At 47.8% G+C, this 87,329-nt stretch carries 72 protein-coding genes, 2 pseudogenes and 1 other annotated feature (2 of these 75 only partly in view); of the genes and pseudogenes, 60 read left to right on the plus strand and 14 right to left on the minus strand.

Translation table 11 applies throughout. The annotated features are described in order from the left end of the window. The 3 genes from spoIIID to ACXMYH_RS03485 all read left to right on the plus strand — a co-directional run. Positions 1 to 68, plus strand: the 3' portion of a protein-coding gene (gene spoIIID / locus ACXMYH_RS03475; RefSeq protein WP_117484718.1) for a sporulation transcriptional regulator SpoIIID. 214 nt of this gene lie to the left of the window's left edge; the window shows 68 of its 282 coding nt (coding positions 215–282); its start codon lies beyond the left edge, outside the window; the stop codon is at positions 66 to 68. Positions 69 to 279: 211 nt separating this feature from the next. Continuing rightward, positions 280 to 1,005, plus strand: coding sequence for a thioesterase family protein (locus ACXMYH_RS03480; protein WP_486555541.1), 726 nt, complete (start codon positions 280 to 282; stop codon positions 1,003 to 1,005). A 56-nt stretch (positions 1,006 to 1,061) separates the two neighbouring features. Continuing rightward, complete coding sequence (locus ACXMYH_RS03485) at positions 1,062 to 2,414, plus strand: M20/M25/M40 family metallo-hydrolase (RefSeq protein ID WP_486555542.1); 1,353 nt, start codon at positions 1,062 to 1,064, stop codon at positions 2,412 to 2,414. Between the two features lie 112 nt (positions 2,415 to 2,526). Here the strand turns inward: ACXMYH_RS03485 and sigG are convergent, their stop codons facing one another. Beyond that, entirely contained in the window at positions 2,527 to 3,303 is a 777-nt protein-coding gene (gene sigG, locus ACXMYH_RS03490) for an RNA polymerase sporulation sigma factor SigG (protein WP_215703857.1), read from the minus strand. Positions 3,304 to 3,560: 257 nt separating this feature from the next. On the opposite strand from sigG, the gene ACXMYH_RS03495 reads away from it, so the two are divergent. Then, complete coding sequence (locus tag ACXMYH_RS03495) at positions 3,561 to 9,578, plus strand: MBG domain-containing protein (protein ID WP_486555543.1); 6,018 nt, start codon at positions 3,561 to 3,563, stop codon at positions 9,576 to 9,578. A gap of 93 nt (positions 9,579 to 9,671) precedes the next feature. Here ACXMYH_RS03495 and ACXMYH_RS03500 read toward each other — a convergent pair whose 3' ends face one another. The 3 genes from ACXMYH_RS03500 to ACXMYH_RS03510 all read right to left on the minus strand — a co-directional run bounded on the left by ACXMYH_RS03500 (position 9,672) and on the right by ACXMYH_RS03510 (position 14,371). Continuing rightward, positions 9,672 to 10,931 (minus strand): SLC13 family permease, encoded by a 1,260-nt coding sequence (locus tag ACXMYH_RS03500; RefSeq protein WP_329752344.1) that lies wholly within the window; start codon positions 10,929 to 10,931, stop codon positions 9,672 to 9,674. A gap of 167 nt (positions 10,932 to 11,098) precedes the next feature. Beyond that, positions 11,099 to 11,337: a binding site (T-box leader), on the minus strand. 108 nt (positions 11,338 to 11,445) lie between these two features. Continuing rightward, positions 11,446 to 12,780, minus strand: coding sequence for a sensor histidine kinase (locus ACXMYH_RS03505; RefSeq protein ID WP_486555544.1), 1,335 nt, complete (start codon positions 12,778 to 12,780; stop codon positions 11,446 to 11,448). Positions 12,781 to 13,048: 268 nt separating this feature from the next. Continuing rightward, on the minus strand, positions 13,049 to 14,371 hold the full coding sequence (locus tag ACXMYH_RS03510; RefSeq protein WP_405579597.1) for an acetyl-CoA hydrolase/transferase family protein: 1,323 nt from the start codon (positions 14,369 to 14,371) through the stop codon (positions 13,049 to 13,051). Between the two features lie 296 nt (positions 14,372 to 14,667). Between ACXMYH_RS03510 and ACXMYH_RS03515 the strand changes: the two genes are divergently transcribed. Continuing rightward, positions 14,668 to 16,404 (plus strand): phospho-sugar mutase, encoded by a 1,737-nt coding sequence (locus ACXMYH_RS03515; RefSeq protein WP_118515212.1) that lies wholly within the window; start codon positions 14,668 to 14,670, stop codon positions 16,402 to 16,404. A 216-nt stretch (positions 16,405 to 16,620) separates the two neighbouring features. Here ACXMYH_RS03515 and ACXMYH_RS03520 read toward each other — a convergent pair whose 3' ends face one another. After that, the gene (locus ACXMYH_RS03520) at positions 16,621 to 17,568 is read right to left on the minus strand and encodes a LysR family transcriptional regulator (protein ID WP_215703531.1); all 948 of its coding nucleotides are present in this window, start codon (positions 17,566 to 17,568) and stop codon (positions 16,621 to 16,623) included. Positions 17,569 to 17,788: 220 nt separating this feature from the next. Between ACXMYH_RS03520 and ACXMYH_RS03525 the strand changes: the two genes are divergently transcribed. From ACXMYH_RS03525 to ACXMYH_RS03550, 6 genes are all read left to right on the plus strand, one after another. Further along, positions 17,789 to 19,225 carry an amidohydrolase gene (locus ACXMYH_RS03525; RefSeq protein WP_118298961.1) on the plus strand — a complete coding sequence of 479 codons (1,437 nt, stop codon included), beginning with the start codon at positions 17,789 to 17,791 and terminating at the stop codon, positions 19,223 to 19,225. Positions 19,226 to 19,264: 39 nt separating this feature from the next. After that, positions 19,265 to 19,585, plus strand: coding sequence for a nucleotide pyrophosphohydrolase (locus ACXMYH_RS03530; protein ID WP_215703533.1), 321 nt, complete (start codon positions 19,265 to 19,267; stop codon positions 19,583 to 19,585). A gap of 298 nt (positions 19,586 to 19,883) precedes the next feature. Then, positions 19,884 to 20,903, plus strand: coding sequence for a Wadjet anti-phage system protein JetD domain-containing protein (locus ACXMYH_RS03535; protein ID WP_486555545.1), 1,020 nt, complete (start codon positions 19,884 to 19,886; stop codon positions 20,901 to 20,903). 59 nt (positions 20,904 to 20,962) lie between these two features. Then, positions 20,963 to 22,573, plus strand: coding sequence for a hypothetical protein (locus tag ACXMYH_RS03540; RefSeq protein WP_118606767.1), 1,611 nt, complete (start codon positions 20,963 to 20,965; stop codon positions 22,571 to 22,573). 3 nt (positions 22,574 to 22,576) lie between these two features. After that, on the plus strand, positions 22,577 to 23,323 hold the full coding sequence (locus ACXMYH_RS03545) for a DUF6063 family protein (protein WP_486555546.1): 747 nt from the start codon (positions 22,577 to 22,579) through the stop codon (positions 23,321 to 23,323). Further along, positions 23,316 to 27,782 carry a coiled-coil domain-containing protein gene (locus ACXMYH_RS03550; RefSeq protein WP_486555547.1) on the plus strand — a complete coding sequence of 1,489 codons (4,467 nt, stop codon included), beginning with the start codon at positions 23,316 to 23,318 and terminating at the stop codon, positions 27,780 to 27,782. Before ACXMYH_RS03545 ends, ACXMYH_RS03550 begins: the two co-directional genes overlap by 8 nt. A 318-nt stretch (positions 27,783 to 28,100) precedes the next feature. Here ACXMYH_RS03550 and ACXMYH_RS03555 read toward each other — a convergent pair whose 3' ends face one another. Beyond that, positions 28,101 to 29,177, minus strand: coding sequence for a P1 family peptidase (locus tag ACXMYH_RS03555; protein WP_118532328.1), 1,077 nt, complete (start codon positions 29,175 to 29,177; stop codon positions 28,101 to 28,103). A gap of 249 nt (positions 29,178 to 29,426) precedes the next feature. On the opposite strand from ACXMYH_RS03555, the gene ACXMYH_RS03560 reads away from it, so the two are divergent. The 5 genes from ACXMYH_RS03560 (at position 29,427) to ACXMYH_RS03580 (ending at position 33,787) form a co-directional block, all read left to right on the plus strand. Next, a complete protein-coding gene (locus tag ACXMYH_RS03560) occupies positions 29,427 to 30,680 on the plus strand; it encodes an RNA-binding domain-containing protein (RefSeq protein WP_118532326.1) in 1,254 nt (417 codons plus the stop codon). Between the two features lie 359 nt (positions 30,681 to 31,039). Beyond that, positions 31,040 to 31,417: a TnpV protein gene (locus tag ACXMYH_RS03565; protein ID WP_158364530.1), complete on the plus strand. Its 378-nt coding sequence runs from the start codon at positions 31,040 to 31,042 to the stop codon at positions 31,415 to 31,417. 71 nt (positions 31,418 to 31,488) lie between these two features. Then, positions 31,489 to 31,923, plus strand: a complete 435-nt coding sequence (locus tag ACXMYH_RS03570; protein ID WP_015552611.1) for a hypothetical protein — start codon at positions 31,489 to 31,491, stop codon at positions 31,921 to 31,923. 326 nt (positions 31,924 to 32,249) lie between these two features. Next, positions 32,250 to 32,618, plus strand: coding sequence for a hypothetical protein (locus ACXMYH_RS03575; RefSeq protein WP_118297792.1), 369 nt, complete (start codon positions 32,250 to 32,252; stop codon positions 32,616 to 32,618). 197 nt (positions 32,619 to 32,815) lie between these two features. Then, a complete protein-coding gene (locus ACXMYH_RS03580; RefSeq protein ID WP_486555548.1) occupies positions 32,816 to 33,787 on the plus strand; it encodes a hypothetical protein in 972 nt (323 codons plus the stop codon). A 54-nt stretch (positions 33,788 to 33,841) separates the two neighbouring features. Here ACXMYH_RS03580 and ACXMYH_RS03585 read toward each other — a convergent pair whose 3' ends face one another. Beyond that, positions 33,842 to 34,846, minus strand: a complete 1,005-nt coding sequence (locus ACXMYH_RS03585) for a phage tail tip lysozyme (protein ID WP_015552609.1) — start codon at positions 34,844 to 34,846, stop codon at positions 33,842 to 33,844. A 406-nt stretch (positions 34,847 to 35,252) separates the two neighbouring features. On the opposite strand from ACXMYH_RS03585, the gene ACXMYH_RS03590 reads away from it, so the two are divergent. From ACXMYH_RS03590 to ACXMYH_RS03600, 3 genes are all read left to right on the plus strand, one after another. Beyond that, entirely contained in the window at positions 35,253 to 35,918 is a 666-nt protein-coding gene (locus ACXMYH_RS03590; RefSeq protein ID WP_147324968.1) for a hypothetical protein, read from the plus strand. A gap of 90 nt (positions 35,919 to 36,008) precedes the next feature. Beyond that, a complete protein-coding gene (locus ACXMYH_RS03595; protein WP_015552608.1) occupies positions 36,009 to 37,007 on the plus strand; it encodes a CHAP domain-containing protein in 999 nt (332 codons plus the stop codon). 192 nt (positions 37,008 to 37,199) lie between these two features. After that, positions 37,200 to 37,493: a hypothetical protein gene (locus ACXMYH_RS03600; protein ID WP_329752357.1), complete on the plus strand. Its 294-nt coding sequence runs from the start codon at positions 37,200 to 37,202 to the stop codon at positions 37,491 to 37,493. 104 nt (positions 37,494 to 37,597) lie between these two features. Here ACXMYH_RS03600 and ACXMYH_RS03605 read toward each other — a convergent pair whose 3' ends face one another. Continuing rightward, positions 37,598 to 38,404 carry a helix-turn-helix domain-containing protein gene (locus ACXMYH_RS03605; protein WP_486555549.1) on the minus strand — a complete coding sequence of 269 codons (807 nt, stop codon included), beginning with the start codon at positions 38,402 to 38,404 and terminating at the stop codon, positions 37,598 to 37,600. Positions 38,405 to 38,888: 484 nt separating this feature from the next. On the opposite strand from ACXMYH_RS03605, the gene ACXMYH_RS03610 reads away from it, so the two are divergent. The 8 genes and pseudogenes from ACXMYH_RS03610 to ACXMYH_RS03645 all read left to right on the plus strand — a co-directional run bounded on the left by ACXMYH_RS03610 (position 38,889) and on the right by ACXMYH_RS03645 (position 44,473). Next, on the plus strand, positions 38,889 to 39,077 hold the full coding sequence (locus tag ACXMYH_RS03610; RefSeq protein WP_486555550.1) for a hypothetical protein: 189 nt from the start codon (positions 38,889 to 38,891) through the stop codon (positions 39,075 to 39,077). Next, positions 39,074 to 39,415, plus strand: a complete 342-nt coding sequence (locus ACXMYH_RS03615) for a DeoR family transcriptional regulator (protein ID WP_003533392.1) — start codon at positions 39,074 to 39,076, stop codon at positions 39,413 to 39,415. The genes ACXMYH_RS03610 and ACXMYH_RS03615 overlap by 4 nt, the downstream gene beginning before the upstream one ends. Continuing rightward, positions 39,408 to 39,704: a DUF3847 domain-containing protein gene (locus ACXMYH_RS03620; RefSeq protein ID WP_002594808.1), complete on the plus strand. Its 297-nt coding sequence runs from the start codon at positions 39,408 to 39,410 to the stop codon at positions 39,702 to 39,704. Before ACXMYH_RS03615 ends, ACXMYH_RS03620 begins: the two co-directional genes overlap by 8 nt. Positions 39,705 to 40,015: 311 nt before the next feature. After that, on the plus strand, positions 40,016 to 40,270 hold the full coding sequence (locus ACXMYH_RS03625) for a CPCC family cysteine-rich protein (RefSeq protein ID WP_003533390.1): 255 nt from the start codon (positions 40,016 to 40,018) through the stop codon (positions 40,268 to 40,270). Positions 40,271 to 40,291: 21 nt separating this feature from the next. After that, complete coding sequence (locus ACXMYH_RS03630) at positions 40,292 to 40,696, plus strand: hypothetical protein (RefSeq protein WP_002594806.1); 405 nt, start codon at positions 40,292 to 40,294, stop codon at positions 40,694 to 40,696. 184 nt (positions 40,697 to 40,880) lie between these two features. Then, positions 40,881 to 42,457: pseudogene (gene mobQ, locus ACXMYH_RS03635) on the plus strand (MobQ family relaxase). Between the two features lie 65 nt (positions 42,458 to 42,522). After that, a complete protein-coding gene (locus tag ACXMYH_RS03640) occupies positions 42,523 to 43,167 on the plus strand; it encodes a CHC2 zinc finger domain-containing protein (RefSeq protein ID WP_099323100.1) in 645 nt (214 codons plus the stop codon). Further along, entirely contained in the window at positions 43,136 to 44,473 is a 1,338-nt protein-coding gene (locus ACXMYH_RS03645) for a virulence-associated E family protein (RefSeq protein WP_486555551.1), read from the plus strand. The genes ACXMYH_RS03640 and ACXMYH_RS03645 overlap by 32 nt, the downstream gene beginning before the upstream one ends. A gap of 28 nt (positions 44,474 to 44,501) precedes the next feature. On the opposite strand, the gene ACXMYH_RS03650 is transcribed toward ACXMYH_RS03645, so the two are convergent. Then, on the minus strand, positions 44,502 to 44,735 hold the full coding sequence (locus ACXMYH_RS03650; RefSeq protein WP_319638255.1) for a tweety protein: 234 nt from the start codon (positions 44,733 to 44,735) through the stop codon (positions 44,502 to 44,504). Here ACXMYH_RS03650 and ACXMYH_RS03655 point away from each other — a divergent pair. From ACXMYH_RS03655 to ACXMYH_RS03670, 4 genes are all read left to right on the plus strand, one after another. Beyond that, positions 44,715 to 44,948 carry an excisionase gene (locus tag ACXMYH_RS03655; protein ID WP_004612442.1) on the plus strand — a complete coding sequence of 78 codons (234 nt, stop codon included), beginning with the start codon at positions 44,715 to 44,717 and terminating at the stop codon, positions 44,946 to 44,948. The genes ACXMYH_RS03650 and ACXMYH_RS03655 overlap by 21 nt on opposite strands. A 110-nt stretch (positions 44,949 to 45,058) precedes the next feature. After that, complete coding sequence (locus ACXMYH_RS03660) at positions 45,059 to 46,258, plus strand: site-specific integrase (protein WP_015552607.1); 1,200 nt, start codon at positions 45,059 to 45,061, stop codon at positions 46,256 to 46,258. Between the two features lie 185 nt (positions 46,259 to 46,443). Beyond that, a complete protein-coding gene (locus ACXMYH_RS03665; RefSeq protein WP_486555552.1) occupies positions 46,444 to 46,935 on the plus strand; it encodes a low molecular weight protein-tyrosine-phosphatase in 492 nt (163 codons plus the stop codon). A gap of 202 nt (positions 46,936 to 47,137) precedes the next feature. After that, complete coding sequence (locus tag ACXMYH_RS03670) at positions 47,138 to 47,548, plus strand: peptide deformylase (RefSeq protein ID WP_118298932.1); 411 nt, start codon at positions 47,138 to 47,140, stop codon at positions 47,546 to 47,548. A gap of 52 nt (positions 47,549 to 47,600) precedes the next feature. On the opposite strand, the gene ACXMYH_RS03675 is transcribed toward ACXMYH_RS03670, so the two are convergent. After that, positions 47,601 to 48,635, minus strand: coding sequence for a L,D-transpeptidase (locus tag ACXMYH_RS03675; protein WP_486555553.1), 1,035 nt, complete (start codon positions 48,633 to 48,635; stop codon positions 47,601 to 47,603). Positions 48,636 to 49,078: 443 nt separating this feature from the next. Here ACXMYH_RS03675 and ACXMYH_RS03680 point away from each other — a divergent pair, with 443 nt between their 5' ends. Both ACXMYH_RS03680 and ACXMYH_RS03685 read left to right on the plus strand, forming a co-directional pair. After that, positions 49,079 to 50,350, plus strand: coding sequence for a 2-hydroxyacyl-CoA dehydratase subunit D (locus tag ACXMYH_RS03680; protein WP_486555554.1), 1,272 nt, complete (start codon positions 49,079 to 49,081; stop codon positions 50,348 to 50,350). Positions 50,351 to 50,460: 110 nt separating this feature from the next. Then, the gene (locus tag ACXMYH_RS03685; RefSeq protein ID WP_486555555.1) at positions 50,461 to 52,158 is read left to right on the plus strand and encodes an acyl-CoA dehydratase activase; all 1,698 of its coding nucleotides are present in this window, start codon (positions 50,461 to 50,463) and stop codon (positions 52,156 to 52,158) included. A gap of 197 nt (positions 52,159 to 52,355) precedes the next feature. On the opposite strand, the gene ACXMYH_RS03690 is transcribed toward ACXMYH_RS03685, so the two are convergent. After that, a complete protein-coding gene (locus ACXMYH_RS03690; RefSeq protein WP_252197570.1) occupies positions 52,356 to 53,834 on the minus strand; it encodes a DUF1846 domain-containing protein in 1,479 nt (492 codons plus the stop codon). A gap of 251 nt (positions 53,835 to 54,085) precedes the next feature. Between ACXMYH_RS03690 and ACXMYH_RS03695 the strand changes: the two genes are divergently transcribed. The 13 genes and pseudogenes from ACXMYH_RS03695 to ACXMYH_RS03755 all read left to right on the plus strand — a co-directional run bounded on the left by ACXMYH_RS03695 (position 54,086) and on the right by ACXMYH_RS03755 (position 69,108). After that, positions 54,086 to 55,447: a putative glycoside hydrolase gene (locus ACXMYH_RS03695; protein ID WP_486555556.1), complete on the plus strand. Its 1,362-nt coding sequence runs from the start codon at positions 54,086 to 54,088 to the stop codon at positions 55,445 to 55,447. A gap of 224 nt (positions 55,448 to 55,671) precedes the next feature. Continuing rightward, the gene (locus ACXMYH_RS03700) at positions 55,672 to 56,331 is read left to right on the plus strand and encodes a DUF1653 domain-containing protein (RefSeq protein ID WP_243022328.1); all 660 of its coding nucleotides are present in this window, start codon (positions 55,672 to 55,674) and stop codon (positions 56,329 to 56,331) included. A gap of 86 nt (positions 56,332 to 56,417) precedes the next feature. Continuing rightward, complete coding sequence (uvrC, locus tag ACXMYH_RS03705) at positions 56,418 to 58,265, plus strand: excinuclease ABC subunit UvrC (protein WP_486555849.1); 1,848 nt, start codon at positions 56,418 to 56,420, stop codon at positions 58,263 to 58,265. A 280-nt stretch (positions 58,266 to 58,545) separates the two neighbouring features. Beyond that, complete coding sequence (hprK, locus tag ACXMYH_RS03710) at positions 58,546 to 59,475, plus strand: HPr(Ser) kinase/phosphatase (protein WP_118532421.1); 930 nt, start codon at positions 58,546 to 58,548, stop codon at positions 59,473 to 59,475. A gap of 59 nt (positions 59,476 to 59,534) precedes the next feature. Next, entirely contained in the window at positions 59,535 to 60,404 is an 870-nt protein-coding gene (murB, locus tag ACXMYH_RS03715; protein ID WP_486555557.1) for a UDP-N-acetylmuramate dehydrogenase, read from the plus strand. 108 nt (positions 60,405 to 60,512) lie between these two features. After that, the gene (rapZ, locus tag ACXMYH_RS03720) at positions 60,513 to 61,382 is read left to right on the plus strand and encodes an RNase adapter RapZ (RefSeq protein WP_486555558.1); all 870 of its coding nucleotides are present in this window, start codon (positions 60,513 to 60,515) and stop codon (positions 61,380 to 61,382) included. Positions 61,383 to 61,384: 2 nt separating this feature from the next. Then, positions 61,385 to 62,344, plus strand: coding sequence for a DNA-binding protein WhiA (gene whiA / locus ACXMYH_RS03725; protein WP_118298942.1), 960 nt, complete (start codon positions 61,385 to 61,387; stop codon positions 62,342 to 62,344). Positions 62,345 to 62,452: 108 nt separating this feature from the next. After that, positions 62,453 to 62,647 (plus strand): annotated as a pseudogene (locus tag ACXMYH_RS03730) (HPr family phosphocarrier protein). Between the two features lie 98 nt (positions 62,648 to 62,745). Continuing rightward, entirely contained in the window at positions 62,746 to 66,225 is a 3,480-nt protein-coding gene (locus ACXMYH_RS03735) for a DNA polymerase III subunit alpha (protein ID WP_486555559.1), read from the plus strand. A gap of 55 nt (positions 66,226 to 66,280) precedes the next feature. Further along, on the plus strand, positions 66,281 to 67,258 hold the full coding sequence (gene pfkA / locus ACXMYH_RS03740; RefSeq protein WP_118532310.1) for a 6-phosphofructokinase: 978 nt from the start codon (positions 66,281 to 66,283) through the stop codon (positions 67,256 to 67,258). 61 nt (positions 67,259 to 67,319) lie between these two features. Beyond that, positions 67,320 to 67,691, plus strand: a complete 372-nt coding sequence (locus tag ACXMYH_RS03745; protein ID WP_118298946.1) for an ArsR/SmtB family transcription factor — start codon at positions 67,320 to 67,322, stop codon at positions 67,689 to 67,691. Positions 67,692 to 67,694: 3 nt separating this feature from the next. Beyond that, a complete protein-coding gene (gene dapF, locus ACXMYH_RS03750) occupies positions 67,695 to 68,489 on the plus strand; it encodes a diaminopimelate epimerase (RefSeq protein WP_486555560.1) in 795 nt (264 codons plus the stop codon). A gap of 181 nt (positions 68,490 to 68,670) precedes the next feature. Next, positions 68,671 to 69,108, plus strand: coding sequence for an Lrp/AsnC family transcriptional regulator (locus tag ACXMYH_RS03755; RefSeq protein ID WP_118598572.1), 438 nt, complete (start codon positions 68,671 to 68,673; stop codon positions 69,106 to 69,108). 81 nt (positions 69,109 to 69,189) lie between these two features. On the opposite strand, the gene ACXMYH_RS03760 is transcribed toward ACXMYH_RS03755, so the two are convergent. Beyond that, positions 69,190 to 70,098 carry an AEC family transporter gene (locus ACXMYH_RS03760; RefSeq protein ID WP_486555561.1) on the minus strand — a complete coding sequence of 303 codons (909 nt, stop codon included), beginning with the start codon at positions 70,096 to 70,098 and terminating at the stop codon, positions 69,190 to 69,192. A 112-nt stretch (positions 70,099 to 70,210) separates the two neighbouring features. Here ACXMYH_RS03760 and ACXMYH_RS03765 point away from each other — a divergent pair, with 112 nt between their 5' ends. The 6 genes from ACXMYH_RS03765 (at position 70,211) to dusB (ending at position 74,904) form a co-directional block, all read left to right on the plus strand. Next, positions 70,211 to 70,996 (plus strand): N-acetylmuramoyl-L-alanine amidase, encoded by a 786-nt coding sequence (locus ACXMYH_RS03765; RefSeq protein ID WP_486555562.1) that lies wholly within the window; start codon positions 70,211 to 70,213, stop codon positions 70,994 to 70,996. Positions 70,997 to 71,130: 134 nt separating this feature from the next. Further along, on the plus strand, positions 71,131 to 71,769 hold the full coding sequence (locus ACXMYH_RS03770; RefSeq protein ID WP_118298951.1) for a cytidylate kinase-like family protein: 639 nt from the start codon (positions 71,131 to 71,133) through the stop codon (positions 71,767 to 71,769). Positions 71,770 to 72,025: 256 nt separating this feature from the next. Then, positions 72,026 to 72,676: an HAD family hydrolase gene (locus tag ACXMYH_RS03775; RefSeq protein WP_118532298.1), complete on the plus strand. Its 651-nt coding sequence runs from the start codon at positions 72,026 to 72,028 to the stop codon at positions 72,674 to 72,676. A gap of 95 nt (positions 72,677 to 72,771) precedes the next feature. Further along, entirely contained in the window at positions 72,772 to 73,143 is a 372-nt protein-coding gene (locus ACXMYH_RS03780; protein ID WP_117470040.1) for a DUF6145 family protein, read from the plus strand. A 22-nt stretch (positions 73,144 to 73,165) separates the two neighbouring features. Next, on the plus strand, positions 73,166 to 73,948 hold the full coding sequence (locus tag ACXMYH_RS03785) for an N-acetylmuramoyl-L-alanine amidase family protein (protein ID WP_486555563.1): 783 nt from the start codon (positions 73,166 to 73,168) through the stop codon (positions 73,946 to 73,948). Further along, the gene (gene dusB, locus ACXMYH_RS03790; RefSeq protein ID WP_015552585.1) at positions 73,945 to 74,904 is read left to right on the plus strand and encodes a tRNA dihydrouridine synthase DusB; all 960 of its coding nucleotides are present in this window, start codon (positions 73,945 to 73,947) and stop codon (positions 74,902 to 74,904) included. Before ACXMYH_RS03785 ends, dusB begins: the two co-directional genes overlap by 4 nt. A 144-nt stretch (positions 74,905 to 75,048) precedes the next feature. Here the strand turns inward: dusB and ACXMYH_RS03795 are convergent, their stop codons facing one another. Next, on the minus strand, positions 75,049 to 75,732 hold the full coding sequence (locus ACXMYH_RS03795) for a GntR family transcriptional regulator (protein WP_329752705.1): 684 nt from the start codon (positions 75,730 to 75,732) through the stop codon (positions 75,049 to 75,051). Positions 75,733 to 76,028: 296 nt separating this feature from the next. Between ACXMYH_RS03795 and ACXMYH_RS03800 the strand changes: the two genes are divergently transcribed. The 6 genes from ACXMYH_RS03800 to ACXMYH_RS03825 all read left to right on the plus strand — a co-directional run bounded on the left by ACXMYH_RS03800 (position 76,029) and on the right by ACXMYH_RS03825 (position 83,232). Beyond that, the gene (locus ACXMYH_RS03800) at positions 76,029 to 77,063 is read left to right on the plus strand and encodes a zinc-binding alcohol dehydrogenase family protein (protein WP_015552581.1); all 1,035 of its coding nucleotides are present in this window, start codon (positions 76,029 to 76,031) and stop codon (positions 77,061 to 77,063) included. Between the two features lie 111 nt (positions 77,064 to 77,174). Then, positions 77,175 to 78,275 (plus strand): C4-dicarboxylate TRAP transporter substrate-binding protein, encoded by a 1,101-nt coding sequence (locus tag ACXMYH_RS03805; RefSeq protein ID WP_142412470.1) that lies wholly within the window; start codon positions 77,175 to 77,177, stop codon positions 78,273 to 78,275. A gap of 85 nt (positions 78,276 to 78,360) precedes the next feature. Next, positions 78,361 to 78,870 carry a TRAP transporter small permease gene (locus ACXMYH_RS03810; RefSeq protein ID WP_329752704.1) on the plus strand — a complete coding sequence of 170 codons (510 nt, stop codon included), beginning with the start codon at positions 78,361 to 78,363 and terminating at the stop codon, positions 78,868 to 78,870. After that, positions 78,863 to 80,149: a TRAP transporter large permease gene (locus ACXMYH_RS03815; protein WP_329752702.1), complete on the plus strand. Its 1,287-nt coding sequence runs from the start codon at positions 78,863 to 78,865 to the stop codon at positions 80,147 to 80,149. Before ACXMYH_RS03810 ends, ACXMYH_RS03815 begins: the two co-directional genes overlap by 8 nt. Before the next feature lie 97 nt (positions 80,150 to 80,246). Further along, positions 80,247 to 81,746 carry a tagaturonate reductase gene (locus ACXMYH_RS03820; protein WP_015552574.1) on the plus strand — a complete coding sequence of 500 codons (1,500 nt, stop codon included), beginning with the start codon at positions 80,247 to 80,249 and terminating at the stop codon, positions 81,744 to 81,746. A gap of 7 nt (positions 81,747 to 81,753) precedes the next feature. After that, positions 81,754 to 83,232 (plus strand): altronate dehydratase family protein, encoded by a 1,479-nt coding sequence (locus ACXMYH_RS03825; protein WP_329752700.1) that lies wholly within the window; start codon positions 81,754 to 81,756, stop codon positions 83,230 to 83,232. Positions 83,233 to 83,649: 417 nt separating this feature from the next. On the opposite strand, the gene ACXMYH_RS03830 is transcribed toward ACXMYH_RS03825, so the two are convergent. Next, positions 83,650 to 85,272 (minus strand): flotillin family protein, encoded by a 1,623-nt coding sequence (locus ACXMYH_RS03830; protein WP_118532290.1) that lies wholly within the window; start codon positions 85,270 to 85,272, stop codon positions 83,650 to 83,652. A 385-nt stretch (positions 85,273 to 85,657) separates the two neighbouring features. On the opposite strand from ACXMYH_RS03830, the gene ACXMYH_RS03835 reads away from it, so the two are divergent. Together ACXMYH_RS03835 and ACXMYH_RS03840 are read left to right on the plus strand one after the other, a co-directional pair. After that, positions 85,658 to 87,223, plus strand: coding sequence for a hypothetical protein (locus ACXMYH_RS03835; RefSeq protein WP_486555564.1), 1,566 nt, complete (start codon positions 85,658 to 85,660; stop codon positions 87,221 to 87,223). Next, on the plus strand, positions 87,224 to 87,329 hold the start of the coding sequence (locus tag ACXMYH_RS03840; RefSeq protein WP_021905270.1) for a hypothetical protein. It continues 149 nt past the right edge of the window; the window shows 106 of its 255 coding nt (coding positions 1–106); it begins with the start codon at positions 87,224 to 87,226; its stop codon lies off the right edge, out of view. It begins immediately after the preceding gene.

An 87,329-nucleotide genomic window follows, 5' to 3' on the forward strand; every position in this document is an offset into this window, starting at 1 on the left:
GGCTTGCGACGAAGGAGAAGTACGAGCATGAACACCAGCTGCAGGCGTGCAGCAGGGAGAATCTGTGATTCTGGAAATAATCCGGTGAAAATTTGAGAGAAACGATCCCAATACCGGGAAAAGGTCTGAAAACAGATAAAAAAGCTGATTGAATTTTTAAAATATCTGCGATAGAATGGGAACAGGACTGTTCCTGAAGATGAAATTCAGAGAAGCGTCCAGCCGAAAAATTGATTTGGCGGCACAAGCGGTAGTCTGAAAAGATGAACGGAGGAATAAATGATGAACAAAACAGAGGCAATGATCGAGAAAGTAAAAGCACTTGCAGAGGCGTCGTCCTGCTGTGCTGAGGCAAAGGAAGCCGCAAACAACTGGCTTGCGGCTGTCAATACGGAAAAACAGGATGAGGCGGCAAAAGCGCTGATCGAGGAGATCGCGGCAGATATTATCCCGATCGACGGTCTGATCGCTTTCGCAGGATCTGAGGATGGAAAGAAGATCTTCGGCGCTGAGAAGGCAGCCGGAATCGAGGCGCATGCGAAGAAGATCAAAGCAGAAGGCGCAAGATTCTGTGACTGCCCGGCATGCACAGCGGTTGCTGCGATCCTGACAGATAAGGCAGATCTCTATGCACCGACATACAGCCTGACCTGGACGGTCACAGATGAGATGACCGCAAAACGTATCGGCAGCGCCGGTTCGAAAATCCTCTCCACACCAAATATGGTGGCGCTGATGGAGGATGCGGCGTTGGAGATTGCAAAATCTTACCTCGAAGAGGGGCAGACGACAGTCGGAGCGGAGATCCACTGCCGCCATTTAGCACCGACACCGGTTGGCATGAAAGTGACAGCTACAGCGAAGCTTCGCAGCATCGAGAGAAGAAAGCTCTGGTTCGATATCGAAGTACATGATGAAAAAGGCAAATGTGGAGAAGGTTCCCACCTGCGTATTATCGTAAACTCCAAGGCGATGAGCGAGAAGGCGGAGAAGAAAGCAGAATAAGAGCTGCAGAAAAGTTACAGGACAATCAGGATCTGACAGCAAAAGGAGAAGAGCATATGGGAAAACATACAATCGATCCGCAGATCAGCGCAGAACACCTTGCAGGTGCGGTCCGCTTCGCAACCGTATCAAACGCGGATAATTCACTGACTGACTATACAAAATTTGACGCATTCCATGAATATTTAAAGGAAACCTATCCGTTGGTACATAAACATCTGACTCTGGAACATACCGATCAGGCCGGACTTCTCTATCACTGGAAGGGAACCGGAAAATCCGGCGCTGCTCCGCTTCTTTTGATGGCGCATCAGGATGTTGTCCCGGAAGGTGACCTTGAAAAGTGGACGTATCCGCCATACTCCGGAACCATCGCGGATGGAAAGATCTGGGGACGCGGCTCCAGCGACTGCAAGAGCAACCTCATCGGACAGCTGGAGGCTGTTGAGGCACTTCTTGAAAAGGGTTACGAACCGGACTATGATCTGTATCTCTCCTATGGATATATGGAGGAGGTAGCCGGCGGAAAGATTCCGGCGGAGACGCTCCGTGGAACAGGAATCCACTTCGGTGCTGTTTTAGATGAAGGCGGCGGAGTCCGCCCGGGAAGCGATTACGGGATCGATGAGAAAGGACTCTGCACCATCGGACTCTGCGAAAAAGGATATGTGGATTTTGAACTTTCCTACACGGCAAAAGGCGGACATTCCAGCCGTCCGGGCGAGAATTTCGCGACGACCATGATCGCAAAAGCACTGATCGCGATTCAGGAGAATCCAATGCCGTACCGTGTGACGGATACGATCCGCCGCCGCTTTGAAGTTCTTGCTCCGTATATGGTGAAAGAAAATCCGAAGCTTGCAGAGCTTCTCAAGAATCCGGATGAAAATCTTGAGAAGCTGGTTCCGTATTTCAAGAAAGATCCGGCTCTCGATGCAATGTTCCACACGACGGTCGTTCCGACGATGCTCTCAGGTTCCGCTCAGGCGAATATTCTTCCGGCGAAGGTCACAGCTGTCGTAAACAGCCGCATCCTTACCGGGGATACCGTTGAGAGTGTAAAGAAACATCTGGAAGACATCGTGCCGGAGGAGGTGGAAGTCCGTGTCCTCAATGGCAGCAACGCGTCGCCGACATCTCTGTATGACGGAGCGATCAAGGATCTTCTCGTCGAGATCAGCAGCAGGATCTACGGCGATGTGATCCCGTGTCCGGAGATGATGCTCGGCGGAACAGACGCAAGATTTGTCTATGACATGAGTGACCGTGTATACCGTTTCTCCACGATCTACGCGAAGGGAGACCACCATGTTCATGCCGTTGACGAGTTTACCGGAGTGGAAGAGCTGGCGGACAGCATCGACTTCTATATGGAACTGCTGACCAGATATGGGGAGACAGCGAAATAAGAAAGAGCGTGTGCCGGTAAGGCACAGAATAGCTGAAAATTAAGAAAATCATGTAAATAAAAGACGTTTTCACAGCGGAGTATCGTTGGATATCCACGTGAAAACGTCTTTTTTAATTCAGATAATTCCTCATACTCTTCAGTGCGTTCTTCTCCAACCGGGATACCTGCGCCTGACTGATCCCGACTTCTCCCGCTACTTCCGTCTGCGTCTTTCCCTCGAAAAATCTCATATCAATGATCTTCCGCTCCCTTGCCGGCAGCCGCTTCATTGCCTCACTCAGAGAAAGCTGCTCCACCCAGTTTTCTTCCCGGTTCTTCTTATCACTGATCTGATCCATCACACAGAGCGGATCCCCTCCGTCCGTGTAAACCGGTTCATAAAGGCTTACCGGACTCTGGATCGCGTCCATCGCGTAGGTGATTTCCTCCTTTGAGATCCCAACCTCATCCGCAATTTCCATGATCGTAGGTTCCCTGAGATTTCTCTTCGTGAGAAATTCTCTCGCAGAGAGAGCCTTGTAAGCTGTGTCCCTGAGTGACCGGCTCACCCGGATCGAATTATTATCCCTCAGATACCGCCGTACCTCACCTAAGATCATCGGAACCGCATAAGTTGAAAATTTCACATTCTGTGACAGATCAAAATTGTCGATGGCCTTGATAAGCCCGATGCACCCGATCTGGAACAGATCATCGATATTCTCACTGCTGCCTGAAAACCGCTGGATCACACTCAGGACAAGTCTCAGATTTCCTTTAATATATATTTCTCTTGCGTCCGTATCTCCATTCTGGATCCGTCTGAAAAGGTCGGTTTTTTCCTCATTCGTCAGAAGCGGGAGTTTAGAAGTATTTACCCCGCAGATTTCAACCTTATATCCTGCCATGATAAGAACCTCCGCAATTTGTTTTCATAGAAAAATGATTCACGAAAACAGGACAGTTTATACATGAAAAAAACGGGAGTTATTTCCTGAGAATCATTCCTGATTTTGACATTTTATGCGGAATTTTGACATCTTGTGCAGAAAGAATTGCGTATGGAACAGAAAAAACATATAATAGAATTATCTATGAATCGTGGAATGGTCTGATATTTTGCAAGTATAATCCGAAAGAACCTGTCATAAAGGGGGAAATGAATATGAGAAAGAGAAAATGGTATGAACGTATGTCTGCAGCAGTCCTGATTGCGGTCCTTCTGGTCAATCATGGCGATATGGGAATTATGGCGACAGCGGAGACAATCCCTGCGCTGGAAAAAAATCTGGAAGAAGAGAATAAAAAAATCGAGGCCGAGACAGACAGCGCGTCCAATGCGGACGAGAAGCGGGATACAACTGTGGATTCAAACGAGACGACCGAGTCCGACCTTGAGAAGGAGACCGCGACAGCATCGAATGGGAAAGAGAACCCGGCGACGAAGAGAAAAATGGCTAAGCGTGCGATGAATGCGGAGCCGGTTACGGAAGGAATATATACGATCAGCCAGACAGATGGGAAGTTTAAGGTTGTTGGCGGAAGCTTGACAGAAGATGGGGAAAACTTAAATAGTCTGACAGATGCGTTCAACAAGATTTTGAGTTTCGGTACAGATACGAACATAAATATTAATTTTGATAATGTCAATATTAGTAGCGGAGCGCCGACACTTACGGAAAGCTGCGAATTGACTTTGAAAGGCACATATACGAGTGCAGCTGAAGCATTTATTATTGGCTCAAATGACACATTTATTATACACAATGAGGCTGATATAACAACAAGTTCGTATGTTATTCGTAGGTCTAATGCTAAGAATTCTACAGTTATTTTTGAACAAAATGGCGGTACTGTTGAGTCTGTAGATGGCTTTTATATGTATGAAAATGACGTAATTTCTTTAAAAGAAGGAACAATTAATGGAAATGTTTTTGGAAACGGAGGAAAGGGTCGTGTTGAAATAATAGGCGGTACATGGAATGGACAACTGGCATATATAAAAGATATAGATATATGTGGGGGACAACTCAACAATATAAAAGATGATACGAGTATGATTGCTGCAATTAAAGAATGTGGAGAGGTCTCTATCAGAGGAGGAAGAGTTTTCGCAAGAAATACAGAAGGAAAAGCTTTTGCAATTTATATGATAAAAAATACGCAGTTGACTTTATCTGGAGATATTGATGTATCTGCATCAGGAACAACAAGTGGTTCTATTTATTACGGAGGGGCTTCGACATATCCAGTTATCAATGCGGAAAAGGTACAAAGTATTGGAGAAAATTTTTTAGTAGTTCCAAGTGATACAACTATGAAAGTGAATCCTGTGTCTAACTGGATTAAGGGATCGAAAACCAATATTGAATATTTGTGTAATAAAATAAAATTAAAGGTTGTTAATGCGTCTGATACAGGTAGTGCAGGTGAGTATATAAATTATACTCTGAAAGCAGTAGGTAATTATATTCGCTTTGTTGATAAAAATGCATCTGCAAGTCCGCTTAAATCTGGGGCGATTAAACTCGCGAAAATTACATTGTCTTCGGATAGAACAAGCTATGAAGTCTATTATGAGGTAACAACAGACGAAGAAGAGTATAACGGAACAGTTACATATTCTGCTCAAAATCAGAAGGTATCCGATATTTTAAACGATATTGTTTCAGTAAATACAGGTACAACAGGTCCAGAGATTACAATCGGAAGTATAGCAACACCAATTGAAGAAGACATAACGATTGATACTGGAAGTGTGGATGAAAATAAGACAACAACTTTAAAAGGTGCAATTACTGGAAAAGTTAATGTAACAGGAAGCGGAACCTTGCAGTCAGAGATTAACTGCAGTGGATTTTATGGACGAACTAACAGTGAGATCCATATTATGGCTGGACAGATCACTGGAAAGGAAAATGCAGAAGATGCTGTAATTGTATTGGAGGCTGCGAACCTTACAGTAGAGGGTGAAAACACAAAAATTTGGGATAAATCAGCGTCTGGAGGTGATCGCTATGCAATCCAGGCAATAGGTGGAGTATCGGTAACAATTAAGGGCGGTGAAATCAAATCAGATAATCATACGGCTGTGTATATATATAGAAGTAGCGGGCAAAAGAAAGACCATGCAACGTTCACGATGGAAGGTGGAACGATTACAGGCGGAGTGTATGGCTTAAGACACGCTCACCTTAATGAAATCAACTTGTCAGGCGGAACGATTACAGGTGGGGATAATCGGCCGGATGTTTATATGGCACGAGAAATAAATGTCAGCGAAGCTGCAAACTTCACGGTCAAGGGAAATTTCCCGTTCACATCTATGCAGATCGAAAGTGGATATTCGAAAAATGAAATCGATTTTACAAAGGCAACGGTAACAGGAGATAAAAAGATTTTGATCAGTTCTCCGCTGGATGCCAATACCAAAGAGTCGTATGTGAAGCTTTTTAAGGCATCGACCTCAAATTATCAGAATCTCATCAAACATATTGAGCTGACTGGCGGATCTAATCCAATTTGCGTAGTTTATAACGCAAATCCGGTCTCTGAAGATCCGAAAACCGCTGAGATTTATGCATTCAGCGCACCGAATCTTTATACAGTTCATGTGAAGTATTATACTGGAAAAGATGAAAATAATCCATTTTATGATGAATATCTTCTGAATCTCAATGATGGCAATCGGAGCTACTTAGGCAATATCAGTTTACCGGATGGCGAAGATTGTAAGGTATGGAGGTATAAAGAAAAATCAAACAGGAATGGCACTGCGACAGATGTTACAAAAACAGTTATTGAACTTGTTAATGGAGAAATGTATCCAATGGGTACGGTCCCTGAAATTGAACTTTACGCAGGTTATAGTGTTTCTATCGATGCGTCAGTATCCGAAGAAGATATTACTAAGGACTCAGCTATCATAAAAGGAAATACAGCCGGAACAACTGTATATTACACAAATAAATCTGACTACCAGATATATACAGGTGAAGAACTCAGAAACGCAGCCAAAAGTACAGAAAAACGGAGTGATTTCACGCAGGTTAAAGTAGGGGAAGATGGTACATTTTCAATTCCACTCACAGGCCTCGATCCGCTGAAGAAATATACCTATTATTTAGTCGCAGAAAATTCCAATATGGATGTTTCTGATAGCCGTGCAGTAACATTCACCACAAAAGCCCGTGTTCTGACGGCAGCTGATTTTCAGATTGTAGGTGCTAAAAAATTTACATATGACGGCACTGTACATAGTGTGAAAGTAATACCGACATCGGAGAATACAGGATTATTTGGAATTGATGGTGGTGTTGCTCAATACAAAAAGAAAAAAGGCGAGGTGTACACTGATGAGTTCGTTCAGCCGCATTGGGCGGGAACGTATGGGGTATATGTGTCTACCAATTCAGAAAATTCAGGTATTGAGCGTGCTGAAAAATTATGGATTGATGATATTACAATCGAAAAAGCAGATTTTAATCCGAATTGGTTTATCACAAAGTCAAGTATTAAGTATGGTGAGGACGATAATGAAACATTAAGTCCGATTATAAAAACCGAGTACAGTACCGCAGGCAGTAATACAATCATTACCGGTTACGGAAAAATAGAATTTAAGTTTTATAAAGACGAAAAGTTGACAGAAGTTGTTTCACGAAATAGCTTTGGCCATTATGATGTGCCGGAAGCAGCCGAGAATGGTCAGAGTATCTATTATATTGGAATCACCTGCACGGAAGGCGAAAATATTAAGGCACAGACAGAACCAGTACTTCTGTCTGAGATAAATGTCTCTCGCGCACAGTATACCAGTGTGGATGTTACCTGTGATAATATTCGATATGGTGAGACTCCGAGTCCGAACGCATCACTGAAAAACATTGATGGTTCAAATGAATACACAGCAGATGACAACCCGGTCAAATTTGTTTACAGCCAGGATCCTAATGGTACATTTGAAGAGTGGAAAAATACGAACAAACCTGGAAAATGGTATGTAAAGGCAATCGTAAACCAGAGCCAAAACTACAATGAAGCGGAAAGCATTCCGTTTGAATTTGAGGTATCCAAAGCAAAGCTTGTTCCTTCCGTAAGTGCGGTTAAATCAAAGATCTATGACTGCAATACAGATGCTGAAGGAACGCTCACCCTCAGCTCCGCTGACGGAAACCCGATCCTCTCAGAGGATGTGGCGGCATTAGAGGCAAAGGGAACCTTCACATGGACATCCGAGAACGCTGGAACAAACACTGTGAATGTTACAGGCATTGCGTTGGATTCCAAATTTGAGGATCGCTATGAACTTACAACGAGTGAGCTTTCCAATGTCTCCTGCAGCGGTGCAAAGATCGAAAATGCCAAAATTCAGAATGTTTCTGTACGGCAGATGATGGAATTGACCTACAATGGAAGGGAACAGTTGCCGGAAGTCACGGCAACAGGAAGTACGACCGGTGGCACGGCTATCACCTTCCGCTACGGTCTCACAGCAGTACAGGCCGCAGACGAAACGCAGGCATTAAAAACTGTTCCTGCCTTCACCGACGCCGGCATCTATACGGTATATTACACTGCATCCGCAGCAAACCATGATTCCGTATCCGGCAGCTTTGAAATCGAGATCAAAAATGCCTCGATCACAGGCGTTGACGCAGCCGGATATACAGGAATCTACGACGGACAGTCCCACGGAATCAAGATCACCCTTTCCGGAAACGCTGGAGACGGTGAGATCCTTTACGGTGAGTCCGAAGATAACTGCACGCTCACAGAAAGCCCTGTATACAAGAACACAGGCAGCTATACCGTATACTACACGGTGACAAAGAAAAACTTTGACACCATAAGCGGCTCCGCAACCGTTGCGATCACCCCGGCACAGCTCACTGTGACGGCAGAATCAAGAAACGTGACCTATAAGGACGAACCGCCGGTATACAGCAGCACGTTCGAAGGTTTCGTAAACGGAGAAAACACAGAAGTCCTCGGCGGAACACTCTCCTACGAGTGCGCTTATGCGGCTGGCAGCGATGTGGACGAGTACGAGATCATCCCGTCCGGCCTCATAGCGGAAAATGGAAACTATGTGATCACATATCAGCCAGGAAAACTGACCGTATCCCAGGCGAAGCCGGAGTTCGAACTTCGAAATCTGGATCAGTTAAACCGCGCCTATGACGCGAAGAACACCGCGCCGGAGACATGGACGGACAGCGATGGAAACGTGACCGTGACGCTCAAAAAGGGCAGCGAGATCTTAACGGAAGCGCCGATGAATGCCGGAATCTACACGGTGGAAGTTCATACGGAAGCCGGAAAGAACTACGAGGCTGGAAGCCAGACATTCTCCTTTGAGATTAAAAAAGCTCCGCTCAGCGTAAAAGCAGTGGATCAGAATGTCACAGTCGGAGATGCGATTCCGGAGTACACAGTCCTCTACGAAGGATTTGCGGGAACAGATACCGCGGATGTACTGAACGGGAGCCTGCAGTTCACCTGTGAATATGCGCCAGACAGCGCGGCGGGCGATTACTCGATCCTGCTGTCCGGTCTGACATCTGGAAATTACGAGATCCACTTTGAGAACGGAACACTTCATGCAGTCCGCAGGGCAAGCAGTGGATCCGATGATTCCGACAATTCCGGCGGTTCCGGCAGCACAAAGAACCCGGCGGCAACGAACTTTGGAAAGAATGTTTCTAACAGCAGCTCTTCCGAAAACGATGCACAGGGAACCTGGAAACGCGATAATAAGGGCTGGTGGTTCGAATTCAAGGACGGCACCTATCCGGCAGGAGAAAAGACCAGTGATCAGAACGGTGAAAAGCTGGGCTGGATCCAGAAAGACGGAAAATGGTGGGCTTTCGGTTCTGACGGCTATCTGAAGAGCGGATGGGCACAGGATAACGCCAGCGGAAAGTGGTATCTGATCGACGAGAACACCGGAATGCAGACAAGCTGGCATTACGATGAGTCAGACCAGCATTGGTATTATCTCGATCCGGCGAGCGGAGCGATGCTCACAGGTTGGCAGTTCATCAATGGAAAATGGTACTACTTGTCAAAGACATCCGGAGCTGTGCCGCTTGGCTCCATGTACAGAGAGATCAGGACACCAGATGGATATTATGTCGACAAAGACGGTGCATGGGATGGACTTGAAATAAAAGAAAAATAAGACATGAACAAAAAAGATCCGCAGGATCCCAAAATGGGAACCTGCGGATCTTCATGTTTATACGGATAATACGTAAAACGGAACGCGGAAGCTTTAACCAAAGATCCGGAACACTCCGATAAAGGAAAGAACAACGCTCATCACGATAAAGCTGACAGCCGCAAGCAGCAGCTGGTTGTAAAGCTTGTCCTTATCAACAGACTCCGGCGCGCAGCCGACACAGATGCCGCCGACCGTGGACAGCGGACTGATCACGACTCCGTTGGTTCCGACGATGACACCGATCACGATGCTCATGGAGGAGATGCCTAAGGTCTGGCTCAGCTCCGCAGAGAGCGGGATCAGGGTCGGCATAACGACTCCGGTACCGCTGGAGACAGCGCCCATAAGTCCACCGAGTACCATCATGATCGGCTGGGCAGTTCTCTCGCCTATGATGTTCTCAAGACCGTCAGATAAGAATGCGATGCCGCCGCAGGTATTGACGACGCTGATCAGGACGGACATACCGCAGATCAGGATGATCGTGCTCCACGGAACAGCTGCGATGGCTTTTTTCTGATCGACAGCGCCGAGCATTAAGAGAACACCCGCGCACGCGAAAGAGATCAGTCCGATATTCTGTCCAAAAAAGATTACACCGATGAGGACCACGAGGATCGCGGCGAGTGTCAGAGTCTGATTCTTATCAAATCCTGTAAAGTGCGGTGCCGCAGCGTTTTCCATCTTTTTCGGGTGAAGACCTCCGAGCAGGAAGTAGGCACCGATGGAGAAGAGCGTCATGGCTGTGGCGTATGCGCCCCAGAGCGGAAGGTAACCGGACAGGCTTTCAACGATGATATCGTTTTCCGCGGAGAGCTGTTGTGCCACGATTCCGTTGATGGCGAGGGGGGACAGGCCTCCGACCATAATACCGCCCATGGTGACAAGACTCATCATCAAAACCGAGATTCCGTTTTCAACTGCGACGAACAGGGCAATCGGCATGATGACTGCGACGATTAGTCCGCCTGCGCCTGCCGCGGAGATGATCGCGCCGAAGAGAAAGAAGATCACCGGCAGGATCTTCGCGTTTCCTCTTGCGAGACATACGATGTTCTTGGAAAGTGCCTGCGTGGTGCCGTTTAAGGTTGCAATACCAAAGAGGAATGTGGTGGCGAGGACGATAAAGAATACGCTCGTCGGCCAGTTTCCGGTCACGACTTTTGAGACATTGATTTCGGTGCCGCATTTTGCCGCTGCGATGGAGAAGATGTATGCCGCGACAAGACCGACAACACCGGCATTCTTTTTTGTGACAGCACTGAAGGCGATAACCGCGATCAGCACGATTAAAGATGCAACTGCGATCATGATTTAGATCCTCCTAAGTATAGTAAATGTGTGATGTTCAGTGCCACCGCATGGAAACACTGAGACTTTTTACTGATCGAAATCCGTGAGAAATGGAGCAATACGCTTCACTTCCGGCATTTATGCGATATTTAAGCGAAAAAAAAATCTCCCCATGCATTGCTGCATGAAGAGACGATGATTTTCACCGCGTTACCACTCTGATTCGTCCATAGAAGACGCTGCTTTACAGGGTACCGGCCGGATACCCTTTCCCTGTAACGGGAGAACCCGTTTCCGCCTACCGTTCAAGTTCAGCGGAACCGCTCAGAAGCGAGTTCGGACTGTTTCATCCCGCCGTGCTCCCAGCAACCACGGCTCTCTGTGGGGAATCCTGCAGCCTACTATTCTTCGTCTACGCGTATTTCGATTTTTTACGATATCATTTTACTGCTTTAATGTAAGATAGTCAAGAAAAAGTTTGAAAAATTACAGTGAACGATCGAAATTGCCCGGAAACATTTTGCTATTTCTATCATGACTCCGCAGACGGAATTAAGATCACCGATGCGTAGAACATCCCGTTCTTCCATTCAAACCGTGCATCTCCATGGTGCCGTTCAGCGATGAGACGGATAGACTGGGTACCTATGCCGAGGCCACTGTGCTTTGTGGAGAGAAAACGCTTTCCTTCGAGAACTGGAGGCTTTCTGCAGGGATTGTCCACCGTGATGGCTATGAGGGAGGTGCCGGTCTGGCGGATATGGACCTTGATCGCGCCGCTTTCATTGTTTTCCCGACATGCGTCCACCGCGTTTTCCAGTAAATTTCCCAAAAGCACGCAGAATTCCGGTTCCGGGACCGGTATTTCCTTTTCCATCTGTGCCTGGATCTCCAGAGCAGTTCCGGCTTTTTCCGCAATCTGCGCGTAGTAGCTAAGGATCGCGTTGACAGCCTGATTTTCACAGTAAGCAGGCAGCCATTCCGGCATCATATGTTTCCGGAAGGACGCGAGATAGTCTGAGATCGCGTCAAGATCTTTGTTCGCCGCGTATCCCGAGAGCACCGTGAGATGCTGACGGAGATCATGGCGGGCGATCCGCGTCTCGTCGATGGAGCGCTGGAGATTGCGGTACTGGGCGCTCTGGAGCTGCAAAAGCTCATTTTCCCTCAAAAGTCTCGTGTTCTGGTTCATCTCCGATGCCATCAGGTAGAACATAAAATAGAAGAGCAGGAGGAATGTCAGAAGCGCCAGAATTAAAATCGGATAAAACTTCATGACCCGGTTCGTGTAGAGCGTCTCGTAGTAGCGCGGACGGATCAGACGGTTCAGCAAGAAGAATGCCGCCGGGAATACCCAGAATATATACCAGGTCTTCGCCATTTCGATATCGTCCACCAGCCATTTCGCGGCATGGGTTGCCGGATACCATACGATGGCCATGATGAGAACGGAGAGCAGCAGGTGGATCCCCGCGCCCGGAAGCGTGAACAGACCGGAGGTGTTCGTCCGGTCAATGAGGGCATCTGCGACGAGTGTCAGGTTTGTGATACAGGAGAAGACCGCGCAGACGGCGATCAGGATACTGAACGGCTTCCAGAGGGCGAGATCACAGACCCGATGGAAGAATACCGCAAACAGGATAAAGGACGGCAGGATCCAGAAGTCTCTCGCAATCCCGAAGTCTGCGCAGACGAGGCCTCCGGCGAAAGCCCAGAGGATCGAGAGCGGGATACCGGTGAGAAAAATATTCAGCGGTTTTATGCGGAGCCGGTCCTGAACCGGAAGAAAGCAGAGGACCGCACAGGGCACCATTGAAAAAAATTCCAGAAAATACCGCATGACAAGGGACCAGAATGGGCTGTTCATACTCAACAATCTCCTCTCGTTTCTATATGTTCCATTATAACAAAGTTTTACTGTCCTGAAAGTACAAACTCATGCAGGATTTTGACATCTTGTGCAGGGATGAGAAGTTTTAGGATACACAGAAAAAACGTCTGTGATGGAGCAGGTAGATCCTTGTCAATGAGGCAGGAGTCTTATATGGTTGAGATAAAATCTGCGGCAGAAATCCGGTGAGTGGAATATCATCGGATTCTGCCGCAGATTTTTTCAATATGGAACTTTTTATTTTTTAGTGGAACGCCTCTTTTGCATACTGCTCCAGCTCATCCCTGAAATCTGGGTGCGCAATCGCGATCATGGCCTCGGCGCGCTCTCTTAAGGTCTTTCCGGAGAGATTTGCGATACCATACTCGGTCGCAACGCTCTGGATCATGGTACGCGGTGCGGAGACAGTGGAGCCGCCCGGGATGAACGGAACGATGTTGGACTTTAAGGTGCCGTCCTTTGCCTTTCTCGCGGAGTTGATGCAGATATATCCTTTTCCTCCGATGGAGCGGTAGGCACCCTCAAGGAAGTCCATCTGACCGCCGATGCCGGAGAGCTGTCGGGTTCCCGCGGATTCTGCATTCTCCTGACCCATAAGGTCAAGCTGTACACCGCCGTTGATGCTGATGACGTTCTTCATGGTTCCGATGCGCTGCGGATCATGGACATAGTCGAGATCAGCCGGGTGAAAAAGCTTCGGATTTTCTGCGATCCAGTCATAGAACTCCTGGGAGCCCATTGCGAGGTTCCATGTGGAGAGACCGGTGTCAAATTCTTTCTTTGCATTTGTGAGCTTTCCCGCCTTCCAGAGATTTAAGTAGGCATCGCTGATCGTACCGGTATGGCAGCCGAGATCCCTGAGATCGGATTCCGCCAACATGTTCGCGACAGTGAACGGAACGCCGCCGACGCCGAGAGATAGAACCGCGCCGTCCGGAATCTCGTTTACGACGAGCTTTGCGATCTGGATATCTGTCTCAGACGGAGCTTTGTAGGTTCTTACCGGAAGCGGTTCATGTTCGCCCTCTACGATATAATCCGCCTCGGAGAGATGGACACGGTGGGAACCGTCCACACCCTGAAGCTTCGGATAATGTTCATTGATCTCAAAGATCACAGTTCTTGCACTCTCAAACATGGTTCTCCATGCGAAGTTTGAGATGCCGAGACCGCAGTAGCCGTTCTCATCCGGGGCAGATACCGGGACGAAGGCAACATCTGTCCGGATATAGCGCTGGCGGTAGAGCGTCGGGAGAAGGCGGAGTACCACAGGCATGAATTTTACGAGACCACGGGTCTGGAGTTTCCGTTCATAGTCACCGATATGCCAGCTGTAGTAGGAGAAGCTCTCCTGTTCCGGATCAGCCTCAACGACCTCAATGCGCGGGCGGATCACAAGACCGCCGCGAACTTTCACATCTTTTAAATGACCTTTTCTTGCGGCGAGCGCCTTGTCAAGAAGCTCCGGATATCCGCCGCCGAATCCATAGTCGACCCAGTCACCGTCTTTTACAGCAGCCGCAACGGCAGCTTCTGCAGTCACAAATTTACTTTTAAAATTTTCCATATGTAATCCCTCACTATATAATATTTTCGGTAAAACATGAACGATACCATATATGTTCATTATAGGAGTTTTTTCGGTATGAAACAAGTAGATTATTGAGAGTTATGATATTGAATGGATATGGATCATATCAGAAAAAAATATATTTTATTCTGAATGCATGATCCGATCCTTCACATTTCGGCTCGGAAACAACTTTATTTTTCGTCCAAGATGTAATATAATAAATTTATATTGCAGGCGGCAGAAATTACCGTTTCTGCCAAAAGAAAATAATGCATGAGGGGAGTCAAAACATGAAGGATTACATGAAGATCTACCAGGAATGGCTTGCCAATCCGTACTTTGACGAAAAGACGAAAGAAGAGCTTCGCGCAATCGCGAACGATGAAAACGAAATCAAGGAACGTTTCTATATGGATCTGGAGTTTGGTACCGCAGGACTTCGCGGAATCATCGGTGCCGGAATCAACCGTATGAATATCTATACAGTCCGCCGCGCGACTCAGGGACTTGCCAACTATATTATCAAACAGGGCGGAGCAGACAAGGGCGTTGCGATCGCGTTTGACTCCCGTCATATGTCCCCGGAATTTGCCATGGAGGCTGCAATGACACTCGCCGCAAACGGCATCAAGGCGTATAAATTCGAATCCCTGCGCCCGACACCGGAACTGTCCTTCGCAGTCCGTGAGTTAGGCTGCATCGCCGGTATCAACATCACCGCGAGCCATAACCCACCGGAATACAATGGATATAAGGTATACTGGGAGGACGGCGCACAGTTCACACCGCCGCATGATAAAGGGGTAACGGCTGAAGTTCTTGCGATCGAGGATCTCTCCACCGTGAAAACGACGACCGAGGAAGAGGCGTTAAAGAGCGGAAAATTCCAGGTGATCGGAAAAGAGATCGATGACAAATATATCGCCCAGGTAAAAGCCCAGGTAGTCAACCAGGAAGCGATCAACCGCATGCAGAAAGACATCACGATCGTCTACACACCGCTTCACGGAACCGGAAATATCCCGGCCCGCCGCGTTATGAAAGAGATCGGCTTCGAGAATGTCTATGTTGTGCCGGAGCAGGAACTTCCGAACGGAGATTTCCCGACCGTCAGCTACCCGAATCCGGAAGCTGCCGAGGCATTTGAACTCGGATTGAAGCTTGCAAAAGAGAAGAACGCGGACCTTGTTCTTGCAACGGACCCGGATGCAGACCGTCTCGGTGTCTATGTAAAAGATACAAAGTCCGGTGAATATATCCCGCTTACCGGAAATATGTCCGGCTCCCTGTTATGTGACTATGTGTTAAGCCAGAAACAGGCAGCAGGAAAGATCCCATCTGACGGCGAGGTCGTAAAGTCCATCGTTACCACAAATCTAGTTGACGCCGTTGCGAAACACTATGGCTGCAAGCTTGTCGAGGTTCTGACCGGCTTCAAGTATATCGGTCAGCAGATCTTAAAAGAAGAGACAACCGGCAAGGGAACCTATATGTTCGGTATGGAGGAGAGCTATGGCTGCCTGATCGGCACATATGCCCGTGATAAGGACGCGATCTCCGCAACTGCCGCTCTCTGTGAGGCTGCCGCTTACTACAAGGAAAAGGGCATGACCTTATGGGATGCGATGGTCGCAATGTACGAGAAGTATGGTTACTATAAGGATACCGTAAAATCCATCGGCTTAAAAGGAATTGAGGGACTTGCGAAGATCCAGGAAATTATGGAGAACTTCCGCAAGAACCCGCCGAAGGCACTTGGCGGTTACGAGGTAACTTCTGTCCGTGACTACAAGAAGAACACGATCACAGAGGTTGCGACGGGCGAAGTAAAGGAGACAGGTCTTCCGGAGTCCAATGTTCTTTACTATGATATGAACGACGGCGCATGGCTCTGCATCCGTCCGTCCGGAACCGAGCCGAAGATCAAATTCTACTATGGCGTTAAGGGAACCTCCCTTGATGATGCTGAGGCGAAGTCCAAAGCCGTCGGTGATGAGCTGATGGGCATGGTGGATAAGATGATGTAAGATCCCATAGTGTGGGGATAAGCGCAGGGAAGATGCTGCGAAACAATTAAGATCGAGTGCCTGAGGATCTGGCTGTGAAAAGCAGAGAGACTTGGGCAGAAAGGAAAAGCTCCCGGATGGGAACCGCATGTTATAGATATGATGTGGTTCTTTTCGGGAGCTTTTTTATCGCAAACGACTGCACCCGGTACGCGAAGGTGCCAGGCTTTGTTTCCTTTACAGGCGGGAGAGTTCAGCAAGGTACATCTGGGCTGCCGGGGAGAGGCGTACACGATTGCGGAAGATGCAGGAAGCAACAAGCTCACGATCGTGCCCGCTCTCGGGCCACAACCACTCCGGAACCGGAAGCGCGGTGATCTCAGGGGAATTTTCACGGTCATGAAGCGGAGCAATGCCGATCCCGATAGAATCCGTCTGCTCGACGATGCTGTAAAAAGAAGCACGGCTGTTCACATAGGTAATCCCGGAGAGCTGATCCTGACGGATAAGAGACTGGATTCCGTTCAGAATGCTGCTTTCTGCAGAAATCTGGGATGCCGCTTCGGCGGAATGCAGAACAAAACTGTATTGATCGAAAAGCTCCGGAGTCAGTGCATTTGGATCCTTCAGAACCGGATGGGCATTCCGGCAGAAAAGCTGAAGGGAAGAGTGAAACAGGATCTGTTCTTCCAGACTGTGAAGAGCCAGAAGCTCCTGTACCTTTTCGTTTTGGGATTCCGGATACACGATGAAACCGATATCTGCATGTCCGGCATCGAGTTCCCGGATGACTTCGTGTCCTGCCAGCTCGCGGTAAAAAAGGCGGAATGTCCGATCGTGCTGATCAGAAAAGGCATGGATCGTCTTACTCAGGGCATCATTCTCGGGAAAACAGCAGTCTGCAGCAATCCGAAGACGGCAGGAGTCCAGGTGCTCCCGGAATGTCTGGCGGAACTGCTCTGCATGTTCAAGGAGATCCCGGCTCATATCGAGAAACAGACGTCCGGATTCCGTCGGGATGATCCCTGTTTTTCCGCGGGTAAAGATCGTGATCCCGTATTCTTTTTCTGTCTCACGGAGAACTTTACTCAGGTACGGCTGGGTCACAGACAGCCGCTTTGCGGCCGCCGATAGAGAGCCGGAGTCGGAGATCTCGAGGAGATATTGCATGTTTTGAAGGTTCATTTGGAGGTAGCTCCTTTGTTGTAAAAAAATCATAAAAATAGTATAATTAAGTCTATATGAAAACAATGAATCTGTCAAACAGGAGAGATGTGGAAAGTCAGCAGTAAAGTCTGCTGCTACCGCTGCAACAGATGGAAATACGACTTGAAAAATTTTTGCTCGTGAAGAGCAGTCAGACAAAAAAATAATGAAAGGAAGATCCGGATTCCGGACAGAAGCGATGGATAAAAAAGAATTTGTTTTAAAAGCAGTTGCGGACAAAAAAGACCTGATCGTCGAGGTGAGTGACAAAATTTTTGATTATGCGGAGACAGGCTTTCATGAATTTAAGACCGCAAAACTCTACGAGGATGTTCTGAAAAAAGAAGGATTCCAGGTGGAAATGGGAGTCGGCGGCATGCCGACGGCATTTAAAGCTACATATGGAACAGAAAAGCCGGTGATCGGATTTTTAGCGGAATATGACGCTCTTCCGGAGCTGTCCCAGGAAGGTGGCTGCACGATGAGAAAGAAAGCCGAAGGGGAGAACCCGGACGGACATGGCTGCGGCCACAACCTGCTCGGTGCGGGAGCCATGGCGGCAGCGCTTGCAGTGAAAGCGTATCTTGAGGAGCATCCGGAAGCGGGAAGCGTGGTCCTTTTTGGATGCCCGAGCGAGGAAAAAGGCGACGGCAAGGCGATCATGGCAAGAGAGGGAATCTTTGACGGCGTGGATGCGGCGTTCACCTGGCATCCGGGCGATAAGAACGAAATCTGGTCGGAGTCCACTCTGGCGAATGTCAGCGTCTTCTTTAACTTCAAAGGTGTGACCTCCCATGCAGCGGCAGCTCCGGAACTCGGAAGATCTGCGCTGGATGCGGCGGAACTCATGAGCGTCGGTGTCAATTATCTTCGGGAACATATCATCTCTGACGCGAGGATCCACTACGCGTACCGTGATGTCGGAGGAATCGCCCCGAATGTTGTCCAGGGACACAGCCGCGTCCACTATTTCATCCGCGCGCCAAAGTCCTGGCAGGTAAAGGAAATCTACAGGCGTGTGGTTGATGTGGCAGAAGGCGCCGCAAAGATGACAGGGACTGAGATGACATATGAGCTCTATGCAGGTCTTTCCGATTACATCCCGAACCATGTACTCTCGGAAGTTCTTCATGAGTCCATGGAGGAGATCGGCGCTCCGGCTTACGATGAGGCGGATTTTGCGCTGGCATCCAGATTCTTCCATGAGACCGCGACGCCGGAGGAACTGGAGGCAAAGCGAGCGTCCCTGCGGAAACTCTTCGGTGCAGATCATCTGGATGAGATCGAAGCCCGCCCGCTCCACACCCGGATCTCTCCGCTTGTATGGACTGGAAAGGTCCAGGCGGGTTCCACCGACGTCGGCGATGCCAGCTATGTGATCCCAACGGCGATGTGTACCACGGCGACAGCGACTCTCGGCACTGCCGCCCACACCTGGCAGATGACCGCACACGGCAACACGGAGATCGCCCACAAGGCAATGTTAAATGCGGGTGAGGCCATAGCATTGGCCGCCTTAAAGACCATGGAAAGCCCGGAAATCTTAAAGAAAGCCCACGACGAATGGCTGGCCGAGACAAACGGCATCTACGAATGCCCGATCCCGAAGGAGATCGGACCGAGGCTGGAGGATTAAGGGAGCTGCGTGCACAATCGAAAATAGAGGAGCAATACAATGAGACAGGAAACCATAGACAGGATCCGAAAATTCACCGATGACCGCGACTGGAACCAGTTCCATTCTGCTGCCAATCTGGCAAAATCCATTGTCATTGAGGCAGCAGAACTTCTGGAATGCTTTCAGTGGAGTGATGAGGAGTATGATCTTCAGCATGTGAAAGAAGAGCTGGCAGATGTGATCGTCTACTCACAGAACCTTTTAGACAAGCTGGGGCTGGATGCAGATGAGATCGTGAATATGAAAATGGGGATGAATGAGAAAAAGTATCCGGTGGAAAAGGCGCGGGGGAAGTCTGCGAAGTATGATCAGTTGTAGGGACTAGAGAAGAATGCTGCAGGGCAGCCATACAGCGTGGATTGGCTGCCGGCGGATCTTGGAGTTGTGGGGAAGATTGAGAAGTGGATGGAGAAAGAAATCTGATAAATTTTTTTGCTTTCGATATGCAAGACCAAATTATAGGACACCTAATGTGATATACTGTGTCTCAAAGAGGTACAGAAAGTCAAACATATGGAAAATATCCATAGGATCCTGCGAATCTGCGGATAACCCGATCGGGCAGATGGTGATGGATTCAGAAAATATGGAAAGAAAAATGCAAAGGAATCTCTGAATGAAGAAACACAAAGTATACCTGCAGGACCTGCTCAATGAGTATCCGGAGTCGGAAGACTATCAGAAATTCTATACATATGTGATGGAGCTGATCAGGAGAGACGAGCTTGTTCCGATGAAAAATGCGAAGAGCAACGGCCGGAGACCGGCGCTTCCGCTCAGCTTCTGGAAATATGAAGACAAAACGGATTATACGGATATCTATGAGGAACTGAAGTATAAGTATCATCCTCTGATCAATACTTCCTATTACAGGAACCATCCGGAATGCTATGAGACGGACAAGGAGAAACTTCAGATTCTGAGTGATTATCTGAAAGATCATTCCAAACTGCTTGATACCGAGGAGACGATGAATGAGCGGAGCTTCGAGATCTTCCGTCGGGAAAAGTTTTTCCAGAGAGAGGGCGGTCTCGAATTTTGCAGGAAAATTGGGATCAGTCGGGAACAGCTGGCATTTTATGAGACTTCTGAGCCGCTCTCTTATTATTCCCGGTCCAAACAGACCCCTCAGAACATTCTGATCGTGGAGAATAAAGACACATTTTTTGATATCCGGCGCTGTATGAATGCGGGGCATGACCGGATCCTTGGAAAACAGTTTGGTACTGTGATCTACGGGGCAGGAAAAGGAATCTGGAAGACGTTTGCGGATTATGTGAATGGGGCAGAATCCTATTTCCTTGGGGATAATGAATTGTTCTATTTCGGAGATCTTGATTATGAGGGGATTCTGATCTATGAACATCTTCTGGAGCAGAAAGAGTACCAATGGGACAGGCAGGGAAATGGCAGTGCCAGAATGATCCAACTTTTCCGGAAAGCATACGAGGCGATGCTGGATAAGGCGCTTCAGATTGGTTTTTCAGCTCTTCCTGACATGAAGGAAAAGCAGAATTCGAATATTGGAACGGTATTTCTGGATGTGTTTGATGAGGAGAGAAGGAGACAGATCCATGAAATCCTGTCAGCAGGAAAATATATTCCACAGGAAATTCTAAATGAGCATGACTGGTAGCCAACCGACAGAAGAGATACGGAAAGGTTATGATAAATGAACAAAACTGGTGATAAAAGATGATCGAGAAAGATTTTTTAAAGAATTTTGAGCAGCGAATGAAATTTGTCGGGAGGTATGCGTTGCTCTGCAGCAATAGCTTTGGAAAGCAGCAGTGGAAGGATTACGGCATAGAGACGCGGGATGAGCAGATGAATATGTTGTTTACACTGCTGCTTTTTATCATGGAGTATTCTTTGCGGGAAGAAAACTGCACGATGGACGATATTGCGGCGTTCGTGGAGGACATCAGTTACGAGTACCATGCGAAAAAGCTGAGCTTTGAGCAGAGTCGGGACTTTGCGAGGTTTATGGTGGAGGATATCCTTGGAAACAGCGGTTCTTCCATGTATTTTAAGGCTTTTGACTATGAAAAACGGACATATAAGGAAATCAACATCCGTTATATCGACAACAAGGTCGTGTATCTGGAGAGTGGCGTCAGAAGAACATCCTATTACCTGACGGACGAGGGTTACAATATGATGCTCTCCACGATGGAAATGGAAAATAATCTGAAACTTTCGGTCCATGAAATGCTCTTTAAGCTGCATCTGGAAAAGGCAGATTATAACAGGGCTGTGGAAGATATCAAAAATATCTTCAGTCAGCTTAGAAAACAGAGCCAGAAGATCGAGGAGGCAATCCTGTCGGTCCGGAGAAATGCGTTGGCTTATTCAGTAGAAGAATATGGGCAGCTGGTGGAGGACAACATCAACACTGTAGTCGAGACAAGAGAAAAATTCAATCTTCACAGGCAGTTTATCGACGAGAAAATTGAAGAATTTGAAGAAAAACAGATGAATGCGGAAACATTCACGGAAAAAGAAAAGGGCAACCTGAACAATCTTCGTGTGATCGGAAGATATCTGACGCAGACTCTGGATGAACACCAGAGAATCCTCGGTCAGCATTTTGATCTGAAGAAATTATATGATGAAGAGCTGGAAAATTACTCGAACATGACACTGGTCCAGCGGTTTCCGTTCCGGAGCGATGTGTATGATAAGGTATTAAAAGATGTCTCGCTCCTGAAAAATGTTGATAAAATTTTTAGTCCGTTATTTACCGGACGGGTGGGGAAGATCTTTAATCCGGAGAAAATGCTGGAATATCAGAAAAAGTTAAAAAAAGCGGATGTGGAAGACGAGACCGTGGAGCTGGATTTTGATGAAGAGGAGTACAACCGGGAGAAAGAAGAGCGCAGGAAAGAACGGATGAAAAAATATGAGGGCTGTGTGAAGGGAATCCTGGAACAGCTTCTCAAATATAAAGAAATGACGCTGGAAATCTTAAATACGGTGTGTACAGAAGAAGAACGGACACAGCTTCTTCCGACTGCAGAGATTTTTCGCGAGGTGATCATCGAATTCCTGACAGCGGGCACAATCGATATCGGAGCACTTCAAAATGAACAATCGGATTATCTCATGGATGCGTCAGATGGGTTTGTACTGAATGAGATGTTACTTGGTCTGATGGAAGACCGGGAATTCCGGAAAATCGGAAAGATGTTTATTTTCCCGATGGAAGACAGTGCGCATGTGTACTTTAAGAATGTAATGGATGAAAACGGAAACAGAAGAAATTTCAGATGTTCCAACGTGGGATTCCGGTATGAGGAGAGATAGAAGATGGCATACGAAGCAGAGATGATCACATACAGCCAGAAAATATTTTATTATCTTTTGTGCCACGGGGCACTGAGTGACCTGGATGCGGAAGTCAATGATCTGTATCGCGCGTATGTGGAACATGAAGAGATCATGAATCTCGTGAAAAATCAGGCGGAAATTGCAGACTGCAGAATCGAGCGGTACGGGACGACGATCTATCTGATGCCGGATATCGACAATAAATACCTCGGTTTTACGAAGGCAGACCTGAAAAAAGAATTATGTAAACCGAATGCTACAGACCGGGATTATTATCTGGCACAGTTCGTAATCCTGACGCTGTTGGTGGAATTTTATGACGGACAGGGAGGTACCAGTAAATCCAGGGAATTTTTAAAACTCGGGGAGCTGCAGAATCTCGTATCAGAGCGTCTGAAAGCAGGACTTGCGCTTGAACAGGAGCGGGAACAGGATGGAACAAATCTTTACACAGAAATGTATGAAAACGTCCTGGATTACAAGAGTATGAGCGAGGCCTATGAGTCCTTAAAAAGCGCGGAAACGGGAAGCCGGTCAAAGTATACAAAGGAAGGCTATGTGAGCATTATCTGTGAGTTTCTCGATCGGCAAGGGTTGATCGTTTTCGTCCGGGAAGATGAGATGATCAAGACGACGGCAAAGCTGGACAACGTGATGGAGTATAAGATCCTGAATAAAGAAAACTATGCAAGGATCATGGAGGCATTGGGGGAAACATATGAGTAAGATAGCGAGGATCCGTATTTTAAACCTGAACTATAACAATAACACCATCAAAATTGATGACGAGATGTTTGACTTCAATGGTCAGAACACACTCATCTCCCTGAGAAACGGCGGCGGAAAAAGCGTGCTGGTACAGATGATTGTGAGCCTTTTTGTCAACCGCTCATATCGTGATTTCGGAGACCGGCCGTTTAAGAGCTATTTTACGACGAACCGGCCGACATTTATCATGACAGAATGGATCCTGGATAATAAAGCCGATCGTTTCCTGGCAGGTATGATGGTCAGGAAAAGCCAGCGGGAAGACAATGACGCGGAAGAGCTGGAAATGTACACTTTTACCGGCAATTATTCAAAAGCCTGCAGCTATGATATTGAGAATCTTCCGGTCATCAGACAGGAAGGTAGCAAAAAGATCCTGAGGGGATTTTCTGAATGCAAAAACCTGTTGGAGGAGATCAGTAAAAGTGAGTCGAGAAACTTTCGGCTGTATGACATGACCAGCTCCTATGGAAGAGGCCAGTATTTTAATAAACTTCGCGAGTATCAGGTCAACAATAAAGAATGGGAGAGCATCATCCGAAAGGTCAACCAGAAGGAGTCGGGACTTTCAGAGCTTTTCCAGAATGCCAAAGATGAGAAGAATCTGGTGGAAAACTGGTTCCTTCGCCCTATTGAAGATAAATTAAACCAGGAAAAGAATAAGACGGATGAGTTCCGGAAACTTGCGTTCCAGTTTATTGAACAATACAAGAGTAATCAGTCGAAAATTCAGCGGAAAGGGATCATTGAACAGTATTTTGAGGACACGAAGCCATTGAAAGTCCAGATCGATGATTATGTTCAGAAAGATCATGATGCAGCGGCTCTCAGAACAGAGATGATCCTTTATGTGAAGGCGCTGCAGAGAGAATTGAAGCGGCTGGAGACGGAAATTGCTGCCGGACAGGAGAAAATAGACCAGATCAAAAGGGAACAGAGACGGATCGTTTATGAGAAGCTCTCATATGGAATTTACATTGATGAGGACCGGAAGACAGCACTCCTTGCGAAGAGAACACAGCAGGAGACGGCGATCACAGAGCTGACCTATCGGAAAAATCAGTTGACACGGGAGATCGACCGGTATGATCTTCATAAGCTCTATCAGGAATTAAAGGATTTTGAACGTCAGAAGGCCGAGGTAGATGCAAAGCTGCAGGTGCTTTTACAGAAGACGGAAGAATCAAAGGATGAGATCGGAAGTCAGCTGTATGCGCTGTATTCCGGGAAGGCAGAGAAGCTGGAGAAACAGAAGAAGCGGGAAGAAGAAAATCGTGTCGAGACTGAAAATACGAAAAAGGAAGTAGAGAAGGAATTCGGTGAAAATGAGCAGAAGATCCGAAAATTAGGCGTAGATATCGGTGCATTGACTTCAAGAGTGAAAAGCTTTGATGAGGTGGAAGACACCTTTAACAGAGAATTCAGTGCAGATCTGAGACGAAATATCGTAGGTCTTTATGTGGATGGTGCACTGGAGATTTTTCGGAAAGAAATGGAAGCAGGGCTTCAGGAAAAGAAAAATGAATCGGCAAAATATGCCAGAAAACTTCTCGAGCAGGAACAGACACAAAAAAGACTTTCCCGGGAAATAGTGGATGGAAATTTAAAAGCCAACGATCTCGCACATCAGCTGGACAGTCTTTCTAAGAAACTTCTGGATCTGGAGAAACAGAAGAATGAACGCCTGAGAATCATGAAGTATGTCGGCATGGATGAAGCCCATATGGATCAGAAAAATCTGATTCTGGATCAGCTGGACGGAAAGATGAAAGAGCTGGACATGGAAAGAGACAGTCTGATCCAGAAAAAAGCCGCTCAGGAGAAACAGCTCCGGCAGCTGAAGGAAGGAAAAACGACAGAGCTTCCGGAAAATATCAGGACCTACCTGGAACAGAACGGAATCGACCCGGTATACGGAATGGAATGGCTCACGAAAAACGGACGGACGGCGGCAGAGAATGCGGAGCTTGTAAAGAAAAATCCGTTTATTCCGTATTCTGTTGTGATGGAGCGGGCGGATTTTGAACGGTTCAGAAAGAATGAGGAGGAACTGTATACGAGCTTTCCGATCCCGATCATCATAAAAGACGAACTGGAACAGGAGCGGCAATCTGTGGATGCGAGATTTGCAGTCTATGGAAATGTGCATTTTTATGTCATGTTCAATACACATCTTCTTGATCGGGAGGAGCTGGAAAAGATTCTGGACACGATCAGGAGGAAGATTGAAAGTCTGAAAAAGTCAATCGGGGACAAGGAATCGGACCTGGAAACTTACCGAAACTACAGGAGTAAAATTGAAAGTCAGACGTTCAGTACCACTTTGTATCAGCAGACAGAAAAAGAGATTACGGATCAGAAAAAAGAGAGTGAATCAGTGAAAGAACGTCTCCAGGAGATCCGGCGGGAGCAGGGCAGACTGGATGAAGAAAAAGAAGAGACGAAAAAGCTTGCGGAGACGGTGAAACGGCAGATCGATAAGCTGAACAGGGAGAAGCACCAGTTTGATATTCTCTGCAAAAAATATGAGCAGTACGAGACAGAGCGGACGAGTCTGGAACGCCTGAACAAGGAAAATACAGAATTGACGGCGAAAGAAAGTGCTCTTAAGATCAGAATGATAGAGCTTCAGGAACAGGAGATTGGACTCCGGGCGCTGGTGAAGGAAATTTCGGAGCAGATCGACCGTGTGCAGAAACAAAAAGAAAAATTTGAAACTTTTACTGAAACAGCCGGAAATCATGAACGTACCGGTCAGGAATCTGCGGATCCGGCAGAACTGGAAGCGAGATATTATGCACTGACGAAAGAAATATCGGATAGTGTCGATGAACTTCGAAAAGCGCAGAATGACTGGATCGGAAGAATCCAGGGGAAAAAGAAAGATATTCAAAAGAAAAATGAGGACAGCCGGATTCCGGAGGAGGAGTACCGGGAACTGATCTGCCCGGAAGAACAGTATGACAGCTGGAAATGTCAGAAAAAGCAGACAGAAAAAGAGCTGAATCAGGCAGTTGAAAAGAATGTCAGTCTGGGAGAACAACTGGGTGTTTTGAAACATCAGATCGAGACCAATATGAAAAACCTGAAAAAGGAAACGGGATTTGATCAGCCGGTCGATCGAAAGACGATTACAGACATAAACTTTGAAGAACGCTGGAATTTACAAGAATATGATCTCAGGACAGAGCTGCAGAAGCAGTCGCGTCTTCAGGAGAGAAATATCCAGCTGTCTGCACAGGTTGCGGTTGTAGCGGAATATGAGGATGAGATGCTTCCGGAAGCTGAAATGCTCACGCAGACAGAAGAGGGGCAAGAGGATGCCTTGACTGCCATCCAGGCACAGATTCCGGATATCCGAAATGCGGAGATCGAGGCTGTTAAAACGTATCAGAAAGAGATTCGCAGAAAAATGGCGGAGATTTCCAAAGCTCTGGATCAATGCAGACTCAGCATGTCAGAAATGATCCGCGAGATTGCGTCCGGTAAAGAGTACGCGGATGATTATTTCAGGAAAACGTTTGACAGCCTGCTCTCGCAGACTGCCAGTCCGCAGAATCTGTCCCGTCAGTTTGAGCTGAACCGCCAGGCATACGAAAATCAGCTGGAAAAACTGAAGATCGACCTTGCGCATATCGATGATGAGCAGAAAAATCTGGAAATGATGTTCCTGGAATACATTGAGCAGATCAATGCGAATATCGGCATGATTGACAAAAATTCTACGATCTCTGTGCGTGGCAGAAGCCTCAAAATGCTGCGAATCCAGGTACCGGACTGGGAGACGGAAAAAGAGCATTTCCGCCTGAAGCTGCATGATTATTTTGAACATGTGGTGAAAATGGGAATCGAGACGATCGAGAAGAATGAAAATCTGACGGAGTTCCTGGGACGGGTGATCACGACGAAAAAGCTGTATGATGACATCGTAGGAATCCAGAATGTGAAGATCCGGTTGTATAAAATCGAGGCGGAACGGGAGGTTGCGATCTCCTGGTCCGAGGTATCGGCAAACTCCGGCGGCGAAGGTTTCCTGTCCGCATTTGTGATCCTGACCTGTCTCTTAAGCTATATGAGGCGGGATGAGACCGACATCTTTAATTCCGGCGAGGAAGGAAAGGTCCTAATCATGGACAACCCGTTTGCGCAGACAAACGCGGAACATCTTCTGAAACCGCTGATCGAGATGGCGAAAAAGACGAATACGCAGCTGATCTGCCTTTCTGGGCTCGGAGGCGATTCCATCTATAATCGGTTTGACAACATCTATGTACTGAAACTCATCGAATCCAGCATCCGAAATGGAGTGCAGAGAGTTGACGTGACCCACGTGAAAGGCGATGATCCCAAAAGGATGGTATTATCGGACTTCAAGATGGAACAGATAAGTATGTTTGATATGGATTTTGAAGGGTAGGGATTTTCTGCACTGAAAATTCCGTATGATACTGTCGCGGCAGCAGATTTTTCCGATTCAGGATGCGAAGCATCGGCAAAATCCAGTTCCAGTACACAGGCGAAAAGGGCGTGTGTACTGGAACTGTTTGATATGGAGGCTGAGGAGTAGGAAACAGCGCGTTGCTTTCCGTAGTATCGGTTTTCTGTTATGATACTGGTAACGGAGGTGCACGAAATGGAGACAAGATGTTGGAAGCATAGATAGCTTTCTTATGCAAAGCATGTCAAAAGAAAGAAGCACCAGAACCGGTGATATGCCGGAAATGGTGCTTCAAGTCTATTTTGAGGTTTCGACTTCCCTGTCGTTAAGATATTCTGCAAGGCTGTAATACAACTCTCCCTCTCTTCCACGTGTCTGTTTTGCAGCCGTCATGGAATTTAGGATCGCTTCCTGTTCAGCTTCCGCTGCAGCGAGAAAAGCCCGGTTGATCACATGCTCCGGAATTGCTGATATCTGGAGAAGTTCCTCTTCGCGACCGGATGGGATCCGATTTGCGGTTGTAAAGCCGATCATGACTTCTCCGCTTCCATGTCCCGTATAACCGCCGGTTCGTGCGATGCCAACTCCTGTTCTTTTCAGAATCCGTTTGAGCTGACGGCTTGTCAATGGGAGATCCGTAGCCAGAATGCTCATGATCGAACCTTTATCTTCTTCGGATGCAGCCATATCATTCTTTTCCTGCTTCCATTCCAGAATTTTTGGACCAACAGCCTCTCCGTTGAGTACAAAATCTTCGGTTGCACCAAAGTTTGACTGAACCAGAACGCCGATGGTGTATTCCTTTTCACCAATACAGATCACGCGGGATGCAGATCCGATTCCACCCTTCATGCCGTAGCAGATGGTACCGGCACCGGCACCGACATCCCCTTCTTCGAATTCCTCGGCAGCAGCCTCAAAAGCCTGCCGCACTTCTTTTTCACCAACTGCACGTTTCTGGATCTGGTTGATCCGGCAGTCATTACACTCGCCAACGACCGGATTGATGCTCATGGGTTCCAGCCCATCGTTCTGACACTGTTCGATCACGATACCGGCAAGTGCATCCCAAACCTTTCCGACATTTAACGTATTTGTAAGGGCAATCGGTGTTTCAAGAGTCCCAAGCTCTTCTATCTGTACCAGACCGGCACTTTTCCCAAAGCCATTGTGGACATAGGCTGCCGCCGTATAGTGATTTGCAAATGCATTATCCGGTCCAGGGACGATCACAGTCACACCGGTATGATTTTCTTCCGTGTTCACAGTACAGTGTCCTACCAGTACACCAGGTACATCCGTAATCGCATTTCTTTTTCCTGTTTTCACTCTTCCGGGTACAATTCCGAAGTCCCGAATCCGTTTTTTCTCCACGTTGATTTCCTCCTTGGATTTTGTCGGCTATTTCTAATGATTGTATCATAGTTTTTGAGAAATAAAAACAGGATGGGGGGAAATTAGTGATTTAATGACATCAATCTACAAGGATGACAAAAAAACGGCAAAATAAAAGTAAGGGTGAATACAAGACAATCAAAAAAGCAATCGTAAAAAAATACGATTGCTTTTTTGCGTATTTCTGCATATAATATATTCAATAAGAGCAAAATGGAGGCGATTGATATGCGTGAAACAAGAATATTGGAGTTCAAGGAAACGATTACGAACACGTTTTTAAAAACAGTCAGTGCCTTTTCAAATTATGATGGCGGAACTATTCTTTTTGGTGTAGATGATGATGGAAATATAAAAGGTTTGCCGGATGTCAAGCAAGCTTGTCTGGATATTGAAAATAAAATCAATGACAGCATTACACCGCAGCCGGACTATACGCTTGAAATACAGAATAATGACCAGACGATAAAACTTACTGTGAAAAGTGGACTTCAGAAGCCGTATCTATATAAATCGAAAGCCTACAAGCGGAATGATACAGCAACGATAGAAGTAGACACTCTGGAGTTTTCAAGGCTGGTACTGGATGGAAAAAACATTCGATTTGAAGAATTGCCTTGCAAAGATCAGGAACTGTCCTTTGAAATTTTACATCGTAAACTGAAAGAAACTGTCCGGATTGAAAATTTTGATAAGGATACGTTGAAAACATTGAACTTATATGACGATGTAAATGGATTCAATAATGCGGCAGGACTTTTGGCAGATAAAAATCATTTCCCCGGAATTGATATTGTCAAATTCGGAGAAAACATCAGTATCATTCAAAAGAGATCAACCTTTGAAAATATATCGGTTTTAGAGGTATATGAAAAGGCAATCGAGGTATTCAGAGACTATTATCAATACGAAGTAATACAAGGTGCTGATCGAAAGAAAATGGAGAAAATACCGGAAGCTGCTTTTCGAGAAGCAATCGCCAATGCTCTGATTCATAGAGTATGGGATGTGGATTCACAAATCAGAGTTTCGATGTTTGATGATCGAATCGATATTGTTTCTCCTGGTGGATTACCGTCCGGAATCACAGAGGAAGAATATCTGTCTGGAAAGCTTTATGTTTTAAGAAATAGAAATCTTGCCAATGTATTTTATAGATTAGGATTTGTAGAGATATTTGGAACGGGAAGTACAAGAATAAAACAACTCTATGCGGAAGCTTTGATAAAACCGGATTTTGAAGTTTCGGAAAATGCTATAAAAATTGTGCTTCCGATATTTGAAAAAAATGCTGATCTGACAGAAGATGAAATTGTAGTTTATAAGCTTTTGAGCAAGACGATGCTGAAGCCGATCAGCGAAGTTGCGCCGTATGTACCTTTTGGTAAATCAAAGACAACAAAGCTACTGAAAGAAATGTGTCAAAAAGGTGTGATCACAGTGGAAGGAAAAGGCAAGGGTACAAAATATATTATTAGTTAAGACATGGGTTCCTGAAACAGTGTTTCGGAAATTCAAAGAAAGCAACAGGTAGTAACAACTTGCTCAATCTTGCTCTGATTTGCCACAATCTGTAATTTCAGAGCATATAACCATAATCCCCGAAATCCCTCACAAAACAGGGCATTCCGGGGTAAATCAAGGAGAAACAAAACTATGATAAAAGTATTATTTATCTGCCTCGGCAGGATTTACCGGGCATGATGAAACGTCTCAAATCGTCTCATAACCCTCGATTTTAAGCGTTTTTTGTGTTTCGATCTCAAATTTACCAAAGATTTACCAATATTTCTGGAGAGTCAGACTTGCAAAAAATGGGCCAGAATGAGGAGATTAAAAATATGAGCGAATTGAAACCAAGAATAACGGAAAACGGAATTGATTATATCCTTGTCGGAGATTACTACATCCCAGACTTGAAGCTGCCGGAAGAACACCGCCCCATCGGAAAGTATGGACGGATGCACCGGGAATATTTAAGAGAAGTCCACCCAGCCAGATTGAACACATTGATACTGACCGGAGAGCTATGGACATATCTTGCAGACCTGAACGAACAGGCACAGGAACGGTTAGACACTATCATGGAACAGATGAAAGCTGCCGAGGGCGTGACAGAGGAATTAAAGCGCACTTCTCAAATGGAATGGGTGCAGCGTTGCAATAACATTCACAACCGGGCAGAGGAAATTATTTTGCATGAGAGGATTTATTCATAACGGTGTGATAGAATGATTATGACAAAACGGGATTTTGGAAGCAGGAGAAATCAAGATTGGAGGATAAATAGATGAACAAGATTTTCAAATGTCTTATTCGATTTTTGATAGAAGTGATAGTTATGACAGTTTTGATTGTTGGAATCAACATATTTACGAATGGTATGTATCTTTGGAGATTGCCTCGCATAAATAATATTCAGTCTGTAAATATCACGTATCCGAGTGTCACAGATGATGTTAAAGAAATTTCAAGCCGTGAGGATATTGAATTAGCCTTAAAGCTAACGGGATTTCTGAAATATGATTTATTTGAGAAAGTGAATAGCGAAGAAGAACCTACTATTACAATTACTTATTTTCTTAAGGATGGAACAAGCAAAACAATCTCCGCTAATAACACTACTGTCTGGTGGAACAATAAAATTCATGTAATCAAGGACAAGGATATGTTTATCAACCTAACAGAGGGAATTTTCTTTCTGGAAGATTTACAAACAAAGTAAATCAATTATAAATAACATAGAAAAGAGACCAAATTTTTCCGTAGGAAATGCAAGTGGTTGGAGCAAAAGAGTTATTATCTCAACGAACACATATACATATGATATCATTTTTTCGGGAAAATGTATTACGATTAATCATACAAAATATATACTGGATTCATCCATAGATTCAGAACTAGCAGAATATTATAATTCTTTGGATTCTCCAGAAATGAATTATAATTGAAACAGTGCAGATGATTTTATGGAAGAGTTACCGCCGCATTAAGAGCAAATTAATCTTTAATGCGGCGGTTCTATGATTCTAAGTCAGTGAGCTTAGAGAATTGTTAGTTTTAACCCTGATAAGCATTCTCAGCTGCAAAGTTTTCTATAACCCGATATTTGCGGTCATGTGTGGTGGTATCATACTGGTAATAGGTATTGCTGGGGTAACCCTCATCCATGCCGAAGCAATAGTCCTTTCCGGCAATGGTTTTCCACGCAACAACAGGATATTTGTAACCCTTTTCCACATGCCACCATCGATTATTATCGTTGTGATCCTTTACCCAGCTCTGAACATAGTTGTCGCTGATCCATCCATCACTGAAATGGAACCAAAGATCTACGTTAATCAGTACACGATCGGTGGTCTGAATTACCGTACCTGTATTGAGTGTTTTGACAACGAATCAGTCTGGGGGCAGTTCTGACATTTACATTAGTTCCTTGTAACTCCGAGTAAATATTGACTGCCAAGTCAGATAATTCTTGTTTGAAAAGACGAATAGGTTATGATACTATAACTTTGGGTATTATATTAAACAACTGCAATTTTGTCACTTTTTTGTCACTGGTACAAAATATTAAATGGCTTTATAATTATAGAAAACTGGGAGGATGAGCTGGAATGAAGAAATTGATAATTGTAGCTTTAGGAGTGTGTATACTTGGAACTGCATGTTCGAGAGATAATAATTTGGCAGAGAAAAATACTTTACAGCAGCCTCTGGAACAATCGGTAATGCTCCAAACAGAAGAAATTGAGATTCAGTCTACAAAAGAATCAAGTTCAGAACAAGAAATAATTTTATTGTCAGAAGAACCAGCTGAAACAGTAAGTTTGTCAGAGCCGGAGCATATGGAAGGATCAGCAGCAGCTTCTGTAGAAGAAAGAGATCGTACAAAAACCGATGCACTTCATAAAAATGACACGGCAAATAATTCATCTGAGGTTACATCTGAAAATACATATGAGATGAGACTATATACAAAAGCACCAAATCAGAATAGTACCATTAAAATCCAATATCCAGCTTTCTATGGAAGTAAAGCTGAAGAAATAAATTCACTGATTTTGGCCAAAGTACAGGATATGGCATCCCTCGACCCTTCGCTCTTTCCAGAAAACCCGAGGATAGACGTAAACTATCAATCCGCTGTTACCTTACAAAATTCAAAAATAATTAGTGTTGTTTTTTGGGGGAATACTGACATAGAGGTAAGTCAATTTCCAACTACTGACTTATATGCTCTCAATATAGATCTAACATCGTTAGAATTAATTACCCTAAAAGATTTATATACAGTCAATGCGGAATTTGAGAAGGTATTTTTTGAGAAAGCTTTTTTTCCCTCTGATCCAATTACTTCATACAGTGAGGAAAAATTTTCAGAGATGATGAAATTACAAACTTCAGAATATACATTACCAAGTCCCTTTACTAATGCTGACAGTATGAGGTGCTTTTTAAAACCTGAGGGAATTGTTCTTAGCATGCCTGCGATACATGCGTCTGGGAGCGACCATTTTGAAGCTGAACTTTTGTACAGTGACATACAGGATTATTATTTGCCAGAGCAAATTTACTGGAATGAATAAATACGATTCCTCTTAAAGAAGAGAGACCGGATGATCCGGTCTCTCTTCTCCATTTTAAGATAACGCGTTAAACCATTCAGTTGCCTGGGCTCCTCGCGTTGCATCCTGCTGAGAATTCTTTGGTTTTTCATAGCAATGCAAGAACGCACAAGCAAGGTCGTAAGGCGTTTGTGTTGACTTAGTAAACTGTTGGAACGTAAGAGGATACTGTGGGGACTTAGGCGTATACTGTATCTCATTGGGATCGGTTGTAGTTACCTCAAATAAAATACGCTTTAACTGAGTATCCATGTCGAGCGGATACAGATTATTCTTAGCAGCCCAATCGTATAATTTTGTTGCTTTTGTCCACTGAGTTAAGCCAACCCCCAAATTCATATTGCCTGCGTCACCATCCTGCCAACGGCCGGGACTGATTGTGCTCTCAGACTGCATATTTCCAAGCATACCGCAAACAGCATTCTTTGTCCACCCTTTAGCTCTCAGGTAATTCAAAATATACTGAGCATTTACTTTCATCTGGCTTTCAGTTTGATAGTCATTACGGGCATAGACTTTATCGGCCGATGGAGCAGCTCCTGAGTATGCATTTTCTGTGGCATAGTTCTCAACAACTCTGTATTTATTGCGGTCAGGTGTTTTTGTAGTATATTCGGGCATGTAGACACCATCATCATCTACCCAGTAATAATTTACGCCATCTGCTGCTTTAATATAGCAGTAAACAAACAGATAAGCGTCTTTTCCAAAGCAGTAATCCTTCCCGCCAATGGTTCTCCAAGTGGCAGACGGATATCCGTAATTTTTTTCTACATACCACCAGCTATTATTGTTATTGTTATCTTTTACCCAACCCTCAACATACTTACCACTAATCCAGCCGTCACTGATATGAAACCAGGGATCTCCGCTGATCAAGGCGCGTTCGGTTGCCTGAACTACTTCACCGGCTTTCACCGATTTAACAAAGTCATACAGCTGTGGGCCTGAGCGAACATTAAGGCTATCCGCTCGAACTGTTAACTTTGCACTTGCATTAATCTTATACCAAGTTGCCATTTTTATTTCCTCCTAATTTGTTTTTGCTTTGTACGCGTACATCTGGTAATAAGGGGAAAATTAAGAAAATGGAAACTGACACACAAAAAATCCTTTAAATCTTGAAAATGAGATTTAAAGGATTTTGCATCAGATCATTTATTTATGAAAAACTCAAGCGTACTGCCAAAGTCAATGAAACGTAAAGGTTCTGTACCATCTGTTTTAAGTTCTGGGCAGGCAGATATTCCTAAATCTGAGCAAATATTGACTACCAAGTCAGATAATTTTTGCTTGAAGAGACAAATAAGTTATGATGCTATAACTTTAAGTATTATATTAACAACTGAAATTTTGTCATTATTTTGTCACTGGTGCAATAAACTAAATGGTTTTATAATAATAAAAAATGAGAGGATGAGATAAAATGAAGAAATTATTAATTGTATCTTTAGGAGTTTGTATGCTTGGAACTGCATGTTCGAGAGATACGAATCGGATCGAGGAAAACACCTTACAACAGTCTCAGGAACAATCAGTAATACTCCAAACGGAAACAGAAGAATTTGATATTCCCGCTACAAAAGAATCGAGTTTAGAACAAGAGGTTCTTTTAGCATTAGAAGAACCATCTGAAACAGCGGGTTTATCAGAAGCGGAGTATATGGAAGAACCAACTGAAGCATCAGAAGAAAGAATAGAACAGTTATTGAAACAGGCAGAAACTGATGCAGATCAAGACCGTTATTATATTGTGGAAGCAATCGATAACGAGGAAGCAAACAAAAGGGATACAGATGCAAAATTATTTATAAAGGAACAATATCCGGATTACTTTTCCAGCACAGAGCTGCTGGAAAGAGGAATAAAATATGGACATTATGAGGAGACAATCTATTCAGAATTTGCCGATAAAAATAACGGATATGGAAAATACTACCAGATGGGAAAAATTTTATCTGATACAACACAGAGGATTTACATGGGAACATCCAGTTTAGATGATGACGATGTTATGGAGCAGTTAACTCAGTTGGAAGAACTGCTTCGGTTCTTTTATAGAGATTATTACGGAAATAATAGCAAAAAATAGATTTATGTAGTTTCTGTTTTGAGCAAAAGCTCCTTATTAGTTGATGTAACCGGTTATAAAAATAACATATCGATGAAAGGAGCTTTTATTATGTCATTAATTGATACTATTATTAGCAAAGCATTAGAATTTGAAGGAGTTAGTGAATCGCCGCCTGGAAGTAATAATGTTATTTTTAATACAGATTATTATGGAGAGGAAGTTGAAGGAGAGGCATATCCATGGTGCGTTACTTTTTTGTGGGATGTCTTCCGGATGTGTAATGCCTCCTCTGTATTTTGCGATGGTCAAAAGACCGCATCTACAGAATTTGTTTATTCTCATTACAACGATGGGCGCCTGTTTTCACAGGGACAGGCAGGCGATATTGTCTTGATTAAGACATCCAGCGCAGCAAGCAACCGTAATGTAAATCATGCTGGTCTGGTAATTAAGCGTAATAACGATGGCTCTTATGATACGGTTGAGGGGAACACAGGCGGGAATATTGCAGATGGCGGTGCGGTTATGCGCAGAACGCGTAGCATGAATGGAAGCGGTTATAAAATTGTTGCCTTTGCACGTCCGACTTATGGGGCAATCGAACCGATGGAAGAGATTGCAATCTCTGCGAAATTGACCGTACAGGGAACGAATGTAAATGTCAGAACCTCTCCCAACACTAATGCATCCATTGTAAAAAAGTTAAATACTGGTGCGGAGATTCAGGCATCCAGCCGTGTATTGATTAACGGAGATCCTTGGTTCCATTTCAGCGATGGATGGATCAGCGGCAATTATGTTCAGGGCTGGGTAAAGGACTATAACGATAACAATAGATGGTGGTATGTTGAGAAAGGTTACATATATCCAAAAAGCGAATGGAAAACCATTGCTGGAAAGGATTATTGTTTCGGCCCGGATGGTTATCTGTTTGTGGAGTGTTATATTAAGTCTGAAGTCAATAGTAATTACTATTGGGTAGATGATGACGGAGTGTATATGAGCCAGTATGACACAACAACACCTGACCGCAAATACCGGGTTGTGGAGAATTATAAGACCGAAAATGCCTATCAGGGATATAGCGGTTACGTGTTTAGCCATTGAAGAAATATAATACCATTTGGTCCGTTGTTTCGATATGTGAATTAATTCGGTAAAAAGAGAAAGGCACTTCCAGTGAACTGAAAGTGTCTTTCTTTTGCAGCATGAAACTTTCTAAGTTTTTTTAATAAGAACTGGTATTAGAGATGGTAATAGATTTTAGATGGCAAAGATGAAATTTGCTATGGTGGCGATTTGAAAGTGACATCAGATGATTTTGGCGATATTACCACATATTCAACTACCATTTATATCAATGGAAGTGAAAAAGAACCTTTGCTTTCTAATAGTGTTGATGACCAGACAGGTGGGACAATAGATTTATCTGGAAATATTGGAAAAATTTATGGTGACATTCTCAAAGATAGAGATGCTGATAAGTTGACGGATAATTTGTGGTTTGAATTGAAAACAACCAATTTGAGAGGAGAAGAAAACACTTATCAAGTGCAATTAGAGACAACTGAAATCACAAAGGAAGTCAAATAGTAACTTCTAAGTTCCAACTTGTCATTCTGAAAATTTAACTGAATAACCACAGCACAAACCGCTGCTACATGGAAGCTAACAAACCATGCAACAGCGGTTTTTCTTTACCGTTTTTTCCTCTGGCTGATTGACGTCCCCATTTTCTTTGATTTTTTAAGAATCCGAATGAGCCAGCGAAATTCTTCGTCTGACAGATTTTTATAGTTGATACCAAGCTGCTTGCAGTAAAGGACAACGAGCTTTTCATCCCGGCTGCCCTTGAAGTTTTCGGCCGCTTCCAGATTTTCTTTCAATTCATCGGCAACGGTGGTCTGGGGCGCACTCTCACTGTCTTTTTTGTGAGCTTCCCGAATATCCCGGATAATAAGGTTGAGGTCATCCAGCACCATGTGGCTGAAATATTCATCATCGCTGATATGGGCGGCTTGCAACACTTTCAAATGGGGGTCATCTTCGCCGGGGCGATACCGTTCAATGATTTCATGCCGGACGGTATCGACAAGGGCGTTGAGGTTCTGAATCTGCATGGTGGCAATCCCATCCACATAAATCTCAATGTCCGCAAGAAACTTGATAAAGTCCTTATGCGTGGCAAGTTCGCACAGCAGACGGTTGTTAATCCGACCGCTTTTCAGAAGTGCTACCATCTCATCACTCAAATGCAGCTCCCTTAATGGCGTGTTGATCTCCGCCCGGTTCTCTGTCCGGCAAAAGAGATAATCGAGGGACACCCCATAAAAATCTGCCAGCGTGATAAGGTTTCCATGATTGATTTCCTTATAGTCATCTTTTTCATAACTGCCAAGAGCCGATTTTGAAATACCCGTTTGCTCTGCCAGTTCTTCCAGTTTTAATCCTTTGTTTAATCGTAAATCTTTTAGCCGTTCCTGTATTGTAGTAGCTCCGTTCATTGAAGCAGTTCCCCCTTTCTAACGACATTTATACCCGTTGAATTGATTATATCATATCAATTCCGCAATCGTGGAAATTTCTGATTTTTACCCCTAATTCCTACTTTGTGGACATACGGCACAGGGCACAAAAATGTTCTATGATACAGGTAGTTCATCGATGGATTATTCCAATCGAATGACCAGCCTGTGTGGGATATGCTTCCCCGGCGATGTAGTGCCATGACTTTTGGCAGGGATATGGAGGAACCCTGACCAAAACGAGCGTACCAACGGGAGCGATACGCCGCTGTGAGATTCAGGGGAGGAACGACACCGGGGAGAACTGGCGAACTGACACCGAAATGATACCGAAACACGACAATCTGATAGGGGGATAGTCTACCCTATCGTTGATACTTCGGGAGATTTTAGGCGGTTCTATGGCTGTAATTTTGCCAAAAATCGCCCCGAAACCATACACAAAAACGGGAGGGAGCGCAATATGCCGAGAATGAGCAAAAAGAGAAAGCATGAGCTTTCCTTTTACCTCAATGACCGGGGGCGTGTCACTTACAACGAATTATGCCGGAAATGCCAGCATGGGTGCAGGCAGAGCTTCTGGGCGGTTGTGATTAACTGCCCCCGTTATTTATCCAAACGAGCAAAGAAAAAGGAGGAACACACCGAATGAATTTTGAATTTATGACGATAGACACACCATTGCCGCTCTGTATGCCCTTTCCCAGAGCGTTAACAGGATTTCCAGTCAGCAGCACCGCAAAGGTTATGTACTGCCGGATGCTGGACGCTATGCTATCCAAAGGGCAGGAGGACGAGAACGGAATCCTGTTTGTCTGCTTCCCTGTCACAGCCCTTGCCGCAGTCCTGTCCCGCAGCTCTATGACGGTCAAGCGTTCTTTGAATGAACTGGAAACCGCCGGACTTATCATGCGGGTGCGTCAGGGCGTGGGAGAACCAAACCGGATTTATGTGCTGATACCGGGAAAGGAGGACGCTGCCCTTGCCTGATACCTCAAAGCTGGAAAAGCTCAACCGGGAGCTGGAGAAAAGCGAAAAGAAACTGCGGAAAGCCATCAATGATGAAAAGGCATTGCAGCACCAGTTGAAGCAGCTTACCCGAAAGGAACGGACGCACCGGCTCTGCACTCGTGGCGGTATGCTGGAAAGTTTTCTGCAAGAGCCGGAACGCCTGACCGATGATGATGTTATGCTGTTGTTGAAGCTCATTTTTCACAGACAGGACACGCAGGAATTATTGAAAAAACTGCTGGAACGGGAGAAGCCGGAAACCCCTTAGTTTACTAAGGGCGCAATTATACACCACCTAAAGGTTGGTGCATTGCGTTCTCCGAAGGCTCCTCGCCGGAGGGCTGTGATTTTCCGCAGTCATGGTCTGCTCCAAATCATACAGGAGACGCTACGCTTCCCCTGCGCTGGCTGCCGCCAGCTACCCTTTTGTGGACTTGCCATCTGGGGACACCTTGCGTTGCAAGCTGTTCCCAGCCGACAAGTTTCATAAAATATGCTATCTTTTCGATAGGCAGTGAAGTATAATGAAGTAAGCAATAAATCGGGAATTTGTGGTTAAGGCTTAAACGGGAGGTTTATATGAAAAAATATCAATGTCCTTGTTGTGGATATTTTACCTACAATGTTCCGGCAAATGAAGATTGTGGGTATATTTGTCCTATTTGTTTTTGGGAGAATGACCCATTCATTACTTCTGATAGTGAACCAAGTGACTCAAATCATGGAATAACGCTAAAAGAAGCGAAATCCAATTTCTCAAAATTTGGTGCTTGTGAAAAAGAAATGTTATGTTATGTCCGACCACCAAGAGATGATGAAAAAGAAATTTCATAGTAGTGTGTAAAGGAGAATCAAATGAAGCATAAAAAGTTTTTGTTAATTGCACTGATATGTTTAATCGGTATAGGTATTAGCTTTCTTTTGTTTTCTGCTCATAGACCATTCAAAGATTTAGAGGCAGCAGATATTACTTCGGCAAGTGTTCGGTTATCGCCACCTGATACAACAATTCAGATAGTAGAAACAGAGGAATTAGTATCATATCTCAATGAGGTAGTTATTTACAATAAGGACAACTCATATACAGAATATGCCGGACAAGCAGTTATTTTCACTCTGTCTTTGGCAGATGGTTCTCAAGTGGAGATTATAGCATACAATCCATTTATTATAATTGACGGTATTGGTTATAAATGCAAATATGAACCTTGTGAAGCTCTTAATCATTATGCTAATGAGCTAATGACAAGAGAACCATAATTTTTAAGTGTACCATCTACCCATCGGGTCAACTTGTCCCGAACTTTTACAACTAAATATCCGCCGCCCTCACAGCGGCACACCGAGCAGGAAATCTGAAAAAAGGTCTCCTGCTTTTTTTCTGCCCAAAATGAGGTGGTAAAACGCCACCCCATCCACCAACTACCGAAAGGAGGGACACGAAATGCCCTGTCCACACAACGAAATCACGATTGTTCAGCGCAGCCAGCGGCAGTCTGCGGTTGCCGCCGCTGCTTACCAAAGCGGCGAAAAGCTGTTCTGTGAATACGACCAGCAAGTGAAGCACTACCCGGAAAAGCGTGGCATCGTCCACAATGAAATCCTGCTCCCGGCAAATGCCCCGCCGGAGTATGCAGACCGCAATACCTTATGGAATGCCGCCGAAGCGGTGGAGAAGCAATGGAACTCCCAGCTTGCAAGGCGGTGGGTGCTTACCATCCCCAGAGAGATACCGCCCGACCAGTACGCTGTCCTTGTCCGGGAGTTTTGCCAGCAGCAGTTTGTTTCCAAAGGCATGATTGCTGATTTTGCAATCCATGACCCCCATCCGCCGGGACACAATCCCCACGCCCATGTCCTGCTGACTATGAGAGCAATGGACGAACATGGAAAATGGCTTCCCAAGAGCCGCAAGGTTTATGACCTTGATGAAAGCGGAGAACGGATAAAACTTCCGTCCGGCAGGTGGAAAAGCCACAAGGAGGATACGGTTGACTGGAACGACCAGAAGTATTGTGAAATCTGGCGGCATGAATGGGAGGTCATCCAGAACCGCTATCTGGAAGCCAATGACCGCCCGGAGCGTGTGGACTTGCGTTCCTATGCCAGACAGGGGCTTGATATAGTCCCCACTGTCCATGAGGGGGCTGCTGTCCGGCAGATGGAAAAGCGTGGTATCCAGACGAATATCGGCTGAACAGGGAAATCAGAGCTGCCAACAGCTTAATGCAGTCCATCCGGCAGCTTATCCATAACCTCAAAGGCTGGATTACCGAGCTGGGCGAAAAACGGAAAGAACTGCTTGCACAAAAGGCGGCGGAGGAAGCGACACTTCTTCCCAATCTGCTGATGAAGTATATGGCGATACGAAAGGAAGAACGGAAGGACTGGACAAGGGCTGGACAGAACCGGGGGACTTCACAGGACTTAAAGGCAGTCAGCGAAGCCCTGTCCTATCTCCGGCAAAAGGGGCTTTCCACTGTGGAGGACTTAGAAGTATTTCTGGAATCTTCCGGGAAATCAGCCGCAGATTACCGCAGTCAGATGAAGCCAAAGGAAGCCCGCAGCAAAGTGATTGACGGGATTCTTGCCAGCCGGACAGACTGCAAGGAATGTAAGCCTGTTTATGAAAAGTACCAGAAAATATTTTTCAAGAAAACAAAGGAGAATTTCAAACAGGAACACCCGGAGGTTGCCCGGTATGAGAAAGCCGCCGCCTACCTTGACAAGCACCCGGGCGATAAGGACAGCACTCAAAAGGAACTGCAACAGGAGCAGGAAACACTTCTGGAAGAAATCGCAGAGCTGAAAGTACCGCTTAGTGAGTTGCAGGAGGATTTGAAGAAGCTGCGGGACATCCGCTACTGGGTACGGAAAGCCACCCCCGGCACAGAAGAAAGCAAAGAGCCGCCCAAGAAGCAGCCCCTCAAAGAAGTCTTGCAGGATAAGGCGGACGAGAAAAAAGCACAAAGAACTGCCCCGGTGCAGACAAAACACAAACAACAGGATATGGAACTTTAACAGGCACTTGCCATTTTCAGATTGAGAATGTCAGGTGCTTTTCTTTTTTTCAAGGAGGGATAGATTTGAATGTATTTGAAGCTGTGAAGCAGTCCGTCACAACCAGGCAGGCTGCGGAGCATTATGGAATCCGTGTAGGCCGGAACGGGATGGCTTGTTGCCCGTTCCATAACGATAAAACCCCAAGCATGAAGCTGGATCGGCGTTACCACTGCTTCGGCTGCGGTGCGGATGGGGATGTGATTGATTTTGCCGCCGCCCTGTATGGGCTGGGAAAGAAAGAAGCCGCCGTACAGCTGGCACAGGACTTCGGGCTTTCCTATGAGGACTGGAAACCGCCGGGGAAGGTGAAAAAGCCCAAGCCCCGGCAGAAATCCCAGGAGGAACAGTTTCAGGAAGCAAAGAGCCGCTGCTTCCGTATTCTTGCCGATTATCTTCACTTGCTTCGGGCATGGAGAAAGGATTATGCCCCGCACTCCCCGGAGGAAGCCTTTCATCCACGGTTTGTGGAAGCCTTACAGAAGCAAGACCAAGTAGAATATCTGCTGGATGTGCTGCTCTTTGGGGAGACAGAGGAAAAAGCAGCTTTGATTACGGACTACGGAAAGGATGTGATACAGCTTGAAAAGCGAATGGCAGAGCTTGCCGCCGCAAACGCAGCAAGAACTAAAAAACACCATGAACGCCATGCAGCCGCCCCAGAGCATTGAGGAAATCAAGGCGGGGCTGGAAACTACCGAGAAAGGCGGTGTCCGTCAGAGCATACGGAACTGCCTGACCGTATTCCAGCGTGACCCTCTGCTTTCCGGGGCTATCGCATACAACATCCTAACTGACCGCAAGGACATCATAAAGCCCATCGGCTTCCACAGAGAAAGCACCGCCTTAAACGATACGGATATGAAGTATCTGCTTCTCTATCTGGAAGAAACCTATGGGCTTACCAATGAGAAAAAGATTGATAACGCCATCGGGATTGTGGCGAATGAAAACAAGTACCATCCCATCCGGGACTACCTAAGTGCCCTTGTGTGGGACGGGACAGAACGAATCCGTTTCTGTCTGCGGCACTTTCTGGGGACTGACGCAGACGATTACACCTATGAAGCGTTGAAGCTGTTCCTGCTGGGTGCAATCTCACGAGCCTTTCAGCCGGGGTGTAAGTTTGAAATCATGCTCTGTCTGGTAGGCGGTCAGGGGGCTGGCAAGTCCACCTTCTTCCGTCTGCTGGCAGTCCGGGACGAGTGGTTCTCCGATGATTTGCGGAAGCTGGACGATGACAATGTGTACCGCAAGCTGCAAGGTCACTGGATTATCGAAATGTCGGAAATGATGGCAACCGCCAACGCCAAGAGCATTGAGGAAATCAAGTCATTTTTAAGCCGGCAGAAAGAAGTTTACAAGATACCCTATGAAACCCACCCGGCAGACCGCCCCCGTCAGTGCGTGTTTGGCGGCACTTCCAATGCCCTTGACTTCCTGCCCCTTGACCGTTCCGGCAACCGCCGCTTTATCCCCGTCATGGTGTACCCGGAGCAAGCCGAGGTTCACATTTTGGAGGACGAAGCTGCTTCCAGAGCCTATATCGAGCAGATGTGGGCAGAAGCTATGGAGATTTACCGAAGCGGCAGGTTCAAGCTGGCTTTCAGCCCCACCATGCAGCGGTATCTCAAAGAACACCAGCGGGATTTTATGCCGGAGGACACCAAAGCCGGAATGATACAGGCGTATCTTGATAAGTACACCGGGAGCATGGTCTGTTCCAAGCAGCTTTACAAGGAAGCCTTGAACCATACCTTTGACGAGCCGAAGCAATGGGAAATCCGGGAAATCAACGAGATTATGAACCAGTGCATTACCGGCTGGCGGTACTTCCCGAACCCAAGAATGTTTTCCGAATATGGCAGACAAAAGGGCTGGGAGCGTGAAAACCCGGCAACGGACTCCGGCAACCCGTCTGAAAAAACGATGGATGGTTTTGTGGAGGTCACAGAACAGATGGAGCTTCCATTCTGAAAATGACCGCCCGTTGCACCCCCTGTTGCTATCCCGTTGCCGAGCCGGTTGCCGGGGAAAACCCCTTATTTCCGGGCTTTTCTCCCTTATAACAACCAAAACAACAGAAAAATAAAAGAAAAGTATAAATAGTAACCATCGCCAGATTGAGATTGTTTGCAAGGTCTTTTGAAGCCCGTTGCCGGACTTCGTTGCCGACACCCTCTGTCTGGCTATTTTCATGTATGGAGGATAACTGCCTATGGCGAATAATAAGATGAATATTGAAGGAAAAAATTACTCGGATGTTCCGGTGTGGCGTAGATATACGCTTACCATTGAGGAAGCAGCCAGATATTATCATATCGGCGAAGGAAAATTGAGAACGCTTATTGACACACATCCCAATGAGGATTTTTATGTGATGAACGGCAATCGTGCCCTCATTAAGCGTGAGAAATTTGAGAGGTATCTGGATCAGGCTACTGCTGTGTAAACAGAGCTGACAGATTTACCGATTTCACATGATATAACTATGCGGAGAGCTGGATTTGTGCTATGATAAGAGCGCAAGTCTGGCTCTCTTTTTTGAAAGGAGAGTTCACGATGAGTGAGAAAAGACGAGATAACCGTAATCGGATTTTGCGAGAGGGCGAGTACCAGCGTAAAGATGGGAGGTATCGGTTCCGCTATATTGATGAGGACGGAAAAGAGAAAAATGTATACAGTTGGCGTTTGGACAAGAATGACCCAATGCCAAAAGGGAAGAAGCGGGAGCCTTCCCTGCGTGAGAAAGAAAAACAGATTGAAGCGGATTTGTTTGACCGTATCGTAACAAACGGCGGCAACTATACTGTTTTGGAACTGGTAGAAAAATATGTTTCATTGAAAACAGGAGTTCGTCACAATACGGTTGCCGGATATAAAACGGTCATCAATATGCTGAAAAAAGAGAGTTTTGGGAATCTGCGAATTGATAAGGTGCGTTTGTCAGATGCAAAGGCATGGTTGATTAAGCTCCAGCAGATTGATGGACGGGGATACAGTTCCATTCATTCTATCCGGGGAGTTCTAAGACCGGCATTTCAGATGGCAGTCGATGATGACCTGCTTCGTAAAAATCCATTTGAATTTGAGCTTGCATCTGTCATTGTCAATGATTCTGTTACCAGAGAAGCGATTACCCGAAAGCAGCAGAGAGATTTGCTGAAGTTTATTCAGGAAGATAAGCATTTCAGCAGATACTATGATGCAATCTATATTCTTTTTCACACAGGGCTTCGTATCTCAGAGTTCTGTGGGCTGACAGTTTCAGAAATTGAGTATGGAGAAATGCGTATCAAGGTAGACCATCAGCTACAGCGTACTGCACAGATGCAGTATGTGATCGAAGAACCGAAAACAGACAAAGGTATTCGATATGTACCGATGACAGAAGCTGTTGCAGCGTGTTTTCGCAGAATCATTGCCAACCGAAAGACGCCAAAGGTTGAGCCGATGGTGGAAGGATATGCCGGATTTTTGTTTCTGGATAAAAACGATATGCCGATGGTTGCCCTTCATTGGGAGAAGTATCTGGAGCATATCATTCAGAAATACAATAAAATTTACCGTATCCAGATGCCGAAAGTTACCCCTCATGTATGCAGGCACACCTTTTGCTCTAATATGGCAAAATCCGGGATGAATCCAAAAACCTTGCAGTATATCATGGGTCACGCAGACATCAGTGTAACCTTGAACACTTACACCCATGTAAATTTTGATGATGCAAAGGAAGAAGTATATCGGATAGCGAATAGTTAAAAAAGCCCGTTGGTAAGGACGCTTGCTTTACCAACGGATTTACCAAGATTGCAGGGAAAAACATAAGAAAATACGAGAAGATTTGAGAAGATACCTTAAAAAGAAAGGAAAATTCAAAAGTCGGAAAACCCTGAAATATCAAGTGTTTGAGAAGAAATACAAGACTTAAATGGAGATATAAAAAGATGATAAAAATACTTTTTATTTGCCTCGGCAACATCTGCCGAAGCCCACTCGCCGAGTTCTACTTTAAAGACCTCGTAGCAAAACACAACCTTTCCGCTGAATTTTATATCGAATCCGCGGCGACCTCCTATGAGGAGACCGGAAACCCGGTACATCCCGGAACGAGAAAGAAGCTGGCAGCGGCAGGCATCTCCTGCGCGGGGAAGACTGCGAGATGTATGGAGAGGGAGGATTACCGGAAATTCGATTATCTGATCGGGATGGATCAGGCAAATATCCGGAATATAACACAGATCGCGGGCGGTGATCCGGAGAAGAAGATCTATAAGTTGCTGGAATTTGCCGGAGATGGCTGGAAGGAGCTTAAAGCAGGAAAGCGGAACCTGGACAAGGTGCCGGATGTGGCGGATCCGTGGTATACGGGGAATTTTGATGATACCTGGCGGGATGTGACGGCCGGGTGTGAGGGATTATTAAAGTTTTTGGATTAGTTATTGAAACGGGTTTTCATCTGCAAAATCCTGTTGTGGTGCATGGGAAAGGAGTGACCATGTACTGTAACTCGATGAGAGGCAGAATGGTGTACTCGATATGGAAAACGATAAAGGATGGTATAGTGTAGCCAGCTGTTAGTATGTAGATCAGACTCTGCGGAACAGCTAATCGTGAATCGTAATAAGAAAGGAAAAACATATGGTAAAAAAGATCATTCATGACCCCATGTTCCTCAGGCAGAAGTCTGTGGACGCGACCGAAGCCGATAAGCAGGTGGTGACAGACCTTCTAGACACCCTGCGGGCGAATCTGGACCGGTGTGTCGGGATGGCGGCGAATATGATCGGGGTGAAGAAGAATATTATTGTTGTGGCAGTGGGACCGTTTCAGTTTGCAATGATCAATCCGGTGATCACGAAGAAGAGTGGACCGTATGAGACGGAAGAGGGATGTCTGTCGCTGAGCGGTGTGAGACCATGCACGAGGTACCAGGAGATCGAGGTGGATTACCTGGATCAGAATTTTGTCAAGAGGCATGGAAAATATTCCGAATGGACAGCGCAGATCATCCAGCATGAAATAGATCACTGCAATGGAATCCTCATATAAATATATAATCGAGAAAGAACCTGGCGGCTGCCAGGTTCTTGTTTTCCCTCACTTACTTCTCAACATCCGGATCCGTCGGATCCCAGTTCTGCTCAGCCGGGATCTTTTCTGCCGCCGGGCGCTCAAACGGGGCGGCGAGGTTGTCGCCAACGGTGACGACTGTTCCGGATGCGCAGTGATCGTAGATCCATTTGCAGTCAGCTACGGTCATGCGGATGCAGCCGTGGGATGCAGGTTCCCCGAGTTTGTTGTATTCCTCTGCCGGAATATTATAGATGCTGGTGGTCTTTCCAGGAACGCTGTGGAAAAGAATGCTGGTATTTCCGAGTCTTGTGCAGTACTGTCCGTAAGTGGATTCTACCAGAGCATGCCAGCGGTACTTGTTCGTGAGCTTGAAGGTTCCGACCGGAGTCGGAGTGCTTGCTTTTCCCGGGGAGCAGATAAAGGTGCGGTATGGGATAATGTAACCGTTGTCTCCATCCGGTGCATATACGGTAACCTGGCAGCGGGAGCGGTCAACAGTGATCCGGAAGGACGGTGCGGCGAGAATTCCTTCAAGATCCTGGATCAGTGAGCAGGAAGTTTCGTCAAAATAAAATTTGTATCCATCGATATACTGCCAGCCCTTGACGGCATATCCGTCGGAATCAAAGTAGTACCAGTTGTTGTTTGCATTCTGCCAGCCATTTTTCGTGAGCTCACCGCTCTCATTCCGGTAGATCAGACCGTCAGCCGTCTCATGAATCCCGGTCGTAAGGTCCTCCGGCGGAGTCTCCCGCTGTTTCACCATGCCGTTTACAGTCCAGCGGCCATCGGAATCGACCTGGAAGCCGTCCGGAGTTCTTGTTCCGGCCAGCAGCTGGCCTTTTTTATCAAAGTAGTAGCATTCTTCCATGCCGTCCTGGTCGGAATCGATCCAGTACCAGCCGTCTGCGGCGTAGGAGCCGTCTCCGAGATCGTATTTCCACTGGTTCGGCCCTCCCTGATTGGACCATGTTCCTGCATAGGAGGCCAACGGGTTGATGAGCAGTGCTGCGAAGGCTGCGCCGAGGCAGGTGCGGAGTGTATATTTTGTTTTCTGATTCATAATGAGGTTCTCCTGAAGGTAAAAATAAAATTCTTTTTCACATGAATATAGCTGCCTCGCGTTCCACACAGAGGAACCGAAACAGCTTCGCTTTTTATTCTAAGTATATCACTGGAAAAAATCAATCCTTTTTCTGAAAATCCTGCTACATGGACTTCACGCAGTCCCCAATCGTTCGAAAATCTTTACTTTTCGAAAAAAATGACTATAATAAAATATCAGGGCTCAAAATCCGGGGATCCGATATCGGTTTACAGATGCCGGATCCCTGAATTCCCAGCCTCGATAAAACATGAATAAGCAGCCATTTTTATTAACAAAATGGTAACAGTTACGCAAAGTGAGCGGATTATGAATGTTCTGCAAAATGCAGTTCATCAGATAAAAGACAGCGGGTAAGATTCAGGACCCGCACAACAAGACATCAAAGGAAGTGAACTACAATGAATATCGTAGACAAATTCGGAAATATCGTGGGAACAGAGGCCATGAAGGATCCGGAGAAAGCACGGCGACTCCTCCTCACCGGTTACCGCATGCAGGAGAAAAAGCTGCAGCTTTTCCCGGACCGCGCACTGCCGGAATCCGGACAGTATGTGGCGAAGATCGTTATGAAGAACATCATTGAAGCGCTTGCAAAACCGGAGCAGGCGGCGATGGTCAGCATTTTTGTCCCGGGCGAGCTCGTGGCGGCAGCAGGCCTTACCCCGTACTCGGTGGAGGCACTGTCCTGCTTTATCGCCGGAACGAAATGTGAGCAGGCATTTTTGAGAAGAACGGAGGAAGAGGGATTCCCCGAGACCATGTGCTCCTACCACAGGGTGTTCCTCGGAGCGGCGCTCAGCGGACTTCTCCCGAAACCGAAATGCACGGTCTACACGAACCTTGCGTGTGACGGCAACATGATGACATTTCCGTATCTGAAAGATAACTTCGGATGCGAGGGCTTTTATATCGATGTTCCGTATGAGAAAAATGAGGACTCCGTAAAATATGTTGCGGACCAGCTGAGAAAGCTGAAGGGATTCCTGGAGGAAGTGACAGGAAAGAAGATCACGGAGGAAGCAGTCGCAAAGGCGGTCGCGAACAGCAGGAAGGCATCTGAAAACTATCGGGCGCAGCTTGCCCTGAGAAAGGACCACGATCCTGTCACATCCCTGACGAATGAATTGTATGCACTCTTCATGTGCCATCTGATGGCCGGATCGGAAGAGGCAGTGAAATACACGAAACTTCTCCTTGAGGATGTGAAGAAAGCCCCGAAGGGCGAAGGACTCCATGTTCTCTGGATGCACATCATGCCGTTTTTGCAGGAGCCGGTGAAGGAAGTATTCAACTACAATCAGAAGATGCACATCCGCGCCTGCGATTTCATCGCCGATGGATTCCAGGAGATGCATCATGAGGATCCGTACGAGGCGATGGCGGAGAAGATGGTAAACTGCATCTATAACGGGAATGTGAACCAGAGGATCGAGGCCGCAAAGAACCTCGCAAAGGAGACGGATGTGGACGGCGCGATCCTGTTTGCCCATTGGGGATGCAAGGGAACGATCGGCGCGTCGAGCTTGATCAAGAGCTCCCTGGAGAAAGACGGACTGCCGACCATGATCCTCGACGGGGACGGATGCAATCCGGCCAACACCAGCGACGGTCAGGTTTCAACGAGACTTCAGGCATTCATTGAAATGCTGGAGAAGGCGAAAAGTGAGTAATCGATTCTGAATGAAACACACATTTGACAAGATCAGACAAGCAGCGAAAGAGGATTGCGAACATCCTTTGACTTGCAAAAACGAATTGATTACAAAAAGGAGAAAATTTCATGATACATTATGTCTGTAAATACACCCCGATCGAGCTGTTTGCGGGCTTCGGGGAAACATGCGCGGTCCTGGAGGAGATGCCGGAGAACTTCGAGATGTCGGACCAGATCGCCCATGCAAATCTCTGCGGATTCGGAAAATCCGTGATCCAGGCAGTTCTGCAGGGAAAAGCGGATGAGCTTGTCATGGTGAACTGCTGTGACTCCATGCGCCGCGTGTACGATATCGTTGCGAGCACAGGAAAATGCAAATTTCTGTATATGCTGGATCTCCCGCATGACGACAATGAGTGCGAGAAGGAAAAGTTTGCGGCAGCGATCCGCCGCCTGAAAGAGGCGTATGAGAAGTATTCCGGGAAAACATTTGATAAAGCTGCATTTTTCCATTCTTTCGCGAAACTTCGCACAGAGACGAAACCATATATCGGCGTTCTCGGCGTGCGTGTCAGCGGTGTCCTGGAAGACATGATCCGGGAAAACATCCGGATGGATGTGGATAACCTCACCTGTACCGGAGGAAGACGGTTGACAGTGACTTCGGAGGAACTGGAAAAGATGGATGAGGACGCGATGTTCCTCGCCTATGCGGACGGACTTTTGGGGCAGATGCCGTGCTTCCGCATGAACCAGAGTTCAAGGAGAACAGCTCTCTATCTGGACCCGAATTTAAAGGGGATCATTTATCACACGATCAAATTCTGCGATTACTATGGATTTGAGTACGCGAGCATCAAGAAAAACATCAAAGTCCCGCTTTTGAAGATCGAGACGGACTTTACGAGCCAGAGTGCCGGACAGCTTCTGACGAGGATCCAGGCATTCTCGGAGACGATCGAAGGTTCGGAGGACATGGACCCGGGAAAAGGAATCAGCGAGGAGGCAAGAGAGAAGATGGCATCAGGAGTTTATTATGTAGCGGGAATTGACAGCGGATCCACAAGTACCGATGTTGTGATCCTGGATCAGGACGGAAAGATCAAGTCCACGATGATCATCCCGACCGGCGGCGGAGCGACCATGAGCGCGGAGAAGAGCCTGGAGCTGGCCGTGGAGAAAGCGGGAATTAAAAAGGAAGAGATCGTCCGCATTGATACGACAGGATACGGACGTGCCTACATCGACAGTGGTGACGACAGCATCACGGAGATCACCTGCCATGCGAAAGGCGCCCATTATCTGAATCCGAATGTCCGCACTGTCATCGACATCGGCGGACAGGACATCAAGGCGATCAGCATCGATGAGAACGGCGCGGTCAAGAACTTCCTGATGAACGATAAATGTGCGGCCGGAACGGGACGTTTCCTGGAGATGATGGCGAGAACACTGGGACTTTCCCTGGAGGAGATGAGCACGAGAGGTCTGAAATGGAAGAACAATGTGGTGATCTCCAGTATGTGTACCGTGTTCGCAGAGTCGGAGGTCGTATCGCTCGTGGCACAGAATAAAGATGTGGCAGATATCATTCACGGTCTGAATGTGTCCGTTGCTTCCAAGGTCGGCGCGCTGGCGGCCCGCCTCGGACAGAACAATCCTGGCGAGTACATGATGACCGGCGGCGTTGCGCAGAACCAGGGAATCGTTGAGGCGCTGGAGGAGAAACTCGGCGCGAAACTCTATATCTGCGATGAGGCGCAGCTCTGCGGAGCACTCGGTGCGGCATTGTTTGCGTACGAGAAGTGCCAGGCTGCGAAGTAAGGAAAAAGAGTAAAAAATCCGTCATTCCGTCATGAAAACTAATTTCATGGCAGAATGGCGGATTTTGTCTCAGCCAGATAAGCTTTTTGTGGGAGTAGCTGCAAGCGCATCTCAGATGTAATTTATGAATGTGATAAATGGTCTGTGCGGATGCTTGTCCCCCGGAACAATGGATTTATCATTGGAATGTAATTCTTTTACCCGATCTTCTTATCTTCCTGAACCGGCTCGCATGTAACATCGATGCCGAGTTTCTTAAAGATATTTTTATCAACATTGGAGAGCATAACGGTCGTGTGGACCTGGCAGCCGCGGAGTTTCGGGAGCTGCTCTAACGCGATCCGGGCGTTGTCATCAGTAGCGGCACAGGTGGAGAGTGCGATCAGCACCTCGTCAGTGTGCAGTCTCGGGTTGACGCTGCCGAGATAGCGGACCTTTAACTCCTGGATCGGAGCGATGGACTCCGGGGAGATCAGGTCGATGGAGTGGTCGATCCCGCCGAGTTCTTTCACAGCGTTTAAGAGAACAGCTGCGGAAGCACCGAGGAGTTCCTTTGTCTTTCCGAGAACGATCTTTCCGTTCGGAAGCTCCATTGCAGCTGCCGGAGCGCCGGTTTTCTTCGCAAGTTCGATGGCAGCCGGAACAACCGGGCGGTCATTCGGGGAGATCTTTGCCTGCTTCATGATGAGCTCGATCTTGTATGCTTCGTTCTGGCAGGAATCGTCTTTTACGACTTTTTCAAGCGCCTGGTAGTAGCGGCGGATGATCTCCTGGCAGGAAGCTTCCCGGCACGCATCATCATCAAAGATGCAGAGTCCGGCCATGTTGACCCCCATATCGGTCGGGGACTTGTACGGGCATTCGCCGAAGATCCCTTCAAAGATCGCGCTCAGCACCGGATAGATCTCAACGTCACGGTTGTAGTTGACGGTAGTCTTTCCGTAAGCTTCCAGATGGAACGGATCGATCATGTTTACGTCGTTTAAGTCAGCGGTAGCGGCCTCGTAAGCTAAGTTTACCGGATGCTTTAACGGGAGGTTCCAGATCGGGAAAGTCTCGAATTTTGCGTATCCGGCCTTTACGCCGCGTTTGTTTTCATGGTAGAGCTGGGAAAGGCAGGTTGCCATCTTTCCGCTTCCCGGTCCCGGAGCTGTGACAACGACGAGCGGACGTGTTGTCTCGACATAATCGTTCTTTCCGTAACCTTCATCGCTGACGATGAGCGGGATATTGCTCGGGTAGCCGTCAATCTCGTAGTGGCGGTAAACCTTAAGACCGAGCTTTTCCAGTTTGTGTTTGAACTGCTGGATCGCCGGTGTGTCAACGTAGCGGGTGATCACGACGCTGCTGACATAGAGTCCGCGGTCGGTGAATACTCGGATCAGGCGCAGCACGTCGAGGTCGTATGTAATGCCCAGATCGTAGCGCACTTTGTTCTTTGTGATATCAGCGGCGTTGATCGCGATGACGATCTCCGCCTGGTCAGCGAGCTGCATCAGCATGCGGAGTTTGCTGTCCGGTTCAAAACCCGGAAGCACGCGGGATGCATGGTAATCATCATACAGCTTGCCGCCGAACTCCAGATATAATTTATCGCCGAATTTGCTGATTCTCTCACGGATATGGTCAGACTGCATGGCGAGGTATTTATCGTTGTCGAAACCCTGCTTAATCATTTGTTCTCTTCTCCTCTTAATCATGATAAATGAAAAGATCCGGTTCAGGGCATTCCTGAAAGACATCCGGGCGGACAAAGCCGTCATGGGGTGGACGTCTGGATCGGTTTCATATTGTTTTATTGTACCCGTCTATCTATTATCCACCAAAAACATCATTTTGAACAGTAGTTTTTTAATTTTTCTTTCCAAAATCCATATACTTATGCTATGATGATGATAACTATGGGAGAAGAACAGGAAGGACAAATATGAAAAAAATGCTATTTGCGTTCTCCATGGCGGGGATCCTGCTGTTATCAGCATGCGGAAGACCGGCAGCGGAGGAGACAGAGGCGGCAGAGACAACAGCGGAAGCGGAGCGTGCGCAGGAGACCAGCGGTGTCCTGGTGATCGAGGATGCCGGAGAAGATAAGAACAAAACAATCTCCGTGCGGATCGTGGATTCCTCGAACCCGGCGCTTCCCGGGCGTGAGGCGAAGAAAGTCCGCGGCATCTACATCACAGGTCCTGTGGCCGGAAATGAGGAAGTCTTAAACGGAGTTCTGGACGGCGCCCTGGCGGCTGGGATCAACGCGGTGGTCATCGACTTTAAGGAGGACCAGGGGAGGATCACATGCCCGGTGAGCGCTGCGACCGTGAATGAGATCGGTGCCAGCATTCCTTACGTCCGTGATATGAAAAGCCTGATCGAAAGCCTGAAGGAACGGGATCTCTATGTGATCGCGAGAGTTGCGGCTTTCCGGGATTCTTACCTTGCGGAGAAGAAGCCGGAGTGGAGTCTGACACTGCCGGACGGAAGTCTGTACCGGGATCGCCAGGGGATGGCCTGGGTGGATCCGTATCGCCACGAAGTCTGGGATTATCTTCTGGAAGTTGGGAATGAGGCGAAGGAACTTGGCTTTGATGAGGTCCAGTTCGATTATCTGAGATTCCCGAATGAGGCATCGGCCGGACAGGTCGTCTACGATGATGCGGTGATCCGGGGACGTTCCAAGACGGATACGATCCTGGAGTGTGCCAATTATTTATATGAAAATCTCGCATCCCAGGGACTTTTCGTGTCGGCAGATGTGTTCGGCACGATCATCGGGAGCGGAGTGGATTCCAGCGCTGTCGGCCAGGATTATACGGAGATGGCGAAGATCCTCGATTATATCTGTCCGATGATCTATCCGTCCCACTACAGCTCCGGAAACTTCGGGCTGGAGCATCCGGACATGGAACCTTATAAGACGATCTTCGGAGCGCTCCAGAAGTCCGGAAAAGTCCTGCTGGACGCGTCGAGAGCCGATAACCATGAGAGCCGCCAGGCGATTGTGCGCCCGTGGCTTCAGGACTTTACGGCGACATACCTCGGAGAGGGCAATTATATCACCTACGGGGCCGCTGAGGTCGCAGAGGAAGTCCGCGCGGTGCAGGATGCCGGATATGAGGAATGGATGCTGTGGAGCGCTGCGAATAAATACCACTTAGAGGGACTTTCTGCGGACGGAAGCAGCGCGGCTGCGGCGGAAGTTTCGACAGAAACTTCTAAAGAAGGCGAGACAGCGGGTGAAGATGCAGACGGGACTTCTGAGGCTGAGTCCGCGGCAGAAACCGCGCAGCAATAGAAAAGTATGCTATTGTACACGGGCAGAAATTTCCTAAACTGAAAATTCTGCAACATACAGCAGAAATCGAAAAATATAGTCACAAAACTTTATGTCTGGACCGGCCGGCGTCTGAAAAACGCCTGTCGGCCTGACAGAGCAGAGAGTAAAGTCATAGAACCTTATGCCAAAGGAGACACCGTCTTGAAAGGGGCGGCCGGACCCGGCAGAATGGAGAACAAAAAATGGAACAGATTCGTAAAACACCAGTGCCGGGAGAATTCTACCGGCACTTTAAAAATAAGTTATACCAGATCATTGCGGTCGCAACCCACTCGGAGACCGGGGAGGAGATGGTCGTCTACCAGGCTCTGTACGGGGATTTCAAGGTGTGGGTGCGCCCGTTATCGATGTTTTTAGAGGAGGTCGACCGGGAGAAATACCCGGATGCGGCCCAGAAATACAGGTTTGAGAGAGTACGTCTCGTGAAACCGAAAGATGCAGGTCAGTCCGGAACGAAATCAGCTCCTGAAAATGCCCAGCCGGAAAAAAATGATGCGAAAACCATTGATCAGGACGCAAAAAATCCGGCAGCGAAACAGTCAGCAGCGGCCAGCGAAAGCAGGAACGTGCAGATGACAGCCGGACAGGCGCCGGAGGAAGAACCGACGGTCAGCCAGGATCTTCTGGACTTCTTTGATGCGATGGACGAGAAGAATTACGACCGGATGCTGGAATGTCTGACGAAGCTTTCCGCGCATGCGACCCGGAAGGAACTCGATGACATCTGTCTGGTCCTGGACATCAATCCGCCGGCTGGCTGTGATGATAGCTTGTCTCAGATCATGTTCATCAAGCGCCACCTGGCGATGATCAGAAAGTTTGACGGGGAGAGATTGCGTTGACAGAAAAGGAAAATTCTTATGAGCGCCCGACCTTTAATATAGAAGAAGAGCTGAAAAAACTCCCAGCATCGCCGGGAGTTTATCTCATGCATGATAAGCACGATGAGATCATATATGTAGGAAAAGCGATCAGCTTAAAGAACCGTGTGCGCCAGTATTTCCAGAGCAGCCGCAACAAGACTGCGAAGATCGAAAAGATGGTCTCGAGGATCGCCCGGTTTGAGTACATCATCACAGATTCGGAGCTGGAGGCACTCGTTCTGGAGTGCAACCTGATCAAGGAACACAGACCTCGTTATAATACGATGTTAAAGGATGACAAGACGTATCCTTATATCAAGGTCACGACGGACGAGTCGTTCCCGAGAGTCCTGTTCTCCAGAACGATGAAGAAGGACAAATGCCGGTATTTCGGACCGTACACCAGCGCCGGGGCGGTAAAGGACACGATCGATCTGATCCACAAGCTCTGGAAGATCCGGACATGCAGCAGGAACCTTCCGAAAGATATCGGAAAGGACCGCCCGTGTCTGAATTACCACATTAAACAGTGCTCGGCACCCTGCCAGGGCTATATCTCCGAGGCAGAATATAAAAAGTCCGTCTCCGAGGTCATCGAGTTCCTGGACGGAAAATATACGCCGGTCTTGACGATGCTGGAGGAGAAGATGATGGCGTCCTCCGATGCGATGGAGTATGAGCAGGCCATCGAGTACCGGGAACTCTTAAACAGTGTGAAGCAGGTCGCCCAGAAGCAGAAGATCACGAGCCAGAGCATGGAGGACCGCGATGTGATCGCCATGGCGCGGGATGAGGCGGATGCGGTGGTCCAGGTATTCTTTGTCCGCGACGGAAAGATGATCGGACGGGAACATTTCCGTGTCTCCGCGTCTACGGCGGACAATAATTATCAGATCATCGGAAGCTTCGTAAAGCAGTTCTACGCGGGAACTCCGTTTATCCCGAGAGAGATCTGGGTTCAGGAAAAGTTCCCGGAGATGGACCTGATCGCGGAATGGCTCACGAAGCGCCGCGGGCAGGCGGTAAAATTCCTGGTCCCGAAAAAAGGGCAGAAAGAGCGCCTGGTGGAGCTTGCAGAGAAGAACGCGAAGCTTGTGCTCGATCAGGATAAAGATAAGATCAAGCGGGAGGAGCTCCGGACCATCGGCGCCATGAACCAGGTGGGCGAGTGGCTGGGACTTGGAAAAGTCCGCCGGATGGAGGCCTACGATATCTCCAACATCAGCGGGTTTGAGTCGGTCGGCTCCATGGTGGTGTTTGAGGATGGAAGACCGAAGAGGAATGACTACCGGAAATTTAAGATCAGGACGGTCCAGGGCCCGAACGATTACGCGTCCATGGAGGAGGTCCTGACGCGCCGGTTTACCCACGGGATGGAGGAGTTGGAAGAAGAAAGGAAGAACCGGGAAGACGGAGAGGAAGCACTGGACGGAAGATTCGGAAGCTTTACAAGATTCCCGGATCTGATTCTCATGGACGGCGGACGCGGACAGGTGAATATCGCTCTGAAGGTCCTCGATGAGCTGCGGCTCGATATCCCGGTCTGCGGCATGGTAAAGGACGACAACCACCGGACGAGAGGCCTCTACTATAATAATGTGGAGATCCCAATCGACCGCCATTCCGAGGGATTCAAGCTTGTGACGAGGATCCAGGATGAGGCCCACCGGTTTGCGATCGAATATCACAGGAGTCTGCGAAGCAAAGCGCAGGTCCATTCGATCCTGGATGATATTGAAGGGATCGGTCCGGCGAGAAGAAAGGCGCTGATGCGGAGATTTAAGTCACTGGAAGCGGTGCGGGACGCCTCCCTGGAGGAACTTGAGAGTACAGAGGGAATGAATAAGCGCGCGGCGGAGAGTGTGTATACGTATTTCCGTGAAAAAGACCGTATGCCTCAGATCTCAGAGTAGATGAAAATTTCGTGCCCCCAAAACTGTATCATACGGAATTTTCAGTTCAGAAAATTCCTACCCGTGAGAAGTAACAATTTCGTGACATTCTGCCCGTGATATGATAGGATGAAGATAACTGTGCGCAGAGAGAAAAAGACTGAAGAGAAGTGTTCAAAGTCAGCACGATGCGAAGCCGTCAGACTCTGCGGGACTGCCGGTTTGGAGTTAAAACAGGAACAAAAAGAACAATCGCAGGTTATGTATGTCAGCAGACAGATACAGAAAGGAGAACTTCATCATGTACGGAGTTACCATAGCCGAATTAATAGAAAAAATGGATTTCAAAAACCTGACACCGGAGCTGGATTCCGAAAAGATCGTCGTTTCCCACCCGGATGTCAATCGTCCGGCGCTTCAGCTCACCGGATTTTACGCGCATTTTGACAACGAGCGCGTGCAGATGATCGGAAATGTGGAGATCGCATATCTCTCCGGACTTTCCAGAGAGCGCAGGATTGCGATGTATGACAAGCTGATCTCCAGCAAGATCCCGTGCCTCGTATTTTGCAGAAATCAGATTCCGGAGCCGGAGGTTACAGAACTCTGCAGCCACTACGGTGTTCCATGCCTTCTCTCCTCGAAACCGACATCCGACACGATGGCGGAGGTCATCCGCTGGTTAAAGGCAAAGCTTGCTCCGTGCATCAGTATCCACGGAGTTCTTGTCGATGTATTCGGCGAAGGCGTCCTGATCACAGGTGAGAGCGGGATCGGTAAGAGTGAGGCGGCTCTGGAGCTGATCAAACGAGGTCACCGTCTCGTCAGCGACGACGTGGTGGAGATCCGCAAGGTCAGCGACGAGACACTTGTCGGCTCTGCCCCGGATATCACAAGATACCTGATCGAGGTGCGCGGGATCGGCATCATCGATGTAAAGACCCTGTTTGGCGTCGAGAGCGTCAAGGACACCCAGTCCATCGACATGGTCATCAAACTCGAAGAGTGGGATAAGAATAAGGAATATGACCGCCTCGGTCTTGAAGACCAGTACACGGAATTCCTTGGAAATAAAGTGATCTGCCACAACATTCCGGTCCGTCCGGGACGTAACCTGGCAGTCATCGTAGAGTCTGCGGCGGTCAATTACCGTCAGAAAAAGATGGGATACAATGCGGCCCAGGAACTCTACAACCGCGTGCAGGCGAACATCGCGAAACGCAGCGAATGATCGCACAGCCTGCTCTGGATAAAAGTGCAGGTGGAATTATATAAGAAGGAGAAACATTCATGGAAATCAGAACAAATGAGCCGATGGCGCGGCACACATCGTTCCGCGTCGGCGGCCCGGCAGACCGGTTCATGATTCCGGAATCAGAGGAAGAACTCCGCGAGGCAGTTCTGGACTGTAAAGCGTCCGGAAAGCCGTGGTACATGGTCGGAAACGGGAGCAACCTTCTCGTGGGAGATAAAGGCTTTCGCGGTACGATCATCAGCACGGAGCGGCTGACAGAGCTGGAAGTTCAGAAAAACGAAAACAGTATCATCGCCGGAGCCGGTGTGATGCTCTCAAAGCTTGCGAACACGGCGGCGAGAGAGAAGCTTACCGGTCTGGAATTTGCGGCGGGCATTCCCGGGACCGTCGGCGGCGCAGTCATGATGAACGCGGGTGCATATGGTTCCGAGATGAAGAACGTGCTCTTGTGGGCGGACGTGATGGACCGGTACGGGACGGTAAAGCGGCTGAAGAATGAGGAGCTGGAGCTCGGATACAGAACGAGTGCGCTGGAGCGCCGTGGTCTCTTCGCAGTGCGCGCAGCGTTTAGCCTGACAACGGGGGATCCGGGCGCGATCCGGGAAAAGATGGAAGAACTCGCGGCAAAGCGAAAAGAAAAACAGCCGTTAGAGTATCCGAGCGCCGGAAGCACCTTTAAGAGGCCGGAGGGATATTTTGCCGGAAAGCTGATCGAGGATGCCGGATTGAAGGGATTTTCTGTCGGAGGCGCAGCAGTTTCCGAAAAACACGCAGGTTTCGTGATCAATAAGGATCATGGAACGGCGGCGGATATCCTGGAACTCTGCAATGAGGTGAAACGACGGGTGAAGGAAAATTCCGGCGTGGATCTGGAGATGGAAGTAAAATTATTAGGGGATTTCTAGGAGAGTTTACGGGCAGGAGTTTTCCGAATGGAAAATCCTGCGGGATATAGTTGCGTTCGCAGATTCTGTGTACAGCAGCTTTCTAAGAATACAGGGAGGAAGATCTCGTTGAGACTTGTAATCGTGACCGGAATGTCGGGAGCCGGAAAGACAACGGCATTAAAAACACTGGAAGACATGGGATTTTACTGTGCCGACAACCTGCCGGTCCTTCTGATCGAAAAATTTGCGGAGCTGGTCATGAACGGACAGAGCGAAAAACAGGATATCGCCCTAGGGGTAGACGTGCGCAGCGGTGAGGAACTGCCGTATCTTGAGACGATCATCCGGAAATGGAGAGAGAACAAATATCCGTTCTCGATCCTGTTTCTGGACTCCTCCGATGAAGTCCTGATCAAGCGTTTTAAGGAGACGAGACGGAGCCATCCGCTCTCAAGGACGGGGCGCGTGGAAAAAGGGATCGAGCTGGAGCGGAAAAAACTCGCTTTCCTGAAAAAAGAGGCCGACCAGGTCATCGACACCAGCAGACTTCTGACAAAGGAGCTGCGCCATGAGCTGGAGAATCTTTACCGGGGAAACGACGGACACAGCAGCATGTTTATCACGGTCCTGAGCTTCGGCTTCAAATACGGGATCCCGGCGGACGCGGACCTCGTGTTTGATGTGCGGTTCCTCCCGAATCCTTACTATGTGGAAGAACTGCGGTTTCACACGGGAACAGAAAAAGCGGTGCAGGACTATGTGATGCAGGGCGGCACCGGGGAAGAATTCCTGAAGAAACTGAATGACCTTCTGGAATTTGTGATCCCGAAGTATGAACAGGAAGGAAAAACGCAGCTTGTGATCGCGATCGGGTGCACCGGCGGACGTCATCGTTCGGTGACGATCGCAGGAGAAGTATTTAAGCGTCTGACGGAGTCCGGGCGGTATGAGATCCGGCTGGAACACAGAGACGCGGGGAAGGATGGAGGAAAGTAGTCATGTCTTTCTCTTCCAGGATCAAGGAAGAACTTTCCAGGCATATGAGCGCAGCAAGGCACTGCCAGATCGCTGAGATCGCAGCGATCTTAAGTCTTTGCGGTCGGATCCAGATCTCCGGAGACGATCATTACAGCATCAAGATCCATACAGAAAATGTGACGGTTGCCAGAAAGTGCTTTACATTATTGAGAAAAACATTTAATATAGAAACTGACATTTCTATACGGAGGAACGCGCATCTTGGGAAAAACAGGATCTATTCAGTCTGTGTCAAACAGCATGAGGACGCGCTCCGTGTATTGAAAGCCACAAAACTTCTATCGGAAGACGGGGAGATTGGGGAGAATCTTTCTGTGGTGGGAAATGTGGTCGTCCAGAACCCCTGCTGCCGCAGGGCATTTTTGCGCGGCGCTTTTCTCGCATCAGGATCGATCAGTGATCCGGAGAAGTTTTACCATTTTGAGATCGTCTGCGCGACAGAGCCCAAAGCGCGCCAGATCCAGTCCATTATGGCGACGTTTGATATCGATGCAAAAATTGTCATCCGCAAACGCTACTATGTGGTATATATTAAAGAGGGAAGCCAGATCGTAGATATCCTGAATGTGATGGAAGCCCATCTGTCACTGATGGAGCTGGAGAACATCCGCATTTTAAAAGAAATGCGCGGAAATGTAAACCGCCAGGTCAACTGCGAGACGGCAAATATTAACAAGACAGTGTCTGCTGCCGTGAAACAGATCGAGGATATCGAATTTATCCGCGACACGGTGGGATTTGAAAGTCTCCCGGATGGTCTTGCGCAGATCGCGCGGGCAAGACTTCTGAAACCTGAGGCGACACTGAAGGAACTGGGCGAAGACCTGGAACCGCCGGTTGGAAAATCCGGTGTCAATCACCGCCTGAGAAAGCTTGGTGAGATGGCGGAAAAATTGCGGGACCAGGGGACAGATAGCTGAATGGAAATTGGTTACTTCCATTCTTTTGTGCAATTGAGGAGGATTATTATGACAAAACGTACGGTAACCATTGAACTTGCTTCTGGTCTGGAGGCTCGTCCGATCGCAATGTTAGTACAGCTTGCGAGCAGCTACGAGAGCACGATCTACGTCTAGAGCGATAACAAAAAGATCAATGCGAAGAGCATTATGGGCATGATGACCCTTGATCTTCCGGTCGGCGAGCAGGTGATCGTGACAGCGGACGGAGTGGACGAAGAAAAAGCAGTAAACGATATTGAAAAATATCTGAGTAATAACTAAGGAATAAGTCCGTAAAAAAATATATTCAAACAACGGGACTGCCGCCTTTCGGGGCGGCGGTCTTTTTCTGATAAATGAGAAAGAAACGGAGGAGACAGATGGCATTTACACACTTGCACGTCCATACAGAGTACAGTCTTCTGGACGGATCCAGTAAAATCGGAGAGCTGGCGGCCCGGGCGAAGGAACTCGGCATGGACAGCATGGCGATCACCGATCACGGTGTCATGTACGGTGTGATCGATTTTTACCGTGCGGCCCGCGCGGCGGGGATCAAACCGATCATCGGCTGCGAGGTGTACGTCTCCCCCGGATCGAGATTTGACCGGGAGACCGTTCACGGTGAGGACCGGTATTACCATCTGGTCCTTCTTGCGGAAAACAATACCGGTTACCAGAATCTGATGAAGATCGTCTCCAAAGGCTTTGTGGACGGCTTCTACTACAAACCGAGGATTGATGAGGAGGTCATGCGGGAGTATCACGAGGGGATCATCGCGCTGAGCGCCTGCCTGGCCGGTGAAGTTCCGAGATATCTGGAAAAAGGACTCTACGAGGAGGCGAAGGAGGCGGCAAAGCGCCACCTGGAGATCTTCGGTGAGGGAAACTATTTCCTGGAACTCCAGGACCACGGTATCCCGCTGCAGCGCCAGGTCAACCAGGGGATCATGCGCCTCTCAAAAGAACTGAACATCCCGTTAGTGGCGACAAACGACTGCCACTATATCAACGCCGAGGACTGGGAGGCCCACGACATCCTGCTCTGCATCCAGACGGGAAAGAAAGTCTCCGATGAGAACCGTATGCGCTACGAGGGCGGACAGTACTATGTAAAATCCGAGGAGGAGATGCGGCAGCTCTTCCCGTATGCCCCGGAAGCGATCGAGAACACCCATAAGATCGCGGAACGCTGCAACGTGGAGATCGAGTTCGGCGTCACAAAACTGCCGCGGTTTGATGTGCCGGATGGATACGATTCCTGGGGCTATTTAAACCACCTCTGCGATGAAGGATTTGCACTGCGCTACCCGGATGATGACGGGACACTCCGCGCCCGCCTCGACTATGAACTCGGAACCATCAAGAGCATGGGATATGTGGACTACTTCCTGATCGTGTGGGACTTCATCAACTTCGCGAAATCCCACGGGATCGCGGTGGGACCGGGACGCGGTTCCGCGGCGGGAAGTATCGTGGCATACTGCTTAAAGATCACGGACATCGATCCGATCCGCTACCAGCTTCTCTTTGAGCGTTTCTTAAACCCGGAACGAGTCTCCATGCCTGATATCGACGTGGATTTCTGCTACGAGCGCCGTCAGGAAGTCATCGACTATGTCGTGGAAAAGTACGGAAAAGACCAGGTGGCGCAGATCGTGACCTTCGGTACCCTGGCGGCCCGCGGTGTGATCCGCGATGTGGGCCGTGTCATGGACCTTCCGTACAGCCTGTGTGACCAGGTGTCGAAGATGGTGCCGGCAGAGCTCAACATCACGCTCGATCTGGCGCTGCAGAAGAATCCGGAGCTGAAGGCGCTCTATGAGTCGGATGAGCAGGTGAAAAAGCTCATCGATATGAGTAAGCGGCTGGAAGGACTCCCGCGCCACACCTCGATGCACGCGGCTGGCGTCGTGATCTCAAGGACCTCCATCGATGAGTACGTCCCGTTATCGCGAGGCGCCGACGGAACGATTGTGACCCAGTTTACAATGACGACGCTGGAAGAACTGGGACTTTTAAAGATGGACTTCCTGGGACTGCGCACGCTCACCGTGATCCAGGATGCTGTGAAGATGATCGAGAAAGACTATGGTGTGAAACTTGATCTGGAACACATCGATTATGATGATAAAAAAGTCATGGATTCTCTCGGGACCGGAAAGAACGAGGGCGTGTTCCAGCTGGAAAGCGGCGGCTTCAAGACCTTCATGAAGGAACTGAAGCCGACAACACTGGAAGATATCATTGCCGGAATCTCCCTCTACCGTCCGGGTCCAATGGATTTCATCCCGAAGTATTTAAAGGGAAAAAATGACCCGGCATCCATCACCTACACCTGCCCGCAGCTGGAGCCGATCTTAAAGCCGACCTACGGCTGTATCGTCTACCAGGAGCAGGTTATGCAGATCGTAAGGGACCTGGCCGGATATACGCTCGGTCGAAGTGACCTTGTGCGCCGTGCCATGTCGAAGAAAAAAGCGGCAGTCATGGCGAAGGAGCGCCAGAACTTCGTCTACGGAAACGCCGAGGAGGGCGTAAAGGGCTGTATCGCGAACGGCATCGATGAGAAGACCGCGAACCAGATCTACGATGACATGACGGACTTCGCGAAATACGCCTTCAATAAGTCCCATGCAGCAGCTTACGCGGTAGTCGCTTATCAGACGGCATTTTTGAAATTCTACTATCCGAAGGAATTTATGGCAGCGCTCATGACCTCCGTGATGGACAACACGACGAAGGTCTCCGAGTATATCCTTGCCTGCCGGAACATGGGAATTCCGATCCTGCCGCCGGATATCAACGAGGGATACAGCGGGTTCTCCGTATCGGGGAACGGCATCCGCTATGGCCTCTCCGCGATCAAGAGCGTGGGGCGCGCCGTTGTGGACGTGATCATTGCCGAGCGTGAGAATGGAGGACTTTTTAAGAGTCTTGAAGATTTTGTGTCGAGAATGTCGAACAAGGAAGTCAATAAGAGAACACTTGAGAGCTTCATAAAATCGGGTGCGCTGGATACGCTTCCGGGAACGAGAAAACAGAAGCTCATCGTCTCCGGTGACCTGCTGGAGAGCAAAGCCAGGGAGAAAAAGACGGTCATGGAAGGCCAGCTGAGCTTCTTTGATCTCGCCCCGGAGGAAGAAAAGAACAATTTCCAGATCACATTCCCGAACGTGGGAGAGTACGACAAGCAGACGCTGTTAGCCTTCGAAAAAGAGACGATCGGCATCTATGTCAGCGGCCATCCGATGGAAGAGTACCGGGAACTCTGGGAGAAAAATGTGACAGCAAAAACCTCCGATTTTGTCGTTGACGAGGATGGAAAGACCGTTGTGGAGGATAATTCCAATGTGGTCATCGGCGGAATGATCACGTCAAAAAAGGTAAAGACTACAAAGACAAACCAGCTCATGGCATTCATCACGATCGAGGATCTTGTGGGCACAGTGGAAGTCCTCGTGTTTCCGAAGATCTACGAGAAGAACCGTCCGTCATTTACCGAGGAAAACAAGGTATTTGTCCGCGGCCGGGCATCCATCGGCGACGATCCGGTCGGAAAGCTCATCTGCGAGGAAGTGATCCCGTTTACGGACATCCCGAATGAACTCTGGCTCCAGTTTGAGAACCAGGCATTCTACGAGAGCCATATCGATGATGTCATGGCGGCACTCCGGGATTCCGATGGAAAAGACAGAGTGATCATGTATCTGAAGGAAGAGCGGAAGATGCGGAGACTTTCCGAAAACTGGGCAGTTCTTGCAGGGCCGGATCTCCTCGGCCGCCTGTACCGGATTCTTGGTGAAAAAAATGTCAAGGTTGTGCAAAAGGTCATTGAAAAGAAGGGGAAAGTGTATTAAAATATGTACGTATATGGCGAATGATCGACAGAATCTTTTTTGGAGGAAAACCAGTATGGCAAAGAAAGAAGTCAGAACGATCGGAGTATTGACCAGCGGCGGCGATGCCCCTGGAATGAACGCGGCAATTCGTGCGGTTGTAAGAACCGCTATCAATAAAGGACTGAAGGTAAAGGGGATCATGCGTGGTTACGCCGGACTCCTTCAGGAAGAAATCGTAGATATGGACAGTGTGAGCGTTGCGGATACGATCAACCGCGGCGGTACGATCCTCTACACGGCCCGCTGTGAGGAATTCACGACCGAGGAAGGTCAGAAGCGCGGCGCCGAAGTCTGCAGAAAACATGGAATTGACGGGATCGTCGTGATCGGAGGAGACGGTTCCTTCCGCGGTGCCGGAAAGCTTTCTGCCCTCGGGATCAACACCATCGGTCTTCCGGGAACGATCGACCTCGATATTGCCTGTACCGACTATACGATCGGTTTCGACACCGCGGTGAATACGGCGATGGAAGCGATCGATAAAGTCCGTGATACATCCACATCCCATGAACGATGCAGTATCATCGAGGTTATGGGAAGAAATGCCGGATATATCGCTCTCTGGTGCGGTATTGCAAACGGTGCGGAGGATATTCTTCTTCCGGAGCGCTATGACGGAAACGAGCAGTACCTGATCAACCGGATCATCGAGAACAGAAAGCGCGGCAAAAAACACCACATTATCATCAACGCTGAGGGAATCGGACACTCCACTTCCATGGCGAGAAGGATCGAAGCGGCAACCGGGATTGAGACGAGAGCTACGATCATCGGACATATCCAGAGAGGCGGAACCCCGACCTGTAAGGACCGTGTGTACGCATCGATCATGGGAGCCCGCGCGGCGGAGCTTCTCGCGGAAGGAAAGAGCAACCGGATCGTTGCCTACAAAGACGGAAAATTTGTAGATTTCGATATCCAGGAAGCGTTAAATATGAAGAAAGACATCCCGGAGGAGCAGTACGAGGTGAGCAAACTTCTCGTGCGCTGATCACTGCGGGAGATGACTGCCGGCTGCGGGATGCGGGCGGCAGCAGTAAAGGAGCAGGAACATGAGTATCAGAGAGGACGAAAAGATCGCCCCGCACTGTGAGTTTATTCATGTCCACGACAAGGTGGTAAAACAGGTGATGGACGTGATGCCGGAAGGCGAGGAACTCCAGAATCTTGCGGAATTTTTCCGGATCTTCGGAGATTCCACGAGGATCAGGATCCTGTATGCGCTCAGCCAGTCGGAGTTATGTGTGTGTGACATCGCAAGTCTTCTCGGAATGGGACAGTCCGCGATCTCCCACCAGCTTCGGATCCTGAAACAGATGCGCCTTGTCAAGTTCCGCAGGGAAGGAAAGAGTGTTCTCTACTCTCTTGCGGACGGTCACATCCAGACGATCCTCGCGCAGGGTATGGAGCACATAGGAGAATAAGATATGAAATTCACAAAGATGCAGGGCATCGGAAATGATTATGTATATGTAAACTGTTTTGAAGAGACAGTGGAAGATCCCTGTGAGACGGCAAAGATGGTCAGCGACCGTCACTTCGGGATCGGTTCAGATGGTCTGATCCTGATCAAACCGTCAGATGTAGCGGACTGCCAGATGGATATGTATAATCTGGACGGATCCCGTGGTGCCATGTGCGGAAACGGGATCCGCTGTGTAGGAAAATATGCCTATGATCACGGGATCGTAGATAAACCGGAGATCGACGTGGAGACTCCGTCCGGGATCAAGCACCTGTCCATGAAAGTAAAGGATGGAAAGGTGGAACTTGTGACGGTGGATATGGGACGTCCGGTTCCGACGTCTGAAATCGGAGAACCGATCACGGTCGACGGAAAAGAGTACCGCTTTACCGGAGTTTCCATGGGAAATCCGCATGCGGTAGTATTTATGGACGGGATCAAGGATCTGGAGATCGAAAAGATCGGTCCGTCCTTTGAGAGTCATGAGAGATTCCCGGACCGCACCAATACAGAATTTGTGGAGGTTGTGGACCGCGGACATGTCAATATGCGTGTCTGGGAGCGCGGCTCCGGAGAGACTCTGGCATGCGGAACAGGTGCATGTGCGACTGTGGTCGCGTGCATCTTAAATGGTCTTACCGATGACGAAGTCCGCGTGACTCTGCTCGGCGGCGATCTTCTGATCCGCTGGGACAGAGAAAAAGACACGGTATTTATGACAGGACCGGCAGCGGAAGTATTTCACGGAGAGATCTGAGTACACTCGTGCCTGCAAAGACGCGCACGGTAAGCGCGGATAAAACACAAACCCAGTAATTGACCGGTGGTCATATACCGCAGCAACGCGGAGCCGCTGGTCGGTTATCTGTATATAGAGAAGAAGTTCCGGACATGTGACACAATACAAAAACCTGAAAACCGGGACAAAGGAGAGAATTATGGATCATATTGATCGCGAAATTCTGCAGATCCTGCAGCACAATGCGAGAGCATCCCTGAAAATGATCGCGGAGAAGACGTTTCTTTCTTCCCCTGCGGTTTCGGCGCGAATTGAAAAACTGGAGAAAGATGGGATCATCACGTCCTACCAGGCACAGATCGACCCGATGAAACTCGGATATCACATCCTTGCGTTCATCAACCTCAATGTGCTTCCGGAGGATAAGCAGAAATTCTATCACTATGCGGAAGAGATTCCAAATATTCTGGAATGCAGCAGCGTGACGGGAGAATTTTCTGTGATCATGAAAGTTGCTTTTGCAAGTACGATGCAGCTCGACAGCTTCCTTGGTCAGCTCCAGAAATTCGGAAAGACCAGCACGCAGGTGGTATTCGCCACCCACGTAGGTCCGAGAGGCGTGCAGGTACAGGACTAGGAATACATACGAAACATGAAAAGGACATCTGAACGAGAGATACGATGGGTATTTCTGGTTCAGATGTCCTTTTTAGTCTTCTTATAAAACCGCGACCAATGCCGCCACGATCGGAATCGAGATCATGGACAACAGTGTGGAGATGCAGATCCCCCTCGACACGAGAGTCACATCCCGGTTATATTCCATACAGAGCATGGACACGTTCCCGGCGATCGGGCAGCCGGAGAGGATCGTAGAGATCTCTAAAAGTGTGCGGTCCCTGATAAAGAATCTCAGGACGAGGAAGGTGATCACCGGGAGAACAAGAAGCTTCAGGAAGGAGAAGAGGTACAGCTCCCGGTCAGTAAATACAGTGGAAAATCTGACCCCGGCCAGGGTGGAGCCGATGACGATCATCGCTAACGGTGTTGTTGTGGCGCCCACAGTGGAAAACAGGCTGACTGCATGCTGCGGGAGATGGATATCTAAAAGATAAATGCCGATCGCAAGGAAGGCGGACAGGATTCCGGGGGAGAGAAGCTTTTTGACGCTGAAATGTCTGTTTTTTGCGTCATCCCGCGATAATAGATATACCCCATAACTGAACAGACTCAGATTAAACGTCATCATGAAGATCGAAACATGCAGCACATACTCTCCGCCGTAGATCGTAGAGATGATCGGGATCCCCATGAAGCCAAGATTACTGTAGTTTAGCATCAGCTCATAGGTTGGATTCCAGCAGATGATCTTCTGGATAAAGTGGCAGACCACATGGGCCACTAAGAAGATGGAGGCCGCTGCAATAAAGATCGGCAGCATCTCCTGATCATGGGCCATGTCTGACCCGGTAACCGCGTTTAAGATCGTTGCGGGCAGGGAGATATTGACGATAAAACGGGAGACCTTCGACTCAAAGGTCTTATCGATCACGCCGAAGCGATTGGCGAGATAGCCGGTGAGCATTAAGAGAAAGAGACTTATCATCTGGTTGAATACGATTAGCATAGTAATGAGATCCTTTCATGAGATTGCCAGAAAAAGTTTTAAGACATGGATGGCGCAGGTCTGGTAATTTATGAATATGATATCATAAATCCATGAAAAAGGGAGAATAATTTTGGCAAAGCAGAACAGTGTCATTATTGATCCGGGACATGGCGGAAGTGATCCGGGGGCGATATATGGGAACAGACGGGAGAAGGACGACACTCTGGCGTTGTCCTACGATATCGGAAATGCCCTGGAGCAGCGCGGAATCCGGGTAGAGTACACGAGGATTGGCGATGTATACAACAGCCCATATGAGAAGGCGGAGATCGGGAACCGATCTGCGGCAGATTTGTTTTTATCCATTCACCGGAATGCCATGCCGGTGCCGGGAACAGGTTCCGGGACGATGAGTCTGATCTTCGGGAGGGGCGGCGATGCAGAGACGTTTGCGAGGAATATCAATAAGGAACTTGCAAAGACAGGCTGGAAAGACTTGGGGATAAGCGAGCGGCCAAATCTCGTGGTCCTCAGGGACACGGCGCTTCCGGCGGTTCTCGTGGAGGTTGGATTTATCGATAATGAGAACGACAATGATTTCTTCGATGCAAATATGAGACAGACCGCAGATGCGATCGCGGATGGAATCGTGCGGACGTTTGCGGAGCAGGAAAAGCAGACGTCAGATGTGGAGGAACCGGGATTCTATATGGTGCAGACCGGCATCTACCGGGTGCGGACCAACGCGGAAAGGGAGATGGAACGGCTGAAAGCTCAGGGATTCCCTGCGTTCATGACTTTTAAGGATGGATTTTACTATGTCCGCGCAGGGGCATTCCGGAACATGGAAAACGCTGTGCGGCAGGAGCAGGAGCTTCGAAAGCTGGGATATCCGACATTACTTGTTAAAACTTGAAAAACACTGAAAACATCGCAAAAAAGACTTAAAATCCCTGCGGAGATATGTTAAAATACAGATAGAATAAAAAGTATTCCCGCGTTTTTTTAGGTACAACTGCCGAAAGGCAGAAGGGGAAGAAGGAGGCATCTATGGCTGAGAATAAAAAATTTGTGATCACGGTCGGAAGACAGTACGGAAGCGGCGGAGCGGAGATGGCGAAGCGTCTCGGTGAGCGTCTTGGGCTCCATGTTTACGATAAGGAGATCTTAAAGATGACTTCCGAGGAGAGCGGAATCCGCGAGAGTTATTTCCACCTGGCGGATGAAAAGGCCGGAAATAAGCTGTTATACCGGATCATCCATTCCCTGATCCCGGAGAATGGAACCCCGTCATTGGGTTCTGACCTGATCTCTTCCGATAACCTGTTCCGGTTTCAGTCATCGGTCATCCGAAAACTGGCGCAGGAGGAATCCTGTATTATTATCGGCCGCTGTGCCGACTATGTCCTCGACGGAACTGAAAATCTTGTCCGGATCTTCGTGTACGCAGAGATCGAGGAGAGGATCAACAAGGTCCGTGAAAAGGGATATTTCCCGGAGGAAGATATCTTAAAGAATATCAAACGGATCGACCGGGAACGCCGTGATTACTACCGTTATTATACCGGAAAGAGCTGGGAGAATCTGGAAAACTATGATCTGATGATCAATACCACAAAACTTTCCTACGATGAGATGGTGGAGTGCGTGATCGACTATCTGAAAATGCGCGGACTTATTGCAAAATAGAGGGAAATACGATAGAATATAGGCGGCTTGATCGTAGGCCGCCTTTTTCTTTTCTGTGCCATGTATCTGCAGGGAACTGCCGGTGGCGGGTTCTGCAGGTAATCATGCGTTGGAGATAAACGGTTGAAAAATTGCTCCGGAAATGAGAAAAGGGCAGACATTTGAAAAAAGCAGGATCCACAGGCGGAATTGTTTGATACGGAGCTTTCGAATTGGAAAATCTGATTTGTGGAATGTAACAGGAGAGGAACAATAAATGAAGATCACACGCCCGATCCGCGCCGTCCTTTTTGATATGGACGGTGTCATGGTAGACAGTGAATTTGTATATATGAAATACCTGCTGGAGTTTGCAAAAGAAAAGAACCCGGCGGTGACAATGGAAGACATCAACCAGATGGTAGGCCGCAGCAGACAGGATAGCTGGACTGTGATGGAACGGGCCGTGAATAACGGTGAGACCTGGGAAACACTGATCAAGGAGTGGGCCGAAAGAGACATTTACAGCCGGATCGATTACCGGAAGATCTTCCGCCCGGAGATGAAGACCACAGTGCAGGAATTAAAGCGCCGCGGCTATACAGTCGCACTGGTATCCTCCACAGGTCCGAAGCTGATCTCGAGGATCGTGGAGGAGGTGGGCATGCGCCCGGAATTTGACCTCATCGTCAGTGGAAAGCAGTTTAAACAGAGCAAACCGAATCCGGAGATCTATCACTATACAGCGGATACTCTGGGAATCCGTGAGGACGAGTGCTTTGTTGTGGAGGATTCTACCGTGGGCATCGAGGCGGCATACCGCGCTGGAATGTCGATCGCAGGCCTTAAAGATGACCGGTTCGGATTCGACCAGAGTAAGGCGGATTATCATATCGATTCAATATCTGATATTTTAAAATACCTGTAAGTTTCGCGAAACAACTAAGCTTTAAAAAGACTGGACAGGTAATATAACAATATAAAAATCACACTATATGACAGGAAACGGAGCAAACATATATCATGGCAGAAAACAACAATAAACAGGAAAACATCATCCTCTGCGGCGCAAACTCATACCAGCAGAAATATTACTTCAACGAAAAATTCAAACTTCTCCCGGAAAACATCAAAAAGGAACTTCAGATCATGTGCGTTCTCTTTACTGAGGATGTGGGCGGCATTCTCTTTCTGGAATTCACCCCGGAAGGAAACCTCGAATTCCGTGTGGAAGCGGAGGACCAGGACTATCTCTTCGATGAGATCGGAAGTGGTCTTAAGATCCGCCAGTACCAGAGAGAAAAAAAAGAACTCTTAGAATCTTTGGAGTTATTCTACCGCGTGGTATTTCTCGGCGGCAAGCTGGAAGACCAGCTGGAAAAAGAAGGAGAATAACACCGGTATCGGAGGAAGCGGTATGAGAAGAACAGGCTGGAAACGCATACGAAACAAAATGAGCCGCTGTGCAGGATATGTTTATAAGGGAAAAGCGAGGAAAACGATGATGGCGGCAGCGATCGGAATTGGAGGTGCTGTACTTTTGAGTCTTACAGACTCCGGAACAGCAGGGATGACTGCCTATGCTTTCAACGTTGGTCCGGGCATGGAGGATCACGATATCATATATTATCAGGAGCTGCCGGAAAACAACCCGGCCTACAACAACGGCTGGACTTCCAATGTCGGCCCAGGAGCGTCCGGTTCCAATCCGGGAGGCGGTCTTGGCAGCGAGAAAGATTACGTGTACTCGAAAGGCCCGGGAAACGAGGCGGCACAGCAGTACGCAAAAACAGAAAACAGCACGATCTACATCCACAATACATACCGCGGTGGCAGCTGGAGACAGCGGGCTGACGGGAAATGGGCCTTATATAAGCCGGACGGAAATCCGGTCTCGAGTCAGTGGGGCTATGTAGATGGAAAGACATATCTGCTGGATATGTATGGAATCATGCAGACCGGCTGGCAGAATGTCAATGGAAACTGGTACTATTTAAACAGCAAAGGAGCTATGCAGACGGGCTGGCTCTTGAAAGAAGGAAAATATTATTTCCTGAACACGGACGGAACGATGGCATACGGATGGGTCAACTCTCAGGGCAGCTGGTATTACTTCCAGAAACCAGACGGAGACATGTTAACCAACGCTTATGCGCCGGACGGACGGTACGTAAACGCAGAGGGAGTTTTGATTCAATGACGTTAAAAATCGGAAATGTGGAACTTGAAAACAATGTGATCCTCGCCCCGATGGCGGGCGTGACGGATATGCCGTACCGGATCCTCTGCAGGGAGCAGGGAGCAGGTCTGGTGTGCATGGAGATGGTGAGCGCGAAGGCGATCCTCTACAAGAATAAAAATACTCAGGAGCTCTTAAAGGTGGATGAGCGGGAACGTCCCGTGTCCCTGCAGCTTTTTGGCTCTGATCCGGATATTGTAGCGGATATCGCGGCGAGCCTGGAGGATGGTCCATACGATATTTTTGATATCAACATGGGCTGCCCGGTGCCGAAGATCGTTAAGAATGGTGAAGGCTCTGCCCTCATGAGAAATCCGAAGCTGGTGGAGGAAATCCTTACGAAACTCGTGAAAGCGGTGAAAAAGCCGGTGACTGTGAAATTCCGCAAGGGCTTTGACGATACCTGCATCAACGCCGTGGAGATCGCAAAGATCGCCGAGAGTGCCGGTGTGGCGGCGGTAGCTGTCCATGGTAGAACGAGAGAGCAGTATTACTCTGGAAAAGCTGACTGGAATATCATCCGCGAGGTCAAAAAAGCTGTGAAGATCCCGGTGATCGGAAACGGAGATGTCTTTACACCGCAGGATGCAAAGCGCCTTGTGGAGGAGACGGGCTGTGACGGGATCATGGTGGCCCGGGGTGCGAAGGGAAATCCGTGGATCTTTAAGCAGATCACCCACTATCTCGAAACGGGCGAGCTTCTCCCGAGACCTTCCGTGGAGGAGCTGAAAGCCATGATTCTGCGCCATGGCCAGATGATGATGGAGTTTAAGGGCGAGCTGGCGGGAATGCGGGAGATGAGAAAACACGTCGCCTGGTACACCGCCGGGTATCCGAATTCCGCGGCATTGAGAAATGAGATCAATTCGGTTGCGACACTGGAGGAGCTGACGGAGTTGATCGGGACGAGGTTATAAAATCCTACTAAGGTAATTTCACACTGTTTACATGGCATACGGACAATAAAGCAGGTGTCATCACAGCAAATTTTGAAAGAACAAAGAAAATCCGGATCTGGTTCCTCAGAAGATACCAGATCCGGATTTTGTGGTTTTGAGTGTTTAAAGAGTCATACGGTGTGCGAGGTTGTTTGTCTCGGCGTTTGCAACAAGACGGAACACGGAAGCTTTTGATTGTTCAAGGTGGTAGATGAGTTGCTCTTTTGCTTTTTCCCAGTCACCCTTCAGGCACGGTTCTACGATCGCCATGTGCTCCTTGAAAGTTGCCTCCAGACGGAAATTCGAAACATTTCCGGTCATATATCGAAAACGCTCATTCTGCGTCTGGATCGTATCATAGCTTCTGTTGATAAATTCATTCGGGCAGGCGGACATGATCAACGCATGGAAGCGATAATCGAGGTCATAGAAGGAATCCTTGTCCCGATAGATTTCTTTGTTAGGATCCCATTTCTTGAAAATATCATAGAATTCATTCAAAGCGGAGACGGAAAGATTTGCTCCGTAATGGGTCAGGACATACGGCTCATACATCATGCGGACTTCAAAGATCATATCAATGTCATTTAAGGTAAGAGGACGAACGAGGATTCCGCATTTCGGGCGAATTTCCAGAAGACCTTCCTGCTCGAGACGTCCAAGCGCGTCCCGCACCGGGGTACGGCTCAGAGATAATTCAGTGGTAAGCTGTTCTTCATTCAAAAAAGTACCCGGCGCATACTGACAAGTGACGATCTTGGTACGGATCGTATTGTACGCCAGGGTTTTCAGGTTTATTTTAGGCATAATGGACTCCAGTCTTTTTCTTCTCAATAAAAAATATATAGACTCATACTAACACAAAACAAAATCGTTTTCAAGCAGATGTCGACGGTTTTTGCTAAAAACGTCAATTGGCGTTTTGCACAAGCCCAAAAGCTCGATTTTGTTGAAAAAGTCAAAAGTGGTGCAAATTTCTTAACACTTATTGACATTGGTGTAAAAAGTATTATAATCTGTTGTATACAACAAAGAATACAACAAAATTGATTTTGAAAAATTATATAGAAGGCAAAAATCGTAAAATTAAGGAGGAAACAACGATGAAAGCAATGTATATTGACGCACCGGGTCAGGTTTCTATTAAAGATGTAGAGATGCCGGTAAGAAAAGAAGGAGAAGTTTTATTAAAGATCCTTTACGGTGGAATCTGCGGAAGCGATCTTGGTTCCTACCGTGGAACATTCGCATATTTTGATTACCCGAGAATCCCGGGTCACGAGTTCTCCGCTGAGGTTATCGAGGCAGATGAGAACAACGCGTATGGCATCAAGCCGGGAATGATCGTAACCTGCAACCCGTACTTCAACTGCGGACACTGCTATTCCTGCGAGCACGGAATCGTAAACGCATGTATGGACAACCAGACAATGGGATGTCAGAGAGACGGTGCTTTCCAGGAGTACATCACAATGCCGATCGAGCGTGTGTATGACGGTAAGGGAATGGACGCTAAGACTCTTGCAGCAATCGAGCCGTTCTGCATCAGCTACCATGGCGTGAGCCGCGCAAACGTAAAAGAAGGAGACAAAGTTCTCGTAGTCGGCGCCGGTACCATCGGTGTTCTCGCAGCGATTGCAGCAAAAGCGAAGGGCGCTACTGTATACATCTCCGATGTATCCGCAGGTAAGCTTGAAATGGCGAAGGACTTCGGTGTTGACGGAACCTTATTAAATGATTCTCCGGAAAACTTCGAGAAAGGTGTTGCTGAGATCACAAACGGCAACGGCTTTGATGTAACGATCGAGGCAGTTGGTCTTCCGTCCACATTCCAGAACTGTATCGATGCCTGCTGCTTCGGTGGACGCATGGTTCTGATCGGAGTCGGCAAGAAGAACCTTGACTTCAACTTCACACTGATCCAGAAGAAGGAATTAAATGTCTTCGGTTCCAGAAACGCATTAAAGAAGGACTTCTTAGAGCTGATCGATATCGTGAACGCAGGCAAGGCACCGCTCCACAAGATCATCACAAATACATATGCGTTTGATGATGCTGCAAAGGCATTCGATGACTTTGCGCACAACCCGGGCAATATGTTAAAGGTTGTATTTGATTTTTCCAAGATTTCCAAATAATCAAAAATCATGAAGCTTTCCCCGGGAAACGGGGTGCGAGGTCTTCTGCCTGATGGGGATCGGGCAGAAGACCGGATAAATGTTTTTAAAACAAAAACGGAGGGAAACATTATGAAACTCAAAAAAGTTATGGCATTAACCATGGCAGGTGCTATGGCAGCAACAACACTTACCGCTTGCGGAAGCAGTTCTTCCACAACAGAGACAACAAAGGCAGCTGAGACAACAGCAGCCGCAGCAGCAGATACTACAGCAGCTGCAGCAGATAACGGTTCTTCCGATGCTGAGACAGTTCTTCAGGTCGCTTTCGAGAACTCCATTTCCGAGCCGGTTGGACAGGGCTGGGAGAAAGCTCAGGAGATCATCAAAGAAAAATCCGGCGGCAAGATGGCAATCGAGATCTACCCGGATTCCCAGCTTGGTGATAAGTCTTCCTTAATCGACTCCATGCTTCTCGGCGAGAATGTCTGCACACTTGCAGACGGTGCTTTCTACGCTGACTACGGTGTACCGGATTTCGGTATCGTATTCGGACCGTTCCTGTTCGATTCCTGGGATCAGGTTTGGAAACTGGTTGATTCCGACTGGTACAAAGAGCAGTGTGGCAAGCTTGAAGAAAAAGGCTTAAAGATCATCGCTTCCAACTGGATCTACGGTGAGAGACATACTCTTACAAACGTTCCGGTCAACACAGTTGATGACTTAAAGGGATTAAAGATCCGTGTTCCGTCCAACGAGATCCAGTCCAAGGGCTTCGATGTACTTGGCGCAACATCCACAGGTATGGCACTTGGTGATGTTTATCAGGCTCTTCAGACAAAGACCATCGACGGTGCTGAGAACCCGCTTGCAACTCTGTACGGCAGAAAGCTTCACGAGGTTGCTAAATACTTAATCCTTGACGGACATGTAAAGAACTTCACAACATGGGTTGTATCCGCTGACTGGTTCAACAGCCTTCCGGAAGAGCAGCAGACATGGTTACTTGAGACAGCAGAAGAAGCTGGTGAGTACAACAACGAAGTACAGCAGGCTGCTGACGCTGAGTACCTTCAGAAGATGAAAGACGAAGGCGTAACTGTTGTTGAGCCGTCCGAGGAAGTTCTTGCCGGATTCAAGGAGAAAGCACAGCCGTTCTATGAGATGGGTGCTGACTTTGGCTGGAGCGATGGCCTCTATGACACAGTTAAAAAGGCTATGGGCGCTGAATAATCCATTTTGCAGTAAATGCATAAAGTAGCTGTTCCCGGCGGATTTATCCGCCGGGGCAGTTTCCCTGATAGGAGTCTGAAAATCTATGGAGAAGAAAGAAAATAAAGCTTCAGCGATCCTGATGAATCTTGATATCGTTGTCGCTTCCATTATTCTTGCGATCCTGATCGTCCTGACATTCCTCGGCGTTGTATGGAGATATATCTTCAACGCACCATTTACATGGCTTGAGGAGGTTCAGACCTCATGTATGGTCTGGATCGTATTTGCAGGCGCAGGTGCAGCATTCCGCTCCGGCAACCATGTTGCGATCGAGATGATCGTCGACCTGATGCCGAAGAGCATGCAGAAGATCATGGAAATCCTGATTTCCATCGTAGTTGTAGTTGTAATCGGATATCTGTTCATGCAGAGCATCGGTTTCATCCAGGTGTTCGTAAAGAGCGGACGTTCCACCAGTATGTTAAAAATTCCGTATTCCTGGGTATACGGTATCGCGATCGTATCCTATTTTGATATGATCATCAGCTATTTCTACGCCCTGTTCCGCGGCGTAAAATCTGAGGCAAAGGAGGCAGCAAGCAGCAATGAGTAATGTGTTAATGTTATCTGCAATTGTGATGCTGGTCCTTCTTTTCTTAAAGGTTCCGGTATTCATCGCCGTCCTCGGCGGTTCCATGGTTTATTTCGTAATGAACCCGGGAATCAATACCGTTATCTTCGCCCAGCAGGCAATCATTGGTACTGAGAAAATTTCCCTTATGGCGATCCCGTTCTTCGTTTGTGCCGGTATCTTCATGAACTACACCGGTGTTACAAAGAGAATCATGGATTTCTGTGAGGTTGTAACAGGACGTCTTCCTGGCGGTCTCGCACAGGTAAACGTACTTTTATCCACCGTTATGGGCGGACTTTCCGGATCCAACATCGCCGATGCAGCGATGGAGTCCAAAATGATGGTTCCGGAGATGACAAAGAAGGGCTTCTCTCTGGAGTTTTCCAGTGTTGTAACAGCCGCTTCCTCCATGATCACACCGCTGATCCCACCGGGAATCGCAATGATCCTTTACGGATGTATCGCAAACGTTTCCATCGGTAAGCTGTTTATTTCCGGTCTTGGTGTCGGAGGTCTCCTCTGCGTTTCCATGATGATCCTTGTAGGCGTTGTCTCCAAGAAACGTGGATATGGTATCTTAACAACAGAGAAATTAACCTGGTCCAAGTTCTGGACCGCTTTAAAACCAGCAATTCTGCCGTTACTCCTCCCGATCATCATCATCGGCGGTATCCGTATCGGTATCTTCACAGCTACCGAGGCCGGAGCAGTTGCAATTCTTTACGCTGCATTTCTGGGAATTATCTACCATGAGATGCACGTCAAGGATATGATTCAGGGCTTAAAGGAGACTGTCTGCACGACAGCTTCCATCATGCTCATCGTATCCGCTGCGTCCGTATTCTCCTGGATCCTCACAAAAGAGAGAATCCCGCAGGCGCTGACAGCATGGATGCTTGCAAACATCCACAGCAAATATGTATTCCTGATCGTTGTAAACATCTTCTTACTGATCGTAGGTATGTTCATCGAAGGTAACGCTTCCATGATCATTCTGGTTCCGCTTCTTGCGCCGATCGCTGCACAGTACGGAATCAACGAGATCCAGTTCGCAATGATCTACATCTTCAATAACGCCATCGGCGCATTATCACCGCCTATGGGAACCCTGATGTTCGTAACCTGCTCTATTACAAAGTGTAAGACCGCGGCATTCATCAAAGAAGCAGTACCGTTCTACATCCTGCTTATTATCAACCTGATGCTCCTTACCTGGGTCGAGCCGTTTACCACATTCCTTGTAAATCTGTTCTATTAGGGTAAACTTGCTGCCAGATGGGGATCGGTATGATGCCCCGTCTGGCAGTTTTGATTTATATACCATGAATTCTTTTATATGAAGAAAGGAAATTATTATGGAACGCTTAAATTATGATGTTCTTAAAAAATCTGGTTATGATGGATATGTATTAAAGGACGCACCGGAGAAGGTTCTTCAGTTCGGTGAGGGAAACTTCCTTCGTGCTTTCGTAGATTACTGGTTCGACCTTGCAAATGAGAAGGCAGGCTGGAACGGAAAGTGCTGCCTGGTACAGCCGATCGCTCCAGGTCTTGCAAAGATGATCAACGAGCAGGAAGGTCTCTACACACTGTACCTTCGCGGAAGCGAGAACGGACAGAAGGTAGACGCTAAGAGAGTGATCTCCAGCGTAAACCGCTGCTTAAATCCGTATGAGAAAGAGGATTACGAGAAGATGATGGAGGTTGCTGCAAGCGACGACCTTGAGATCATCGTTTCCAACACAACAGAGGCCGGTATCCAGTATGATCCGTCCTGCAAACAGGATGACTGCCCGCCGTCCAGCTTCCCGGCAAAATTAACTCAGGTTCTCTATCATCGTTACAAAGCAGGAAAGAAAGGTATCATCATGCTTGCCTGCGAGCTGATCGACAACAACGGTAAAGAGCTCTTAAAGTGCGTAAACCAGTACATTGAGCAGTGGGGACTTGAGGACGGATTCAAGAAGTACGTAAATGAAGACTGCACATTCTGCGGTTCCTTGGTAGACCGTATCGTTCCGGGCCGTATCAAAGACGCAAACGAAGTTGCTGAGCTTGAGCAGAAGAACGGCTACGCTGATCCGCTTACAGATGTCGGCGAGGTATTCGGCGTCTGGGTCATCGAGGGCGATGAGAAGTTAAACGACATTCTTCCGTTCAAGAAAGCAGGACTTCTTGACAAAGTATTCGTAACACCGGATATGAGCCCGTACAAGAAGAGAAAAGTTAGAATCTTAAACGGCGCTCACACAGGTTTCGTACTTGGCGCTTACCTTGCAGGCGAGAACATCGTTCGTGACTGTATGCATGACGAGGTCATCAAGGGCTTCATGAACAAGATGCTCTACGATGAGGTTATCCCGACACTTCCGCTTGACAAGAACGACTTAATGCAGTTCGCATCCGCAGTACAGGATCGTTTCAACAACCCGTTCGTTGACCATGAGTTAATGAGCATCTCCTTAAACTCCACATCTAAGTGGAAAGCAAGAAACATGCCGTCCTTCCTTGAGTACATCAAAGAGACCGGTAAGCTTCCGGAGTGCCTGACCATGTCCTTAGCGGCTTATATCGCATTCTACAGCAACGACATCCAGGCTCTGACAGACGCAGGTCTTGTTTGCAAGCGTCCGGCCGGCAACGAGTACACCGTAAGCGATGACAGATGGGCACTTGAGTTCTACTATGCGCACAAGGATGACTCCGCAGAGGCTCTTGTAAACGCAGTTCTCACTAACGAGAAGATGTGGGATCAGGATCTCACAAAGATCGCTGGTCTTGAGGAGAAGGTTGTCGCTGACCTTAAGAAGATTCGCACGGAAGGAGCAAAGGCTGCATTTGCAAGCTGCCTTTAATTAACATATGAAAGTAATTCAGATTTCCAGACTGGATAACGTAGCGGTCGCTCTTCACCCGATCAAAAAGGGTGAGGAGGTCACTGCAGGCGGCATCACAGTCACAGCGCTTGAGGACATCCCACAGGGCCACAAGATCGCGTTAAAACCGATCAAGAACGGTGAGAATATCATCAAATACGGCTTTGCCATCGGTCACGCGACAGCAGACGCAGAGGCCGGTGCATGGATGCACACCCACAACGTGAAGACAAATCTGGAAGGAGAGATGGAGTATACCTATACTCCGTCCCTCGACTTCCCGGAAAAAGTTGAGCCGGAGACCTTTATGGGCTTCCGCAGAAAAGACGGCCGCGCGGCGATCCGCAATGAGATCTGGATCATCCCGACCGTAGGCTGTGTCAATGATATCGCAAAGAAAATGGTCCGCGACAATCAGGATCTTGTGAAAGGCACCATTGACGGACTCTATACATTCCCGCATCCGTTCGGCTGCAGCCAGACAGGCGCAGATCATGCACAGACAAGAAAGCTTCTTGCAGCCCTTGTCCGTCATCCGAACGCAGCCGCTGTTCTCGTATTAGGACTTGGCTGTGAGAACCTGACCCACGAGCAGTTCCTGGAAGAGCTTGGCGATTACGACCATGACCGTGTAAAATTCCTGACCTGTCAGGAAGTGGATGATGAGTTTGAGGCAGGAAGAAAGCTTCTCGAGGAATGTTCCGCATACGCAGCGCAGTTTGAGAGAGAGCCGATTCCGGTCAGTGAGCTTGTTGTCGGCATGAAGTGCGGAGGCTCCGACGGACTTTCCGGCATCACCGCAAACCCGACTGTCGGACGTTTCAGCGATATGATGGCAGCCAGAGGCGGTTCTACTGTGCTTACAGAGGTTCCGGAGATGTTCGGAGCGGAAGGTTTCTTAATGAACCGCTGTGTAAATAAAGAAGTATTCGACAAAGCCGTCAACATGATCAACGGCTTTAAGAACTACTTCATCAGCCACCACGAGGTCGTATACGACAACCCGAGCCCAGGAAACAAGCAGGGCGGTATCACCACCCTTGAGGATAAATCCTGCGGATGTGTCCAGAAGGGCGGTACAGCCCCGATCATGGACGTTATCGGCTACGGTGATCCGGTAGTTACAAAAGGTCTTAACATGCTTTACGGACCGGGCAATGATCTGGTATCTGCAACAGCCATGACGGCTGCCGGAGCGCACATGATCCTGTTCACAACAGGTCGCGGAACACCGTTTGGTGCACCGGCTCCGACCTTAAAACTGGCGACAAACAGCCAGCTTGCGAAGAGAAAGAAAGGCTGGATCGACTTCGATGCCGGTCCGATCGCTGACGGCGAGACCATTGATGATGCTGCGAAGAGACTTCTGCAGCTTGTGATCGAGGTTGCCGGCGGAAAACAGACAAAAGCCGAGGAGAAAGGCTTCCGCGAGATCTCTATTTTTAAAGACGGTGTTGTGCTGTAATAACAGCTTCACAATTTTTTATGTTTCCCTTATAGAGACACTCACTTTTGGTCAGAGATGGCCGGAGGTGGGTGTCTTTTTTGAGTAATAGGAACTTCCGAGTAATTCCCTATTATATAAAAGACAGTCACGTGCCAATGATATGCATTCGCGCGAAGATGTAGACTGTCACAAGCAACCGCGCGGGGCGCGAGAATATGCCAGGGCACATTCATTGTACGGAGCATCCGAACCTGCCGCTTGCGGCAGGTTCAGTGGGCGTCCGCGTGGGATCGTCCTATATTTTAAAAGACCCCGGCAGTGTCCTGTGAGAGACACTGCCGGGGGTAAGTAGGGGGAGTATGGGTATGACGATTGGAATCAGTCTGTAAGTCTACATTTACCATGCTGGGGAAGGAGCGGGACTAAATAATGTAATTATGAGGTGTGGTTCTCCGGAACGGTTTCAGTGTCTGGTGTGGACGGTATTGCTGAATCACCCGTGCCGGAACTTAAATCGGAAGTACCAGGTTCAGGTTCTGCGTCTGTGGGAGCTGCAGTTTGTTCATGATGTACAGCCGGGATCGTAAGTCCGCTGACATTGATGTTCCTGTTTACCTTTGCGTCATATGTCTGTGCCTTCAGAATATCCCGGAAATCCACACCGGTGGCCTCAGACATAGTATCAAACACCTGCTGCATGACAGCAGCTGTATTTCCGGAGATCTCGCTGACTCCGCTTCCGTTTGTGCCGTTTGCACCGCCGGTTCCGTAGATATTGACCTTGTCGATAGAGGACAATGGCTTCGCGATCTCTGCGGCCATCTGCGGCATGATGCCTACTAACATCTCGACGATAGCAGCGTTATTGTACTTCGCGTAAGCTTCCGCTTTTTTCTCCATACCTTCCGCCTCAGCAACGGCTTTTGCCTGGATCGCAGCCGCCTCCGCCTCTCCGCGGGCACGGATTCCGGCGGCTTCCTGCTCCGCCTGATATCTTGCGGCATCTGCCTTTGTACGCATGGCTTCCGCTTCTTTTTCTAACTCATATTTTCTGGCTTCCGCTTCGCGCTGGCGTTTTGCAAGCATCGCCGCCGCTTCCTGCTCGACCTTGTAGCGTTCCGCATCGGCTTTCTTGTTGACTTCCGCGTCTAACTGCTGCTGCTGTACGGCAACTTCCTGCTTCCGAAGCTCTGCTTCGCGCTCTGCCTTTGCGATCTGGGCATTCACGGTAGCTGTCTGGATCGTTTTTTCCTGTTCCTGCTTCTGGATCTCATAAGCAGCGTCTGCCTCCGCTTTTTTCGTGTCGGAGTGCTTCTGAAGCTCCGACTTACGGATCTCCAGCTCATTATTTTTCTCCGCGATCTCTGTCTCCGCAAGTACGCGGGCATCGTTGGCAGATTTGTTCGCTTCTGCCTGGGCGATAGCGATATCGCGGTCTGCCTGGGCTTTTGCGATCGCGGCATCTTTCTTGATCTTTGAGGTATTGTCGGCACCAAGATCCCGGATCAATCCATTATCGTCAGTGACATTCTGGATATTACAGGACAGGATCTCGATTCCCAGCTTATCCATGTCCTTCGATGCCTTTAGCATAACCTGATCAGAGAAGGAATCCCTGTCGGTGTTGATCTCCTTTAAGGAGAGAGTACCGATGATCTCACGCATGTTTCCCTGAAGGGAATCTTGGAGATCCATGGTGATATCCTCGGGTTTCTTATTTAAGAAGTTTTTTGCTGCCAGACGGATTCCTTCCTGAGATGGGGTAATCCGTACCTTGGCAACCGCATCGACATTGACATTGATAAAGTCATTTGTCGGAACAGATTGTTCCGTCTTGATATCGACGGTCATCTGTCCGAGATACAAACGGTCCATCCGTTCAAAGAACGGGATCCGGATTCCGGAACGTCCGATGAGGATCTTTGCGTCATGCTTAAGACCGGAAATAATATAGGCCTGATCCGGCGGAGCTTTCACATATCCACATGCGATGAGGACAAGGATCAGAATCAGAATGACTGCAATGGTGATAGGGATGATCAGATGATTCAAATTCATAGAAACTCCTTTCTGGACCTTGACTTTTGTTGCAAAATTCTCATGTGTAACAGAAAAGTTTGAGGAATTTCCTGTTACATATAAAGGCACATTCCTTTTTGCTAAATTCACAGTATCAGAAAATATCAGAAAACACAATACATTAAAATAAGATGTAAGAATATGTAAGAGGAATGTAATTGTAATGCCATAAATTTGCCACACAGATTACACTTTTCTTAAAATTGAACACTGCAGGTTGATAGTGGAAAAAGTTATGGTATATTGATAGATAGAAGAGGTGGATCGTGTCGAAATATAAAATGGGCTGCATTGGTTGCTTACTGTTATGTACCACTTGAAAGATGTGGGAGTATTTTCGACTGAGATAAAAGGGAGGGATCGCATGGATACCAGGATCTGGATGCAGGAGTCGTTTTGGGAGAGTACAGAGGAACAGAATGGAAAAGAGAGTCCGCAGGAAAACGCTGGACATCTCTCAAAAGACCAGTATGAAAACGGCAGAAATAAGCCGGTGGATCAAAAGACAAGTCTCTGGCAGCAGACGTATGAGAATATCCTGGTTGGGATGGGAATGTGTGTGATCACGCTGAACTTTCTTCTATTAAATTATATCCTGCCTTCGATCGGTATTTTGATGATCTTTCTGGGACTACGGAGATTAAGGAGAGAAAACCGATGGTTTCGGAGTGCATATGGGCTTGCTGGGATCAAACTGCTTCTTACGATATTTCTTCTGATCGTTGGAACATATATCGGCAGGGAAAGAATCGAAGCAGCAGAAGCTTGGAAGATAGTTTCTATTCTCGTTGGAATCTTGCCGCTGCTAATTTTTATCTGTTTCTTTTACGGTTTAACCATCGAATTAAAGAAACGTGGTGAAAAGGCGGAAAAAAACAATCTGATCCATCTGATCCTCTGGTATGCGCTTGTCGCGTGTCTCGCACATATCGCTGGCGGAAATTATAATGATCTTATCATTGGACTTATTTTTCTGGCAAACTATATCCAGATCCTTATGGCGACCAGTCGTATGGCAGCACGCCTGGAAAAAGTCGGATATATTCTGGAAGAATATCCGGAGCGGATCCCGAATGGAAAATGCGCGTGGGCTGCTGTTCTTGTGACGGCTGTAGGGATTTTGATCGGATATGGATTTTTGGGTTCGTACCGTATGAACTGGGCAGAGAAAGAGACGACGACAAATGCGGAGTGCGAGGAGATCCGGACACATCTTTTGTCCCTTGGATTTCCGGAAACGATCCTGGATGATCTGAAGGAGGAAGATCTCTTGGAATGCCGGAATGCGAGACGGGTTCTTACTGAGACAAATGATTATCCGATCAATGATGGAGTGGAAGTTGCAGTTTCACAGGATGGCTATACGCAGTATTCGAGAGAATATGAAAAGAAGGAACTGAGACTCAGCGGGGTTGCCGTGGAACTGGAAAAAGAAGGAACATGGAAGGTGATCCATCATTTCCGTTGGACAGAAGCTGTACGTTTCCGGGGGACAGAGGCGTTGCAGCTCTTTCCTGCTTACCGGGAGAGCGGGAGCGCATGGATCGGACAGGGTGATCTGACTGGGCAGGTTCTCTATGACAGAAACGGAACATCGTATCAGGCGGAGTACGCGGTACTGGAAGACAGCACGTATGAAACGGGAGAAAACTGGCCGTTTTATCAGAGCAGGGAATCGAGCAGCATTTTTGCCGAGTTTTCCATGCCTCATCGCGGCGAGAATTGCCGCGGATATGTGGCTTATAATATGGGAAATAATGAACCTGGGTGGTGGATCGATTCTTGGCTCAATTATGTACACCAGAAGATCATGCTCCAGTATCCGGTCATGACGGCAGCTCAGAACCGCAAAAATGGCAGTTGGACCGATGATCCGGTGTTCATCACGGTGCAGGATGCACTGCAGGTATTACCGGAAGGGGAGGTGTAGATGGCTGAGAAGATACGAAAGTTCATGAGATCAGAACGCGGTCGGGCGTTTGTAAATGCCATGTTCATTCTCGCGACCATGGTTAGGGGAAGCGGTATGATGTTTC

The organism is Pilosibacter sp. NGB245 (assembly GCF_057397225.1).

Excerpts from the sequence above, each read along its gene's own strand:
- ACXMYH_RS03675 (WP_486555553.1), bottom strand. The coding sequence starts at position 48,635 with ATGAATCAGAAAACAAAATATACACTCCGCACCTGCCTCGGCGCAGCC.
- ACXMYH_RS03810 (WP_329752704.1), top strand. The coding sequence starts at position 78,361 with ATGGAGAAGAAAGAAAATAAAGCTTCAGCGATCCTGATGAATCTTGAT.
- ACXMYH_RS03745 (WP_118298946.1), top strand. The coding sequence starts at position 67,320 with ATGAGTATCAGAGAGGACGAAAAGATCGCCCCGCACTGTGAGTTTATT.
- ACXMYH_RS03545 (WP_486555546.1), top strand. The coding sequence starts at position 22,577 with ATGGCATACGAAGCAGAGATGATCACATACAGCCAGAAAATATTTTAT.
- ACXMYH_RS03670 (WP_118298932.1), top strand. The coding sequence starts at position 47,138 with ATGGTAAAAAAGATCATTCATGACCCCATGTTCCTCAGGCAGAAGTCT.
- ACXMYH_RS03800 (WP_015552581.1), top strand. The coding sequence starts at position 76,029 with ATGAAAGCAATGTATATTGACGCACCGGGTCAGGTTTCTATTAAAGAT.
- ACXMYH_RS03780 (WP_117470040.1), top strand. The coding sequence starts at position 72,772 with ATGGCAGAAAACAACAATAAACAGGAAAACATCATCCTCTGCGGCGCA.
- ACXMYH_RS03595 (WP_015552608.1), top strand. The coding sequence starts at position 36,009 with ATGTCATTAATTGATACTATTATTAGCAAAGCATTAGAATTTGAAGGA.
- ACXMYH_RS03625 (WP_003533390.1), top strand. The coding sequence starts at position 40,016 with ATGAAAAAATATCAATGTCCTTGTTGTGGATATTTTACCTACAATGTT.
- ACXMYH_RS03775 (WP_118532298.1), top strand. The coding sequence starts at position 72,026 with ATGAAGATCACACGCCCGATCCGCGCCGTCCTTTTTGATATGGACGGT.
- ACXMYH_RS03495 (WP_486555543.1), top strand. The coding sequence starts at position 3,561 with ATGAGAAAGAGAAAATGGTATGAACGTATGTCTGCAGCAGTCCTGATT.
- ACXMYH_RS03540 (WP_118606767.1), top strand. The coding sequence starts at position 20,963 with ATGATCGAGAAAGATTTTTTAAAGAATTTTGAGCAGCGAATGAAATTT.
- ACXMYH_RS03550 (WP_486555547.1), top strand. The coding sequence starts at position 23,316 with ATGAGTAAGATAGCGAGGATCCGTATTTTAAACCTGAACTATAACAAT.
- dusB (WP_015552585.1), top strand. The coding sequence starts at position 73,945 with ATGACGTTAAAAATCGGAAATGTGGAACTTGAAAACAATGTGATCCTC.
- ACXMYH_RS03760 (WP_486555561.1), bottom strand. The coding sequence starts at position 70,098 with ATGCTAATCGTATTCAACCAGATGATAAGTCTCTTTCTCTTAATGCTC.
- ACXMYH_RS03825 (WP_329752700.1), top strand. The coding sequence starts at position 81,754 with ATGAAAGTAATTCAGATTTCCAGACTGGATAACGTAGCGGTCGCTCTT.
- ACXMYH_RS03515 (WP_118515212.1), top strand. The coding sequence starts at position 14,668 with ATGAAGGATTACATGAAGATCTACCAGGAATGGCTTGCCAATCCGTAC.
- ACXMYH_RS03510 (WP_405579597.1), bottom strand. The coding sequence starts at position 14,371 with ATGGAAAATTTTAAAAGTAAATTTGTGACTGCAGAAGCTGCCGTTGCG.
- ACXMYH_RS03500 (WP_329752344.1), bottom strand. The coding sequence starts at position 10,931 with ATGATCGCAGTTGCATCTTTAATCGTGCTGATCGCGGTTATCGCCTTC.
- ACXMYH_RS03630 (WP_002594806.1), top strand. The coding sequence starts at position 40,292 with ATGAAGCATAAAAAGTTTTTGTTAATTGCACTGATATGTTTAATCGGT.
- dapF (WP_486555560.1), top strand. The coding sequence starts at position 67,695 with ATGAAATTCACAAAGATGCAGGGCATCGGAAATGATTATGTATATGTA.
- pfkA (WP_118532310.1), top strand. The coding sequence starts at position 66,281 with ATGGCAAAGAAAGAAGTCAGAACGATCGGAGTATTGACCAGCGGCGGC.
- ACXMYH_RS03805 (WP_142412470.1), top strand. The coding sequence starts at position 77,175 with ATGAAACTCAAAAAAGTTATGGCATTAACCATGGCAGGTGCTATGGCA.
- ACXMYH_RS03645 (WP_486555551.1), top strand. The coding sequence starts at position 43,136 with ATGAACGCCATGCAGCCGCCCCAGAGCATTGAGGAAATCAAGGCGGGG.
- ACXMYH_RS03605 (WP_486555549.1), bottom strand. The coding sequence starts at position 38,404 with ATGAACGGAGCTACTACAATACAGGAACGGCTAAAAGATTTACGATTA.
- ACXMYH_RS03685 (WP_486555555.1), top strand. The coding sequence starts at position 50,461 with ATGATACATTATGTCTGTAAATACACCCCGATCGAGCTGTTTGCGGGC.
- murB (WP_486555557.1), top strand. The coding sequence starts at position 59,535 with ATGGAAATCAGAACAAATGAGCCGATGGCGCGGCACACATCGTTCCGC.
- ACXMYH_RS03680 (WP_486555554.1), top strand. The coding sequence starts at position 49,079 with ATGAATATCGTAGACAAATTCGGAAATATCGTGGGAACAGAGGCCATG.
- ACXMYH_RS03755 (WP_118598572.1), top strand. The coding sequence starts at position 68,671 with ATGGATCATATTGATCGCGAAATTCTGCAGATCCTGCAGCACAATGCG.
- ACXMYH_RS03520 (WP_215703531.1), bottom strand. The coding sequence starts at position 17,568 with ATGAACCTTCAAAACATGCAATATCTCCTCGAGATCTCCGACTCCGGC.
- ACXMYH_RS03820 (WP_015552574.1), top strand. The coding sequence starts at position 80,247 with ATGGAACGCTTAAATTATGATGTTCTTAAAAAATCTGGTTATGATGGA.
- ACXMYH_RS03695 (WP_486555556.1), top strand. The coding sequence starts at position 54,086 with ATGAAAAAAATGCTATTTGCGTTCTCCATGGCGGGGATCCTGCTGTTA.
- ACXMYH_RS03690 (WP_252197570.1), bottom strand. The coding sequence starts at position 53,834 with ATGATTAAGCAGGGTTTCGACAACGATAAATACCTCGCCATGCAGTCT.
- ACXMYH_RS03795 (WP_329752705.1), bottom strand. The coding sequence starts at position 75,732 with ATGCCTAAAATAAACCTGAAAACCCTGGCGTACAATACGATCCGTACC.
- ACXMYH_RS03735 (WP_486555559.1), top strand. The coding sequence starts at position 62,746 with ATGGCATTTACACACTTGCACGTCCATACAGAGTACAGTCTTCTGGAC.
- ACXMYH_RS03815 (WP_329752702.1), top strand. The coding sequence starts at position 78,863 with ATGAGTAATGTGTTAATGTTATCTGCAATTGTGATGCTGGTCCTTCTT.
- ACXMYH_RS03660 (WP_015552607.1), top strand. The coding sequence starts at position 45,059 with ATGAGTGAGAAAAGACGAGATAACCGTAATCGGATTTTGCGAGAGGGC.
- ACXMYH_RS03655 (WP_004612442.1), top strand. The coding sequence starts at position 44,715 with ATGGCGAATAATAAGATGAATATTGAAGGAAAAAATTACTCGGATGTT.
- ACXMYH_RS03535 (WP_486555545.1), top strand. The coding sequence starts at position 19,884 with ATGAAGAAACACAAAGTATACCTGCAGGACCTGCTCAATGAGTATCCG.
- uvrC (WP_486555849.1), top strand. The coding sequence starts at position 56,418 with ATGCATGATAAGCACGATGAGATCATATATGTAGGAAAAGCGATCAGC.
- ACXMYH_RS03480 (WP_486555541.1), top strand. The coding sequence starts at position 280 with ATGATGAACAAAACAGAGGCAATGATCGAGAAAGTAAAAGCACTTGCA.
- hprK (WP_118532421.1), top strand. The coding sequence starts at position 58,546 with ATGTACGGAGTTACCATAGCCGAATTAATAGAAAAAATGGATTTCAAA.
- ACXMYH_RS03770 (WP_118298951.1), top strand. The coding sequence starts at position 71,131 with ATGGCTGAGAATAAAAAATTTGTGATCACGGTCGGAAGACAGTACGGA.
- ACXMYH_RS03505 (WP_486555544.1), bottom strand. The coding sequence starts at position 12,780 with ATGAACAGCCCATTCTGGTCCCTTGTCATGCGGTATTTTCTGGAATTT.
- ACXMYH_RS03565 (WP_158364530.1), top strand. The coding sequence starts at position 31,040 with ATGAGCGAATTGAAACCAAGAATAACGGAAAACGGAATTGATTATATC.
- whiA (WP_118298942.1), top strand. The coding sequence starts at position 61,385 with ATGTCTTTCTCTTCCAGGATCAAGGAAGAACTTTCCAGGCATATGAGC.
- ACXMYH_RS03585 (WP_015552609.1), bottom strand. The coding sequence starts at position 34,846 with ATGGCAACTTGGTATAAGATTAATGCAAGTGCAAAGTTAACAGTTCGA.
- ACXMYH_RS03580 (WP_486555548.1), top strand. The coding sequence starts at position 32,816 with ATGAAGAAATTGATAATTGTAGCTTTAGGAGTGTGTATACTTGGAACT.
- ACXMYH_RS03570 (WP_015552611.1), top strand. The coding sequence starts at position 31,489 with ATGAACAAGATTTTCAAATGTCTTATTCGATTTTTGATAGAAGTGATA.
- ACXMYH_RS03830 (WP_118532290.1), bottom strand. The coding sequence starts at position 85,272 with ATGAATTTGAATCATCTGATCATCCCTATCACCATTGCAGTCATTCTG.
- ACXMYH_RS03590 (WP_147324968.1), top strand. The coding sequence starts at position 35,253 with ATGAAGAAATTATTAATTGTATCTTTAGGAGTTTGTATGCTTGGAACT.
- ACXMYH_RS03485 (WP_486555542.1), top strand. The coding sequence starts at position 1,062 with ATGGGAAAACATACAATCGATCCGCAGATCAGCGCAGAACACCTTGCA.
- ACXMYH_RS03615 (WP_003533392.1), top strand. The coding sequence starts at position 39,074 with ATGAATTTTGAATTTATGACGATAGACACACCATTGCCGCTCTGTATG.
- ACXMYH_RS03835 (WP_486555564.1), top strand. The coding sequence starts at position 85,658 with ATGGATACCAGGATCTGGATGCAGGAGTCGTTTTGGGAGAGTACAGAG.
- ACXMYH_RS03560 (WP_118532326.1), top strand. The coding sequence starts at position 29,427 with ATGCGTGAAACAAGAATATTGGAGTTCAAGGAAACGATTACGAACACG.
- sigG (WP_215703857.1), bottom strand. The coding sequence starts at position 3,303 with ATGGCAGGATATAAGGTTGAAATCTGCGGGGTAAATACTTCTAAACTC.
- ACXMYH_RS03700 (WP_243022328.1), top strand. The coding sequence starts at position 55,672 with ATGGAACAGATTCGTAAAACACCAGTGCCGGGAGAATTCTACCGGCAC.
- ACXMYH_RS03665 (WP_486555552.1), top strand. The coding sequence starts at position 46,444 with ATGATAAAAATACTTTTTATTTGCCTCGGCAACATCTGCCGAAGCCCA.
- ACXMYH_RS03610 (WP_486555550.1), top strand. The coding sequence starts at position 38,889 with ATGCCGAGAATGAGCAAAAAGAGAAAGCATGAGCTTTCCTTTTACCTC.
- ACXMYH_RS03525 (WP_118298961.1), top strand. The coding sequence starts at position 17,789 with ATGGATAAAAAAGAATTTGTTTTAAAAGCAGTTGCGGACAAAAAAGAC.
- ACXMYH_RS03785 (WP_486555563.1), top strand. The coding sequence starts at position 73,166 with ATGAGAAGAACAGGCTGGAAACGCATACGAAACAAAATGAGCCGCTGT.
- ACXMYH_RS03530 (WP_215703533.1), top strand. The coding sequence starts at position 19,265 with ATGAGACAGGAAACCATAGACAGGATCCGAAAATTCACCGATGACCGC.